This is a genomic window from Corynebacterium sp. AOP40-9SA-29, from assembly GCF_052377405.1.
Classification (GTDB): domain Bacteria; phylum Actinomycetota; class Actinomycetes; order Mycobacteriales; family Mycobacteriaceae; genus Corynebacterium.
In genome coordinates, this window is sequence record NZ_JBQSWR010000002.1 from 1 (window position 1) to 115,343 (window position 115,343).

At 66.1% G+C, this 115,343-nt stretch carries 95 protein-coding genes (1 of these 95 running past the window's edge); 64 read left to right on the top strand and 31 right to left on the bottom strand.

From position 1 onward, the window contains the following. Positions 1-301 precede the first annotated feature (301 nt). Together ACT3SZ_RS04570 and ACT3SZ_RS04575 are read left to right on the top strand one after the other, a co-directional pair. A complete protein-coding gene (locus ACT3SZ_RS04570) occupies positions 302-1,798 on the top strand; it encodes an anion permease (protein WP_444617062.1) in 1,497 nt (498 codons plus the stop codon). 6 nt (positions 1,799-1,804) lie between these two features. Next, positions 1,805-2,794: a LacI family DNA-binding transcriptional regulator gene (locus tag ACT3SZ_RS04575; RefSeq protein WP_444617063.1), complete on the top strand. Its 990-nt coding sequence runs from the start codon at positions 1,805-1,807 to the stop codon at positions 2,792-2,794. Positions 2,795-2,815: 21 nt separating this feature from the next. On the opposite strand, the gene ACT3SZ_RS04580 is transcribed toward ACT3SZ_RS04575, so the two are convergent. Next, positions 2,816-3,430 (bottom strand): DUF4352 domain-containing protein, encoded by a 615-nt coding sequence (locus ACT3SZ_RS04580; protein WP_444617064.1) that lies wholly within the window; start codon positions 3,428-3,430, stop codon positions 2,816-2,818. A 392-nt stretch (positions 3,431-3,822) separates the two neighbouring features. On the opposite strand from ACT3SZ_RS04580, the gene lepB reads away from it, so the two are divergent. The 7 genes from lepB (at position 3,823) to ACT3SZ_RS04615 (ending at position 10,256) form a co-directional block, all read left to right on the top strand. Continuing rightward, the gene (gene lepB / locus ACT3SZ_RS04585; protein ID WP_444617065.1) at positions 3,823-4,734 is read left to right on the top strand and encodes a signal peptidase I; all 912 of its coding nucleotides are present in this window, start codon (positions 3,823-3,825) and stop codon (positions 4,732-4,734) included. Between the two features lie 2 nt (positions 4,735-4,736). After that, positions 4,737-5,417, top strand: a complete 681-nt coding sequence (locus tag ACT3SZ_RS04590; RefSeq protein WP_444617066.1) for a ribonuclease HII — start codon at positions 4,737-4,739, stop codon at positions 5,415-5,417. Next, positions 5,414-5,719, top strand: coding sequence for a DUF2469 domain-containing protein (locus ACT3SZ_RS04595; RefSeq protein ID WP_038548047.1), 306 nt, complete (start codon positions 5,414-5,416; stop codon positions 5,717-5,719). The genes ACT3SZ_RS04590 and ACT3SZ_RS04595 overlap by 4 nt, the downstream gene beginning before the upstream one ends. A gap of 124 nt (positions 5,720-5,843) precedes the next feature. After that, positions 5,844-6,272, top strand: coding sequence for a YraN family protein (locus ACT3SZ_RS04600; RefSeq protein WP_444617067.1), 429 nt, complete (start codon positions 5,844-5,846; stop codon positions 6,270-6,272). Next, complete coding sequence (locus tag ACT3SZ_RS04605) at positions 6,269-7,930, top strand: YifB family Mg chelatase-like AAA ATPase (protein WP_444617068.1); 1,662 nt, start codon at positions 6,269-6,271, stop codon at positions 7,928-7,930. The genes ACT3SZ_RS04600 and ACT3SZ_RS04605 overlap by 4 nt, the downstream gene beginning before the upstream one ends. A 20-nt stretch (positions 7,931-7,950) precedes the next feature. Continuing rightward, positions 7,951-9,246 (top strand): DNA-processing protein DprA, encoded by a 1,296-nt coding sequence (gene dprA / locus ACT3SZ_RS04610; RefSeq protein WP_444617069.1) that lies wholly within the window; start codon positions 7,951-7,953, stop codon positions 9,244-9,246. An 11-nt stretch (positions 9,247-9,257) separates the two neighbouring features. Continuing rightward, positions 9,258-10,256, top strand: coding sequence for a tyrosine recombinase XerC (locus ACT3SZ_RS04615; RefSeq protein ID WP_444617071.1), 999 nt, complete (start codon positions 9,258-9,260; stop codon positions 10,254-10,256). Between the two features lie 24 nt (positions 10,257-10,280). On the opposite strand, the gene ACT3SZ_RS04620 is transcribed toward ACT3SZ_RS04615, so the two are convergent. Beyond that, positions 10,281-10,874: a M23 family metallopeptidase gene (locus ACT3SZ_RS04620; protein WP_444617072.1), complete on the bottom strand. Its 594-nt coding sequence runs from the start codon at positions 10,872-10,874 to the stop codon at positions 10,281-10,283. Positions 10,875-11,423: 549 nt separating this feature from the next. Here ACT3SZ_RS04620 and rpsB point away from each other — a divergent pair. From rpsB to ACT3SZ_RS04645, 5 genes are all read left to right on the top strand, one after another. Then, on the top strand, positions 11,424-12,284 hold the full coding sequence (gene rpsB, locus ACT3SZ_RS04625; protein ID WP_444617073.1) for a 30S ribosomal protein S2: 861 nt from the start codon (positions 11,424-11,426) through the stop codon (positions 12,282-12,284). Between the two features lie 69 nt (positions 12,285-12,353). Then, on the top strand, positions 12,354-13,172 hold the full coding sequence (gene tsf / locus ACT3SZ_RS04630) for a translation elongation factor Ts (protein ID WP_444617075.1): 819 nt from the start codon (positions 12,354-12,356) through the stop codon (positions 13,170-13,172). 311 nt (positions 13,173-13,483) lie between these two features. Then, the gene (pyrH, locus tag ACT3SZ_RS04635; protein WP_444617632.1) at positions 13,484-14,179 is read left to right on the top strand and encodes a UMP kinase; all 696 of its coding nucleotides are present in this window, start codon (positions 13,484-13,486) and stop codon (positions 14,177-14,179) included. A gap of 165 nt (positions 14,180-14,344) precedes the next feature. After that, positions 14,345-14,902 (top strand): ribosome recycling factor, encoded by a 558-nt coding sequence (gene frr, locus ACT3SZ_RS04640; RefSeq protein WP_444617077.1) that lies wholly within the window; start codon positions 14,345-14,347, stop codon positions 14,900-14,902. 35 nt (positions 14,903-14,937) lie between these two features. Then, a complete protein-coding gene (locus tag ACT3SZ_RS04645) occupies positions 14,938-15,849 on the top strand; it encodes a phosphatidate cytidylyltransferase (protein WP_444617078.1) in 912 nt (303 codons plus the stop codon). A gap of 29 nt (positions 15,850-15,878) precedes the next feature. On the opposite strand, the gene ACT3SZ_RS04650 is transcribed toward ACT3SZ_RS04645, so the two are convergent. Then, the gene (locus tag ACT3SZ_RS04650) at positions 15,879-16,343 is read right to left on the bottom strand and encodes a LapA family protein (protein ID WP_444617079.1); all 465 of its coding nucleotides are present in this window, start codon (positions 16,341-16,343) and stop codon (positions 15,879-15,881) included. Between the two features lie 68 nt (positions 16,344-16,411). Here ACT3SZ_RS04650 and rlmN point away from each other — a divergent pair, with 68 nt between their 5' ends. After that, the gene (gene rlmN / locus ACT3SZ_RS04655; protein WP_444617080.1) at positions 16,412-17,524 is read left to right on the top strand and encodes a 23S rRNA (adenine(2503)-C(2))-methyltransferase RlmN; all 1,113 of its coding nucleotides are present in this window, start codon (positions 16,412-16,414) and stop codon (positions 17,522-17,524) included. Positions 17,525-17,719: 195 nt separating this feature from the next. On the opposite strand, the gene ACT3SZ_RS04660 is transcribed toward rlmN, so the two are convergent. Then, entirely contained in the window at positions 17,720-18,220 is a 501-nt protein-coding gene (locus ACT3SZ_RS04660; RefSeq protein ID WP_444617081.1) for a DUF2631 domain-containing protein, read from the bottom strand. A gap of 220 nt (positions 18,221-18,440) precedes the next feature. Here ACT3SZ_RS04660 and dxr point away from each other — a divergent pair, with 220 nt between their 5' ends. From dxr to ACT3SZ_RS04680, 4 genes are all read left to right on the top strand, one after another. After that, a complete protein-coding gene (gene dxr / locus ACT3SZ_RS04665; protein ID WP_444617633.1) occupies positions 18,441-19,625 on the top strand; it encodes a 1-deoxy-D-xylulose-5-phosphate reductoisomerase in 1,185 nt (394 codons plus the stop codon). Next, on the top strand, positions 19,622-20,851 hold the full coding sequence (locus ACT3SZ_RS04670; protein WP_444617082.1) for a M50 family metallopeptidase: 1,230 nt from the start codon (positions 19,622-19,624) through the stop codon (positions 20,849-20,851). The genes dxr and ACT3SZ_RS04670 overlap by 4 nt, the downstream gene beginning before the upstream one ends. Before the next feature lie 68 nt (positions 20,852-20,919). After that, complete coding sequence (gene ispG / locus ACT3SZ_RS04675) at positions 20,920-22,092, top strand: flavodoxin-dependent (E)-4-hydroxy-3-methylbut-2-enyl-diphosphate synthase (RefSeq protein ID WP_444617083.1); 1,173 nt, start codon at positions 20,920-20,922, stop codon at positions 22,090-22,092. Positions 22,093-22,182: 90 nt separating this feature from the next. Next, on the top strand, positions 22,183-24,087 hold the full coding sequence (locus ACT3SZ_RS04680; protein WP_444617084.1) for a penicillin-binding transpeptidase domain-containing protein: 1,905 nt from the start codon (positions 22,183-22,185) through the stop codon (positions 24,085-24,087). A gap of 66 nt (positions 24,088-24,153) precedes the next feature. On the opposite strand, the gene ACT3SZ_RS04685 is transcribed toward ACT3SZ_RS04680, so the two are convergent. Then, a complete protein-coding gene (locus ACT3SZ_RS04685) occupies positions 24,154-24,978 on the bottom strand; it encodes a hypothetical protein (RefSeq protein WP_444617085.1) in 825 nt (274 codons plus the stop codon). Positions 24,979-25,230: 252 nt separating this feature from the next. Here ACT3SZ_RS04685 and map point away from each other — a divergent pair, with 252 nt between their 5' ends. The 4 genes from map (at position 25,231) to ACT3SZ_RS04705 (ending at position 29,446) form a co-directional block, all read left to right on the top strand. Then, positions 25,231-26,115: a type I methionyl aminopeptidase gene (gene map / locus ACT3SZ_RS04690; RefSeq protein ID WP_444617086.1), complete on the top strand. Its 885-nt coding sequence runs from the start codon at positions 25,231-25,233 to the stop codon at positions 26,113-26,115. A 78-nt stretch (positions 26,116-26,193) separates the two neighbouring features. Further along, positions 26,194-26,793 (top strand): carboxymuconolactone decarboxylase family protein, encoded by a 600-nt coding sequence (locus tag ACT3SZ_RS04695; protein WP_444617087.1) that lies wholly within the window; start codon positions 26,194-26,196, stop codon positions 26,791-26,793. 171 nt (positions 26,794-26,964) lie between these two features. Continuing rightward, the gene (locus ACT3SZ_RS04700) at positions 26,965-27,756 is read left to right on the top strand and encodes a hypothetical protein (RefSeq protein ID WP_444617089.1); all 792 of its coding nucleotides are present in this window, start codon (positions 26,965-26,967) and stop codon (positions 27,754-27,756) included. A gap of 1,408 nt (positions 27,757-29,164) precedes the next feature. Further along, a complete protein-coding gene (locus tag ACT3SZ_RS04705; RefSeq protein WP_444617091.1) occupies positions 29,165-29,446 on the top strand; it encodes a hypothetical protein in 282 nt (93 codons plus the stop codon). Between the two features lie 114 nt (positions 29,447-29,560). On the opposite strand, the gene ACT3SZ_RS04710 is transcribed toward ACT3SZ_RS04705, so the two are convergent. The 3 genes from ACT3SZ_RS04710 to ACT3SZ_RS04720 form a co-directional block, all read right to left on the bottom strand. Beyond that, entirely contained in the window at positions 29,561-30,592 is a 1,032-nt protein-coding gene (locus tag ACT3SZ_RS04710; RefSeq protein WP_444617093.1) for an ABC transporter substrate-binding protein, read from the bottom strand. Positions 30,593-30,827: 235 nt separating this feature from the next. Next, positions 30,828-32,351 (bottom strand): mannitol dehydrogenase family protein, encoded by a 1,524-nt coding sequence (locus ACT3SZ_RS04715; protein WP_444617094.1) that lies wholly within the window; start codon positions 32,349-32,351, stop codon positions 30,828-30,830. A gap of 37 nt (positions 32,352-32,388) precedes the next feature. After that, a complete protein-coding gene (locus tag ACT3SZ_RS04720) occupies positions 32,389-33,744 on the bottom strand; it encodes an MFS transporter (RefSeq protein WP_444617096.1) in 1,356 nt (451 codons plus the stop codon). Positions 33,745-33,901: 157 nt separating this feature from the next. On the opposite strand from ACT3SZ_RS04720, the gene ACT3SZ_RS04725 reads away from it, so the two are divergent. Beyond that, entirely contained in the window at positions 33,902-34,747 is an 846-nt protein-coding gene (locus tag ACT3SZ_RS04725) for a DeoR/GlpR family DNA-binding transcription regulator (RefSeq protein WP_444617097.1), read from the top strand. Position 34,748: 1 nt separating this feature from the next. Further along, a complete protein-coding gene (gene xylB / locus ACT3SZ_RS04730) occupies positions 34,749-36,170 on the top strand; it encodes a xylulokinase (RefSeq protein WP_444617098.1) in 1,422 nt (473 codons plus the stop codon). 321 nt (positions 36,171-36,491) lie between these two features. Here the strand turns inward: xylB and ACT3SZ_RS04735 are convergent, their stop codons facing one another. Beyond that, positions 36,492-37,508, bottom strand: coding sequence for an alpha/beta hydrolase family esterase (locus ACT3SZ_RS04735; protein WP_444617099.1), 1,017 nt, complete (start codon positions 37,506-37,508; stop codon positions 36,492-36,494). 252 nt (positions 37,509-37,760) lie between these two features. Between ACT3SZ_RS04735 and ACT3SZ_RS04740 the strand changes: the two genes are divergently transcribed. The 8 genes from ACT3SZ_RS04740 to ACT3SZ_RS04775 are packed head-to-tail and all read left to right on the top strand — an operon-like array spanning position 37,761 to position 45,641. Beyond that, entirely contained in the window at positions 37,761-39,119 is a 1,359-nt protein-coding gene (locus tag ACT3SZ_RS04740) for an aminotransferase class III-fold pyridoxal phosphate-dependent enzyme (protein ID WP_444617100.1), read from the top strand. Then, positions 39,116-39,970 carry an ABC transporter permease gene (locus tag ACT3SZ_RS04745; RefSeq protein WP_444617101.1) on the top strand — a complete coding sequence of 285 codons (855 nt, stop codon included), beginning with the start codon at positions 39,116-39,118 and terminating at the stop codon, positions 39,968-39,970. The genes ACT3SZ_RS04740 and ACT3SZ_RS04745 overlap by 4 nt, the downstream gene beginning before the upstream one ends. Position 39,971: 1 nt before the next feature. Then, on the top strand, positions 39,972-41,108 hold the full coding sequence (locus tag ACT3SZ_RS04750) for a taurine ABC transporter substrate-binding protein (RefSeq protein ID WP_444617102.1): 1,137 nt from the start codon (positions 39,972-39,974) through the stop codon (positions 41,106-41,108). Next, positions 41,098-41,946 carry an ABC transporter ATP-binding protein gene (locus ACT3SZ_RS04755; RefSeq protein ID WP_444617103.1) on the top strand — a complete coding sequence of 283 codons (849 nt, stop codon included), beginning with the start codon at positions 41,098-41,100 and terminating at the stop codon, positions 41,944-41,946. Before ACT3SZ_RS04750 ends, ACT3SZ_RS04755 begins: the two co-directional genes overlap by 11 nt. Positions 41,947-41,973: 27 nt before the next feature. Next, positions 41,974-42,759, top strand: a complete 786-nt coding sequence (locus ACT3SZ_RS04760; protein WP_444617105.1) for an SDR family NAD(P)-dependent oxidoreductase — start codon at positions 41,974-41,976, stop codon at positions 42,757-42,759. A 2-nt stretch (positions 42,760-42,761) separates the two neighbouring features. Beyond that, positions 42,762-43,496 (top strand): sulfite exporter TauE/SafE family protein, encoded by a 735-nt coding sequence (locus tag ACT3SZ_RS04765; RefSeq protein ID WP_444617106.1) that lies wholly within the window; start codon positions 42,762-42,764, stop codon positions 43,494-43,496. Between the two features lie 4 nt (positions 43,497-43,500). Beyond that, the gene (gene pdxR / locus ACT3SZ_RS04770; protein ID WP_444617108.1) at positions 43,501-44,949 is read left to right on the top strand and encodes a MocR-like pyridoxine biosynthesis transcription factor PdxR; all 1,449 of its coding nucleotides are present in this window, start codon (positions 43,501-43,503) and stop codon (positions 44,947-44,949) included. Next, positions 44,946-45,641 carry an aspartate/glutamate racemase family protein gene (locus ACT3SZ_RS04775; RefSeq protein ID WP_444617109.1) on the top strand — a complete coding sequence of 232 codons (696 nt, stop codon included), beginning with the start codon at positions 44,946-44,948 and terminating at the stop codon, positions 45,639-45,641. The genes pdxR and ACT3SZ_RS04775 overlap by 4 nt, the downstream gene beginning before the upstream one ends. Positions 45,642-46,285: 644 nt before the next feature. Here ACT3SZ_RS04775 and ACT3SZ_RS04780 read toward each other — a convergent pair. Beyond that, positions 46,286-47,227, bottom strand: a complete 942-nt coding sequence (locus ACT3SZ_RS04780; protein WP_444617110.1) for an ornithine cyclodeaminase family protein — start codon at positions 47,225-47,227, stop codon at positions 46,286-46,288. 9 nt (positions 47,228-47,236) lie between these two features. Beyond that, positions 47,237-48,196: a LysR family transcriptional regulator gene (locus ACT3SZ_RS04785; RefSeq protein WP_444617112.1), complete on the bottom strand. Its 960-nt coding sequence runs from the start codon at positions 48,194-48,196 to the stop codon at positions 47,237-47,239. Positions 48,197-48,354: 158 nt separating this feature from the next. On the opposite strand from ACT3SZ_RS04785, the gene ACT3SZ_RS04790 reads away from it, so the two are divergent. Genes ACT3SZ_RS04790 through ACT3SZ_RS04810 form a run of 5 tightly spaced genes read left to right on the top strand, consistent with a single transcriptional unit; the run spans position 48,355 to position 52,856 of the window. Beyond that, on the top strand, positions 48,355-49,722 hold the full coding sequence (locus ACT3SZ_RS04790) for a CitMHS family transporter (protein WP_444617113.1): 1,368 nt from the start codon (positions 48,355-48,357) through the stop codon (positions 49,720-49,722). A 26-nt stretch (positions 49,723-49,748) separates the two neighbouring features. Beyond that, positions 49,749-51,116, top strand: coding sequence for an acyclic terpene utilization AtuA family protein (locus ACT3SZ_RS04795; RefSeq protein ID WP_444617114.1), 1,368 nt, complete (start codon positions 49,749-49,751; stop codon positions 51,114-51,116). Beyond that, entirely contained in the window at positions 51,116-51,433 is a 318-nt protein-coding gene (locus tag ACT3SZ_RS04800) for an AtuA-related protein (protein WP_444617115.1), read from the top strand. Before ACT3SZ_RS04795 ends, ACT3SZ_RS04800 begins: the two co-directional genes overlap by 1 nt. Continuing rightward, on the top strand, positions 51,430-52,200 hold the full coding sequence (locus tag ACT3SZ_RS04805; RefSeq protein WP_444617116.1) for a CoA transferase subunit A: 771 nt from the start codon (positions 51,430-51,432) through the stop codon (positions 52,198-52,200). Before ACT3SZ_RS04800 ends, ACT3SZ_RS04805 begins: the two co-directional genes overlap by 4 nt. Further along, positions 52,197-52,856 carry a CoA transferase subunit B gene (locus ACT3SZ_RS04810; protein WP_444617117.1) on the top strand — a complete coding sequence of 220 codons (660 nt, stop codon included), beginning with the start codon at positions 52,197-52,199 and terminating at the stop codon, positions 52,854-52,856. The genes ACT3SZ_RS04805 and ACT3SZ_RS04810 overlap by 4 nt, the downstream gene beginning before the upstream one ends. A 93-nt stretch (positions 52,857-52,949) precedes the next feature. On the opposite strand, the gene ACT3SZ_RS04815 is transcribed toward ACT3SZ_RS04810, so the two are convergent. From ACT3SZ_RS04815 to ACT3SZ_RS04845, 7 genes are all read right to left on the bottom strand, one after another. Then, a complete protein-coding gene (locus ACT3SZ_RS04815) occupies positions 52,950-54,728 on the bottom strand; it encodes a hypothetical protein (RefSeq protein ID WP_444617119.1) in 1,779 nt (592 codons plus the stop codon). Positions 54,729-55,316: 588 nt separating this feature from the next. Further along, positions 55,317-56,411 carry a HigA family addiction module antitoxin gene (locus ACT3SZ_RS04820; protein WP_444617120.1) on the bottom strand — a complete coding sequence of 365 codons (1,095 nt, stop codon included), beginning with the start codon at positions 56,409-56,411 and terminating at the stop codon, positions 55,317-55,319. Between the two features lie 62 nt (positions 56,412-56,473). Continuing rightward, positions 56,474-56,806 carry a type II toxin-antitoxin system RelE/ParE family toxin gene (locus ACT3SZ_RS04825; RefSeq protein ID WP_444617121.1) on the bottom strand — a complete coding sequence of 111 codons (333 nt, stop codon included), beginning with the start codon at positions 56,804-56,806 and terminating at the stop codon, positions 56,474-56,476. Positions 56,807-56,929: 123 nt separating this feature from the next. Continuing rightward, complete coding sequence (locus ACT3SZ_RS04830) at positions 56,930-57,478, bottom strand: hypothetical protein (protein ID WP_444617123.1); 549 nt, start codon at positions 57,476-57,478, stop codon at positions 56,930-56,932. Continuing rightward, positions 57,465-57,854: a hypothetical protein gene (locus ACT3SZ_RS04835; RefSeq protein WP_444617124.1), complete on the bottom strand. Its 390-nt coding sequence runs from the start codon at positions 57,852-57,854 to the stop codon at positions 57,465-57,467. The genes ACT3SZ_RS04830 and ACT3SZ_RS04835 overlap by 14 nt, the downstream gene beginning before the upstream one ends. Positions 57,855-58,111: 257 nt before the next feature. Then, positions 58,112-58,507, bottom strand: coding sequence for an antitoxin HicB (locus tag ACT3SZ_RS04840; RefSeq protein ID WP_444617126.1), 396 nt, complete (start codon positions 58,505-58,507; stop codon positions 58,112-58,114). A 503-nt stretch (positions 58,508-59,010) separates the two neighbouring features. Beyond that, positions 59,011-64,005 (bottom strand): DEAD/DEAH box helicase, encoded by a 4,995-nt coding sequence (locus tag ACT3SZ_RS04845; protein ID WP_444617128.1) that lies wholly within the window; start codon positions 64,003-64,005, stop codon positions 59,011-59,013. A gap of 156 nt (positions 64,006-64,161) precedes the next feature. Between ACT3SZ_RS04845 and ACT3SZ_RS04850 the strand changes: the two genes are divergently transcribed. Next, complete coding sequence (locus ACT3SZ_RS04850; protein WP_444617130.1) at positions 64,162-67,281, top strand: exonuclease domain-containing protein; 3,120 nt, start codon at positions 64,162-64,164, stop codon at positions 67,279-67,281. Positions 67,282-67,300: 19 nt separating this feature from the next. On the opposite strand, the gene ACT3SZ_RS04855 is transcribed toward ACT3SZ_RS04850, so the two are convergent. From ACT3SZ_RS04855 to ACT3SZ_RS04875, 5 genes are all read right to left on the bottom strand, one after another. Further along, complete coding sequence (locus tag ACT3SZ_RS04855; RefSeq protein ID WP_444617132.1) at positions 67,301-67,684, bottom strand: transcriptional regulator; 384 nt, start codon at positions 67,682-67,684, stop codon at positions 67,301-67,303. 412 nt (positions 67,685-68,096) lie between these two features. Further along, positions 68,097-69,323 carry a Wadjet anti-phage system protein JetD domain-containing protein gene (locus ACT3SZ_RS04860; RefSeq protein ID WP_444617134.1) on the bottom strand — a complete coding sequence of 409 codons (1,227 nt, stop codon included), beginning with the start codon at positions 69,321-69,323 and terminating at the stop codon, positions 68,097-68,099. Continuing rightward, a complete protein-coding gene (locus ACT3SZ_RS04865) occupies positions 69,313-72,672 on the bottom strand; it encodes an ATP-binding protein (RefSeq protein WP_444617136.1) in 3,360 nt (1,119 codons plus the stop codon). The genes ACT3SZ_RS04860 and ACT3SZ_RS04865 overlap by 11 nt, the downstream gene beginning before the upstream one ends. Next, entirely contained in the window at positions 72,669-73,310 is a 642-nt protein-coding gene (locus ACT3SZ_RS04870; protein WP_444617137.1) for a DUF4194 domain-containing protein, read from the bottom strand. Before ACT3SZ_RS04870 ends, ACT3SZ_RS04865 begins: the two co-directional genes overlap by 4 nt. Further along, positions 73,307-74,854, bottom strand: a complete 1,548-nt coding sequence (locus ACT3SZ_RS04875; RefSeq protein WP_444617138.1) for a DUF3375 domain-containing protein — start codon at positions 74,852-74,854, stop codon at positions 73,307-73,309. Before ACT3SZ_RS04875 ends, ACT3SZ_RS04870 begins: the two co-directional genes overlap by 4 nt. A gap of 190 nt (positions 74,855-75,044) precedes the next feature. Between ACT3SZ_RS04875 and ACT3SZ_RS04880 the strand changes: the two genes are divergently transcribed. The 4 genes from ACT3SZ_RS04880 (at position 75,045) to ACT3SZ_RS04895 (ending at position 83,710) form a co-directional block, all read left to right on the top strand. Continuing rightward, complete coding sequence (locus ACT3SZ_RS04880) at positions 75,045-75,338, top strand: helix-turn-helix domain-containing protein (protein ID WP_444617139.1); 294 nt, start codon at positions 75,045-75,047, stop codon at positions 75,336-75,338. Next, positions 75,335-76,609 carry a type II toxin-antitoxin system HipA family toxin gene (locus ACT3SZ_RS04885; RefSeq protein WP_444617140.1) on the top strand — a complete coding sequence of 425 codons (1,275 nt, stop codon included), beginning with the start codon at positions 75,335-75,337 and terminating at the stop codon, positions 76,607-76,609. Before ACT3SZ_RS04880 ends, ACT3SZ_RS04885 begins: the two co-directional genes overlap by 4 nt. A 110-nt stretch (positions 76,610-76,719) precedes the next feature. Further along, positions 76,720-82,128: a DUF3320 domain-containing protein gene (locus tag ACT3SZ_RS04890; protein ID WP_444617142.1), complete on the top strand. Its 5,409-nt coding sequence runs from the start codon at positions 76,720-76,722 to the stop codon at positions 82,126-82,128. Positions 82,129-82,465: 337 nt separating this feature from the next. Next, on the top strand, positions 82,466-83,710 hold the full coding sequence (locus ACT3SZ_RS04895; RefSeq protein ID WP_444617143.1) for a hypothetical protein: 1,245 nt from the start codon (positions 82,466-82,468) through the stop codon (positions 83,708-83,710). A gap of 25 nt (positions 83,711-83,735) precedes the next feature. Here ACT3SZ_RS04895 and ACT3SZ_RS04900 read toward each other — a convergent pair whose 3' ends face one another. Further along, the gene (locus ACT3SZ_RS04900; protein WP_444617145.1) at positions 83,736-84,956 is read right to left on the bottom strand and encodes an XRE family transcriptional regulator; all 1,221 of its coding nucleotides are present in this window, start codon (positions 84,954-84,956) and stop codon (positions 83,736-83,738) included. A gap of 93 nt (positions 84,957-85,049) precedes the next feature. Here ACT3SZ_RS04900 and ACT3SZ_RS04905 point away from each other — a divergent pair, with 93 nt between their 5' ends. The 7 genes from ACT3SZ_RS04905 to ACT3SZ_RS04935 all read left to right on the top strand — a co-directional run bounded on the left by ACT3SZ_RS04905 (position 85,050) and on the right by ACT3SZ_RS04935 (position 91,496). Continuing rightward, positions 85,050-85,571, top strand: coding sequence for a putative molybdenum carrier protein (locus tag ACT3SZ_RS04905; protein ID WP_444617146.1), 522 nt, complete (start codon positions 85,050-85,052; stop codon positions 85,569-85,571). Positions 85,572-85,640: 69 nt separating this feature from the next. After that, positions 85,641-86,495: an NINE protein gene (locus ACT3SZ_RS04910; protein WP_444617147.1), complete on the top strand. Its 855-nt coding sequence runs from the start codon at positions 85,641-85,643 to the stop codon at positions 86,493-86,495. 14 nt (positions 86,496-86,509) lie between these two features. Continuing rightward, entirely contained in the window at positions 86,510-87,568 is a 1,059-nt protein-coding gene (locus ACT3SZ_RS04915; protein ID WP_444617149.1) for a substrate-binding domain-containing protein, read from the top strand. 121 nt (positions 87,569-87,689) lie between these two features. Further along, positions 87,690-89,042 carry a uracil-xanthine permease family protein gene (locus ACT3SZ_RS04920; RefSeq protein WP_444617151.1) on the top strand — a complete coding sequence of 451 codons (1,353 nt, stop codon included), beginning with the start codon at positions 87,690-87,692 and terminating at the stop codon, positions 89,040-89,042. Beyond that, entirely contained in the window at positions 89,039-90,436 is a 1,398-nt protein-coding gene (locus ACT3SZ_RS04925) for an amidohydrolase family protein (protein WP_444617152.1), read from the top strand. Before ACT3SZ_RS04920 ends, ACT3SZ_RS04925 begins: the two co-directional genes overlap by 4 nt. Next, the gene (locus tag ACT3SZ_RS04930) at positions 90,433-91,149 is read left to right on the top strand and encodes a TSUP family transporter (RefSeq protein WP_444617154.1); all 717 of its coding nucleotides are present in this window, start codon (positions 90,433-90,435) and stop codon (positions 91,147-91,149) included. Before ACT3SZ_RS04925 ends, ACT3SZ_RS04930 begins: the two co-directional genes overlap by 4 nt. 143 nt (positions 91,150-91,292) lie before the next feature. Beyond that, the gene (locus ACT3SZ_RS04935) at positions 91,293-91,496 is read left to right on the top strand and encodes a hypothetical protein (RefSeq protein WP_444617156.1); all 204 of its coding nucleotides are present in this window, start codon (positions 91,293-91,295) and stop codon (positions 91,494-91,496) included. Between the two features lie 86 nt (positions 91,497-91,582). Here ACT3SZ_RS04935 and ACT3SZ_RS04940 read toward each other — a convergent pair whose 3' ends face one another. The 3 genes from ACT3SZ_RS04940 to ACT3SZ_RS04950 form a co-directional block, all read right to left on the bottom strand. Next, a complete protein-coding gene (locus ACT3SZ_RS04940; protein WP_444617158.1) occupies positions 91,583-92,434 on the bottom strand; it encodes an SDR family oxidoreductase in 852 nt (283 codons plus the stop codon). 52 nt (positions 92,435-92,486) lie between these two features. After that, positions 92,487-93,923 (bottom strand): mycothione reductase, encoded by a 1,437-nt coding sequence (mtr, locus tag ACT3SZ_RS04945; protein ID WP_444617160.1) that lies wholly within the window; start codon positions 93,921-93,923, stop codon positions 92,487-92,489. Positions 93,924-94,069: 146 nt separating this feature from the next. After that, a complete protein-coding gene (locus ACT3SZ_RS04950; RefSeq protein WP_444617161.1) occupies positions 94,070-95,212 on the bottom strand; it encodes an alpha/beta hydrolase in 1,143 nt (380 codons plus the stop codon). 202 nt (positions 95,213-95,414) lie between these two features. On the opposite strand from ACT3SZ_RS04950, the gene mqo reads away from it, so the two are divergent. Then, complete coding sequence (gene mqo / locus ACT3SZ_RS04955; RefSeq protein ID WP_444617163.1) at positions 95,415-96,917, top strand: malate dehydrogenase (quinone); 1,503 nt, start codon at positions 95,415-95,417, stop codon at positions 96,915-96,917. A gap of 22 nt (positions 96,918-96,939) precedes the next feature. Next, a complete protein-coding gene (gene cobA, locus ACT3SZ_RS04960) occupies positions 96,940-97,974 on the top strand; it encodes a uroporphyrinogen-III C-methyltransferase (protein ID WP_444617165.1) in 1,035 nt (344 codons plus the stop codon). Between the two features lie 382 nt (positions 97,975-98,356). On the opposite strand, the gene yaaA is transcribed toward cobA, so the two are convergent. Continuing rightward, positions 98,357-99,136: a peroxide stress protein YaaA gene (yaaA, locus tag ACT3SZ_RS04965; protein WP_444617167.1), complete on the bottom strand. Its 780-nt coding sequence runs from the start codon at positions 99,134-99,136 to the stop codon at positions 98,357-98,359. A 51-nt stretch (positions 99,137-99,187) separates the two neighbouring features. Between yaaA and ACT3SZ_RS04970 the strand changes: the two genes are divergently transcribed. Beyond that, positions 99,188-100,942, top strand: coding sequence for a proline--tRNA ligase (locus ACT3SZ_RS04970; protein WP_444617169.1), 1,755 nt, complete (start codon positions 99,188-99,190; stop codon positions 100,940-100,942). A gap of 323 nt (positions 100,943-101,265) precedes the next feature. On the opposite strand, the gene ACT3SZ_RS04975 is transcribed toward ACT3SZ_RS04970, so the two are convergent. Next, positions 101,266-102,297 (bottom strand): hypothetical protein, encoded by a 1,032-nt coding sequence (locus ACT3SZ_RS04975; protein ID WP_444617171.1) that lies wholly within the window; start codon positions 102,295-102,297, stop codon positions 101,266-101,268. 3 nt (positions 102,298-102,300) lie between these two features. Here ACT3SZ_RS04975 and rimP point away from each other — a divergent pair, with 3 nt between their 5' ends. From rimP to ACT3SZ_RS05015, 8 genes are all read left to right on the top strand, one after another. Beyond that, entirely contained in the window at positions 102,301-102,870 is a 570-nt protein-coding gene (gene rimP, locus ACT3SZ_RS04980) for a ribosome maturation factor RimP (protein ID WP_444617172.1), read from the top strand. Then, positions 102,867-103,976 (top strand): transcription termination factor NusA, encoded by a 1,110-nt coding sequence (nusA, locus tag ACT3SZ_RS04985; RefSeq protein ID WP_444617174.1) that lies wholly within the window; start codon positions 102,867-102,869, stop codon positions 103,974-103,976. Before rimP ends, nusA begins: the two co-directional genes overlap by 4 nt. Before the next feature lie 132 nt (positions 103,977-104,108). Then, entirely contained in the window at positions 104,109-104,519 is a 411-nt protein-coding gene (locus tag ACT3SZ_RS04990; protein ID WP_444617175.1) for a YlxR family protein, read from the top strand. A gap of 125 nt (positions 104,520-104,644) precedes the next feature. Beyond that, positions 104,645-107,638, top strand: coding sequence for a translation initiation factor IF-2 (gene infB, locus ACT3SZ_RS04995; RefSeq protein WP_444617176.1), 2,994 nt, complete (start codon positions 104,645-104,647; stop codon positions 107,636-107,638). A 190-nt stretch (positions 107,639-107,828) separates the two neighbouring features. Next, positions 107,829-108,272: a 30S ribosome-binding factor RbfA gene (gene rbfA / locus ACT3SZ_RS05000; protein ID WP_444617177.1), complete on the top strand. Its 444-nt coding sequence runs from the start codon at positions 107,829-107,831 to the stop codon at positions 108,270-108,272. Next, positions 108,269-109,618, top strand: coding sequence for an MATE family efflux transporter (locus tag ACT3SZ_RS05005; RefSeq protein ID WP_444617178.1), 1,350 nt, complete (start codon positions 108,269-108,271; stop codon positions 109,616-109,618). The genes rbfA and ACT3SZ_RS05005 overlap by 4 nt, the downstream gene beginning before the upstream one ends. A 27-nt stretch (positions 109,619-109,645) precedes the next feature. Continuing rightward, positions 109,646-110,518 (top strand): metallophosphoesterase family protein, encoded by an 873-nt coding sequence (locus ACT3SZ_RS05010; protein ID WP_444617180.1) that lies wholly within the window; start codon positions 109,646-109,648, stop codon positions 110,516-110,518. Next, entirely contained in the window at positions 110,515-111,279 is a 765-nt protein-coding gene (locus ACT3SZ_RS05015; RefSeq protein WP_444617181.1) for a 4'-phosphopantetheinyl transferase family protein, read from the top strand. Before ACT3SZ_RS05010 ends, ACT3SZ_RS05015 begins: the two co-directional genes overlap by 4 nt. A 10-nt stretch (positions 111,280-111,289) precedes the next feature. On the opposite strand, the gene ACT3SZ_RS05020 is transcribed toward ACT3SZ_RS05015, so the two are convergent. Beyond that, on the bottom strand, positions 111,290-112,081 hold the full coding sequence (locus tag ACT3SZ_RS05020; protein WP_444617182.1) for an L-threonylcarbamoyladenylate synthase: 792 nt from the start codon (positions 112,079-112,081) through the stop codon (positions 111,290-111,292). A 145-nt stretch (positions 112,082-112,226) separates the two neighbouring features. Continuing rightward, positions 112,227-113,177: a tRNA pseudouridine(55) synthase TruB gene (truB, locus tag ACT3SZ_RS05025; RefSeq protein WP_444617183.1), complete on the bottom strand. Its 951-nt coding sequence runs from the start codon at positions 113,175-113,177 to the stop codon at positions 112,227-112,229. Positions 113,178-113,223: 46 nt separating this feature from the next. Here truB and ACT3SZ_RS05030 point away from each other — a divergent pair, with 46 nt between their 5' ends. The 3 genes from ACT3SZ_RS05030 to ACT3SZ_RS05040 all read left to right on the top strand — a co-directional run. Beyond that, positions 113,224-114,243, top strand: a complete 1,020-nt coding sequence (locus ACT3SZ_RS05030) for a bifunctional riboflavin kinase/FAD synthetase (protein WP_444617184.1) — start codon at positions 113,224-113,226, stop codon at positions 114,241-114,243. Positions 114,244-114,342: 99 nt separating this feature from the next. Next, the gene (gene rpsO, locus ACT3SZ_RS05035) at positions 114,343-114,612 is read left to right on the top strand and encodes a 30S ribosomal protein S15 (RefSeq protein ID WP_441578739.1); all 270 of its coding nucleotides are present in this window, start codon (positions 114,343-114,345) and stop codon (positions 114,610-114,612) included. Positions 114,613-114,863: 251 nt separating this feature from the next. Further along, positions 114,864-115,343, top strand: partial view of a hypothetical protein gene (locus ACT3SZ_RS05040; protein ID WP_444617185.1) — the 5' portion only. The gene runs 384 nt beyond the window's last position; only the first 480 of its 864 coding nucleotides appear in the window; the start codon lies at positions 114,864-114,866; its stop codon lies beyond the right edge, outside the window.

A 115,343-nucleotide genomic window follows, 5' to 3' on the forward strand; every position in this document is an offset into this window, starting at 1 on the left:
CCTCAATTGGCCGGGGAAATGGCAACCGCGGCGCGCGTCCGACATTCGGGGGTGCAGAACGGGAGGGCGCTAGGGGACCGATGGTCGTTTAAGGGGGAGGCAGCGGCCGAGTATAGGCACCCGACTGTGGTCCCCAGCACTCCGCCGAAGCCATCATCCGAAAATCACAGGCAATGGCCTTGCCTGTGCAAAGGGCGAGTGGATACGATTCCACTAACGCGTTGGAATCGAATCCACACACCGGTGGACAACGAGGACAGCGGGACCATCCGAAACGCATCGCACAAAGGATTTCTGCGACATGTCAACCACGACAGCAGCAGCAACACAGGAACACCCACGGGTCGACGCCCCGCCGGCGTCCCACTGGAAGTCGATCCTCATCGGCTTCGGGATCCCGATCCTGATCACGGCGATCTTCTGGTTCAGCCCCCACCCGGCTGATCTCACCGACGAGGCCTGGCGCATGTTCGGCCTCTTCGTCGCCACGATCGTCTGCATCATCATGGCGCCGATGCCGATGGGTGCCGTCACCCTCATCGGCATGGTCGCCGCCGTCCTGCTCGGCCTGGTGCCGCTGGCACCGAACAGCGACGACCCGTCCGCCCCCTTCGCCCTGGTCGGATTCAGCAACGCCACGATCTGGTTGATCGTCATGGCGTTCCTGCTGTCGCGCGGGTTCATCAAGACCGGGTTCGGACGTCGTATCGCCCTGTTCTTCGTCTCGAAGTTCGGCGGGCGCATGCTCGGTGTCGGCTACGGCCTCAGCCTCGCCGACCTGGTGATGTCCCCGGCCATCCCGTCTGCGACGGCCCGTGGCGGTGGAATCATGGCCCCGATCATGACCTCGGTGGCCAAGACCTACGACTCCGAGCCCGGCCCTACGGCCCGCCGTGCAGGTTCCTTCCTGTCCCTGGTCTCCTCGAACGCGAACTCGATCACCTGCGCCATGTTCCTCACGGCCATGGCCGGCAACCCGCTGATCGCCTCGCTTGCGGCACAGCAGGGCGTGGAGATCTCCTGGGCGACCTGGGCGCTCGGCGCGATTGTCCCGGGCATCACGGCCCTGATCGTGATCCCGCTGGTGATCTACGTGATCTACCCGCCGGAGCTGAAGAAGACCCCGAAGGTCAAGGAGATGGCGCGCAACGAGCTCGACGCGCTCGGCCCGATGTCCTACGGCGAGAAGGTGCTGGCCGGTACGTTCGTCGTCCTGCTGCTGCTGTGGACGGTCGGCGACCTGGTGCTCGGCATCTCCGCGACGACCACTGCCTTCCTCGGCGTGATCATCCTCATGATCTTCCAGGTGCTGACCTGGGAGGACATCATCCGCGAGAAGGCCGCGTGGGACACGATGACCTGGTTCGCCGTGCTCTACATGATGGCGACGACCCTGTCGGCCTACGGCTTCATCGACTGGATCTCCGACCTCATCGCCGGTTCCCTCGGTTCGATGGGCTGGCTGCCGGCCCTGGTCCTACTCATCGTCATCTACTTCTTCGCCCACTACTTCTTCGCCTCGGCGACGGCGCACATCTCCGCGATGTACATCGCCTTCCTGGGTGCGGCGCTGTCCCTCGGCGCCCCGCCGCTGCTGGCCGCGCTGATCCTGGGCTACTGCTCGAACTTGTTCCAGTCGCTGACGCACTACGCGGGCGGAGCGTCCCCGACGTTCTTCGGCACGAAGTACAACACGGTCGCCCAGTGGTGGCGTGTCGGCCTGATCGCGGGCGTGGTCTCCCTGGTCATCTGGATCGTGGTCGGTGGTGCCTGGATGAACCTCGTTGGGATTTGGTGATCTGTCATGACTTCGCAAACACAACGTCCGTCCCTGAAGGCCGTCGCCGAGCGCGCCGGCGTGGGTTATGGCACCGCTTCGCGCAGCCTGTCGGGTGAGGGCTCTGTCGCCCCGGAGACCCGCCAGCGTGTGCAGGACGCCGCCGAGGAGTTGGGCTACGTCCCCAATATGCTGGGACGCGCGTTGCGCCGCCAGCGCACCACCTTCGTCGGCCTCGTCCTGCCTGACCTGGGCAATGAGTACTACACCGAGGCGCTGGACACCATCCACGACGCCCTTGCGGACGCCGGTTACCAGATGATCACCGTCGCCGACGCCACCGCCGCCGGGCAGGACGCCCTGGTGACGTCCCTGGAGCAGCAGCAGGTCGCGGGCATTATTCAGGTTCCGGTCGTCGGTGCGTCCGCCACGACGGACCTGCCGCTGGTGCAGTTCAACCGCTCCGGGCTGGGCGAGGGGGTGCCGTGCGTGCTCTGTGACGACGAGGACGGCTTCCGGCGTCTCGCCGAGCTCGTCGTGGCCCGCGGCTACCGCGATATCGCCGTCCTGTTCGGCGATCCGGCGATGTCGACGACGCGGGCACGCGCCGCCGGCGTCCTGCAGGCGGTGGACGGCACGGACGCGCGCGTGCGCTACTTCTCCGGTGCCTACACCGCCGAGTCCGGACGCCTCATGATGCAGGATCTCCTCGACCGCGCGGACGGCAACCCGCCGCCGGACGCGATGATCGTGGCGTCCCCCCGCCTGATGGCGGGTGTCGCCCAGGTGCTCGGGGAGCGCGGGCTGAGCATCCCCGGCGATGTCGCCATCGCCGCCTTCGACGATCCGGAGTGGTACCGGCTGCTCGGCTCGGGGATCACCACCTTCGACGCGCCGCAGCGCGAGATGGGGCGCATCGCGGTGTCGATGCTGCTGAAGATGATTGAGTCGGGTGAGATGCCGGCTGAACCGGTGCAGGTGGTCACCGGCACGGTGATTGAGCGGGGTTCGCTGTAGTTCAGGGCCCCGGTATCTCGTTTAGAGGGTGGTGGTCCACTCCGCCTCGGCGGAGTTCATGAAGGACATGGCCTCCTCGAAGTTCAGTCGGTAGTCGCCGGGCTCGCCGGTCCCGTCGAAGCAGACGACGCCGGCGTAGCTGCCGCCGGGGCCGACCTCGACCGAGTCGTAGTCCGCCTCGGTGGAGAAGGTCTGGCTCTGGGTCACACCGTTGGGGTCGGTCAGCTTCCAGTCCATCGCCCCGTTCAGGCTCACCGAGTCATCGCCGGTGACCTGGAAGTTGACGTCGACGCACAGGTACTGGCTGCCCAGGGCGTCGGTGGTCGCGCGCAGGTTGCTGGCAGTGATGTCCGCCTTGTCGGTGCTGACGGTGTCGCCAACCTGGGCGGGGCCGGCGTCCCCGTTGTCGTCGGTGCCCTCGTCGTTACCCTCGGCGTCCTGGCTCGTGGACGAGTCGTTGGAGTCACTGGAGGCATCGTCGTCGCCTCCGCTGAATGCGGAGACCAGCACGATGACTACCACGATGATCACCAGGATGATGAACCACGCCCGCTTGTAGAAGGGCTTCTTCTCAGGGGTCGGCTGTTGGAGGGGCTGCTGTTGGGGGTGCTGGGCGTACTGGTTCTGGTCGGTCATAATGCTTGGTCCTCTCGAGAAGGTGACTCACCCGTGTGTGGGCGAGGTCGTCAATGCGCCGGTCTCGCGATCCGGCCGTCGGTCACGGTCGGGGATGACCCCGGTCCATTACTAAGAATATGTGATGCGATCACTTACCTTTGAATGGTGGGTGAATACAGTTAAAGATTGTTCCCCCAGGGCGGTAGTCCTCAGTATCTCGCGCGGGGGATGTGGCGGGGCTGACCTCGTCGCCGACGTTCGTGGGGCGATTCTCGGCGCGGTGTGGCTCCGCCGAACCCGATACGCCCGGGGGTAGTTGGGGAGGGGGAGGCGGTGCGTAGCGCTCGACCCGGAGGCTGGCCCGCTCGGTGGGGAGGGGTTGGGCACTGCAACTGGTAACGTCTGTTGCCGTGACTGATCCGAACACCCCCGACGACGCCGACGGACACGAGACCCCGGACGCCGCACGGCTCCCGGAGTCCGACGACACCTGGGGGAGCCGTCCGGAAGAACCGGACGCGCAGGACGCTTCGGACGCGCAGGACGAGGCGCGGGAGCGTCCTCTCACGGAGCGTGAGAAGGTCGCGGCGCGCCGCGAGGAGTCCGAGCGCAAGAAGAAGCGGACCTACCCGTGGTGGGTGGAGTTCCCGATCATCCTCGTCGTCGCCCTGGTGCTGCTGGCGCTGTTTAACTCCTTCGTGGGGCGCCCGTACCTGATCCCCTCGGAGTCGATGGAGCCCACCTTGCACGGGTGTGAGGACTGCGTGGGTGACCGGATCTTCGTCAACAAGCTGTCCTACAGTTTCGGCGGCGAGCCGACGCCGGGCGACGTGGTGGTGTTCAACGGGCCGGAGTCCTGGAACGATCAGTATGTCTCCCAGCGCTCCGACAACAGCGTCGTCGGCGGGGTGCAGACCGCACTGTCGTACATCGGCATCCTCGCTCCCGACGAGAACGCGCTGGTCAAGCGCGTGATCGCCACGGGTGGGCAGACGGTGCAGTGCCAGGCCGGCGACCCCGGCGTGATGGTCGATGGCAAGAAGGTCGACGACTCCTACACGCGCTCGCCGATGACCTACAAGGTCGACCCCATGACCGGGTCGGATGCCTGCCAGGGCTCCTACTTCGGCCCCGTGACCGTGCCCGAGGGCAACCTGTGGGTGATGGGCGACAACCGGACGAACTCCGGTGACTCCCGCTTCCACATTGGCGATGAACTCCAGGGCACCGTGCCGGTCGACAACGTGGTCGGCAAGGTCACCGCGAAGATCTGGCCGCTCGACCGCATCGGCGGCGTCGACTCGCCGGACATCCAGCAGTAACCATGTCCGCGGTACGAACCATGCCGGACGGCCGGACGTTGGAGTGGGCCGTCCACAAGGCCGGCCTGGGGCCGGTCGCCGGCGTCGACGAGGCAGGACGCGGCGCGTGCTGCGGGCCGGTCACCGTGGCTGCCTGCGTCCTGCCGCCGGGTCCCCTCCCGGAGCTGGAGGGCCTGACCGACTCCAAGAAACTGACGGCGAAGAAGCGCGACCACTACTTCGACATCGTGCGCGAGGTCGCCGAGGACTGGGCGGTGGTGCACGTCCCGGCGTCTTACGTGGACACCTGGGGCATCCAGCACGCGAACCTCGGCGGGATGCGTCGGGCGGTGGCGCGCCTGGAGGTGCGCCCCGGCTATATCCTCACCGATGCGATGAAGGTCAACGGCTTTCCCCGGCCGCACCTGCCGGTGGTCAAGGGGGATCTGATCGCCCGGTGTATCTCGGCGGCGAGTGTGCTGGCGAAGGTCTCGCGCGACCGGCTGATGGTCGAGATGGACGGTGAGTTCCCGGGCTACGGGCTGGCCGGCCACAAGGGTTATGGCACCGCGTCTCACATGGACTCGGTGAGTCTGCTCGGCGGGACCCCCGAGCACCGTTACACTTATTCGAATGTGGCCGCCGCACATCGGCGGTGGCAGGCAGGACCGCCGATCGACAAGGGAGATGACCAGCAACCGTGAGCGCCGAGGAGCTTGAGGACTACGAGGCCAACGTGGAGCTGTCCATGTACCGCGAGTACCGGGACGTGGTCAGTCAGTTCAGCTACGTGGTGGAGACCGAACGACGTTTCTACCTGGCCAACGCCGTGGAGTTGCTGCCGCGCAACGCCAACGGTGAGGTCTACTACGAGGTGAGGATGTCGGACGCCTGGGTGTGGGATATGTACCGTCCCGCCCGTTTTGTGCGCTACGTCCGGGTGATCACCTATAAGGACGTCAACATCGAGGAACTCGACAAGCCTGACCTGCGCATGCCTGACTAGTTCTGCTGGCCGCCTGTGGTGGGCAGGACGTGTCTTCCACAGGGGTCGGGTTGTCCACAGGTTCCTGCGCCGGGACGTCCTGCGGATCCGATGTGGTCCGTGGGGCCTGCCAGAGTGCTGGGGTATGTCGGATGAGACGAAAGCACAGAACCAGGGCAACAAGCGGGGTGGCCGGGCGGGGCGCAACCTGCGCGAAGTCGGCGCGGCGGGGGAGGACGTGGCCGTCGCTTACTTCTTGGAGCGCGGCTACCGGCTGCTCGGCCGTAACTTCTTCACCGCCCGTGGGGAGGTGGATATCGTCCTCGCCGGAGATGGCTTGGGCGACGGCTCGGGAGGTTCCTCGGAGGTTGTCTTCGTGGAGGTCAAGTGGCGTTTGGATGGACGCTACGGCACTGGTGCGGAGGCGGTGACCCCGGCCAAACTCACCGCGATGCGACATGCCGGGGCGGAGTGGCTGCGCCGGCACCCCGAACACCGTTCCCAGCACGTACGCTTCGACGTGCTGGACATCACCGCTGGCGAGATCACCCACTTCGAGGGTGTGGGATGGTGACCACCTTCAGTGACCGCTCGCCGGTGCGCGTGGGACAGGCGCAGGGGATTGCGTTGAGCGGTGTCACCGGCACCCCGGTGACCGTGGAGTGCGACATCAGCCGCGGACTGCCGGGGATGAGCATCGTGGGCTTGGGTGACACAGCGGTGGTCCAGGCCCGAGACCGGGTGCGCTCGGCGATGATCAACAGCGGCCTGGACTGGCCGAAGAGCCGGGTGGTGATGAGTCTGTCGCCAGCCTCGGTGCCCAAACGCGGGGCAGGTTTCGACTTGCCCATGGTGTTGGCGATCCTGGATGCCCAAGGCGCGGTTCCGCCGGATGAGCTGCGCTCCACAGTCGTGGTGGGTGAGCTGGGGTTGGACGGTTCGGTGCGTCCGGTGGACGGGGTGCTGCCGATGCTCATCGCCGCCGAGGAAGCTGGCTTTCGCCGTGCGGCGGTACCGGTCGGTAATGCCTCCGAGGGGGCGCGTGCCGCACAGGCTACGGGCATGGACGTCGTCGGTCTGGCTCATTTGGGCGAGCTGTTGCCCTGGATGCGGGGCGGGTATGCCCACGACCTGGAGTCCTGCCTACCGGAGCAGGCGTGCGGGCCTGCCGCCTCCGGCGCGGTGGAGGGAACGGTGCCGGGAGCGGAAGGAACTGATGGGGCTGATCTTGCCGATGTGTGCGGACAAGACGAGGCACGTCGGGGCCTGGAGATCGCCGCGGCCGGCGGCCACCACCTGTGGCTCTCCGGGCCTCCGGGGACAGGCAAGTCGATGTTGGCCGAGCGGCTCCCGGGCATCCTCCCGCCGCTGGCGCAGTCCGAACAGTTGGAGACCGCCGCGGTGCACTCGGTGGCCGGGGCCCGTCAGCGTCTGGAGCAGGTGTGGCTCGGGCAGCGTCCTTTCGTAGCCCCGCATCATTCAGTCACTCGTGCGGCGTTGGCCGGTGGTGGTGCAGGACGGATCCGACCTGGTGCGGTGAGCATCGCCCACAACGGGGTGCTGTTCATCGACGAGGCACCGGAGGTGTCGTCCGGCACGCTGGAGTTGCTGCGCACCCCGATGGAGACCGGGCACATCGACATTGTGCGTCACCACGGCACGGTGCGGTTTCCGTCGCGCTTCCAACTGGTGCTGGCGTCGAATCCGTGCCCGTGCGGCGCGGCCGAGCCGGTGGATTGCCGGTGCCGCGGCGGTGTGCGTGACCGCTACCTGCACCGACTGTCGGGCCCCTTGTTGGATCGGGTGGACTTGGCGGTGCGCACCCGCGCCGGGCAGGGCGAGTCGTTGATCAGCTCCGGTGCGGGCAGCGCGGATGTGTCGCCCCCGGAGTCCAGTGCGCAGGTGCGCGAACGGGTCACTGAGGCCCGTGAGCGTGCGGTGCACCGGTGGCGGACGTGGCGGTCTAATGCTGCGGCACCCGGCCCGGCCTTACGGCGGCATCACCCGGCGGACGATGCGGGCATGGTGATGCTGCAGGAGAAGCTGCGCTCCGGGGTGGTCTCCCAGCGCGGGGTGGACCGCACATTGCGGGTGGCCTGGACGATGACTGACCTGGCTGGAGGGCAACGGCCGGGGATGGGGGAGGTCCTGGATGCGCTCGAGCTGTTCACCGGCTGCGTGGACCTCGCCGGGGACGGTACTTCGGGTAGCCCGAAGTGGAATAAGGGATGAGCGGGATGAAGGGGACAGAGATGAGCGGATCAGGAAGCACGGAGAATACTGCCGAGGAGCTCGGCACCGCACGGATGAGGGCGTGGATGTACCTGCGGCGGGTGGTGGAGGCCTCCCAGATGGAGCTGCTGGAGCTGCTGTGGCCCGAGGGGGTCGACGACGGCGCGTCCGCCAGCGTCGACACAGCCGCACTGGCGGACGTGGAACGGGTGGCAGGCATGATCCGGCGGCGTGACCCGGCGCTACCGGAGGCGCTGCTGCAGAGCACCCGACGACGGGCGGATGTGGATGAAACGAGCGACCTTGCCTTCGCCCGCGAGCAGGGCTGGCGGCTGATCACCCCGGACTCACCGGAGTGGCCGGCGGAACGCTTCGCCAGCTCCTTCATGAGCATTGGCCCGGACACCGTTGTCGACGGGATTCGCGGGCAGGCGACCCAGCCTTTCGCCCTGTGGGCCACCGGTACCGGCCGGCTGGATGAGGCGGTGGAGCGCAGCGTGGCGATGGTGGGAACCCGGTCGTCGACGGCCTACGGCAACCGCACCACGCACACCATGGCCAGTGAACTGGCCAACGCCGGGTACACGATTGTTTCCGGCGGGGCCTTGGGCATCGACACCGCCGCGCACTCCGGGGCGCTCAGCGCGGCGGGGCGGACCGTGGTCGTCACCGCGACCGGCCCCGGCGAGGTGTACCCGCGCACCAACGAGGGGTTATTCCACGCCGCGACCCGGCGTGGCCTGATTCTGTCGGAGTACCCGCCGCACCAGCGAGCCGCCCGGCACCGCTTCCTCACCCGCAACCGGCTGGTCGCGGCACTGTCGCAGGGCACCGTCCTCTTGGCAGCAGGGTATCGCTCCGGGGCGGTGAATACGGCGAACTGGGCGGACAGCATGTACCGGCCGGTGATGGTGCTCCCGGGGCCGGTGGACTCCGCCGACTACATCGGTTGCCACAAGCGCATCCGTGATGGGGCAGGCATCCTGATCACCCGAGCGGAGGATGTCCGCGAGGTGGTGGAACCGGTCGGCAGCGTGGACACCGAGCTGCAGCTCGCCCTGGAGTTCGGGGCCAGTCCGGTCCAGCGGCTCAGCGCGGAGCAGTTGCGGGTCTACGATTCCTGCGGGGTTGAGGCAGATGGCCTCGGCGACACCGAGTACATCAGTGCCGAGACGTCGCTGCCGATGGCGGCGGTGGTGCGCACCATCACCGAGCTGGAGGGGATGAACCTCGTGGTGCGTTCGGGCAACCGTTGGATCAAGACAGTCGAAGAGAAGACGGTAGACGAGACTCGGCAGGGGAGCGCGCCGGGCTAGGATCGTGGACTATGAGCAGTGACGGTCACATCCACGGTATCGGCGGAACCCCGGGTCCCGTGGACGAGGCCGTGGAGGAGGCTATCGGGGGATACCTGGAGTACCTGGAACTGGTGAAGGGCAGATCGCCGAATACGGTGCGCGCCTACGGCCGGGACCTGCGCTCGGCCTGCGAGGGGTTGGAGCGGGTCGAGGAGTTCACACTGGAACGCGGTCGGGACGTCCTGGACTGGGCGTTGGAAGCCGGTGCCTCGCGGGCGACAGTGGCCCGGCTGGTCTCCGCCATGCGCGGCTTCGGCGGGTGGCTCAGCCACACCGGACGCCTGCCCGGCAACCCCGTCTCGGCGCTGCAAGCCCCGCCACCGCAACGCCACCTGCCGCGGGTGTTGTCCAACGACCAGGCCGGCACGCTTCTCGAACGGGCACAGCAACAGGCAGAGCAATCAATACAGGACGCCACACCGGACGCGTCCGACGCTCACTCCCACGCCCTGCGGGTGCGTGACTGGGCGATGCTTGAACTGCTCTACGCCAGTGGCATCCGCGTCGCCGAACTCTGCGGGGCAGACCTCGCTGACCTCGGCGACCGTGATCTGCGCGTCACCGGCAAGGGCTCGAAGACCCGGGTGGTGCCCTTCGGCACCGCCGCACGCACGGCGTTGGACGCCTGGCTGGAGGTGCGCGAGGACCTCGCCACCCGACGCGGGCCGAAGCGTCCGGCGACTTCGGCGCTGTTCCTCGGCAGTCGCGGTGGACGCATCGACCAGCGCCGCGTGCGCGAGGTCGTCCACGCCGCGGCCGAGGCCGCCGGCACTCCTGGGGTCACCCCGCACGGACTGCGCCACTCCAGCGCTACCGCCGTGCTCGAAGGCGGGGCAGACCTGCGAGTCGTCCAGGAGTTTCTGGGACACGCCTCAATGCAGACCACCCAGATCTACACCCACGTCGGTACCGAAAGGCTGCGCCAGGTGTATCGCCAGGCGCATCCCCGCTCCGGATACGACGACTGAGTCGACTGATTCGACTGGGCCAGTTCAGGACCACAACCGGACACGGACCACACCCAGCAGACTCATCGGGTCGATATAGCGCACCGCAGAACCGCCGTCCGGTGGTTCTACTCGCGCGCCCCAGGACAGTCCCTCCCCGCGCCGGGCGGTGGCGGGCAAGGTCGAGGCATCCGCCAACACGCCGATGTGCTGGCCGGCGTGCAGGGTGTCGCCGGTGGAGACCGCGGCGATCACCGGCTCATAGGTGGTGCGCAACCCATTGCCGTGCTCGACGGAGACCAGCGGGGTACCCGCCACGACACCGGCGAAATGCACGGTTCCGGCAGCACTCGCTGATACTGCGTCCCCCGGGGTCGCGGTCAGGTCCACGCCACGGTGGCCCGGCAGCCAGTTCTGCTCCGGAATGTCGGCACCCTGCAGGACCGCGCCCGGCACCGGGCGCCGATGCGTCCCGAAGCGGGCGCGGTTGCCCGCGCCCGCAGCGTCCTGCACTTCGTGCTGTTGCCAACTCTGCGCCTGCTCCTGTGCCTGCGCAGCGGCCACGCCAGTGGCCAGTACCGCGGCGATGAGCGTGCCTGCGATCGTCCTGTACGGCCCCCGCCGTGATGTCCCCGTCATGGGCCCTGATGTTATCGGTGGGAGAGATGTGAAAAACGCCGGTGAACCGGAAATGTGGACAACTCCCGTACCGCGGGTGACCGGCGGCGGAAGTGGTGCACAGGGGAGCGGGGTGGAGTTGTGGGAAGCTCAGGTTCAGGGTAGATTCATCTACTGCAGTATGCCCGCCAGTCTGGTGCGGCGCTCAGCCGGTGGTCTTCCGCCGGTTGCCGAAGGCGGTCCCCGCGACGGCCACAGTCACACGCGATCTGTGGTGGGAGCGGCGGGAGCGGTCCGATCAGCACCTGGTCGGGTGGGTGTGCTGACATCGCGTAGGTATCGCGTGATCCGAACATTGTGGCCCGTCCGCCAACGGTCCCCGCTGAGTCAAGCGGGGTTATCTGGGCGGGGACAACCCGGGGATGCCTGCCAGGACGACCGGTGAATCGACGGAGAAACCCCGTCGGCAAGTCGGCCGTACAAGAACCGTCAACCTGAACTTTTGAAAGCGAGGAAGGGGAGCGGCAGTCAGGGAAAGATTCCCTGACCAGCGAACTCCCCTGAAATATCATGGCTGTTGTCACCATGCGCGAACTGCTGGACGCCGGCGTCCACTTCGGTCACCAGACCCGTCGTTGGAACCCGAAGATGAGGCGTTTCATCTTCACCGACCGTAACGGCATCTACATCATCGACCTGCAGCAGACTCTGACCTTCATCGACGAGGCCTACGAGTTCGTCAAGGAGACCGTTGCCCACGGCGGCAACGTCCTCTACGTCGGCACCAAGAAGCAGGCCCAGGAGGCCATCGCTTCCGAGGCTGAGCGCGTCGGCATGCCCTACGTCAACCACCGTTGGCTCGGCGGCATGCTCACGAACTTCCAGACCGTCGCCAAGCGTCTGCACCGTCTCAAGGAGCTCCAGGCAATGGAGGCTGCTGAGGACGGCTACAAGGGCCGCACCAAGAAGGAGGTGCTGATGCTGACCCGCGAGCGGAACAAGCTCGAGCGCGTCCTGGGCGGCATCTCCGACATGTCCAAGATCCCCTCCGCACTGTGGATTGTGGACACCAACAAGGAGCACATCGCCGTCTCCGAGGCGAAGAAGCTCAACATCCCGGTCGTCGCCATCCTCGACACCAACTGTGACCCGGACGACGTCAACTTCCCGATCCCGGGTAACGACGACGCCATCCGCGCCACCACGGTGCTGACCTCCGTGATCTCCTCCGCCGTCGAGGCAGGACGCACGGCTCGCGCCGAGCGCCAGGCCGCCGCCGCCAAGGAGTCCGCAGGCGACGCCGAGAAGGCTCCCGCCGAGAAGGCTGAGAAGACCGAGAAGACCGAACAGTCCGAGGCTCCGGAGGCCGCTGAGGCTCCCGCGACCGCCGAGGCCGCAGCGGAGACCCCCGCAGCCGAGTCTGCAGAGTAGTTCTCACCGGAGAGTTTCTCTCTTCGTTTGTACTTTTCACTTCCACCATCTGAAGGAGGATCGCCTCACATGGCGAACTACACCGCTGCTGAAGTCAAGAAGCTCCGCGAGCTCACCGGCTCCGGCATGATGGCCTGCAAGAAGGCCCTCGAGGAGTCCGAAGGCAACTTCGACAAGGCAGTCGAGATCCTGCGCATCAAGGGCGCCAAGGACGTGGGCAAGCGCGCCGAGCGCACCGCGGCCGAGGGCCTGATCGCCGTTTCCGGCAACACCATGGTCGAGATCAACTCCGAGACCGACTTCGTCGCGAAGAACTCTGAGTTCATCGAGATCTCCAACCGCATCGCCGAGGCCGCTGCTGCAGCCAAGGCGAACAGCCCGGAGGCTCTGGCCGAGGTCGACGTCGACGGCAAGGCCGCCGACACCGTGATCAAGGAGCTCTCCGCCAAGATCGGCGAGAAGCTCGAGCTGCGTCGCGCCGTCACCATCGATGGTGACAAGGTCGCCGTCTACCTGCACCACCGTTCGTCCGACCTGCCCCCGGCAGTCGGCGTGCTCGTTGCCTACACCGGCGACGACGAGGGTGCGGCCAAGGCTGCTGCCATGCAGGTCGCCGCGCTGAAGGCTACCTACCTCTCCAGTGAGGATGTCCCGGAGGAGACCGTCGCCAAGGAGCGCGAGATCGCCGAGGCCACCGCACGCGAGGAAGGCAAGCCGGAGAAGGCACTGCCGAACATCATCGAAGGTCGCCTCAAGGGCTACTTCAAGGATGCTTGCCTGCTGGACCAGCCGTCCGTCACCGAGTCCAAGAAGACCGTCAAGCAGGTCATGGACGAGGCCGGCGTCACGCTGACCGGTTTCGTGCGCTTCGAGGTCGGCCAGGGCTAGTACCCCGGTCGCCCGCCTGCGCAGCGCACGCTGCCGCAGGAGTGCAGCACCATCTGAACCCGCCGTCCCCCCCCGGTTCCACCCGGAGGGATGGCGGGTTCAGTGCGTCTGGGTGCATCTCGGTACCTGTGGGTACCTCTCGGGACTTCTCGGCGCTGTCAGTGCTGTAGGGGACCGCCCGACACGCTAGGATGATCACTCGGACACACACGCACCAACACCCCCAAGGAGATCCCACGGTGGCCGAGAGCACTGCAAGCACAGCGAACCCCGCAAGCGACACGAACACCCCGTCCGGTTACAAGAGGGTCATGCTGAAGCTCGGCGGTGAGATGTTCGGCGGCGGCAAGGTCGGCATCGACCCCGACGTCGTGGAGAACGTGGCACGCCAGATCGCCGAGGTCGCCGCCACCGGCGCCGAGGTGGCCGTGGTCATCGGCGGCGGCAACTTCTTCCGCGGTGCCGAGCTGCAGCAGCGCGGCCTGGACCGCGCCCGCTCGGACTACATGGGCATGCTCGGCACCGTGATGAACTGCCTGGCGCTGCAGGACTTCCTGGAGCAGCAGGGCATCGACTCCCGCGTGCAGACCGCCATCAACATGGCACAGGTCTCCGAGCCCTACCTGCCGCTGCGTGCCGATCGGCACCTGGAGAAGGGCCGCGTCGTCATCTTCGGTGCGGGCATGGGCATGCCCTACTTCTCCACCGATACCACCGCCGCACAGCGCGCCCTGGAGATCGGCTGCGAGGTGCTGCTCATGGCCAAGGGCGTCGACGGCGTGTACAGCGACGACCCGCGCACCAACCCGGATGCGGAGCTCTTCCACGAGATCAGCCACCGCGAGGTCATCGAACGCGGCCTCAAGGTCGCCGACGCCACCGCCTTCAGCCTGTGCATGGACAACAAGATGCCGATGCTGGTCTTCAACCTCCTCACCGACGGCAACATCGCGCGCGCGGTGGCGGGGGAGCAGATCGGCACCCTGGTCGCCACCCCGGCGTCCTAATCCGTCACAACACGGCACAACCCGCTACATCCCGCCGCCGGCGCGAAGGCGCAGGACGCGCCCGTCGGTGAACTTTCGGGAAACTCCGTGCCGGTGACTGGTAGATTTGTCACTGGAATGGCAAGACCTGCCCGCAACTGATTTATCTGCGACAAGAGGACAGCAATGATTGACGACACCCTGCTCGAGTCCGAGGACTTCATGAGCCGTTCGGTGGAGCACGTCCGCGAGGACCTGATGACCATCCGTACCGGCCGCGCGAACCCCGCCATGTTCAATGGTGTATTCGGCGAGTACTACGGTGTTCGCACCCCGATTACCCAGATGGCCACCATCAGCGTGCCCGAACCGCGCATGCTGATCATCAAGCCGTACGAGCAGTCGGCGATGCAGGAGATCGAGAACGCGATCCGCAACTCGGATCTGGGGGTGAACCCCACCAACGATGGTCACGTCCTGCGTGTCACCATCCCGCAGCTGACCGAGGAGCGTCGTCAGCAGCTGGTGAAGGTCGCCAAGTCCAAGGGGGAGGACGCCAAGATCGCGATCCGCAACATCCGCCGCAAGGGTATGGATGCGCTGTCGAAGATCCAGAAGGACGGCGACGCCGGCGAGGACGAGGTCAAGGCTGCCGAGAAGGAGCTGGACAAGGTCACGCACCAGTACACGGGCCAGGTCGATGCGGTCGTTGAGTCCAAGGAGAAGGAGTTGATGGAGGTCTAGTGTCTGCTGGACATTCATCAGGGACAGACGATGCCGTGAACCCTGGGAACCCCGAGACCGCCGGTAAAGGTGCAGGGCGTGACGGCTACCGCCTGCCACAGCCCAAGAACTCCGCCGGACGCAACCTCCCGGTTGCGATCACCAGCGCGCTGCTCCTTGGGGTGCTGGTCGTCGCGGGGCTCGCCATCCCGTATGTGTGGTACCCGCTGGTCGCCGCGGCAATGGGCCTGGCGACCTATGAGGTTCACTCGCGCCTGAAGGAGAACGGCTACTCGCTGAACTTGCCGGTGCTGCTCATCGGCGGGCAGGCGATGATCTGGTTGTCGTGGCCCTACGGGACCACGGGGCTGGTCTCCGCGTTCTCGTTGACGGCCGTCGCGGCCGTGGTCGCCCGGTTGTTCCACAACGGTAGGACGTCGCCTCCGACGAACTGGTTGCGCGACATCGGTATCTCACTGTTCGTGCTCGTGTGGATTCCGATGTGCGGCGCCTTCGCCGGCATGCTTTCGCAACTGTCCTACCGGGACGTGCCGTGGTGGAGCCTGGTGCTCACCTTCATGCTGTGCGTCATCGCGTCGGACGTCGGAGGCTACGCCTCCGGGGTGTTCTTCGGCAGCCACCCCATGGTGCCGGCGATCAGCCCGAAGAAGTCCTGGGAGGGATTCGTCGGCTCGGTGGTCTTCGCCGCCGTCATCGGCATGCTCTCGGTGCTGTTCCTGCTCGACCTGCGGGAGCCCTTGCACTATGTGCTGGGCCTGTCGCTGGGTGCCGGACTGGCGCTGTGCGCCACCGTCGGCGACCTTGTCGAGTCGCAGTTCAAGCGCGACCTGAAGATCAAGGACATGTCGGCGATGATCCCCGGCCACGGCGGCATCATGGACCGGTTGGACGGCATGCTGCCCGCGGCGATGCTCACGTGGATCGTGATGACCGCCGTGGCCGGCTGACTTCGGTCAGCCGCCGCCGGGGGTCTGCGCTACTTGCGCTTCTTCTTGCCGTTGTCCGGGTGGTTGATCTGACGGCGCAGCTGCAGGATGCGCACCGCGCCCACACACGACATCACCAAAGCGCCGGCGATGGCGGCGATGAGCATGCCCACGCCGATGGGGAAGTTCCACTCCCAGACGAACATCTTCAGCTGGACGGAATCCTGATTCTGCAGGATGAAGACCAGCAGGAGGATCAATATCACTGCGCCGATGCTCAGGCCCACCCATGTGGACCCGGCGATCGAGCCAGCGACGGAGGGCTTCGCCGACGAGTCGGCGGCGTCCTCCTGAGGGGCGGGAGCGGGGGTTTCCGCCGTCTCCACCTCGGTGGATACGCCGGTAGCCGTATCTGCGGACGGGTCGGCGAAGTCGCCCGTATCGGACAGATCCGCGGTGTCGGTGGTCGGGACGTTCAGGTCGTCTGAGCGGTCATTCTCTGGTCTCTTAGCCATGCCGCCAAGTGTAGTGGTATTGCACGATGTGCCCCCACCTCCCACGACGTGCAATAATTGCCGACACCATGACTACACCGGTTCAACTGCAGTTCCGTGCCCCCACCAGGGGCATGCCACCCACCCACCTGGCCGACCTCACCGACGACGAGGTCAAGGCCGCGGTCACCGATGCCGGGCTTCCCGGCTTCCGTGCCAACCAGATCGCCAAGCAGTACTACGGACGTCTCGAGGGCGAGCCCTCCCAGATGACCGACCTGCCCGAAGGTCTGCGCACCACCGTGAAGGACGCCCTGTTCCCCACGTTGATGGAGTCGGTCCGCAACATCTCCTGTGACGAGGGCCAGACGCGCAAGACGCTCTGGAAGTTGCACGACGCGACCATGCTCGAGTCCGTCCTGATGCGCTACCCCGACCGCGCGACGCTGTGCATCTCCTCGCAGGCCGGTTGCGGCATGGCCTGCCCGTTCTGCGCCACGGGCCAGGGCGGGCTGGACCGCAACCTGTCGACCGCCGAGATCGTCGAGCAGGTCCGCGCCGCGGCGAAGTCCATGCGCGACGGTGAGGTCGAGGGCGGCGAGGGCCGTCTGTCCAACATCGTCTTCATGGGCATGGGCGAGCCGCTCGCCAACTACAAGCGCGTGGTCAAGGCGATCCGCCGGATCACCGCGCCGGCCCCGGAGGGCTTCGGCATCTCCGCGCGCAACGTGACGGTGTCGACCGTGGGCCTGGCCCCGGCGATCCGCAAGCTCGCCGACGAGGGCATGCACATGCGCCTTGCCGTGAGCCTGCACTGCCCGGACGACGAACTGCGCGACACCCTCGTGCCCGTCAACAACCGGTGGTCGGTGGACGAGGTCCTCGAGGCCGCGCGTTACTACGCCGACAAGTCCGGCCGTCGCGTGTCCATCGAGTACGCGCTGATCCGCGACATCAACGACCACCCGTGGCGTGCCGACCTGCTCGGCAAGAAGCTGCGCGGCGCCCTGGGTAACCAGGTGCACGTCAACCTGATCCCGCTGAACCCCACCCCGGGTTCGAAGTGGGACGCCTCGCCGAAGCCCGTGCAGGACGAGTTCGTCCGCCGGGTCGCGGCCCAGGGCGTGGCCTGCACGGTGCGCGACACCCGCGGCCAGGAGATCGCCGCGGCCTGCGGCCAGCTCGCCGCCGAGGAGCGCTAGACTCCTCCCGTTGCGCGCCTGCCCCAGGGCAGGCGTTTTCAACTATCGCACCCCATAAGGATCTGTCCTATACGCAAGGCCAGGTCAGATTTTCCGCAGCAACTTATGGGGTGCGATTGTTGGAAAGCGAACAAAGAAAAGCCCCCGCCCCGACCCAGGTGACTGGGAGGGGAGGGGGCTTTCGCCGTGCAAACCCTAGTGGTGCAGCGCGTGCTTCGGGGTCTCGACGTTCTCGACACCGTCGGAGCCAACGCCCGGCAGGTTCCAGGAACGCAGCTCGGCGGTGGTCATGTTGGCGTACGCACCGGTGAGGTTGCGCTGGTCGGCGGCCCAGTCGGGCTCCTGGTGGCCAGCAGGCTTGTTGTGCGAGGTCACCGTGGCGCGCGCGGGCTTCGGCTTCCAGTTCGGCGAGGAGTGGCGGGCGTAGAGCGTGGTGCCCACGATCAGCAGAACGCCGATGCAGACGAGCCAGATGTTCTCGACGTGGCCGGGGTGGTTACCGAACAGCATGCCGAACATCGACAGGCCACCGAGGTAGCCGACAACAATCGTCGTCTTCCGGGGGAACTGGTGCCAGCCCCAGGCTGCGGACGGCTCGTCCTCGGTGGAGACGCCGTTGTACACCGCCACCTTCGTGCCATGATTTCCGTGATCGGCCACGTCGATATCCTCCTGAACTAGGACGGCAGTGGTCACCTGCCGAATTATCGCCTCTATTCTTGCATACCCGCCGCCCGCGGTGAACTTCCGGCTCGCCGCGGGTTCCCCCGTTCGCGCCCCGGCGCCCGACGGCACTTCGCTGACATGCATCTCCGCGCCGGTTTCTGACTGGTGGCTGGGGGCAGCCTGGAGGTCTGCTGGGGGAGCGCGGGGAGGTGGTGTCCCGGCTACCGTGGCGCCGCAGCCCCGTGGAACAATGGGCCGGGTGAAGAGACGAGTAGTGGTGCTGGGCAGTACCGGTTCAATCGGTACGCAGGCCCTCGAAATCATCGCGGACAATCCGGAGCGTTTCGAGCTGGTGGGCATTTCCGCGCACGGCACGAAGCCTGAGCTGCTGCTTCAGCAGGTGCGCTCCTTCGGTCTGAGCGCTGGGCAGGTGGCCGTCGCCAGCGATCGCAGTGCCGACGAGATCGAGCGGGAGCTCGACGGCCACGTGGTTCGCGGGGCGGATTCGGCCCGTCAGCTCGTGGAGCGCACCACCGAGGACTTGGGCCTGGGCAGTGAGGACGTCGTCCTCAACGCCTTGGTCGGCTCCTTAGGACTGGACGCCACGTTGGCGACGTTGACTGGCGAGGCGCGCTTGGCGTTGGCGAACAAGGAGTCGCTCGTCGCCGGCGGCGGGCTGGTGCTGGAGGCCGCCTCCGAGGGCCAGTTGGTCCCGGTGGACTCAGAGCACTCGGCGATGGCGCAGTGCCTGTGGTCGGGACGTCACGAGGACGTCGCGGAGCTGGTGCTCACAGCGTCCGGCGGGCCGTTCCGCGGGTGGACGCGCGAGGCGCTGCAGGACGTCACGCCGCTGCAGGCGGCGAACCACCCCACGTGGTCGATGGGGCAGATGAATACGCTGAACTCCTCGTCGATGGTGAATAAGGGTCTGGAGCTCATCGAGGCGTCCTTACTCTTTGGTGTGCCGGCGGAGCAGATCGCGGTGACGGTGCACCCGCAGTCGATCGTGCATTCCATGGTCACTTTCCGCGACGGGGCGACGATCGCCCAGGCGTCCCCGCCGTCGATGAAGCTGCCGATCAGCCTGGCGCTGGGCTGGCCGGGACGCGTCCCCGGTGCCCAGGCGTCGTTGGAGTTCTCCACGGCGTCCACGTGGGACTTCGAGCCTTTGGACGATGAGGTGTTCCCCGCCGTCCGGCTCGCGCGCGAGGCCGTGACGGCCGGCGGGTGCATGCCCGCGGTCTACAACGCGGCGAACGAGGAAGCGGCGGTGGAGTTCCTCGCCGGCACCCTGGCGTTCCCGCGCATCGTCGACACCATCGCCGAGGTGATGGGGGACTGCGCGTCGCTGGTGCAGCGTCCGCGTGACATCGACGACGTCCTCGCCGCCGAGCGCGAGGCCCGTGCGCGGGCCCACGAGAGGATGGGCCGGTGAGTTTCGCTCTTGGTGTGATCCTCTTCGCCCTGGGGATCGGGGTGACGATCGCCCTGCACGAGGCCGGCCACATGGTCGCCGCCCGGGTGTGCGGCATGCGCGTGCGTCGCTACTTCATCGGCTTCGGGCCGACGGTGTGGTCGACCACGCGCGGCCACACGGAGTACGGCCTCAAGGCGGTCCCGCTGGGCGGCTTCTGCGACATCGCCGGCATGACCGTCAACGATCCGTGGACGGAGGAGGAAGAGCCGTACCTGATGATCAACAGGCCCGCGTGGAAGCGGGTCTTCGTGATGATGGCGGGCATTATCGTCAACATCATTCTCGGCACGCTGATCATCTTCAGCGTCGCCGTGAGCTTCGGGTTGCCGTCCACCCAGGCGCCGGCGCCGCGGGCCGTCGAGATGGTGTGCTCGCCGGAGACCGATGATGCCCAGGGAAGTGCGCAGGACGCCACCTGCTCCGGTGATGGCTCCGCCGCGGCCTCCGGCGTCGCCGTCGGCGACACCTTCGTGAGCGTCGACGGACAGGACGTCGAGAGCATCCCCGAGGTCATCGAGGGCGTCCAAGAGGTGGGACGCACCGCGGCGCAGGACGGCTCGGCCGTCGGCGACACCGTCACCGCGCCGGCGACGGTGCAGCGCGATGGGCAGGACGTAAATCTCGACCTGCAGGTGCTGCTCGTGGAGCGCGAGGGTCAGACCGTCGGCGCGATCGGCGTGCAGTTCGATCCCCGCGCCGAGATGGTGGACTACAACCCGGTCACCGCGGTCGGTGGTACCGCCGACTACACCTACTCCCTGGGCAAGGAGACCGTGAAGGCGCTGGTCGACCTGCCGCAGCGCTACTGGCCGGTCGTGCAGTCCATCTTCGGCGCCGAGCGTCAGATGGACAGCCCGGTCAGCGTGGTCGGCGCCTCGCACATCGGTGGCCAGATGGTGGAGCACAGCCAGTGGATGAACTTCCTGCTGTTGCTGGCGAACCTCAACTTCTTCCTCGCGGTGTTCAACCTCGTGCCCCTGCCGCCCCTGGACGGTGGCCACGCGATCATCGTCATCTATGAGAAGCTGCGTGACCGTTTGCGCCGGATGCGCGGCCTGGAGCCCGGCGGTCCGGTCGACTACGTCAAGGTGATGCCGGTGACCTACGTGGCCACGGCGATCCTGCTGGTGTTCGGTCTGACCGTGATCGTCGCCGACGTCGTTAACCCACTGCAACTGTTTTAGCCTGTCAGGGCACCCGGGCGTAGACTGAGCCCGTAGATCCACACGGAAAGTAAGGACTAGACAACACGATGACCGGAATTTCCCTCGGTTTGCCCGACGCTCCGCCGCCGGTGCTGGCTCCCCGTCGCAAGACCCGCCAGCTCATGGTCGGCAACGTCGGCGTCGGAAGTGACTACCCTGTCAGCGTCCAGTCGATGACGACGACGAAGACGCACGACGTCAACGCCACCCTCCAGCAGATCGCCCAGCTCACCGCCACCGGCTGTGACATGGTCCGGGTCGCGTGCCCGAAGACCATCGACGCCGAGGCGCTGCCGGCGATCGCGAAGAAGTCGCCGATCCCGGTGATCGCCGATATCCACTTCCAGCCCAAGTACATCTTCGCCGCCATCGACGCCGGCTGTGCCGCCGTCCGCGTGAACCCCGGCAACATCAAGGAGTTCGACGGACGCGTCAAGGAGGTCGCCAAGGCCGCCGGTGACGCGGGCATCCCGATCCGTATCGGCGTGAACGCCGGTTCGCTGGACAAGCGGATCATGGAGAAGTACGGCAAGGCCACCCCGGAGGCGCTCGTGGAGTCTGCTCTCTGGGAGGCCAGCCTGTTCGAGGACCACGGTTTCGGCGACCTGAAGATCTCGGTGAAGCACAATGACCCGGTGATCATGGTCGAGGCCTACCGTCAGCTCGCCGCGCAGAGCGACTACCCGCTGCACCTGGGTGTCACCGAGGCCGGCCCGGCGTTCCAGGGCACCATCAAGTCCGCGGTGGCCTTCGGCGCCCTGCTGGCAGAAGGCATTGGCGACACGATCCGTACCTCCCTGTCGGCGGACCCGGTGGAGGAGATCAAGGTCGGCGACCAGATCCTGCAGTCGCTGAACCTGCGCCCGCGCAAGCTGGAGATCGTGTCCTGCCCGTCCTGCGGGCGTGCGCAGGTGGACGTGTACAGCCTCGCCGAGCGGGTCACCGCCGGGCTGGACGGCATGGAGATCCCGCTGCGCGTTGCCGTGATGGGCTGCGTGGTCAACGGTCCGGGCGAGGCGCGTGACGCCGACCTGGGCGTGGCCTCCGGCAACGGCAAGGGCCAGATCTTCGTCAAGGGCGAGGTCATCCGCACCGTGCCGGAGGACGAGATCGTGGAGGTCCTCATCGAGGAGGCGATGAAGATCGCCGAGGAGATGGACCCCGAAGAGCTCGCCGCCGCTGGCGTCACCGGTTCCCCCCAGGTCAAGGTCACCACCTAGACCACAGGTATCTCACCGGCGCGGGGGCCAGGTGAAAAGGGTTCGTGTTTGTCCGGGGAAGCAGCGTACTGCGCTGCTAGCGTGACCAGCATGATCCAGATTCTGGGGGCGTCCGGCGCTCGGCCCCCGAAGCGCACCACCACCACACGCGCCGGTGTGTCTTCCGTGGCCGGCGTGCTGAGCCTGGTGCTCAGCGTCGTGCTGGTCACGGTCTCTGCCTGCACACCGCGTCCGGACGTCGCGGACGACGTGGTCGGCGATTTCCTGGACGCGGTCTCGTCACGCGACGTCGAAGCCGCAGCGCGGCTCACCGACAACGACGCCGTGGCGTCCGACGCTCTTGCGCAGTCCTGGGACTCCCTACAGGCCGATGGCCTGGACGTCGACGTGGAAAATGTGCGCACCGACGACAATGTTGCCACCGCGGACTACACCATGACCTGGGATCTGCCCGGCGAACGCGAGTTCAGTTACGACGCCACCCTCACCGCCACCCGCACCGGCGGGGAGTGGACGGTGCGGTGGCGTGCCTCGGTGCTGCACCCGGACCTTGGCGCCGACCAGCACCTGGAGCTGCGCCGGATGGACGCGCAGGTCGCCGATATCGTCGGCTCCGACGGCGCGGTGCTTGCCACCCCGGGCACCACCTGGCGGGTGCTGCTGGATCTTGACGAGGCACGCTCGGCGGGCGGGGTGCAGGGCGCGGTAGGACGCATCGGACGTGTGCTCGCCGCCGCGCACGCCGGCGAGGAGGCCATCCCGACGATTGATACGGCGGCCGTGTCGTCCGCCGCGGTCGACGCCTCGGGCTCCTATTCGGTGACGATGATTCCCGGCCAGTTCGGCGACCAGTTGCGCGAGGACCTGGAAGCGATCGACGGGGTCCGGCTCAATGAGGAACCGGCGATGGTGCGTCCTGACCCCGGGTTCGCCCCGGACATCATGTCCCGGGTGACCGACCTGGTGGGCCCCGAGCTTGAGGGCGAGGCCGGCTGGGAGGTCGTGGCGGTCAACCAGAACGCCTCGGTGGTGCGCACCTTGGAGCGCGCCGAACCCGCACCGGCGCCGGCGGTGCAGGTGAGTCTGTCACGCGCGGTGCAGGAAGCTGCGCAGCAGGCGGTGGACACCCGTCCGAACGACGAGGCGATGATGGTGGTGATGCGCCCGTCCACCGGTGAGGTGCTGGCGGTGGCGCAGACCGAGGAGGCGGACAAGCAGGGCGATGTGGCGCTGTCCGGCCAGTACCCGCCGGGCTCGACATTCAAGGTAATCACCGCTTCGGCCGGGGTGGAGAAGGAAGGGCTGAACGCCGACTCCACGGTGGCGTGCCCGTCCACGCAGGACATCGGCGGTCGTATCGTGACGAACTACAACTCGTTCTCGCTGGGCAACACCACGATGCGCAATGCCTTCGCCCAGTCCTGCAACACCACCTTCGCCCGGATGTCCACGGACCTGGAGCCGGGGGAGTTGAAGGAGGAGGCCGCGAAGTTCGGCCTGGGCCGTGACTACGACATCCCCGGGCTGACCACGATGACCGGTCAGGTGCCCGAGGGCGAGGTGATGCTGGACCGCACGGAGGCTGGCTATGGACAGGGCCTGGACCTGGCCAGCCCCTTCGGTATGGCCCTGGTGGCCGCGACCGCGGCGAACGGGCGTACCCCGGTACCGAACCTGGTGAACACTGACGGGGTGCACACCCTGGACACCGACGGCAATGATGCCGTCGAGGGCGAGCCGCTAGACCCCAATATGCTGTCCAATCTGCGCGACATGATGCGCGCGGTGGTCACCAGTGGTTCGGGTTCGGCAATCTCCGGTGCTGGTGAGGTGTACGGCAAGACCGGTGAGGCGGAGATCAACGAGGGCTCGCACGCCTGGTTCATGGGCTACCGCGGCGACCTCGCCTTCGCCACGATGATCGTGTTGGGCGGCGGCTCGGAGCACTCGGTTGCGGTGACCCAACAGTTCTTCGACAATCTGGACGGGGAGTAGCGGGAAGCCTCGTTGACCTGCAGGTCGCTCGCCGTCTTCGGCTCATATGCCTTTCGACGGCTGTCCTCACGCGGCGGGTTCGAACTCGCCGGGGCCGCTGTGCCGGTCAGGGGCGATGTCGTCGAGATCGTCGAACAGAGGGTTGCTGTCCGTTTCCCCCGAGGTACCGGTCGGGATAGTCTCTTCGCCATCCGTGGTGTCCTGCTCAAATGGTGTGTCGACGACGGTCTCCCGCTCTGAGGCGGGCGCGGGCGCATCTTGCTGCGCCCCCGCTGTGGGCGCCGGACCCGACATCTCGTCCGTCGACTCTTCCGCGTCCGGTAGGACGAAGGTGCGGTCCTGCAGCACCATGTGCTCGGCATCGTCGGGTATCACGAACGAACCGTACATACGCGACTTGCTGCCAGCGTCAACCGGATTGGACCAATTTTCGTGACCCTCGTCGGAGTTCCTGCAGTCGACGGACATACCGGTGGACTGCGTGAACCCATCAGCGTCGATGATTTGTGGGTCCTGCATCATTGACCAGTCGTCGCGGTCGTCCGAGGTGACGGCGAATTCGGCCCAGACTTGGAGGTACTGTTCTCCGTCATCGAGCTTGCCGAAGTCTTCCTCGCCCTCACCGCCATAGTCGTTGGTTCCGTAGCGGCACTGCTCGCCGACGGTGATTTCGGTGACGGTCACTTCGACCTGGCAGTCCATGTAGCCGGTGCAGTCATCGGTGATGGTATCGCCGATAACACCCGCGGCTTCGTCCTCGTCGACGGCTTGTGTGTCCGTGGTGTCGGAGGCGTCGGTGGTCGGTGCCTCATTGTCGCTGCTGCAGGCGACCAGGCCCAGGGAGAGTGCGGCAGCCGTGCCCAGGGCAAGGCTAGAGGATCGGATGTTCATGCTGTCTCTCTTCGGTAGGCGAATGGGATGTTGAGAGCGACGACAAGTCTGCGGCGGTAGAATTACCTGAGAATATACTTTGCCAGGCGTTAGATACGTCAGGGGTAAAACCGTTGGTTTTTGCCTGGTCGGTGGAATCGCTATGGGGGTGCGAGGAGAACCGACGGTGACCGCTTCTCTTCGAAGCGTGTAGGTGGTCAGGCAGCCCCGCGCGTCCCGCGTCGTCCGTGGCGGGGAGTAGGCTGGGGCGTCATGAGTAGAGCGCTTCTGACCCCCGGTAATCCCACCCCGATCCGGAAGGTCCCGGATTCCATTCAACGTCCGGAGTACGCGTGGCGGGATGAGGTGCAGGAGAACGTCGGTGAGCCCTGGGTGCAGACGCCCGAGGTCGTCGAGGCGATGCGCGAGTCCTCCAGGATCGCCGCAGGGGCCCTGGCTGCAGCCGGCGCTGCCGTTGCGCCGGGCGTGACTACCGACGAGATCGACCGGGTCGCCCACGAGTACATGTGCGACCACGGTGCTTACCCGTCCTGCCTGGGCTACCGTGGTTTCACCAAGGCCGCGTGCGTGAGCCTGAACGAGATCGTGTGCCACGGCATCCCGGACTCCACGGTGGTGCAGGACGGCGACATCGTGAACATCGATGTCACTGCCTACAAGAACGGTGTGCACGGCGATACGAACGCCACCTACCTGGCCGGCGAGGTCTCCGAGGAGCACCGTCTGCTGGTGGAACGCACTTACGCTGCGATGTGGCGTGGCATCAAGGCCGTGAAGCCGGGCCGGGAGGTCAACGTGATCGGTCGAGTTATCGAGGCTTACGCTAAGCGCTTCGGCTACTCGGTGGTCCGCGACTTCACTGGCCACGGCGTTGGCCCGACCTTCCACAACGGCCTCGTGGTGCTTCACCACGACGAGCCGGCGTACAACACCGTGCTGGAGCCGGGCATGACATTGACGATCGAACCGATGCTGAACCTGGGCGAGCTGCCCTACGACATCTGGGACGACGGCTGGACCGTCCAGAACAAGGACGGAAAGTGGTCGGCGCAGTTCGAGCACACGATGGTCGTCACCGAGACCGGTGTGGACGTGCTGACCCTGCGTGAGGACGAGAAGGACCAGACCGTCAAGTAGGTTCGGCTGGGTTCCCGGCTGGACCGATTTTCGCTTCATCGGCCACGTGGGGACCGTGACCGGGTAGCGTGTTGGGGTATGAACGTATCTGGTCTGGATTCGACGTCCGCACAGGGTTCAACAGGGAGTACATCCCGAATCACCCGTCCTGGGGAGAAGATCCCCGGGGTGAGGGAGGTCGGGGTGGTCAACCACCTCATCGCGCGGATCGGCGCGAAGGTGCAGGGGACGGAGACCATGGGGGTGTTCTCCACGATCGGGAGGGCGCGCCGGCTGTTCAAACCGTGGCTGGTGTATTCAGCGATGATGATGCCCTTCGGCTACTTGTCTCGTAAGGAGACCGAGCTGGTGATTCTGCGAGTGGCGCATCTGCAGGGGTCGGATTACGAGGCTGCGCACCACCGGAAGTTGGGGGCGTCGGTGGGACTGACCGAGGATCAGATCCTTGCTATGGAGGGGGAGTCGCACGGTCAGACGAGGCGCTGGGGCGTGATCCTGGACGCTGTGGATCAGATCGTGGAGCACGGTGAGGTGGACGAGGCGACGTGGTCGGCATTGGCAACGTACTTGTCCGACCGAGAGCTGGTGGCGTTGGTGATGCTGGTGACAAACTATGCGGGTCTGGCGACGGCGCTGTCCGTGCTGGGGACGCCGGTGGACCGAAATCGGACGGCCTGAGCGGCACTACAGGTGGATAGTTTTACCCCTAGACACGGTCGTGAATGTGGGTTACCCTGTGGTGGTCTGACCCGTCGGGGGTTCGGGTGGGGTCGTGGGGAACAGCGGCTGTCTGGATGCTGTCCCTTTGTGGGATGGCGATAACTAAGTCGAAGAGGCGGGGTGGGGCCTATGGTCCATCAGGAAATCGTGGGAGACGACGGCTCGCATCGGCTGCTGTGGTTGCCGTGTGTAGTGGTCGTCCTGGTGATGGTGATGTTGGTGACGGCGTGTTCGCCTGCGGACGGTGAAACTGGTGGCGGAGTGAAGGCTGCCGGTGCTGGGCAGGACGAGGGGCCGGCGGGGGACGAAGAGCTGTCGGGGGACGGGGTGATCGCAGTACCTGAGGTGACGGTCGACGGCCGGATGATTCAGCCGGCAGGACATACCGGACTCTGGTTCGAGACTGAGCCGACGGACCCGTTGGAAAAGTTGGTGTACGACTCCCAGCGTTTCGTGGGGCAGCCCGTGGTACTCGAACCGCTCGGAGAGAGGGCGGGGTTGCCTGAGTGGGAAGATCTGCCTGACCCTTGTCATCCTGAGGTGATCATGCGGATGGGGGAGCTGAAGCTTGTACCTCTCGAAGGCGGGGAAGCGGCGCAGGGCTTGGCCTATTGCGCTTTTTATGGAGAAATTGAAGACGAATATGGTGACATCGTAAGTTCGCTCTGGGGAACTTGGGATGAGAGGGAATCATTTGTCGGGGACTACTCTCTTCAGCGTGTCACGGATCTAGAGTACGAGTTTCTTGATAGGGGTGAACTCGCTGATAATATTGGTTGCATCTCGGTTTCTCCTGAGCCCGTTCGGGGTTTCTTTATATGGTCCGGGGCCGGCGAGTTGGGGGATTTGGACGGTTGCCTAGGGTCAAATAATATGTTGCAGGTCTATCTGAATGTAGTAGGAGGTTCGCTAGGTGTTTAAATATGAAGAGGGCCAGCTCCGGAATGTCGTCACTGAAGTGGTGAAGGCTGACCTGTACCTTCGGATGACATTTACAGATAAGTTTTATGTACCTGGGTATACGGGTTCGCCGTCGCTCAATGCGGTGGCGTCTCAGTACTCCTCATACCTTGGATCGCATCCGGGTTCATTGACGGTGGCAAGCAAGGCGGCAAAGTCAAATGTACGATGGTTGCATGACTCTCTCGATGAGTTGATTAAAGCTCTGGACAATCAGGAAAAGGTATCGGTAGACGCCTTCACGGGAATATTGGAGTACACGAGTGGATCGGCGGGTAAAATCCTGTTCTTGATGCGGAAGAGGGAAGAGATTCCAGTCCTTGACCTCGGCTATGTTTCACCGATCGCAGCGGTCGAGGCCGCAACGCCCCTCAAGGCCTTGACCCCAATGTTCGCTGGTGATGACAGTGGCATTACCATGGCAGCACACTCGTGGACCGCGGCAAGCAAGAGAATGCTCCAGGCTGCAGAATCTCTGCAGTCAGCGGCCGCCTTGATTGCGGGAAGTACAGAGGGCACTGCCTTTGACACGGTGGAGCGCGCCTTGACGACCGTTGCAGAACAATGCACCATCGTCTCCGTCAACTCCACTGCCATGGCGACATCCATGCTCCAACTCCCGCCGATCCGGGCGGCCGCGCACGCACAACTCATTGCGATGGAAGCAGAGATCGCCGCTGAAGCTGCCGCAGCCGGAGTGGCCACCGGTGGTGCCGGTGCAGCAGCCATCGCAGCAAAGTCCCAAGCACAGGTCGCCGCCTTCGTAGCCGGCTACCTCCAACCAGCTCTGGACACCGCCCGGCCACTCGTCAGCAACCTGTCCGTCCCCGTGACTAACCACACCGGCGGTGGAACCCTGACTTCTGCTGGGGCGGCGACCATGGCGGCAGAAGAAACTATCACCCATGTCGCCGGAGGACCGGCGACTCCAGCGGCAGCACAGGCCGCGGCTCAACCCAACGCCGTTGCACCGCAAGCCGGGCACGTTGGTGCAACACCAGCTGGCGTAAGCCAGGCAGCACCCGTCGGACAAGCGCCAATGAGGCCCACCGGAGGAACCTACGGGGCACCGGGTGGCACGCAAGCCGCCACCCCGGCATCACTGACTGCAGGGCAGGGGCAACCACTCGGGCAAGGAGTTGGACGAGGTACAGCGGCTGGCACTCCAGGTACAACAACACCGGGAACGACTACCGGCCTACGCGGAGGGACGGGAGGATCAGTCGCCCAGCCCTTGCTTCCGCGTGGAGTCAGCGCGACCACACCCCGTAGTCCCGGTGCCATGCCGGTCGCCGGCCCTGGTGGCCCATCCAGCCCAGGGGCTGGCGCGGCACACGGAGGTGCCGGCACAAGGGGAGGAGCCGGTGGAATGGGCGGGGCAGCTCCCGCGAACGGCAACAACGGCTCCGCCACACAACGCGGCGGCGCAGGCGGAATGGCGGGTGCAGGAGCGGCAGGAGCAGCAGGGCAGAAGGGTGCCGCCGGCCAGACGGGCAAGGGCAAGAACCCGAGTGCACTGTTCGGCAAGCCGGGGCAAGGATCTTCGCGTCATCGCCGAAAGAAGTCCGTTGGCAGCGCGCTGCTCGACAGCTACTTCCGCCGCGAATACCTCGGCGACAAGGAGACCACAGTGAAAAAGGTCATCCGGTAAGCGTCGGCAGATGTCGGTGAACGTCCACCGGCAAGCGAAGGGCCCAGGATCAACAACATGATCCTGGGCCCTCATTTGGTAGTGAAGGGCTAACCATTCACTACAGATGGTTCGCTATTCGGCGTCGACAGCGTCCTCGTCGGCGACGATCTCGAACTGATCCTTCAGCTGCTCGAGCAGCCAAGCGTTCGACAGCGAGGACGGGATGTTCAGGGCAGCCATGACCGCCTTGTTGTCCTCGACCACGGCGCCGGACTCAACCTGCGGCAGCTGGCTGTAGCCGGGGATCGCCCGGATCTGGTCCATGCCCTCGGTGGCGTAGATGCCCATGAAGTTCGCGGCGAGGTCAGAGACCCGCTCATAGGAGATCTGCGCACGACCGGCATCGATGCTCAGGGTGCCGTCGGTGAAGGACTTCGGCAGCGTCATGCCCAGGCGCTCGTAGAAGTTCACGGCGATGTTCTCCGGGTCGGCGATCACACCGAACTGACCACTACGGTCCTGCACCGTCAGCGCAGTCTTGCCCTCGAGGCCGGGGAACTCTTCACGGGCGGCGGCGAAAGCTTCCTCATCGGCGTCGATGACTTCCTGGGCCTCGTCTCCCAGGCCGTAGATCTCGCCCAGGGCCTGCAGCTGCGGCTCCCAGTTAGCGTCCTCGTCCATGCCGGGCAGCACGTCGGTGACCTTGGACAATTCGTCGTATTCTTCCTGCTTGATGCGGTAGGTGTCGCCAACAATCAGGTCAGGGTTCTTTGCGAGGATCTCTTCTCGGGGGAAGTCCTCGGACATCGGGATGCGCTCGACATCCTCCAGCTGCGGGTTCTTCCAGTCGGCATCGGCGTCGTCGCCACGCTCCACAATCACGTCCGGGGTGATGCCCAGGGCGAGCAGGTTGTCCACGGCAGTACCGATGGCGACAACAGTCTCCGGGTTGGTGCTGTAGGTCGCCTCACCGTACATGTTGTCGATGGTGACCTCGGACTCCTCGGCGCCACCTTCGGCGCTGTCGGAGGAGTTGGTGTCGTCCGAGCTGCTGTCCGAGTCATCGGTGGAGCAGCCGGCGAGCACGAGGCCGCCGGCGAGCACGGTGGCGGTCAGGGTCCGGCGGACGGTACGTCCGGTGGAACGGCGGGCGGTGTGCAGCATGAAGGGGAATCCTCTCCTGGCCCGGCGACGGGGTGGAAATGCCGTGGAGAGCAGTTCGCCGGGCGATTGTGTTAGTGAAACGTCTCTAACCGTAGGCTACGTTTAACTGTAGCGGGCCGTACCGAACCTACTACAGAGGAAACAACCGCCACAAGAGCCTGTGCGGGTATCCGCATACCCCCGCCCTACCCTCACTACACGTCACCCCCGTCCTAAGGACGGGGGTGGGAAGGGACTAGCGCTCGGCGAGCAGCATGTCCAGCGTCGACTCGGCGCCGACGGTGTGCAGCGACTCCAGCACCCGGGTGTACTCGGCGGTGAACTCGGGGGAGTCCACCAGGTCGCCGAAGACCTCCCGGTCACGCAGGAACGCCAGGGCGTCCTCCAGGTTGTGCGAGGCGGTCTCCTTGAGTCGGTCGGCCATCCGGTCGACGACGGTGATCGGCGCTCCGTCCTCGTCCACGGCCTCGGCGTAGCGCGCCCAGGACGCTACGATCGCCGCGGAGAGGCGGACGGGGCGTCCGGCGGCGAGGTTCTCGCGCACCACCGGCAGCAGCCACTTCGGGATGCGGTCGGAGCTCTCGGCGCACAGCCGGGCCACGGTGTCCTTGACGGCGGTATTGCCGAAGCGCTGGATCAGGGTGCGACGGTAGTCGTCCAGGTCCACGCCCGGCAGCGGACGCAGGGTGGGGGTCGCCTCGTCGGTCATGTAGGCCAGCAGGAAGTCGCCGAAGCGCGGGTCCGCCATCACGTCGTGGACCATGCGGTGTCCGGCGAGGTGGCCGAAGTAGCACAGGCCCTGGTGGGAGGCGTTGAGCAGGCGCAGCTTCATCAGCTCATAGGGGACCACGTCGTCGACGAGCTGGACCCCGGCGTCCTGGTAGGGGGGACGCCCCGCGGTGAACTTGTCCTCCAGCGCCCACTGGGTGAAGTCCTCGGCGACGACGGGCCAGGCGTCGGTGTAGCCGCGGTCGGCAACGTCCTCGCGGTCGGCGTCGGTGGTCTCCGGGGTGATGCGGTCGACCATGGAGTTGGGGAAGGCCACGGACTCGTCCATCCAGGCACCCAGCTCGGCGTCCACGCTGGTGGCGAAGGCGACGAAGGTGGCGTGGGCGACCTCGCCATTGCCCTGGATGTTGTCGCAGCTCATGATGGTGAACGGTGCGACGCCGGCGCGGCGGCGCTCGTCGAGTGCGGCGGTGACCAGGCCGAAGAAGCTCTTCAGCGAGGCGTGATCGCCGGAGCGCAGGGCCGCGCGGTCGGCGACGATGAGCGCGGCGTCCTCCACGAACTCCCCGGTGACGTGGTCGATGTTGTAGCCGCCCTCGGTGACGGTGAGGCTCACGATGCGGATCTGCGGGTCGGCGAGCATCGCCACGGCGGCCGCCGGGTCGTCGGGAGCGAAGACGTAGTCGATGATGCTGCCGATGACGCGGGCATCCTCCGAGCCGTCCGGCGCTTTGGTGGTCAGCGTGTAGAGGTGGTCCTGGCCGGCGAGTGCGTCGCGCATGCGTACGTCGGACGGCATCACGCCGAGTCCGACGATGCCCCAGTCCAGCGCCTCGCCCTGGTTCATCAGACGGTCGAGGTACATGGCCTGGTGGGCGCGGTGGAAACCGCCGACGCCGATGTGCACGATGCCCGGGGTGACCTGCGAGCGGTCGTAGGACGGCACGGCGGTGGGGTTGCCGGTGGGGTTGCCGCAGTGCGCGGTGATCTCCGGGACGTCGGGGAGGAGGGAGGTGCTGAGGGTGGGCATGACGGGGGTTCTCCTGGTTGTGGTTGGAGTAAAGGGGTCAGTTCTGGCGGGCTGCTTCTTCGGCAGCCTTTTCCGCGAGGGGTTCGGGGACGTTGTCGGGCACGCCGTCGAAGCCGGGCTGGTTGCCGCGCAGGGTCAGCGACAGGTAGGCGGCGAAGAGGTAGAGCCCGATCATGATCAGCGTCAGGCCGGTGGCGCCGACCAGCGGGAGGAACACCGCGACCAGCAGCGGGCCGACGGCCACGGCGGCGCCGACGCCGAGGTTGTAGGTCGACATCGCCGCACCCGGGTGCTCCGGGTCGATCGCCACGGCGATCGCCGAGAGCGGGACGTAGCCCGCCAGCGAGACGCCGAACAGGGCGCCGAAAGCCAGGGTCACGCCGTAGACCAGCGGGTCAGGCAGGCCGAGGGAGCGTCCGATCAGCGGGGTGAAGTACACCGCGGCCAGGGTGACGGCACAGGCGATCGCGCCGGCCCAGAACATGGTGGTGGCCCAGCCGAAGCGGTCGCCGATGCGTCCGTAGAGCGGGTTGAACGGGAGGTTGACCGCGTAGATCACCGTGGTGAGGATGAGGAACCAGCCGAGTTTCCAGCCGAGTTCATCGGTGAAGTAGGCGGGGAAGTACACGGCCATGGCGTAGGTCGGCACCGAGTTGATCGTGCGGATGTAGGTCACCCGGCGGGCACGCTTGTCGCGGGCCAGCAGCTTGAAGCCGCGCGAGAGGGTGGCGCTGACCTCCTCGGGGTTGTCGACCAGGGGCTTGCGTCCGACCTGCTCGCGCACGCCGAACAGGGCGATGCACGCGCCCACGATGACCAGGGAGAGCGACAGCCAGAGCGTCTGGTAGAAGTCCAGGTCCAGCAGGGACAGGGAGACGGTCGCGGTCAGCGCGCCGAGAGTGGGCAGGCCGGCGGAGAAACTCACGTAGAACCAGCCCACGCCGGTAGCCCGGTCCTCGGCGGGGGCCACCGCGGTGATCCACACCAGGAACCCGTAGGCGAACAGTGGATAGCCGAAGCCTCTGAGTCCGTAGGTGATGAAGATCAGCCACGGGTTGGAGGTCGGCAGGGCCAGGCACAGGAACACCAGTTCCAGGGTGACCCAGACGCTCACGCCCAGGATCATCACCCGGCGCGGGCCCCACAGGTCAGACAGTGCGGCGGCGAAGAAGGCGGCGATGGCCACGGAGATGCCGTAGACGGTGACCAGGGTGCCCACCCGTGAGGTGGAGAACCCGTGGTCGTCGCGCAGGAAGGGTTCGAGGATGTTGGTCTCGACGCCATCGCCGATCATGAAGATGGTGAGGCCCACGAAGCCCCAGATCAGTGCCCGGGGGATGCCGAGGCGTTCGAGTAGCCGGGGTGCGTCCGGCTGGGTGATGCTGGAAGTCATCTGTGCTCCTGAAGCGTCAGGCGGGAGGGATGTGGGTCACACTTGGTGGCCCGATGCGATCAACCTACCGCCATAATGTTAGAAAGTCACCACTTACAACACAAAAATGTTGAAAACGGGGGTTACTTCACATCGCCCCCGTGCTAATGTTGCGCCCATGCCCGCAACGTCACAGCCCTCATCTGCGACGGGAGCCGATAAGCGCCCCGACAAACGCCGCGAGAACATCGTGGCCTACGTCACCCGCCACGGCACCGCCCGCGTCGAGGATCTCGCCAGCCACTTCGAGGTCTCACCGATGACCGTGCACCGCGACCTCGACCACCTCGCCGCCGAGAACCTGCTGGAACGGGTCCGCGGCGGTGCCCGCTCGGTCAGCCCCTCGATGAGCGAACTGGGGGTGGGTCAGCGCCGCCAACTGCACCGCGATGTCAAGAGCGGGCTGTGCGCCCTGGCCGCCGAATTTGTCGAGGACGGAGCGGTGGTCGCCGTCGACGACTCCACCACCCTGGAGTCCCTGGTCACCCTGTTACCGCAGCGCAGTCCCTCGGCGCTGATCACCCACTCGCTGGCGGCGATGAGCCTGCACCGGCAGCGCACCGGGGCGGGCAATATCCGCCTGATCGGCTGCGGTGGCCAGTACATCCCGGAGACCGACTCTTTCCTGGGGGCGGTCACGTCCGAGCAACTACGGCGACTGTCGGCGGACGTCGTCTTCGTCTCGACCACCGCGGTGCGTCCTGCCGCCGGAGGTGGGCCGGCGATCTTCCACCCGGACACCGAGGCCGCCGAGACCAAACGGGCCCTGCTCGACACCGCCCCGGTGAAGGTGCTGGTCGTGGACTCCACGAAGTTCGGTGCCCCCGGGGTATTCAAGATCGCCGACGTTGCGGAGTTCACCCACGTCGTCGTGGACAATGAGATCAGCGACGCCGACCGCGCCCTGCTGGAGAACACGGGAGCGACCCTCCACGTGCTCGGAGAGATCGAAGGAGACAACTGATATGGCACTCGTGTTGGGAATCGACAGTTCCACCCAGTCCTGCAAGGCCCTGCTGGTGGACGCGGCGACCGGGGAGGTCGTCGACGAGGGACGCGCCACGCACCCGGACGGTACCGAGGTCGACCCGCGGGCCTGGGTGGACGCCATGGAGCAGGCGACCGCCGGGTTGCTGGACCGCGCCGACGCGGTGTCCATCGCCGGCCAGCAGCACGGCATGGTCGCTCTCGACACCGACGGGGAGGTCGTGCGCGATGCCCTGCTGTGGAACGACACCCGCTCGGCACGCGCCGCCGAGGAACTCATCGACGAACTCGGCGGGCCGGCGGCCTGCGTGGACCTGACCGGCAGCCGCTACGTCGCCTCGATCACCGCCTCGAAGCTGCGCTGGATGCGCGACCATGAGCCGGAGAACGCCGCGCGCACCGCCAGCGTGCTGCTCCCGCACGACTACCTCACCTGGCACCTTTCCGGACGCGGCGAGAAGGTCACCGACCACGGCGAGGCGTCCGGCACCGGCTACTACAGCACCCGGCAGCGCCGCTGGCTTCCCGAGCTCGCCGAGCGCGCCCTGGGCCACGAGGTTGAACTGCCGCGTCTGGCCGGGCCGAATGAGCAGGTCGGAGTGGTAGCCGCATCGGTGAACGCCGCTGCGGCAGCTCGTGGCACCGTCATCGGTCCCGGCACCGGCGACAACCAGGGCGCGGCCCTGGGCCTGGCGCTGCAGCCCGGCGACGTGAGCGTGTCCATCGGCACCTCCGGGGTGGCCTCCGCCGTGGTCCCCGACAGCGTGCACGACTCCGCGGGCATGGTCACCGGCTTCGCCGATGCGTCAGGACGCTACCTCCCGCTGGTCTGCACGCTCAACGCCGCGCGCGTGCTCGACATGGGACGCCGCCTGCTCGGCGTGGACTGGGAGGAGTTCGAGAACCTGGCCCTGGCGTCCGACCCCGGCGCCGGCGGCCTGGTGCTGCAGCCCTACCTCGACGGCGAGCGCACCCCCAACCGCCCCAACGCCACCGGCATCCTGCAGGGCATCACCACCGCCACCACCCGCGAGGACTTCGCCCGCGCCACCGTGGAGGGACTGCTGTGCTCCATGAAGGACGCCGTGGAGGCGCTTGTGGGAGCCACCGGTGTGGAGGCCACCCGCGTGCTGCTTATCGGCGGCGGCGCTCGCTCGGCCGCGGTGCGCGCAGTCGCCCCGTCCATCTTCGGGGTGGACGTGCTGGTCCCGGACCCCGCCGAGTACGTGGCCCTGGGTGCCGCTCGCCAGGCCGCGTGGGCCCTGTCCGGTGCCGAGAACCCGCCGGAGTGGACGGTAGCGGGCACTTCGCCGGCCTCCGCCGCCTTCAACGGACGCACCGTGCGCTCCTACGCGCACCTTCGCACCGCCACGAAGGACTGGAACTGGGGGTTGGACTAGGGGTTGGACTAGGGGTTGGGGGTTGATTGGGGTGCGGTTCGGCGTGGTGGAGTCCTCCGCCGCCACCTTTCCCAGCACCCTGTAGCCCGATCACCCTTCCAGGTAGCGATTCGGGCTTTTTGCCTACCTGGGAGGGTGCTTATTTCGATGGGTGGGTCTGGGGTGTGGGTGGTCGAGACTCTCCGCCGCTACCTCTTCCAGCTCCATGCAGCCCGATCACCCTTCCAGGTAGCGACTCGGGTCTTTTGCCTACCTGGGAGGGTGACAATTTCGACGGGCGGGGTTTCGGATGGGGCGTGAGGCGCGGTCGGGGAGCGACTGCTAGGAGGAAGCTGCCTTGAAGAAGTCCCAGATCGCGCCGGGCCCGTCGTAGCGGGCTCCACCGGAGTTGCCCCAGCTGCCGGTGGCGGTGGGGAAGGAGTGCCCGCTGTGGTCCACGGCGATCAGTCGCACCGGACTGTCGTCGCTGGTGTCATCCATGCCGGATTCCGCCGTGTCGCCCCAGGTGGTGACCTCGGCATCGCCGTCGCGCACCGGGGTCGGTGAGTCGGTGTTCTCAATGCCATTGCGCTGGGCGAACCATTCGGCACTGTCGTCGGCGGAGCGGACGTACCCGCGGCTTATGGCGTTGGCACCGGATCCGAGTACCACCTCGCCACCGTCGAAGGGGTTGATCGGGTCCTCCCGCCCCTGGAGAAACAGCATCGGCACCGGCATCCCCTCATCGGCGCAGGTGAAGTTGTCGTCTGCGGGTACGTTGCCGTTCACCGAGGCCACGGCGGTAACCAAGTCGGGAGACTCGTAGGCGAGACGCTGGGCCATGTGCGCGCCGCTGGAGTACCCGATGGCGTACACGGGGGCAGAGACTTCAGAGCCATCAGAGCTGCCGGAATCCCCGTGGATCGTCTCGACTACGTGGCGCATCAGCCCCACATCGTCGAGATCCTGCTGTTTGGCGGGCCATTCGCCGGCCGCGCGGCACTCGTTCCAGTTGTTGGCATACCCGTCGACGTAGGCCACGATGAATCCGTCGCGTTCGGCGAGGCGCTCCAGGTCCTGCCCGATTCCCGAGCGGATGCCCTCACCGGTATCGCCGGTGCCGTGGAGAACCAGCACCACCGGCAACTGAGTCTCATCGGACTCGCCCGACCCGCCTGACTCCGGCGTGTAGACGCTCCAGGTGCGTTCAACTCCGTCGAGTGTGGCGGCGTGGGTGCTGTGGCTGCCGTCGGACGCGGCCTCATGTGTCCCGCAGGACGTGAGAAGCAGGGCGCAGGTGCCGAGAAGCGCGCCGACACCGGTGCCCATGGCGAGGCGTCTCTTTCGTCGGCAGGTCATGGGCCCCAGTATGCCGAGCTGTGTGGGGATGAGTCGCCGCATAGTTCAGAAATGCACCCGGCCATCCACCCCGCCGTCTGCTTTCTTGACCGCACCGCACGTAACCCGCCGGAACCATGATTTCACCGAGGTTTCAGCTGGCCTGCTCCCACTGACCGGCCCGTGGATATTCAGGTCCAGGCCTGGACGCAGCAGGCTGGGGTCATCCCTAGAGGAGACCACCAAGTGCCCACGATGAAAGGTCCAAGGACCATGCCACAACCGCAGTCACCACACGGATCCGAGATCTACGCCCGGGAACTCGACCACGTTTTCCACTCGTGGTCGGCACAGGACTCTCTTGATCCTCTGGTCGTCACGGACGCCGAGGGACCGTTCCTCGTCGACGCCGACGGCACCCGCTACATCGACTTCTCCTCGCAGTTGGTTTATACGAACCTGGGTCACCGTCATCCGGCGATCGTGCAGGCGATCAAGGACCAGGCGGACGCTCTGTGCACCGTGGCACCAGCCCACGCGAACGAGCAGCGTGCCCGTGCCGCGGAGAAGATCCTCGGTCACCTGCCCGACACCCTGTCGAAGGTATTTTTCACCAACGGTGGTGCCGACGCTGTCGAGCACGCCCTGCGGATGGCGAAGTTGCACACTGGGCGTCCCCGGGTTCTGTCGGCGATGCGCAGCTACCACGGCGGCACCCAGGCGACGCTGACGGTGTCCGGCGACGCGCGCCGCTGGCCCATCGAGGACGGACGCACCGGCGTGGTCCATTTCTTCGGGCCGTTCCTGCACCACAGCGTGTTCCGTGCTCGCGACGAGGCCGAGGAGTGCGAGCGTGCCCTGGAACATCTGGAGGACGTGGTCCGCTTCGAGGGCCCGGAGACCTTCGCCGCGTTGATCATCGAGTCGGTGCCGGGCACGGCGGGAATCATGCCTCCGCCGCCCGGCTACCTGGCCGGTGCCCGCGAGATCTGCGACCGTCACGGCATCCTGTTGATCTGTGACGAAGTCATGGCGGGGTTCGGACGCACCGGCGCGTGGTTCGCCTTCGACCACTACGGTGTGGCCCCGGACCTGGTGACCTTCGCCAAGGGCGTGAACTCCGGGTATGTGCCGCTCGGCGGGGTGGCGATGACCCAAGCGGTGGCGGACACCTTCGCCACCCGTCCGTACCCGGGAGGGCTGACGTACTCGGGTCACCCGCTGGCCACCGCGGCGGCCGTCGCGGCCATCACCGCGATGGAGGACGAGGGCACCGTCGACAACGCTGCACGCCTCGGACGAGACATCATCGGCCCGGCCTTGAAGGCGATGCAGCAGCGTCACCCGGTGGTCGCCGACGTTCGCGGGCTCGGTTGCTTCTGGGCGGTCGAGTTCACCGGGGGAGCGGAAGGCACCGACGGTGCCGACGGTGCCGCCGTCGTCCAGAAGACGGTCGCCGCGAGCTGCCGCGCGCAGGGGCTGATAGTTTTCGTCGCCGGCAGCGACCGGATTCACGTCGTGCCGCCGTTGAACATCCCCGATGACGTCCTGCAGGACGGACTGGACGTGCTCGACAGCGTCCTTGCCGGAGTACAAGCCGCAGTGGGTAGCGCAGAGTCGGTGAGCGCATGACCGGGCAGACGGGCACCACCGCACCGCTACGCAGGTTCCGTCGTTTCACCCCAGGACGCCGTGCGGTCAACAACACCGTGGTCTTCGTGGCACTGATCGCCTTCTGGTGGCTCATTACCGCTACTGGACTGGTCAAGCCATTGTTCCTACCGTCACCGGGGTCGGTGGTCGGGGCATTCTGGGACGCCAACACCTGCCAGGCGATCACCGACGATGGGGCGGTGGAAGTCTGCGGCGAGGACAACTACTTCCTGTGGCAGCACCTGCTCGCCAGCCTGCAGCGCATCGCCGTGGGCGTGGGGGTAGGAATCCTGGTCGGCACGGGTCTGGGTTTCCTGATGGGGACGGTGCGGTGGATCTTCGACCTTGCCGAGCCCTACCTCAACTTCCTGCGCTCCCTCCCGCCGCTGGGCTACATGGGGCTGCTGATCGTCTGGTTCGGCATCGGTGATGTATCGAAGGTGTGGCTGCTGTTCCTCGCCGCCTTCCCGCCGATAGCGATGTCCACCATCGCCGGTGTGCGTGGGGTGCAACAGGACCGGATCCTGGCTGCTCGTTCCCTCGGAGCTGACCGCGGTCAGGTGCTTCGGCAGGTCATCCTGCCGTCCTCCCTGCCGCACATCCTGTCCGGGGTGCGGGTGGCGACCGGTTTCGCCTGGACCACGGTGGTCGCCGCGGAGCTGAACAACGGAATCCCCGGCATCGGCGGGTTGGCCTATCTGTCGGGAACCCGGCTGGACACCTCACTGACTATCGCCTGCATCATCGTCATCGGGCTGGCGGCGGTCCTGCTGGACCTGGGCATCAAGAAGATCACCACGGTGCTCGTGCCGTGGGAAGGGAAGGCCTGACATGAATGCCACGAAGAATATCCCCAGCACCCGGCGCACCCGGCGCACAGCCGCGGCACTGGTGGGCCTGGCCACGGTGATGGCGACCAGCGCCTGCGTGGGTCCTCCGGCGAGCAACTGGGCCACGCAGAACAACATCGACTGCCCGGTGGAGCCGGATGAATCGGTGACCACCAGTGCTGTCCTCGGCTACCAGATGATCCCCAATGGCGACGCGATCGTGCAGAACCAGCGCCTGCTGGAAACCTGCATGCCCAACGCCGACATCGAGTGGACCCGGTTCGACTCAGCCGGGGACATCCTGCAGGCCTATGGCGCCGGGTCGATCGACTACGGGCTTCTCGGATCGGCCGGTCTGGCGCGCGCGGTGAGCGCACCGCTGAACCTGGACCTGGTGACCCCGTGGGTCTTCGACGAGATCGGTGAGGCGGAGTCACTGGTGGTCAAGGACCCTGAGATCGAGTCCATCCGGGACTTGCGCGGAAAGTCCATCGCCGTGACCTACAGTTCCACCTCGCACTACAGTCTGCTCGGAGCGCTCGACCAGGCAGGCATGACCGCCGGCCGTGACGTGACGCTGATCAATCTGGCTCCCGACCGGATGCTGGCCGGCTGGCAGTCGGACGAACTGGACGCCGCTTTCGTCTGGGACCCAACGCTGTCCGCACTGACCGAGAGCGGTCACGTGATCACCTCGGCCAAGGAGTCCGCCGACGGCGGGGCACCGACGTACGACATGGCCACCTTCACCCGCGGCTTCGTCGACGACAACCCGGAGTTCATGGCGATGTGGGCCACGGTGCAGGACGAGGCCACCCGCCAGATCGCCGAGGACACCGACCGCGCCGCCGGCTCGATCGCCGTGGTCCTGGGCCTGGAGGCCGAGACCGTGCAACGTCAGTTGCAGGGCTACCGCTACCCGCGGGCTGAGGAGCAGGCCAGTGCCGAGATGCTCGGCGATAGCGACGGCCAGGGCGACCTCGGCGGCCTGCTCTACGACACTGCCGCCTTCCTTAAGGACAACCGCGAGATCGACGCGGTGGGCGACCCGTCCACCTATGCAGCCACCCTGCACCCGGACGCCGCGATCGCGGCGGCGGAAACCACCGATGACAGCGAGGCCGACGATGACCAGTAGCCACAGCACAGGCACAAACGGGGCCACGAAGATCCCCCGGGTCGTGCTCGACCAGGTTTCCCAGACCTACACCACCGACGCCGGCGACCACGTGCTGGCCTTGACCGAGACCAGCACCACGGTGGAGCCTGGCGAGTTCGTCTGCATCGTCGGACCGTCCGGCTGCGGCAAGTCCACTTTGCTGAAGATGATCGCCGGCTTCCTGGAACCCACCACCGGCCAGGTCCTCCTGGATGACACCGAGGTCACCGACCCCGGCCCGGACCGAGGGGTTGTGTTCCAGCACGCCAACTTGTACCCGTGGATGACGGTGCGAGAGAACGTCGAACTCGCCGGCCGGTTCCAGAACGAGCCGAAGGCCCAGCGACGCGCGACCGCCGAGCACTTCCTGGAGATGGTCAACCTCACGGAGTTTGCCGACCAGCGTCCCTATGAACTCTCCGGCGGCATGCAGCAACGTGCCCAGATCGCCCGGGTGCTCGCCGGTTCACCGGAGATCCTGCTGATGGACGAGCCCTTCGGCGCATTGGACGCACTGACCCGCGAGACGATGCAGGAGGAGTTGCTGCGCATCTGGCGGCGCGACCGCCGGACGGTCTTCTTCATCACCCACTCCGTCGACGAGGCAGTGCTGCTCGGCACCCGTGTGTGGGTGATGAGTGCCCGGCCCGGCCGGATCCTGGAGAACCTTTCGGTGCAGATCGGCGACCCGGCGGACCCGACCCTGGACCTGGGGGAGCTGCGTGGCAACCCCCGGTTCCACGAACTGCGTGAGTACATCGCCGACGCCATCTATGCCGCGCAGGGTGCCACCACCTCCCATGCGTCCACCGACTGACCCTGACAACCTTTGAGGAGTACACCCATGACTACTGGGGAATTAACGAACACCACTGTGCCGGTCGCTGTGATCACCGGCGCGTCCTCCGGGATTGGGGCGGCTACCGCCCGGGCCCTGGCCGCCGCGGGTTACCACGTGGTGCTCGGTGCACGACGTGCCGAGCGTCTCGCCGGGGTCGCCGAGGAGTGCGGCGGCACCGCCGTGCCGCTCGACGTCACCGACCAGGCGTCTGTCGACGCCTTTTGTGAGGCGGTGACCACCGGGTTCGGACGCTGCGATCTGCTGATTAATAACGCCGGCGGGGCCGTGGGCACCGAGTCGGTGGCGCAGGCCGACGTGGACGACTGGCAATGGATGTTCGATACCAATGTGCTCGGCACGGTGCGCCTGACCAAGGCCCTGCTGCCGCTGCTGGTGTCCTCTGGCGACGGGCAGGTGATCACCATCGGGTCCATCGCCGCCCGCGAATCCTACCGCGGCGGGGCAGGATACAACGCTGCCAAGCATGCCGTGGCTGCCCTGACTCGTGTCCTGCGTTTGGAACTACTCGGTGAGCCGGTGCGGGTATGCGAGATCGACCCAGGTATGGCGAACACGGAGTTCTCCACCGTCCGCTTCCGCGGGGATACCTCCCGGGCGCAGGACGTCTACGCCGGCATGGAGCCGCTGACCGCCGAGGACGTTGCCGACGCCATCGCCTGGGTCGCCACGCGTCCGGCGCGGGTGAACATCGACCAGATGCTGATCATGCCGCGCGACCAGGCGGCCGCCCAACAGATCCACCGACGAGTGGCGGCGCAGGAGAGCTGAGCGTGACGACCGTGGTGTGCACGCTGCTCCTGCTGGGTGTGGGAGTACTTGCCGCGGTCGTCCAGGCGGTCACCGGGTCCGGATTCGGCCTCGTCGCCGCACCCCTGGTGGTGCTTGTCGCCCCGAACCTGCTGCCTGGCCCGCTGCTGGCCGTCACCACCGTGCTCATGGCGGTCTCGGTAGCTACCTCGGGGCGGGCGAATTCGCGTGCGGATGCCCGCCTGCTCCTTCCCGCCGGGGTGGGCATCGTGGCTGGCGCGCTTGTCACCGCGCCTTTTCTCCCCTGGGTCGCTGACCATCAGAAGGCGCTGAACGTGGTCGTGGCCCTGGCGGTGATCGTGGCCCTGCTGCCCGCACTGTGCGGGAAAGTGATCACGACCAGCCCCGTCCGCATGGGGGTGGGTGGTCTCTTTGCCGGCACGATGACCGTGACGGTCGCCCTGCCCGGCCCGCCCTTGCTGTTGGTCTACCAGGCTCCGGACGCCCGGCGATATCGCGCGGGCCTGGCCGTGTCATTCCTGGTCGCCTCGGTGTGCGGGCTGGCGGTGCTCGCCCCGACCACCGGCCTGGCCCCGGATGGCTGGGACGGCACGGGGACGTTCGTCGCGGGCATCGTCGTCGGGTCCGTGCTCGGCACGGTGCTCGCCCGGCGCGCACCACTGGCCCTGGTGACAACACTGGGACGGGCGGTGGCCTTTGGCGCGGCCTGCCTGCTGCTTGTCGCGGGGCTATGCTGATCCGGTGGTTCACGATTTCACCGACGACTGGGCGGCCTTGGCCGATGTCACCCCGCTGCACGCGAGGGTGAGTGCCTTCCTGCGCCTGGGCCTGCACCGCGGCGACTACCCGGACAACCGCGCCCTGCCGTCCTCCCGCCAGCTCGCCGAGCAACTCGGGGTCTCACGCACCACGGTGCAGACCGCCCTGCAGCAGTTGGTGGACTATCAGCAGATCACCGCGAAGCCGCGTAGTGGCATGTACCCGGCGGGCTCCCCGGCGGAGGCGGAGACCGCCGCCGCGGCGTCCTGCGTGGACTGGGATGAAATGTTCTACCGCGACGCCCCGCCGGTGCCGCAGATCGTGGAGCCCGATCACCGGCGCTACCCGTTTCCCTTCCTCAGCGGCCAGGTGGAGGAGAACACTTTTCCCACCCGCTCCTGGCTCAAGGCGGTCAATGTGGCGATGTCGGGACGCAACCTGCGCGTGGCACTCGGCGACCCCCGCGACGGCGACGATCCGCTGCTCGTCAAGGCCCTGATCGAGGAGGTGCTCGCCCCGCGCGGGGTGCACGCTAGTCCGGACGAGGTCATGATCACCGCCGGCACTCAGCAAGGACTGTCGCTGCTGCGCTCGGCACTGCTCGGCCCCGGCGTGCGCGTGGCCGTCGAGAACCCCGGCTACGTCGATGCCCACCAGGTCTTCGCCACGAGCGGGGCGCGCATGCAGTACATGCGCGTGGACCGGGAGGGCGCCGTACCGCAGGACGCCGCGGGTGCGCACCTGATTTACCTCACACCCAGCAGTCACCATCCGACGTCCGTGGCGCTGAGCCCGGAGCGTCGCCGTCGTTTCCTGGCGCTCGCCGAGTCATCCGACGCAGTGATCGTCGAGGACGACTACGACGCCGAGATTCGTCTGCAGGGCTCGCCCCTGGCACCGATGAAATCCATCGACCGTAGCGGGCGGGTCGTGTACCTGGGGACGTTCTCGAAGTATCTCGCGCCGGGACTGCGCATGGGTTACGTGGTCGCCGCCCCGGAGCTGATCTCGGCGTTGCGACGCTTCCGACATTTCACCACCAAGACTCCCTCGCCGATGCTGCAGCGCAGCCTGGCGTTGTTCGTACGCTCCGGCGACTACGCCCGCCAGCTGCGCAGCTACCGGCTGCGGGTGCGCTCGAAGTACGAGCAATTCCGCGAGGCGGTGGACACCTACCTACCGGATATGGCCGGTCAACTCGTGGTGCCGCAGATGAACCTCTGGATGCATGATCCGGACGGCGGGGACACGGCCCCGTGGGCCACGCGTGCCCGCGGCAGGGGAGTGCTGGTCAGTCCCGGCGAGCTGTACTACGCGCCGGGCAGGACGGTGCGTCACGACGAGATGCGCGTGGGCCTGGCCTCGATCCCGGAGGTGCGCATCGCCACGGGTGTGCGCGAGTTAGCTGCGGCGCGGGAGGAGGCCTCGTGACCTCGCACATCTTGCTGGTCAACCCGAATACCAACCGGGCCACCACGGCAATGATGGCGCGGCGGCTGCGCGCCGCCCTCGGGGAGGACGCTGCGCGCGCTCAATCCTCCGGCTGCGTGGTTACCGCCGTGACCGCTGCGCGCGGCCCGGCGATGATCACCACGCCGGATGCGCTGCAGGACGCCGCGGGGCATGTGGTGGATGCTGTGCGTGCCGCACTGCAGGACGGCCCGCAGGACGGCACGGCATTCGACGCGGTGCTCGTCGGTGCCTTCGGCGATCCGGGTGTGCGGGAGCTGCACTCCCTGCCGATGTTGGACGGAGTGCTGGTCACCGGCATCGGCGAGGCGGCCCTCCTCGCTGCCACGGCATCCGGCGGACGCTTCGCCATCGCGACGACGACCGGGGCGCTGGCGGACTCATTGGCTGATCTGGTGGCACGGGTAGGGGTAACGGATTCCTATACGGGCCTGGAGCTCACGCAGACCGACCCACTGGTGCTGGCTGGCTCGCCGGACGCCAGCCGCTTCGAGCTGGCTGCGGCGGTGGAGCGCGCGGTGTCCAAGGGGGCCGAGCGTGTGGTGATCGGCGGCGGTCCGCTCAGTGACGCTGCCGCGGAGCTGGAGGCATCCTACCCAGGGGTGATCGTGGAACCGGTCGTCGCTGCGGCGCGGTTGATTCAGGGGAAGTGATCCCTGGGCTAACCGACACAATGTATGTCCGAAATCAGCGCTCCATAGGAGGTCAAGGCAGGGAAATGGGGCCCGATTAGCTCTCTAGATGCCATTGCTCCGACCTACCGGCCCTCAGGAGGCTGCATCCGCTGACGCCGAGTAGTTCAGGGTAGCCCGAGGTAGCTCGTCCCCGCCGCCGGCGCAATCTCTGCATTCCGGTCCGATCCATGCCAGCGATCGGGCCGAAATGCAGAGATTGCGCCGGGCAGTAGAGCCGCTAGAGCCACCACCTCCCAGGACTAGACCCCTCGAAGGGACCTGCCAACGCAAAAACCCACGCCGTGGCGTGGGCTTCTCGAGTTGGTGCCCGAGGCATTGTCTCAGCCCTGGCTTCCAAGGAGAAGTTTACGGAGAGGGGAACGGGGGATCAAGGGTGACCTCGTGCAACACTTCGAGACGGTGCTCTTGAGCAGTCAATACGTGGTCGCGAGGTCTGGCAACGTGCGACTGGTCGAAGGTCGGATGCGGAGTTCGAGGCACGTTCCCAGAAGGAGAAGGGGGCCGCCCGGTGGCGGTGTTCGGCCTGGCCACGGTGCTGTTCGGCAGCTTCGAAGTGTGAGCGAGAGTCTCCGGTTGATTCAGGGGGCGTGATCCCTGCCGCGTCAGTTCCCCTCGGCGCGGTAGGCGACCTCGGTGACGGCGAGATCCTGCCAGCCCATGCCCACGGTCTTGAGGAACACCGGGCCTGGAGCGTCCACGGGTCCGTCATTGACCAGCTCGCTGAGCGTGTGCAGGTCATCGGTGCCGAGGGTGCCGTTGTCGACGGCGATGCGGACGTCACCGGCTTCGCGCATCGCGGTGTCCACGTCCTCGACGTACACCGTGGCCCGTGACAGTAGGACGTCGTCAGTTTCCCGGGCGTCCGGCTCGTGGGATCCCATCGCGACCACCAGGGCATCATCGCGCACGAGGGAACCGTCGAAGAGCGGCTCACGAGCGCTGGTGCAGCACAGCACCAGGTCAGCGCTCGGGATGTGCTCGGCGGGGTCGGTGCCGGCGACGGCGCTGAAACCGTCCTGCGTGAGTCGGGTGACCAGGTCGTCGACCTTCTCCTGGCGACGGCCCAGGACGGTAACGGAGTTGATCGGACGTACCGCCGCGGTGGCGTGGACGTGGTTGAAGGCCTGCGGGCCCGTGCCGAAGAGGATGACATCCAACCCATCACAGGCATGTCCGCGCTGAGGGGCAAGGTGGCGCACGCCCACCGCGGAGAGCGCCGGGGTGCGGATCTCGGTCAGCGAGCTGCCTTCCAGCACTGCGGTCGGCTCCAGGGTGTTGGCGTCGAACAGCAGGTAGAGGCCCTGAATCTTCGGTAGACCGGCCGCGGGGTTGGCTGGCGCAACGCTGGCGACTTTCATCCCGGCGGCGGTCGGAGTTTCCGCAGGCATCAGCAAGAAGCTGCCCTGGTCGAGCGGGACGCTATTGCGCGCGGGCGACTTCGAAGGATCCAGGCCGTCGCGCAGGGCCTGCTCGATGGCGTCGACGGCGGCGAGCATGGGGACGCGCTGACGGACCTCGTCGGCGGTGATGAACGGAAGCGGCATGCCGCCCAGTCAACCACCCAACCCCGTCCACGTGGTGAACTCGGGCAGCGTCATGTCGGCGGACGTGGAGGCACCCACCAACGTGAGGAATTCTCGCGCCGCCGGGGAGAGCGTGCGGGTGGTGTCCTGCAGTACGCCGATTGTCCTGGTGACCGGCTCGCCGCGGAAGGGGCGCAGGACCACGCCGGCGACGCGGGTCATGGGGATCACGAAGCCGGGGACGGCGGAGATGCCGAGGTTCGCCGCGCACAGGCCCGTCACCGCCGAGATCGTCCCGGCGGTCACGGTTTGGGACGGGCGGATGCCCCGGGCGGCGAGTTCGCGGTCGGTGATGCGTCGCACGGAACTGGCCTCGGTGAAGGACACGAAGGAGTCACCGGCGAGATCGTCCCAGTCGATGGCGTCCTGGTCGGCCAGGCGGTGGGCCGCCGGCAGGATGCAGGCGAAGTGTTCCTTGGCGATGGGGGAGAAGCGGAAGTGGTCGGGGAGGCTGTCGAGCAGCTCGGGATCCTCGGCGGTGATGGCCAGATCCACCGAGCCATAGCGGCATTGCTCGATGATGTTGGCGGCCATGAGGTCCTGCAGGCTGACGCCCACGTTGGGGAAGGTGCGTCGGAAACGGTCGATGAACGGCGGTAATAGGGTGGCCGCGAGCGACGGCAGCGTGGCCAGGCGCAGTTCCCCGCTGGGCCCGCGCAGGTAGCTGGCGAGGTTGTTGATCTCCCGGTCGTAGGTCTCCAGGATCATCCGGGCGGCGCGCAGGAACTCGGCACCGGCGTCGGTGAGGGCGAAACTGCGGGTGGTGCGGTCGAATAGTCGGGCTCCGGTGGCCTTCTCGACCTGGGAGACCGTGCGGCTCAACGACGACTGCGACTGGCCGAGGCGCTCGGCGGCGAGAGTGAATCCGCCCTGGTCAGCCACGCAGACGGTGGCGCGCATCTGCTCGACGGTGATGTCAGTTATCCGCATACCGCAAGAATCTATGCGAGATTATTGTTTGACGCAACTAAATGCGGCGGCTCATAATCAGTTCATCCACGCGACCCAGGTCACAGTTCTACTTCGCAGAACGAACCAGAACTTCCCGACCAAGGGCCGCACCTCATCCGCCGACAAAGGAGAGCCTCGTGCTTGCTCTGTACGGATTCCTCACCGTGGGGATCTTCCTGGCACTCACCCTGTTCACCCGCACCTCCGTGCTGGTGGGCCTGGTCCTCGTGCCGATCGTCTTCGCCGTGCTCGCCGGCCACGGCGGTGACCTGGGCGACTTCATCGGCGCGGGTCTGCTGCAGGTCGCGCCCATCGCGGTGATGATGACCTTCGCCATCCTCTTCTTCTCCGTGATGATGGAGGCGGGCCTGTTCGACCCGTTGATCCGCCGGATGGTCGCCTGGGCCAAGGGCGACCCGGTGAAGATCGCCATCGGCACCGCACTGGTCACCATGTGCGTGCACTTGGACGGCGACGGTGCCGCGACGTTCCTGATCACCCTGTCGGCCTTCCTGCCGATCTACCGCCGGATCGGCATGCGCCCGCTCGCCCTCACCGCGATCGTTGCCCTCGGCGCGGGCCTGATGAATATGCTGCCCTGGGGCGGGCCGACCATCCGTGCGATGGCCGCCCTGGACATGGACGCCTCCGAAGTCTTCACCCCGATGATCATCCCCATGATCGCCGGTGGCGTGTGGGTACTCGTGGCGACCTACATCATCGGACGCATGGAGCGGAAGCGCATCGGCACCATCCGGTTGGGCGCTGAAAACACCGCGCAGGACGTCCCGCAGGACGCCGACAGCGACGCGCAGGACGCAACGGCCGCCGCAGCGTCCGACGCGGTCGACGACGCCGACCACGCCCGCCGCGATGCGGACGTCCCGCGGTGGCGCATGGCCGTGAACCTGGTGCTCACCCTCGCCCTCGTGGCGGTGCTGTTCACCCACGCGGTGCCGATGGAGGTGTGCTTCATCGTGGCGTTCACCCTCGCTGCCTGCGTGAACATCCCGAAGTGGAAGGACCAGCAGAAGCTCTTCCGCGATCACGGTGCCAACGTGGTGCTGGTGACCTCGATGGTCTTCGCCGCGGGCGTGTTCACGGGCATTCTCGGCAACTCCGGCATGATCGAGAATATGGCGCAGAGCCTCGCCGACGTGATCCCCCAGAGCTTCGGCAGTGTGCTGCCCGTGCTCGTCTCGATCGTCTCGATGCCGCTGAGCCTGGTGTTCACCCCGGACGCCTTCTACTTCGGCGTGCTGCCGGTGTTCGCGCACACCGCCGAGGTCATGGGCACCGACCCAGCGACGATCGCCCGCGGCGCGATCGCCGGGCAGATGACCACCGGCTTCCCGCTGAGCCCGCTGACCGCGTCCACGTTCATCCTCATCGGCATGGCGAAGGTGGAGCTGGGCAAGCACCAGCGGTTCACCTTCCTGTGGGCGTGGGGAACCACCATCGTGATCACTGTGACCGCGGTCCTCACTGGCGCGCTGACGTTCTAGTACTAACTTTCTAGGAGACTATTTCGATGAGAACCATCAGAATCGGGTCCGGCGCAGGGTTTGCCGGCGACCGCCTCGACCCGGCCGTGAAGCTCGCCAAGGACGCCGAGCTCGACTACCTCGTGTTCGAGTGTCTCGGGGAGCGCACCGTCGCCGCCGGGCAGCTGCGTCGGCTCTCCGACCCGGATGCCGGCTACGACCCGCTGCTGGAAACCCGGATGCGGGCCGTCCTGCCGCACACCGTCGCTCACGGCACCACCGTGGTGACGAACTCCGGCGCGGCGAACCCGGAGGCCGCCGCGCGGCTGATCGCCAAGGTCGCTGCCGAGGTCGTCCCGGAACGCGCCGTGACGGTGGCTTACCTCACCGGCGACAGCGTCCTGCAGCAGGTGCGGTCGGTGGACCCGCAGGTGTGGGAGACCGGCGAGGCGCTTTCGGCAGAATCGGCGGAACTGGTCTCCGCGCACGCCTACCTGGGTGTGGAGCAGGTCCTGCCCGCCTTCGACACGGGGGCGGATGTGGTGATCACCGGGCGTCTGGCTGACCCGTCGTTGTTCCTGGCGCCGATGGTGCACGAGTTCGGGTGGGACCTGGACGACTGGGCGCGCCTGGGTGCCGGCACCTTCGTGGGCCACCTGCTGGAGTGCGCCGGGCAGGTCACCGGCGGCTACTTCGCCGACCCGGTGACCAAGCCGGTGCCCGGCATGGCGGACCTCGGATTCCCCTTCGCCGACGTCGCCGAGGATGCCACCGCGGTCCTCGGCAAACTGGCCGACACCGGCGGCATGCTCACCCGGCAGACGGTGCGCGAGCAGATGCTCTACGAGGTCGCCGACCCGAGCGCCTACCTCACCCCGGATGTGACCGCCGACTTCTCCGGCGTGAGCATCGAGGAGATCGGGCAGGACGCCGTGCGTGTCAGCGGCGCGACGGGGCGTCCTCGGACCGGGACGCTGAAGGTCACCCTCGGCTTCCGCGGCGGATGGTTGGGCGAGGGCCAGATCAGCTACGCCGGGCCTCGCGCCCGCGAGCGTGCGGACCTGGCGTGGGACATCGTGCGACAGCGTCTGCACACCGTGCACGGCATCCACCCTGAGCAGGTCAACGTGGAGTTCATCGGTACCGGCGCGGCGTTCCGGAACATGACCCCCGCTGCTTCCGAACCCCCGGAGGTGCGGGTGCGCGTGGCCGCGCGGGTGGACACCAGGGAGCAGGCACACGCCATCGGCTGGGAGGTTGAGGCCCTGTACTGCGCCGGACCTGCCGCCGGCGGGGGAGCGCGCAAGGGCCTCAGCGAGGTCCTGGCGATCCGATCGACCCTGCTGCCGCGCGAACACATCACCGCAGAAGTCAGCACAGTAAGTACCGAGCACACAGCGGAAGGAACCCTCTGATGACCGTCCTCGACACCTACGCCGACGCCCGCACGGGCGACAAGGGCGACACCCTCATCGTCGCCGTCCTGCCGCGCAGTAGCGCCGACCATGCGTTCCTGCGCGACCGGCTCACCGCATCCGCGGTGGCGGAGCACTTCCGGTGTAAAACGGAGGATGTCACCGTCCGGGACGTCGCTGCCGTGGAGTCTTTCGTCTGTGAACTGCGCGGCGTGCTCGGCGGCGGGGTCACCGGCTCGCCGGTCCTCGACGGCCACGGCAAGACACTGAGCTACCACATGCTTACCCTCCCGATCGGAGAAGTGGAGACCCGATGAATCACACATCAACCGGCCCGACCTCGAAGGTCGTCGCCACTGCGCAGGACGCGGTGCGCGACGTGAGCGACGGCGCGCGCCTGGCCGTCGGCGGCTTCGGCCTCAACGGCATTCCCGACACCCTGATCTCCGCCCTCGTGGCGACCGGGGTGGGGGAGTTGGAGATCTACTCGAACAACTGCGGCGTCGACGACTGGGGCCTGGGGCTGCTGCTGAACAACCGGCAGGTGCGCCGCGTCGTGGCGTCCTACGTGGGGGAGAACAAGGAGTTCGCCCGCCAGTACCTCGCCGGGGAGCTGGAGGTCGAACTCACCCCGCAGGGCACGCTTGCGGAGAAGCTGCGCGCCGCCGGTGTGGGCGTGCCGGCGTTTTACACGCCGGCGGGCGTGGGCACGCCCATCGCCGACGGCGGTCTGCCGTGGAAATACCGGGAGGACGGCTCGGTCGCCGTGGCGTCCCCGCCGAAGGAGGTCCGCGAGTTCGGTGAGCGTCGCTTCGTGTTGGAGGAGGCGCTTCCCGCGGACGTCGCCCTGGTGCACGCGGAGGTGGGGGACACGGAGGGCAACCTGGTGTTCGCCAAGTCGGCGATGAACTTCAACCCGTTGTGCGCGATGGCCGCGAAGGTGACGATTGCCCAGGTAGAGCATCTGGTGGAGCCCGGCGAGATCGACCCGGCGCAGGTGCACCTGCCGGGCATCTTCGTGCAGCGCGTGGTGGAGACCGGGGAGCAGGAGAAGCGGATCGAGAAGAGGACGGTGTCGGCATGAGTTGGACCAAGGAGCAGATGGCGGCGCGTGCCGCCCAGGAGCTGGAGAACGGTCAGTACGTGAACCTGGGCATCGGCATGCCCACGCTGATCCCGAACCATCTGCCGGAGGGGGTGCACGTGGTGCTGCACAGCGAGAACGGCATCCTGGGCACCGGGCCGTACCCCACGGAGGATCAGCTGGACGCCGACCTGATCAACGCAGGCAAGGAGACGGTGACGGTGAACCCGGGCGCGGCGTTCTTCGACTCCTCGTTGTCCTTCGGCATGATCCGTGGCGGGCACGTGGACGTGGCCGTGCTCGGCGGGATGGAGGTCTCGCGCCACGGTGACCTGGCGAACTGGATGGTGCCGGGCAAGATGGTCAAGGGCATGGGCGGGGCGATGGACCTGGTGCACGGTGCGCGCAAGGTGATCGTGCTGATGAACCATGTGGCGAAGGACGGTTCGCCGAAGATCCTGTCGGAGTGCACGCTGCCGCTGACCGGGCAGGGCGTGGTGGACCGCATCATCACGGACCTGGCAGTGATTGACGTTGTGCGCGATGGTGACGGTGCTGGGGCTGGGTTCGGTGGACGCCTGGTGCTGCGCGAGACCGCGCCCGGAGTCACCGCGGAGGATGTTGCGGCAGCGACTGGGGTGGAACTGGAGACATAGGCTGACTGACCCCTCGGTTCCTGTTCCGAAAACCTAATCCTGTGAATTATGGGATCTTATGAGGGGAATCTTCAACTCAGCTACATGCAACGATTAATTTCTCTTCTTTCCGAATTTTGCACCTCCAAGGGAATTCAACCTCATCTCGACGTTGTTGAGGCCGATGACCGCGGTCGTGAGGGCGGAAGGCGATACTAATTCGTCTACCTGTTGGTCACGAATTCGGATTGCCTCGCCCCTCTCAGTAATGCCCACCTGAGTGTTGCGTAGGCGGTACGCGTGCATGACCTTCGAAACGAGTTCATCCTCGTACACTAGGTGGAGGAGGTCGACGATCTCGGACTGTATGGCACGAGGGAACTTGCTGTTCCAATAGCGAATCTCCTCCTGGAAAACAGGGAAGGATTTATTGAAATGAATGGTCCCGTGGGACCCATTTCGGACATCTTTTGAATCGAAACGGGCGGCATAGATTTTTTCGCTGTCGGCGGAAAAATCGTCGTCCCAGGTGACTTCCGGAATGCCATTGTTACTCCTGTGGTGCCTTCCCAACTCGCCGCCAGCACTGTCTGACGAAAGCTTCACCGCGGGGCCGGAAGAAGGGCTCCCGTTCATGCGAGCTCCGTTGGTGGACTGTGCAGACCGGGTGGGGTTCGGGTTGTTATTGCGACCTGAAGTGGTGGCAGGATTTCCGCGATGCCGACCATTCGGTGACTGGGTAAGGGAGGAGCTACGCCACCGGCTGCCGAACTGGCTTTCCAGACGCTCCATCCGCTTGCGTCGACTTTCAGTATCGCCAGACGCCTCAGTCTGCTGGCTTGCGATCTTTGCCTTTTCTATGGGTTCTGGGGTGTTGTCCACGAAGTAGTCCCACCATTCCGCCCATGGAAGGGAGCCGCCGTCATTGGAAATCAACATTCCGCGGGAGGCCTGGGGCGTGACCCCCCAGGCGGACGCATCCTCGGTCATGTGGGGAGGATCGATGACGATCCAGACCCGGTCCTTAATCTCGTCAGGAATGCCGAATTGGCGGAAATCGTGCGCGGCATGCTTGACGTCGTAAGCCTCGTCATCGTATTTCACCACAATGGAGGGATTGACAAGATTATAGGAACTCACTCCCTTCCGCATGTCGGACTCCGGGGTCAGGTACCACTGGATCGTAGTGTCACGCGGAGCCCGGAGGGTACCGGACTGCATGGACTTATCTTCGCCTCCGTTGATACGGGAGCGGATACCCCGCACTCGACGGGAGTGGATGGAACGACGGTCTTCGGTGCCATTGGCCTTGGTGTGGACGATGTAGCGGTCCTTGCTGTCCCGCCTTCCAGTATCCGTCGCGTCCTTCTTTGCTTCAGCGGTGGATACCGTCAAGTCAACATCTCCAGGAATGTCGAGGAACCGGCTATTGAGGTAACGCACGATACCCCGCCGATCGTTCTGGCATTCGTCCCTGAGGTAGTCGCCATCCATTGTCTCAGGGTGATCCTCACTACCAAGGAAGAGAAAGACCGTGCCATGCCCTGATTGCGCGATCTGCTCAGTCTTCAACTGCGCGGCATCGATGTCGATACCGGGTATCACTATGTTCGGTCGGACGCAATCCCCAAGGCTATCCTGAAATTCTCCATTTTCGTCGTAACAGTCGAAGTCCTTCAGCTCCCAGTATACGTTTTCTCCTTCCTCGCGGCGATGGATCCAAATCATCCATCCCTCAGGATCCTCCGCGGTCCAGGAGGCGACGATTATACCGTAAGGGTTCCACTCGTAGCAGGATGCTTTGAAGCCCTGACCGTAGTTTTGCCCGATGCCGATTTCTCGACCGCCGCCGCCAAACGAGGAGAGAAAACTTGGAAGCTCGTCTTCTCCCATTCCACATCCGTTGTCGGCGATATAGCGGCGCAGGAGGCCGTGCTTTTCGAAGCCTTGGGGCTCGATTCCGAAATTGATCCAAGTCGCACCTGCCTGGATAGAGTTTACGGCGCCCTCGCGGGCCCACTGGAACTTTCCGCCGGCGTGGTAGGCCTCTGTGATGAGGTGGTGGACGTCGGATTCGTTAACCCCTACGCGTTTGCTGATAATATTCTCCTATCGATGTCGTGGGTTTAGTTCTGCGCTCACCTGTGTGGTATGCGTGGCGTACCCGAACTCAAAATAGGTAAACCAGAATGCCATGAAATCACCCGCCAGGGTGAGCTCATCACTATGGGTACCGTTCAGAGTTGGGGCTTTTTACCGGCAAGCCTACGGGATACCATTCTATTTTGGAGTGGAACCAGACTACGCACAGGCGTCGGGTTACGGAAAGGTGTATATGTGCCGTTGAAGAGACTCCTCGTGATACGGAGTGCGTAGGTGACAGTGGGGCGTTGCAGTGTGTCACAAAATATAGAGGCCTTGGCCGACGCAAGATGAGAGTTGCGAAGCCAACGTCACCAGCCAAACCAGTTGCTCTGCCGGTTACGTCCATTGCGCCAAGTATTCGGTCGCGTTCGGCGGGGTCCTCGACAGCGTGCTGGTCCACGGCAGGATCCCTTCGTTCTGCAACCTCCCGATCAGGACGATGGGGGCGACGTTCAGGGCCTGGGCGTGTTCGTCGATCCATCGACGATTGATACGACCGGTACGCTCCGGCGTGCCGGAGGGGAGAATGAGGTCCGCCGCCAGCGAATCGGCTGCTCTCTCGGTGGTCGACGGAGAAGTCTGCGGATCGTCACTTCCCAGCTGCTCGATCAGGGCTTGGTCAGGTCCTCCTACATGCTCAAGGAGGAGGTGGGCGACTTCGTGCATCAGCGTGAAGAAGACCTTGTCGAGACGCTTTCCGCGTCCAGAGAGCCCGATGACCGGCGTTCCCTCGTCGATGAAGGCGCATCCGTCCAGTTTGCTGTGGGGGAACGACTCCACGTAGACGAGCCGGACCCCGACTTCGGCGAACTCCCGTTGGAAGTCCGCCAGCGCACCGAGTTCACGCAATCGGTGGGTCAGAGATTCGGCCAGCCTTCCGAGTGCAGCACGGTCGTAGGTTGCAGCTTCGATGTCTCGAGCCCTTATTCGGACGCACGCAGCCCAGGATCGTTGCCTGGTGCTGACATTCTCATCCTCGTTGCTCCGGCGCGCAGCGAACTGGATGTCTGCGTCGCCGTCGAGTGCGCTGGATCCGAGAAGAGCTCGGATGTCCTGTTCCTGCTCCTCAGGGCTTCCGTCCCTCACATACCCTCGGTTGACGAGGAGTCTGATTGGGGCGATGGTGCGTAGGCGGGCACGGCGTTCGACGTCGCTCAAGCTCGCCGCCATCTCAGGGTCTTCGTTTTGCTCGTGGAGGAGGTAGACATTCTGGAGGTTGAGCCAGAGCTCGGGGCTCGTACCGAGGGCGGTGGCGATCTGTGCGGCTGTGGCCCGCGTGATCTCCTTCTTCCCATTGACGATATCGGAGACGAGCTGAGTCGGCCGGTCGATGATGTCGGCGAAATCCGCGTAGCTCCAGCCAAGGGTCTCAAGTTCGTCGGCGAGGTACTCGCCGGCGGGGAAGACTTCGGCGAGGTGGGTGTCAGTCATGATGTTCACCAGCTCTGAGTGGTTTTTCGGGGTACTTGATTGCTGTGGTGGGTGGAGTGCGGCTACTTGTAGTGGTCCGACAGTTCAAGGAAGATGACCGTTCTGCCATCAGGGTCGGTTCTGAAGCGAAGGATGAGTCTGTACTGGCTGTTCAGCCGAATCGATGAGGTTCCTTTGCGATCACCCGAGAGCTTTTCGAAGTGCAGGGCTCGGTAATTGTAGAGGTCGCGGTCATCTGTGGCCTGGGCGAGGAAGTAGATTCTCTTGCGGTATGCCTTGAGTAGTTCCGGTCCCCACTTCGTGGGGCGGAATTCTCGCTCGGTGGTTGCCCGTCCTACATGCTCGCCATCACCTTTACGGTGATTGACCGTATGTGACTTGCCCAGGGCCGTCAAGGTCCAGCAGAGACGGCCAGAGAAGCTGAATTGAGCGAAGTCAGGACGGTCCCGTCGTCCTCACGACGCAGACTGTGGTTTCCGTCTTGGACGGAGACCGGCGGCGGGTGGGGCATGTGGGAGTCAGCGGCGCTTGGCTGGATCCCATTGCTTTGGCAGGTCGGACCGTAACGCCCCATAAAACTTGCTGGCAGTGGAGATAACCCGAGTGACGTGGACACCGGCGGGGATCTTAGTACGACCGGAGATGTAGGGGGTCAGCTCAGCCGGGTGAGCATCGTCATCGGTGAGAACTTGGTGGAGGATCCAGGTGACGGCGGCGGTCTCGAATGCGTGGGCCTCCGGGGAGAAGTTCTGTCGAGAGCTCGGGTGCGAGGGGGTGGTACCCCGGTGGCCGAGGACGAACCCTGCGCTGCTGCGTACTACAGCGTCGAAAATCTCCTCTGCCGTGCGATGGCGTTCCTGGAGGAGGGCAAGGATGTCCTGCTCCTCTTTGCTCCATCGTTCGAGGGTAGATTCCTCGATGCTCGGGAGTCTCGGCGCGCATTGTGACCTCACGTGCCTGGCGATGGCCTCGGCGCAGTGGTACCGGTTCGCCGGGTGCTCGGTGACGATGAGATGGTGCTCTTCCGGAGCCTCGAACGTCGGTTTGGGGCGGTCAGTCCCGGTCATGGGCATTGTGTGGCGAATATCCCAGACGAAGGACACCGGTCCCAGCGCCTTCTGGGATAGGGACCGGGGTAGTTCCCGGGGCAGGTCGTCTGTTCCGCATCCACCACGTGCCCAGGTCGGAGAGGAAAGTGGCGTGCGGATCAGTCATCAGCGCGATGGCCGCATTGAATGGGGCGATCCGGGGGAGCATGCCGAGCTTGCCGAGGAAGGTCATCGCTAATGTGTGCTGCTTGGCGAGGCTGACCTCGTAGTACATGGCGTGCAAGGATGCGGCAATGTAGTCAGGATCTTCATCGGCGGCCTCGGGATCCGTGGACAGTGGTGCGGTCGGTGGTTCGCCAGCGGCAGAATCGAAATGGTCGGGGGAGTTGAACATGAGGGTCTCCGTAGGGTGCGGGTGCAGGTATCGGAGAAGCTATCAGCAGGGCAGGACACAATCGTGGGGTGTTCGATTGGGATGTTCGAGCGCTTCGTTCTGTGGCCGAATCACCACAAGCGGTACTGACGACCGGTGCCGTCCCGGACGGATGGGTCGCTGCAGGCCTAAGGCAGAGTTATGTGAGTTGGCGGCGGTGTGACCCCCATCGCTGGTGGCGGGGTGCTACCTGGTGGGAAAGCTCAACCAGGGCGGGGTCAATGGGCGGACGACCGAGGAGACAGCAGCTGGGAGACCCGCCCCCGGCCGCCTCCGAGGAGGGCCGCAGAGTCGCTGATACTGTAACCCTCTTCTCGGAGCCGTCGGGCCACATTGCGGGTCTGGGCCGCCGCCTGCTCCTGAGCGGTCGCGGCCTCAGCGTTGGCCTTCCTGCTTTCGCGGATGTGTCCGGTAAGAGCGCCGATATCGGGGATAACCTCGATCTGCATTGCGGAGTGGTTGGTATCCGGATCGACGGTGTCCAGGTAGTCGCAGACCTGGCCGACAGCGTCGGTCAGGTGCCGGACGGAGGTCGCGTTGTCGTCATCGATGATGAGGTCCCAGCCGTCCGACCATTTCCGGGCGTGAACGGTGAGGGGGTTGGCGAGCTCCATGATGGCTATCCTTTCGTGACCTTGTCGATGGCCTTCAACCTGCATAATTCATGGGGTAGCGATGAACCCCGTTCAGCAGGCCCCTCGTCCCGGACAGGCAGTTGATCCAACTGTAAGCATGCCCGGCCCCCGGCCTCTACGTGCAGGCCTGGGAACTGGGGCCCACGGGGGTTCCATCAAGCGGGGACAAGGACGACGATCGTGACAAAGACGCGGCGACGGCGGCTCGCTACACCGGGATTCTCAACCCTCCATATCCGCGGCACTGGCGAGGATCCGGTAGTACTGAACCCGGAAGGTCTCAGGTGCCCACAGCACTTGCTGTGGGCATTCCTTGACCTCCGAAAGGATCACTAGGGCCATCATCCGCCAGACTTGCCCCGACCCCATGATTCGATGAACCGCTAGACAGGCCGCTGCAGGTTCGTCGCATCACCGCTACCAAATGCCTCCTCCCAACATCTGGCACCGGGGTGCCGACGTCAGAGTCTATCCGGACGGGGTCATGCGGAGGTTTCGTCATCGCCGATGGACATACGGGCGAGGATCTTCTGTGTCTTCACAGCGACGGTGGTGACGCGGCCGATGAGATCGACGACGTAGCGGGGGTTGTCCAGCTCGTCGCACCAGTCGTTGGGGTCGTTGGTGATGCCTGAGGCCTTGTCCGTCTTCACCTGCCAGCGGTCGATGACCCAGCCGAGTGCGGAGCGTGAACCGAGCAGGTACTCCTCAACCTCTTCCGGGATGCCGGTGATGGTGACCTTCGGGTTGTAGACGATGGTGGTGTAGTCGGTGACACGCTTAGTCGTCTTCCACTTCATCTTCGTCACCCGCCAGGTCTCCCGGTCGTCAGGGTCGGCGGTCTTCTTCACCTCCACGTCCAGGGGGTAGGGCTCGACGGTCTCGAAATTGATGTGGAGGTCCATGAGCTGACGGCCCGCCTCGGTGACCGCATCGAAGCGGGCGCGGTCTGTCGGGGTCTCGATGTGGGGGAGCATCTTCTTCAGGTCCGCGGCGTAGGTCTTCCGGTAAGCGGGGTCGTGGAGCTGGCCGTAGACGAAGTGGAAGATGTCGTCCTTGGTGATGTCTGTGTCGAGGGCCTGCCGGTAGATGTCGAGGATCTCGTCGGTGATGTTGTCGACGCGACGGTAGCCGTCGGCATCTATGTCGTTGCCGGAGGACATTGCGCTGAAGTCGAGAGTGCCTTCCTCGGGCTCCGTCTTCTCGTAGCTCCAGCGGGGGAAGAACTGTCCGGAACTCCCGGCACCCGTCACGTTGAGATTTGGGAGAGAGGTCGTCGATAGGGCACTGAAAGGTACATCCGACCCCGAACCAACTACATAGATGCCTATGTTGCTATGGCGATGTGTAGGGAAAATTGAAGGGAGCTGGTAGACACGTTCATTGAGTTGTCGATTGAAGTATGTGTGCTGATTCTGGAATGGCCGGTAAATTCCAATTCTGTGGCTGTCTTTATCGTCGTTTACTTCCTGATTTCTGGCGAGGATCTGCTTGATTCCCGCGTTCCAGTTCATATTCCCGAATTTTGTAAACTCTAGGGCATCCTTTAGAAATCTTGTGACATCCGCTTCTTTTGGTTTCTGTATATCGTGGTCTGATGTCCATTTTGTGAACGATGATCGCGCGCGCCGATATTGATCAATCATCGAAGCAACCTGCACCTCGAGTTTTCCTCTGGAGAATGAGTAGCACCAGCCATCTCGAGCGGTATTTAGTCCCTGAGAGTAATTCTTGAAGAAGGTGGGAACGTGAGTTTTTCCTTTCTTATTTCCGAGGGTTGGCCAAGTGGAGAACTCATCAGTCCGTTGATTTACCCAGTCGCCTTGAGAGTTTGGTGTGAGGTGAGTCCAGTCGATGTTCTCGAGCGTTGCCTGGGATACCCGAGATAGTTTTGCTTCCTTGGGTATATAGTCCCCAATATCCTTGTAGAAAACCTCGCAGCTGCCAGTGTGGGTGGGGTCCTTAACCCCGATCCAGATCGCGATGGTGTTTCTTGACCCTGAGCCGAAGACTTTGCCGCCTTCCTTGCGGGACTGTTCACCGGCAGTGCGTTGGTTACCTCGCAGGTTGTAGACGTAGATTCGCGAGTAGTCCTCCGTCAGGGACAGCCGGATGCCGTCGGCGGTGTTGCCGTAGATCCAACCGCCGTTTGAGACGAAAGCGACGATGCCCTGATCTCCGATGTGATCCGTCGCCCAACGGAAAGCGCGGAGGTATGAATCGTATAGATTGTTTTTATTCGTTGTGGTTGATCTCTTTGCGTATGTCTCTGCTATTCGTCCGTCAAGAGTTGGGTATTTCAGGTTTTCGTTCAGATCGTTTGCGGAACTTTGGCGTGCTGAGTACGGCGGATTGCCGACAATCACGTTGATTGGTGCGGCGAGCTGCGCCTCGATTCGTTTATTGTTGGTGGGGAAGATTTTCAGGTCTAGTTCGTCACCTGTCTCCGAGATTTGGAACGTGTCCGCCATGACGATGCCGGGGAACGGTTTGTACTCCTGCTCAGCGGCGTCCTGGCCGGGAGCGCGGGTCAAGGCATGGTACGTGGACTCGATGTTGACAGCGGCAATGTAGTAGGCGAGCAGCATGAGCTCATTGGCATGCAGCTCGGAGGCGTACTTGCGCGCCAGGTCGTCCTTGCTGATCAACCCTGACTCGAGCAGTCGGACGATGAAGGTACCGGTACCGGTGAACCCGTCGAGTATATGAACGCCCTCGTCCGTCAACCCCTTGCCGAAAGCATTGCGGGAGGCGGTGTCCGTCGCACGGAGGATGAAGTCCACGATTTCCACCGGAGTGTAGACGATACCCAAAGCATCCGACTGGGCTTTGAAGGCGATACGAAAGAACTTTTCGTACAGCTCCGCGATCACCTGCTGCTTGCCCTCGGCACTCTGCACCTCCGAGGCACGGATACGGACGGAGGCGTAGAACTTCTCCAGCCCGGCGGTCTCAGATTCGAGCCCGTAGTCATTGAGGGCGTCCACCATCGTCTGCATGACCTTGGACACCGGATTGTGCTCGGCGAAACTCTGCCCCTCGAACAGCGCATCGAAGACCGGTTTGGTGATGAGGTGCTGGGCGAGCATCGACACAGCCGCAGCGATGTCGACCGAGTCGTTGAGATTGTCCTTCAACCCCTGGACAAAGTCGTCGAACTGGCGGCGCATTACAGAGCGACTGCCTGTGTCCTCGTAGACGGCCGTGATCCGTGTGACAAGGCGGTCAACGATGTCGGCGACATCCGCTGCCCAGTCCTCCCAGTACGTCCGAGTACCGACCTTGTCCACGATGCGGGTGTAGATCGCCTGCGTCCACTCAGACAGGGCGAACAGGGCCATCTGGTTCGCGGTACCGGCGTCCTCGCCCTTGGCGTCATTCTTGGAGGAGTCCGCCTCCGTGCTGTCGTCGTCGCCGGCAGCGGGACCGACATGCCCACCGAGCAGGCGGTCAGACTTCTCGCCGTTTTTCTGCGGGGTCTTCGCGTTCAGCGCGATGGAGTTCACCATTGCGTTGAAGCGCTCATCATGGGCACGCAGAGCATTGAGGACCTGCCACACCGTCTTGAACCGGCGGTTGTTGCTCAAGGCAGTAGAGGGGGAGACTCCGGCGGGAACGGCGACCGGCAGGATGATGTAGCCGTACTCCTTTCCCTCCGACTTACGCATCACCCGACCGACGGACTGCACAACGTCCACCACGGAATTGCGTGGGTGGAGGAAAAGGACCGAATCCAGGGCTGGAACATCCACGCCCTCCGACAAGCACCGGGCATTGGTGAGGATGCGACATTCGTCATCAGCCACCGGAGCCTTCAGCCAGGTCAGTTCTTCATTGCGCTGCAGGGCGTTGAAGGTACCGTCGACATGGTGCACCTCGCAGTGCAGGCTCCGGTTCGTCTCGTCGATCCGGTGACCCTCAACCTGTTGGTCATCAAGGATCTCCTGGTACGAATCCACTACCTGTGGGAACATCTCCGCGACTTGCTTGGATGCCTTGATGTCCTTGGCGAAGGCTACCGCTCGGCGCATCGGGATCTCACCGGGGGAGAAGGTCGAACCGTCCGGCGCAGTGCCGGCGCGCTTCGCCAGACCGTTCCAGCAGCCCACGATCTTCGAGGCATCGTCGAGGGATAGCTCACCATCAGTCGCCATCGACCCCTGCAGCTTGCCGGCCATCACAGACTCATCGACCGTGAGCACCAGCACCTTGTAGTCGGAGAGCAGACCGCGGTCCACTGCCTCGCCGAACGACAGCCGGTGGAACTCCGGGCCGAAGGTGGAGGCATCATCCATCGAGACGATCTCTGCGGAATGCTCCTCCGCTTTCGCCCTCGTGGTGTCGTCGAACAGTCGGGGTGTCGCCGTCATGTACAGACGCTTCGACGACCGGATGAAGTCAGGGTCGTGGACTTTGACGAAGTTCGAGGCATCCTCGCCGTCGAGAGTGACACCGGTCGTGCGGTGAGCTTCATCGCAGATGATGGCGTCGAAGTCGTCCGCGCCGTGCTGCTGCGCCTCGTGGATCGTCGGGAGGGACTGGTAGGTGGTGAACACCACCGTCAGCCCTGCGGCCCGGCGCCGGTGTCCGCCGAGCTTCTCCGCCAGCTTCTTGCCGTCGGTGGTGACCGGGATGACGACGTCTTCGGCAGCCATGTCTTCCGTGGCCTTGGAGACCTTGTTGTCAGAGCAGACCGCGAAACTGCGCATCTCCAACCCCGACTGTGCATTCCACTCACGCAAGGTCTGGGACAACAGGGAGATGGATGGGACCGCGAACAGGATCCGCGCCTTCCCGTTGAGATCCTGTGCCAGGCGTTCGGCGATCTTCAACGAGGTGAAGGTCTTGCCCGTGCCGCAAGCCATGATGAGCTTGCCGCGGTCCGTGGTGGTGCCGTCTCCCTCAGCCCAGCCTTGGAACACAGCGTCGATGGCCTCGCTTTGGTGCGGGCGAAGTTCATGCGGAGACTGCGGAGACAGATCGACCTGCAGGATATTGTGCGGCCACGCGATGTCCCAGCTGACCGGGGAATCCTCCAGGTCCTTCATGCTGATCCGGGTCACCGGGATCTGCTGACCCTCCAGCGCGGCTTCAGCGTTCTTTCCCCACTTGTCCGTGGTGGAGATGATCACCCGTCGAGTGAAGGGGGCCTTGCCGGACTCGGTGAAAAAAGAGTCGATGTCTGACTTCGCCAGGTAGTGCTCGGGGTCGTAAAACTTGCACTGCACCGCGGCAAACTCATCGGGCGTGCCGTAGTCGGGACCGGTTTCCGTGACATGGGCGACAAGGTCAATGCCGTTGTCTCCATGGTTATGCCGTCCTGGCCAGTCCGGCCAACGCCACACCTGGTCGTACTCCTCATGAAGCGTGGGGTCGAGCTCGAACCAGCGCACCATGAGCTGTTCGAACTGAGTGCCCTGTTCCGAGGTGGAACGGGAGTCACGGAAAGCATTGATCACGTCGTGCACGGAGCCCATGGCGGGAATTCTACTCATGTCGTTTTCAGCGACTATGGAGGAGTCCGCCCTGCCCGTGAGGGTTCGCAACTCCGATGGTCCACCGACCTTCAGTGCAGGTGCCGTGGACCGAGACCGCTCGTTCGTGTCCGGGGTGCAGGATATACTTTCCCCTTGATGACTTCACAGACTCAGCTCAGCCCCTTCGCCGTGGTCGATGTCGAGACCACCGGTTTCAGCAACCGTGATCGCGTTCTTGAGGTTGCGGTGGTCCACGCGGACGCGGACGGTACCGTCACTGGCCGTTGGTCCACGCTGATCAACCCCCAACGCGACATCCCGAACACCAGGATCCACGGCATTTCCGGCGCCGACCTCATCGGTGCCCCGAGCTTCGCCGACATCGCCGGCGATCTCGCCGAACAGCTGAGCGGGCGCATCTTCGTCGCGCACAACGCACCCTTCGACACCCGGCTGCTCGGCGCGGAGTTCGCCCGTCTCGGCATCACCGCTGTGCCGTTCGCCGAGGCGTATCTATGCACCCAGAAGCTCACCGGTGCGGTGCTGCCGGCCTCCGGTCGTAGCCTGTCCACCGCGTTGGCCGCAGCAGGCATCAGCAACGCCCACGCCCACGCCGCTCTCGGGGATGCCGAAGCCACCGCCGAGCTGCTCCAGCACTACCTGGGGACCCACCGCAGCACCGTGGAGCGCTTCCTCGGTGGCGTTCGGACCGTGGAGTTGCCCGTCGCCGAACTCAGCAGCGGTGCCGTAGTCGCGCTGTGCCCACGCACCGGCGCAGCGTCCGGCGTGCAAGACGGGGTGTGGCTGAACCAGCTTTCCTCCGGCATTCCGCTGGCCGGCGACGCGAACGTAGACGAGTACCTCGACCTGCTGTCCACGGCGATGCTCGACCGGGTGCTGTCCGCCCACGAGGTCCAGCAACTCACCGACTGTGCTGCAGACCTGGGGATCAGCCGCGAGATTGCGGTGGACCTGCACACTGGGTTCATCCGCCAGCTCGCTGTGCTCGCCTGGGCCGACGGCACCGTCACCGAGGAGGAACGCGACGATCTGCTGGCCGCGGCACGCGCACTCGGAGTCTCGGAGGAAGAGGTTTCCCGGTTCCTGGAATCGCCGGACGCCGCAGGCACGGTGGATGCAGTGGACGCGGGTAGAGGAGCGCAGGCCCGTCTGGGACTGCGCCTGGCGCCTGGCGACCGAGTGACCTTCACCGGTGCCACCGAGATTCCCCGCGAGGTGTGGGAAGCGCGCGCCACCGAGGCCGGCCTGGACGTGGGAGGGGTGAAGAAGGCCTCGGCGCTGGTCGTCGCCGCCGACCCGGACTCCTTCAGCCGCAAGGCAGCCAAAGCGCGTGACCTCGGCATACCGGTGGTCTCCGAGTCCGGGTTCGCCCGCCTGCTCGGGGAACTGGAGAACTCCGGCAGCGGGGAGATCAATCCGCGCACCGTGCTGGAGGCCTCGCACCATGAGCACCACGAAGACGATGAACCGGATGCTCCAGAGACCTTCGACGATGATGACGCAGAGGTGGGGCTGTCCGGGCAGTTCTACGACGAGGACGACCAGGCCTTCAGTGAGATCCTGGGGGAGGCGGTCGACGTCGCCACCGGACTGCTGAGCTACCTCGCCCGCACCCACGGCAGCCTGCGCGCCGCGGTGGAGCATGCCGGCATCTCCGCGGTCGACGGTGAACTGCCGTCCTACGTCGAGGACCTCCTGGCACGCGCCGGCGACGAAGACGGCGCGTTGAACATCGCAACGACGATGCGCAGAGGCACCGTCCAGGACGTCCTCGCACGTGCCTGGGGTGCGTGCGACGAGCGCGAACAATTGATCCTGCGCAACCGCTTCGTGGCGCTGGACGGCGCGACCCTCGACGAACTGGGTGCTGAGATTGGGGTGACACGCGAACGCGTCCGGCAGCTCGAGAAGAAGCTCATGACCCGCCTGCGGCCCATGGTCACCAGTGGTCCGGTCGCGGATCTTCTCGCCGGCATCCGTGTCCACGCGCACCCGGTGAATACCCTCGAGGCAGTCACCGACATCTTCCCCGAACTCGCCGTGACCCAACGAGGCTGGGAGGCACCGCTATGGCAGATCCTCGATGCCTTCGACGACGACTTCAGAGTCGACGACGGGTGGGTGTGTTTCCCGGACCTTCCGACTGCCGCCCAACGCACCGGCAACTTGGTGACCCCGATGGCGAACGAGGAAGGCGTGGCCCGGGTGGCGGACATCCTGGAGCGCTCCAGCCTGGACGACGAGAAGGTGCTGCGGGAATGGCTGCGCACTTGCGGCTTCCATATCGCGGGGGAGCACGTCTTCACCCGTGCTGGCTCGATCCCGGCGAGGGCCGCGGCCGTGCTGTCCGTGGTGGGCGAACCGATGGCTGCCATGGAGATCTACTCCGCGGCCAACGAGACCAAGTCCGAGCGATCCTTCCGCAATCGACTCGGTGCCAGCGACGCCATCTCACGGGTGAGCATCGACCGATGGGCGCTCACGAGGTGGGGACTGGAGGAGTACACCGGCATCGCCGACCTCATCGGGCGGCGACTGGACGCCGCTGAGTCGATGGAATCCCCGGAGTCTCCGGAGTCCCCGGAAGCCAGCGTTCCCATCGACGATCTTCTGGAGGAGCTGCCCCGCAAGTTCGGGGTGTCCGCCCAGTCGGTGCGCACCTACGCCTCCACAGGCGAGTTCGAATTGTCTGACGGCATCGTCCGTCGCCGTACCGAGCCGATGGTCAACACCGCGGAGCCGGAGGACTCCAATGGTCTATATGTTCGCGCAGGCCGCTGGTGCTTCCTCGTTACCGTGAGCAACGATCACCTGCGAGGGGTGGGTATCAACATCCCGAACGGAATGACTTCTGGTCTTGGTCTGACCTGGAACGAACCGCGAGAGTTTCCCAGTGATCGCGGTAGGCACCGGGTGTTGTGGGGAAATACCGGTACAAGTTACGTCAGCTCCGTTCGGGAGATCCTGGAGGAGCAGAACCGAAGTGCGGGGGATCGAGTATGGATCGATCTGCACGACGGCGAGTACTTTTCTGTCGCGCCAGCCCTACCCGCCACGCTTGGGATCGGTGCGGGCATGGCCTGGCTCGCCCAGCACGTTGGCGCCGAGGCATCCACCGATGAGGCAGAGAACACCTCCGCAGTCGCCGTGGCACTGGGGTTGAAGGCAAATGCGCCCCGGCGCAAGATCCTCGCCCGGTTCCGTCATCGCTCCGACCATGAGGCGGTGGAGCTGCTAGAGCGACTGTGGATGTAGCGGCGGGACAATGCCCGGGCTATACCGTGGAAGCCAGTTGCTGGGCGCGTTGATGGCTGACGCCGAGGATTGTGCCGATGTCCCGGTACGACAGGCCCTCGCGTTTGAGCGACTTCGCGCCGCTTCGCATGGCCTCAGTTGCCCTGCATTGTGCGTTTTCAGCTTTGACGCGCAGTTCCCGAACTTCGTCGGCGACGTGTCTCAGATCCCCGGTCGGGGCAACGGAGATCTCCGTATCGAAAGGATCAACGCCAAGTTCGGGGAAGAGGTCCAGCGCGTCGCGGACCATGTCGGGAACTTGGTCTAGCCTGCGGGTCTGGGTGAAAAGTCCGTCGACCTCGGGGACCGAGATCGCCCACCAACCCTGCGAGCGGGTGGCGTAGGCAGTGAAGTGAGTGGTCATTGGCCCATTCCTAACTGGTGGCGAATGCCCCGGGCGCCGAGCTCGTTGATCTCGGCGTGCCGGTGCCGTGCCATCAGGATAGTCCATATAGATTGACCGCTCTAGGCAAGTCGTATAGACAACACTTGAAACGTCGAAGGCCGGTTCGCTGACTCCGACCGGCCCGAAGCAGCTCGTCCCCACCACCGGCGCAATCTCTGCATTTCGGCCCGATCACTGCCAGCGATCGGGCCGAAATGCAGAGATTGCGCCGGGCAGCAGAGGCGCTAGGGCTACCAGAGGTGCCAGGGGCCGGGACACGTCCCGCAGTAGACACACTTTTTGTCGTTTGCCTCTCAAGCACCCGCCCTGGCTAGCGCATACATGAAAGCCGACCGCCCCCTCCAGTAGGAACTGGAACGGACGGTCGAACTCACTCGTAAAACCCCGCCGTCGTCAGCGCCTCCACCGCCTCAGAGAGCAGGATGCGCTCCTGCTCGATGCGCAAGGAGTCCAGGGTGGCCAGCAGGTCACGGGCGGATTCCTCGGCCGCGGTCAACGCTTCCAGGTTCTTGCGGTCCGGGTGGGTGTCAGCGGTACCCAGGTGCTGCCAGCGCCGCACTGCCTCTGTGTCCATCAGTACCGAGCGCACCTGCGGTAGGTGGGAGCGCACCGCCGACAGGATTGCGAAACCATCGGCATCCAGGTCACCCCAGTACCAGACGGGCAGGTCCGCCAGCCACGGCAACTGCGCCGCCTGCCTCGCGGCGTACCCCGCACCCCAGACCAGCACCCGCCCGGGCTGAACCGGCAGGGCAAGGAAGGTCTCCAGGTTCTCCACCATCAGCACACCCGACACCTGATCCGCAGCACGCACCGTCTCGCCACCGAACAGCGCGGCCGCCCCGTCCCACGTCAGCGTCACGTCCGGCGCACCCGCCACCCCAGCCAGCCCGAGCACCCCACCCGGCGCCCGGAACCGCACCTGCATGGGGCGTCCCACCAGACCCAGGTCCTGCAGCGAAGACACGGACGCACCCGTCGGGTCCCCACGATGCGCCGCGACGAGCCGGCACACCAGTGCCCGGTGGCTCTCCAACCACTTGCCGTGCACCCCCTCCACCGGCAGCGCCCTCGCGCTCAAGCCGGACCCCGGATTCGCCAGCAACCAGTCCACCACCCGGCGCACCCGAGCCAGGTCCGCCTCGTCCAGCTCACTCCAACGCGTGAGCACCGCCGCAGCCCCACGGCGCACATCCTCCTCGGGATTCTCGCCAACCAACAGGGTGAAGCTCCGGCACAGCCCACGCCAGCGGGCGCGCTGACCGGACAGGGCCACCAGGGCGTCCACCCCGGTGACCTGTAGGCGCTCCGGGACGTCCTGACGTCCCAGGCCCGCGGCATTCCACGCACGCCGGCCCCACACCACGGTTGCCTCCGGATGCGCCTTCTCCCACTGCTGCCAGGAGCGCACCCACGCCATCGCCGCCGCCTCATCGGCAGCCACGGCCGCGCCCGCCGGCGGGTGCAGCGGGAGGTCCACACCGTCCTGCGCGTCCTGCCCCTCCGCCGCCACCAGCCACACTTTCCACCGGCGCTGCACGGTGGCGCGCAGCGACGCCACGGCGTCCTGCGGCGATAGCGGTGCTTTAGCCCTCATCAGTCCCCATCTCCACCGGTGCCACGCTCGTCGCCGCGCGCACGCGCCCGGCGGCGTCCGCCCGCTCGGTGTAGCCCACGACGACCACGCCGCCGACGTAGCCGGACAACGTCTGGATCAACTTCAACGGGGTGGCCAGCACCATGTGGAAGCCGAAACTGGTGAAGACGTCCATCGCCGTGCGCGTGAACTCCGGGTCCGCCCGGTCGAAGGCCTCGTCCAGGATCACCGTGGCGAACCGGGGGAACTCCTCGTCCACGTCGGCCAGCTGGAAGCGCAACGCCGCGGCCAGGCAGAAGAAGACCAGTTTCTGCGCCTGCCCGCCGGACAGAGACGCCGAATCCACATAAGCATTCACCGTCGCCCCCTCGGCATCGGTCTCCACGCCGATGAAACGCACGTGCCGCCTGGTGTCCAGCACCGTGGAGCGCCACCGCCTGTCCGCGGTCTCCTGCGAACCCAACCGGTCCAGCAGCACCGACATGCGCCGATAGCGCTCCTCGGCCTCCTCCGGGGAATCCGCCGAACCCAGACGATTCTCCACGGCGGCCTGCAGGTCACGCTGGAAGTCGGTCACCTCGCCACCACGATTGTCGCGCACGTCGATGCGCAGCCACCGTCCCGCGGCGAACGGGGAGCGCGCCAGCGACTCATTCACCGCCCCGATACGCTGCGTGATCTCCTCGCGCGCCCGACGCAGCGAGCGCGAAAGCTGCGACAGATTCGTCACCGACGTCCCGTTCATCAGCGCCAAAAACCGGTCGGTGAACTCCGCCAGCCGGTCGCTGCGCAACGCCGACAACCTCGCCACCGCCTCCCCGGCGAACGACGGATCACTGCCCAGATCCGAGCGCTCCTCCGGCCAACGCTCCAAATATGTCGACAGCACTGCCTGAATCCGACGGTTCGCCAGGTTCGTCTCCTCGCGCGCAGTGGTGTCGTCGCGGTGCAGCGCATCGCTGATCTGCTGGGTCAGCGACATCACCGTCTCCACCGTCACCCGCCGGGTCCGCCGGGCGTACTCGGCGTCCACCGCGGCCAGGATCTCCGCATCGAACCCGTCTTCGCCGTCCTCCCCGCTTTTCGCGTAGGACGCTTCGAGCCGGGCGAGTTCCCCGGCGGCCAGCGTCCGCCGGTCATCCAACACGCCGACGCGCTGGTCGGCGCTGCTGCGCGCCTGCTGCGCCGCGCCGTGGCGGCTCGCAGCGTCCTGCCGTGCGGCGGTGAGCGCGGTGCGCTCAGGGGAGTCCGACCACGCCGTCACAGCGTCCTGCGCGGTACTCACCAACTCCGCGGCCCGAGAGGTGTCGACCGCATGCCAACTGGTGGACCGCACCTGATGGGCGGCGGTGCGGGAGTCCTCCAGGACGCGCAGCGCGGCTTCACCATCGCGGCGTTCGCGCTCGGCGGCGTCGACCTGAGCCGAGAGGTGCGTCCTGCGGGTGGCCAGGAGTTCCTGTTTGTCGTGGTTGGTGGAGCCCAGGCTCCAGCGCGAGCGGTCGTCGAGGCGGTGGCGGTCGTCCTTCTCGAAGAGCACCGAACCGTCCCGGTCCGCCCGCCCGTGTACCAGGCCACTGCGGGTCACCCCACGCTGATCGCCCAACTCGGCGAACCCGACGGGGGAGTCCACGCAGCGGTACTCGTGACGGCCACGCAACTGGCCGAGCACCCAGTTGCGGAACGGCGAGTCCACCACCGACAACTTCAGACTCAAAGCATCCGGATGCCCGGCGCGCTGCGGCACACCCACCTGCTGCGGTACCGAGCGATACACCAGACGCACCCCGGTGTGGTGGGCGTGCACCCACGCCGACACCTCGTCCACCCTCTCCTGCGGCACCAGCAGCGTGGTGGCGAAGCCGCCGAGCAGACGCTGGGCCACCGGCTCCCAGTCCTTGTGCTCATCGCGCACGTCGATCAGCTCGCCGGCGAAGGGCAGTTCACGGGTACGCAGGCCCAATGCCGCACAGAGGTCCTCGCGCACCCGGATGTGGCGGTGGGCGATATTCGAGGTGCTCTTCGCCAGCGAGGCCAGTTCCTCGCGCACCGCATTCAGGTCGGACGCCACCTGGGACGCGCGGGTCACCGCCTCATTGCGCCTGGTCTCGGCGCGCTCGCGCTCGGCGTCATAGGACTCCAGTACCTCCAGAGCCTGACCGGTGAGCACGGTGAAGGACTCCGCGTCCGACGGTGCCTCACCACCGAGGGCGCGCACCGCGGTGGCCAGGGAGTTCGCGCGATCCTGCACGGTGGCCAGACTCTGGCGTGCCGCGTCCAGTTCCAGCTCCAGCACCCGCAATTGTCCTCCGCCGGCACCCTGCAGGGCGGCGTCCGCCGAACGTAGGTCCGTCTCCGCGCGCGACTCGTCCTCCTGTGCCCGCGATAGGACGTCTCGGGCGGACGCCAGTTCGGCGTCCAGCTCGCGGACCCGATCGACCAGGGACTCCTGGTTCAACCGGTCACGCACCAGCGGCAAGGCCTCCAGCATCGCCTGCGCCCGGGCGGCCTGCGTCTGCGCGGCATCCCGGCGCTCGACGAGGCTGGGGAGCGAGTCGAGCACCGCGATGCGCGCCTTGACGTCCTGCACCCGCTCATAAGCCGTGCGCAACTCCGTGAACTGGGCGACCGCATCATCGGCCAGGGCGAAAGTATCCGGCTCGGTGAGCATGTACTCGCGGAACAGCAGGTCCAGGTTGTCCAACTGCTTCGCCGACTGCGTCCGGTGCAGCAACAGCAACGCCTCCGGGGAGGTGATGCCCAGGCGCGGGCGGAAACGGTCGGCGAATACCCGGTGGGTCTCGGTGAACCGCGCTGGTGACGGCCACGTGGACTTCACCTGTCGGATGTTGATGCCCGTCGACATCAACGGGTGCAGCACCTCCGGATCCAGGTCCACATCCTGCAAATGCATGCCGTAGAGCCGACGCACCGACGCCCGCGAGGTGTCCCCGGCCTTGAGGTAGTAGAACGCGGTGAGCGTGATCGTCTCCTCGGCGCTCTCGTAAGTCAGCGCCACCGCCGACCACGTCGCCCCGGGACGCAGGAAGGTGGAGGTAATCCCACCGGACTCCGGGTCCTCACCGCGGCGCCACGCGCCCCGGATATAGGACACCAGGGAGCGCCCCGCACCGGCGCCGGAGCGTCCTGCCTGTCCTGCGGCATTGAAGTTCAGGCGTTCCGGGGGTACGAGCACTGCCGATACCGCGTCGATGATCGTGGACTTGCCCGAGCCGGACGCGCCGGTGACCAGGAACCCCTGACGCGGCACGTCGATGTCGAGGTAGCCATCCACCGTGCCCCAGTTGACCAACTGCACACGGGAGAGACGGAACTGCTCCGGGTGGATCATGACTGCTCGTCTCCTGTGGTTGTGTCGGCGCTGTCGGTGCTCGTGAAGCGGCGGTACTCCGCGGTGATCGCCTGCACCGTGTCCGGGTCCAGGATGTGCTTCAGGGCGGGTGAGACCTCGTAGCGCCCCGGGGTCTCCGTGGCGCTGATGAGGTTGAACTTGCCCAGACGCGTCATAGAGGCGGAGAAGCGTTTCCGGAATGCCGCCTCGTCGGTGTCCGTCACCCCGCGGTACACCAGGATCTCGGCGAAGAGCTCCTCGGCATCCACGATCAGCCGCTCGCCGAGCAACGCATGGGCCACCTGGGAGCGCAGGTGCAATAGCACCAGGGTGTCGATGTGCGTCAAGGGTTCGGTTCGCAGCACCTGCGGGATCTCTAGGGTGGTCTCCTCACCGCCAGGTTGCACCATGCGGGTGAAGGCGATGCCGGCGTTCTCGTCAAGCACCAGGTCCAGGAAGACGTCTGACAACCGGGATCGCAACGCCGTCTCGTCAGACAGTATCGCCGCCCAGATCGCCGGATGCTTCGCCGAGGTGATCAACGGCCCCTTGAGCAGCTGCACCAACGCGCGCCGGGAGGTCACCGACAAGGTGCCGGTGTCGCGGGGCCACAGGGCGTCCGGGTTCTCGTCGGTCATGCTTGCTCCTTGGGTGTTTCAGGTGTTTCGGGTGTTTCAGGTGTGAAGATCCAGCGGGGGATCGTGGCACTGCGGGGGACGTCGGTTCCGTCTGCCTGTTCTGTCGTCTCTGTCCAGGTGACCTGCTCGCTCTGGTCCGTCGGCGAACCGTGCCGGATCGCCAGGTGCAGCAGCCCCACCACCGACGCCAACCCCTGACTCGCCGGACGGTGCCGCAGCACCGTCGCGATGGAGACGGCGCTGGCAGCGTCCTGCGCGTTTGTCTGGGCTGCAAGCGCGAGCGCCGCGCGCACATTGGCCTCCAGCTCCTCGAGGTCGATCTCGCTGGTACGCACCGCAGCCAAGAGCTCGGCGGTGTCCATCTGTGCCTCCGCCACCACCGACGGCGCGCTCTCCACCCGCTCGGCACCCGGGTTGCGCAAGGACAGGGCGCTGACCGAGGACACCGACATGCCGATACGCACCAGGGGAGTCTCCATGCGCCGGTAGGCACGCACGTCCTCGCCGCCGCCGCTCACCGCGTCCGACGCCGCCGTCCGCGCCTCGCGCAGCAACTCCACCATCCGCCGGTCCTCGGCGAACTCCTCCGAGGTCACGTAATTGCGCAATGAGCGGGCCAACCCCGTCATCACCTGGTTCACCTCCGCGCCGGAATCCTCCATCGACCGGAATAACCCGCGCAAGCGCACCCGAGTGTCCTGCGGCAACTGCGCCCCCTGCGGACGCGACAGCACCTCGCCGATCCACCGGTCGATCCACGCCGCACGCTCCTGGTCCAGAAGCACCTGGTAGAAACCGTTGAAACTGCGCCCCGCATCGGATTCGCCGATGAGGTCCACACCGTCGAAAATCTCGTCCAGCACGTCCCCACGCGAGCCCTCCGGATCCAGCAATTGACGACGCAACGACCGGTTCAAGTCCTCCAGGTCACGCGATACACGCGCGAAGTCCGAGGGGATCGCCGACGCCTGGTCCAGGATGTCCGACACCCGCTCGGCGACCGCCGCCGCACCCAGGACCTCGTAGTCCCCGTGCTCCACCTTCTCGATCCGCTGGTCCAGCTCATCACGCTGCGCCTGCAAGGACGACAACCGTGTGGCGATATCCGGGTCAATGTCACGGGCCAGACCCCGCAAGGACTCCGTCAGAGACTCCACCCGCGTGGCCGTCACCGCAGAGCGCGGCTGCTCCCACCGCGTGGTCGCGTCCAACGCCGCCAAGGTCTCCTCCGACGGCTCCAACGTCTCACCCGTGGCACTCGTGCCCGGACGCCGGATCAACCACCCCGCCTTCACCCAGTCCGCACAGTACTGCTGCGCGGAACGGGGAAGAGAGAACCTGTCCGGGTAGCGCGAAGACAACGTGCGCAGATCCACCGCGAGTAACTCGTACAACTCCGAGGCCGGACGCTGACGGGTGCCCTGCGGGAAGTACTCCGTGACCATCGCCAACACCACCGGGGCCAGGGGACTGCGCAACAATGCGACCGCCGGCGACGCCTCCTGCAGGCGGGACACCGACAGGGCCCGGGCTTCGATGCTCATGGGGCACATTGTCTCACGGGGAGCGGGGTGGGTGTGGGGGAGTCGCGCCGGGTGTGGGGGTTGGGTGGGGCTTCGGGGAGGGAAGGTCTGCATCCGGTGGTCCTGTCGCCGTACGACGACACCAGTAAAAGTCGCTGATTGGCGACAACTCATTGTGTCGCCGTTCGACGACATATGCTATTGTCGCTGCATGACGACAGTCAACGTCCATCGCCCCGATGACCTCGGCCCTGAGCTCCGGGAAGTCCGCCTGGAAAAAAAGATCACCCAGTCCACTCTCGCCGAGAAGGCGAGTGTGGGACGGCAGTGGTTGAACGCTTTCGAGCTGGGGGACAAGTGGACAGCCCCCTTGGACATGGTCTACCGGGTGCTCAGTGCACTCGAGGTGACCGTTGTTATGGACCCCGAACCGCGGGCGGCACCCCGCTCAGGCCATGACTTCATCGACATCAACCTCATCGTCGACGGGCCGGCGAAACCATGAACAGTGCATCCTCGGACGACACATTGATCGTGGTTACCAACGGACAGGTCATTGGCGACATACAACGGACCGGTTCGAAGAAGATGAGATTGCGGTATACCTCGGAAGGGGATCCGTCGTTCACTCCGTTGTCGGTGACCATGCCAGGCCCGCGCGGGCGCTACAGAGAAGCTCTGCTGGGGCCGTGGCTCGATGGTCTGCTGCCAGACCGTCCGGAGGCCCTGCGCCAGTGGCGTAGGCGGTTCGGGATGGAGGGCGACACCAGCACGTTTGGCCTCTTGCGCCACGTTGGTGAGGATGTCGCCGGCGCCGCGCAGTTCATCCGTCCGAAACGGCTGGACGAGGTGCTCGCCCGCACCGGGGAGCTGGAGTCCTTGGACGAAGCAGGAATCGCGGACATGGCAAGGCGAGCGATGGCAGACCTGCCGGTCACAGCGGAGCTCGGTCCCGACGGGAAGTTTTCTCTCGCCGGAGCTCAAGCGAAGATCGCACTCCACCGGGACCATGGTCGATGGTCCAATCCCCATGGGGCGACACCGTCCACGCACATCCTAAAACCTGCGATACCCGGCATGCAGGACCAGGACCTTGTCGAGGCAGTAACCCTGGGGACGGCACAGCGGCTCGGCCTGCGGACCGCGGCGGCCGAGGTTTCCGAGTTCGACGGGCTGCGTTGCCTTGTTGTTGAACGCTACGACCGATTCCGGAATGAGGACGGAAACTGGAGCCGTGTGCACCAGGAGGACATGTGCCAAGCCACCGGAACGCCACCGTTCCGCAAGTACGAGTCCCAGCTCGGACCAGGGGCTCGGCAGGTGGCAGACCTGATCTCATCGGTCAGTAACGATCCTCAGGTCGACAATCGTCGTTTTGCTCAGGCACTCATCTTCAATTGGCTCGTCTGCGGCACGGACGCACATGCCCGCAACTACTCGATCATCCTGCGAGAGGGGAGCGTCCGGCTCGCCCCGCTGTACGACATCAACTCCCACCTTGCCTATATGCCGGGCTCGTCCAGTGACCTCTCCATGAGCGTGGACGGGATTTTTCGCGCCTCCCTGGTCAGTAGAGGGAGATGGATTGCGGAGGCTGCGCGGCTGCATGTTCCCGCGGGGTGGATGGCGGACGAGATCGACCGCCAGTCGGACGTGGTCGTGGAGAGTATGCGCGCGGCTGCCGAGGTACCGAACATTGCGCAGTATGCGAGTCCGGTCATCGCGGGCATGATCGAAGCAACCGAAGGCTGGGTGACGAGGCTGGCTGGAGGCTAAAATCAAGGTTCTTACAGGGGGCAGTCAAGACCTTGATAATAATGAATTCGTTCCGATCTGGAACAATACCGATGACAGCATCATTGGATAGAGAACCGACGGGATGAAACATGACGGTGGGACAGAGGGACGAGGTCAGTGCGGCGCTGAGCACCTGGCGTGACGGCCTGGTGGGGCTGACAAAAGGAAGCCCCATGATGCAGTTCAAGGCTCCGAAGTCATCTTCCCTGAGAATCGACGCGGGTGGCCCAGGAGGCTCGGACGAACTGCTCGCACGGATGCGTTCGGGAAAGTCCTTCCAAGTTGAGGGAGCGGGAGATGTTGATGAACCTCGGGTGACCGAGGGCGACTCAATTCGTGCTGTCGGCACCGAGACCCAAGTCGGGGCAACCTTGCGCAATCTCATGCGCAAGGCGAACGACGAATACCTCAATCGTGGTGTTGACGTGGTGTACATGGCCTTCGGCGCCCTGGTGTGGGAGGACGTTGATGGCACCGAACTCACCTCACCATTGCTTTTCGTCCCGGTAAAGCTGACGTCTGCTGGAGCGAGGAAGACTCCGAAACTCGCAGTTGGGGAAGGGGACACGGTCCTGAATCCCGCCCTCGTTCTGCAACTGAGTCGACTCGGTGTCCAGATCCGTGGAAACGGCTCGGAGTTGGAGGAGATCGAGGACCCGTCCGTCAGCGAGGTCCTTTCCCAGGTGCGGAACGCACTTGGCGGGAGTGGGGTCATCGAGACTTGGAGGGTCGACGACATCGTCCACCTGGGAGTCTTCACTTTCGAAAAGGAGGCGATGTACAAGGATCTGCTTGAGCACGAAGAGGAAAACCTCGAGCACCCAATTGTCCGTGCTCTCGGGACCTCTGACCCCCTGAAACAGACACGGGACTTCGCTTTCGACGCCATCGACCCCGCAGACATCGATGAACAGGCAAGTCCAGAGGACGTGCCCCTGCTCTTGGATGCGGACTCATCACAACGCGCGGCTATTGCGGCCGCAGTCGCCGGAAAATCCTTCGTCATGGACGGTCCTCCGGGAACCGGAAAATCCCAGACGATCACCAATATGATCGGCACGCTGCTGCATGCCGGCCAGACAGTCCTCTTCGTCTCCGAGAAGATCGCGGCCCTCGACGTGGTCAAAAACCGCCTAAGCGATGCGGGGCTGGGTTCCTATGTCCTAGAGCTGCATTCCCACAAGACCAAGCGCAAGGACGTCGCTACAGAGCTGCTGTCGGCACTGGACAAAGTCGCCCGTCCGCCGGAGCCGATTTCCCAGGCCACACGTCAACGGGCCCTCGAGCATCGCGTGGGGCTTAACGACTACGCACGCGCCATGAATGAAAAGCGTGCGCCGCTCAACATGTCACTGCATGAGGTCGTCGGCCGGCACGCTCAGCTCAATGGAGACGAGGGGGTACCTGCCCCGGCGGGTTCTCTGAAGGGGCTGAAGGAGAAAGATCTAGACGATGCGCAGCAGGCCCTGTCACAGGTGGTGGCTGCGTGGCGACCCGCACTGCAGGGAACGTCCTACATCTGGCGGGACGTGATTGAAAACAAGTCGATGAAATCCGAACTCGTTCGGGCAAAGGAAGCCATAACCCAGCTTCGTCAGGCGCTTGGAGTCCATGGCGATCTTGCCAGGGCATTCTCCTTGACCAAACCCAGCGACACCCCGGTTCTGCTCTCTTACCTCCGACACATTCAAAAACCGCACTCTGCGGAGATCCCTGACTCGTGGATCACCCAGGAAAGCCTGGTCGGGCTCCAAGAAGCGCGCGATCAGCTCGGACGGGAGATTGCCGCCGTCAGCCACGCAGTGGGCGAACTCGAGGAACTCAGTGGAGTAGGCAGGTCGGCCTTCCCCGCATCCGGCTCGTTCCCAGATGGACCGCCCCCCATCAACGTTCGGCCACGTCCGATCGCCTTCGAGACCCGTACCTGCTCGGACCTGCGGAACTTGGCTAAGAAGTTCGAAGAACAGTCCTCGTCGCTCGTGGAGAATGCGCAGGTGATCCAGGAGATCTCCAGCAAGCTCGATGGTCCGACGGCGGAGAACTTCGACCAGGTGGAGTCCTTCATCAGGCTGATCCACCTGGCAGATGAGGAGCGACGGCCGCTGCGTCAATGGCTGTCCTCGCCGAACCTTCGGATCGTGAGGGAACACGTCACCGCGGTGAAATCCGCTGTGGGTGCACTCGTCCACGCAGAGACGTCCGCGGCCCCGATTTACACCGCGGAAGCCCTGGCAGAGCCGCTGGAGGAACTGAATGACCGGTTCACCAACCTACACCGTGGCCTGCGGAAACTCTCCGGACAGTACCGGGCAGACAAGAGGACCCTGGCAAGGGTCATGGTGGACGCTGCCCAAGTCAAGGATGGTATTGCTTCCTTGGACAAGGCGGTGACATGGAGCAGCGCCCATGGGGCTTACCTTGAGGCCACCGAACGCTCGACGGAGATACTCGGCGAGTACTGGCAAGGCAGGGATACCGACTTCGCAGCGATCGATGCCGCTCTGCGGGTCGCAGACGAAGCAATCCTGCTTAGCGACGGCATCGTGTCTACGAAAATGGCCAACTATCTGACATCACCTGCCAAAGACTCCACCTTCCGTGGCCTCGCAGATTCCGCTGCCGGTGAAATCAGGTCATGGAAGGAAGCCACATTTGCCGATACCAGCGGCGACATCCCTTCAGAATTGGTGCTCGGTAAAGTCATCGAGGCAGCCTCCTGGCTGGATGCCCACGTCCGGCCTTTTGGAGATGCCGCAGAACGGGTTGAATCAGTAACCAGCGTGACGTCCACTGATCTTAGCGTTCAAGATGTCGAGGTCGTTGTCACTGCGCTGGAACTTGTCGAGATGGCGGAAGCTGTACTCGAGACATCGAACGCTGGATATCGAGAGGTCATCGGAGAATTTGCGAACGGATTATCCACGGATCTGAAAGAACTAGACCACAATATCGATTGGGTCGTCAGGCTGCGGAGAATAAACGGTGGGGCACTGAGTGAAGCCCAGAACTCGGCTTTGCGTGGCGCCATAGAAGAAACCGCGGTCCATACGCTCTACGACCGTTGGACCACTGACTTGGACAGGGTGCTTCGTGCTTTCAGCCAAGAACGACGCGTCGAACTCGCCGAGGAGCTCGACGATTTTGACGTAGCACCGGACTACCTCGCCGCACTCCAGGAAGATAACTCAGGACAGAGGGAGTGGTTCTCCTATTCACGTGCGCGTACGAATCTCGGATTCCTCGGTCTCAAGGATGCCATCGATTTCTGCATCGATCGAAAGCTCGACGCTGGTGTGGTCAGCGACACGGTGATGCGGTCCCTTCTCAGGGGATGGGTCGACGAGGTGTTGGACACGGACGGACGACTACGGCCGCTCGGCTCCGCCGACCACGACAATCAAGTGATTGAGTTCCAAGGGGTGGATCGCCGGCTATCAGAGGCTGCTGTCTCCGATATCATCACCGCAGCCAACGCGCGCCGTCCGGTGAACACTGAAATCGGTGAGCCCGGAATAATCCGGCGCGAAGGTGGGAAGCAACGCCGGCACATGTCAGTGCAGGACCTCCTGGCCAAGACAAGGACGGTGACTCCTTCCATCAAGCCAATCTTTATGATGTCGCCGATGGCGGTCTCCCAGTATCTCCCACATGACTTGCATTTCGATGTCGTGATCTTCGACGAGGCGTCGCAGGTTACTCCAGCAGATGCAATCAACAGCGTCTACCGGGGGAATTCGCTGATTCTCGCTGGCGACGACAAGCAGCTGCCTCCGATGTCCTTCTTCGCGCGCAATGTCGATAGTGACGAAGAAGATCCTGACACCGACGTCTCCGACTTCCCCTCGATACTCGAGTTGGCTAAGTCGGCTGGTGCTTTCAAAAATCTTGGCCTGAAGTGGCACTACCGTTCGCGGCATGAGGACCTCATTGCTTTCTCCAACTACAAGTTCTACGAAGGGAGCCTTGTCACATTCCCGTCTTCGCAGACCGATGGGGAGGACGTTGGAGTCGAGTTCATTCACGCTGGTGGAACCTATCGTCGAGGTGCTGGACGGGACAACCGTATCGAGGCGGAGAAGGTCGCCGAGCGCGTCTTCCACCATTACTCGACCAGGCCGGAGTCTACGTTGGGAGTGGTGACCTTCTCCGCACCGCAGGCGGAGGCCGTGCGCTTGGCGATCGAGGAGAAGCGTCGGGACCGCCCTGACCTTGACTCTTACTTCGATACGAATGACCGACTGGGCGGCTTCTTCATCCGCCCGCTGGAGCAGGTCCAGGGAGATGAGCGCGATGTGATCATCTTCTCGGTCGGGTATGGACCGGACGAGGCGGGAAAGATTTCGGCGAACTTCGGTGCCCTCAATAAGGAGAAGGGCTGGCGCAGGCTCAACGTCGGAATTACGAGAGCGAAGAGCAGGATCGAAGTCATTGCGTCGATGCGTGCCGAGGAAATTCCTCCCTCGAAGAACGAAAACGTCGAGTACTTCCGGGCCTACCTTGACTACGCGGTGAAGGGGCCCCAGACCCTGGCGGTACCATACTCGTCCACCGGCCTGGAACCGGATTCGGTGTTTGAAGAATCTGTGATTGAAGCGATCCAGCGGTGGGGCTACATAGTAGAACCCCAGGTCGGAGCAGCTGGATACCGGATCGATATCGGTGTGAGGCATCCCAAGCACGAGGGGATGTTCGTGCTCGGCGTTGAGTGCGATGGATACCAGTATCACTCCGCGCCCGCGGCTCGAGACCGAGACCGGCTCCGAGAGAATGTACTGGTTAACCTCGGGTGGAGCCTCCATCGAATCTGGGGGACCGCCTGGTACCGCGACCAGAAAGCCGAAGAGGCCCGGCTCAGGAAGGCCATCGAGCACGCGGTGGCACAAGGAACGGAGACCATCGAGCGCGCGCGACCGGAGATCACATTCCCGACCGTCGAGCTGCAGGCTGCCCCAGTGTCCATGGAGAGGGATTGGACCACGGACTACAAGATGGCGGAGTCCCATGGTTTTCCGGTTTGGGTAGGCCCCGGCGATGAAGGTAGCCACATTCAGATGGTTGACTCTATTGAAGCGCTGGTCCGGGAAGAGGGACCGATTCACATCGAGGTCGTTTACGAACGCCTGCGCGACTGGTGGTCGATCGGACGAATCGGCGCGAAAATAAAGGCCAACATCGAGCGGGCAATCCGCATCGCAGAGGTTTCCCTGGACGGTGGCTTCTTGGTCAACGGTGACCCTGTGAGCTTCGCCCGGATGCCGGCCGACGGTGTCCAACGTAAGGCTGAGCACATCCATCTCGACGAGGTTGCAGTGGCAGTGGCAGGGACGATCGGTGATGCAGGAGCTGCGAGCCGAGATGAGGTTGTCCAGAATGTGGCACGAACCTTCGGCTGGAGCCGCACTGGCGGCATCGTTAGCCGGTCGATCGGTGATGCGATCATTGAACTTGTTCGAACCGGAGCGCTGATCGAGAAGGAGTCGATGCTGTCTCGGGCCTGATCGCCCCACGACGCGGAGGCGCTCCGTCATAGGCGGGCAGGGCGGGCAGATGACACTCCCGATTGGCCTGTTGGCGATCGAGAACATCCCGCGGGAACCGCTGAACGTCGCGGGTCAGATATGGTATTTTGACGGCAAAGACAATGGGCGAGGGTGTCGACTGCGATGCGGGACCGTCAATAGTATCTTATAGAAGAAAGTCTGAGGTGTGTCAATGAAGCGCAGGAATATGACGGTGCGAAAAGACTTTGTGCCCGCCGATTCCATCAGGATCGCGAATTCGAAGCTTGACCTATACCTACAGCTCCCGCCCGGAGAGTCGGATAGGTCAACTACCATGACGACATCACGCTTGAAAGAAGTTCTGTCATACATGGTCATCGACGAGGGGGGCGATGATATTGCGGAAACGCGTGATGACATCATTTCCGGCATCGCTGATCGCTCCGGAGTCTCGCCGTCCATAATTCAGCAAGAACTGAGCGCTGATGGAAAGTTTGGCCTGGATACGCTGAACGAAATTCTTGCGTCGATTCACGATGCTGAACTGCTCAAAAGCCGATCTTCATACACAGACCTGGGTCGTCTCCGCCAGGATACGTCCTTCCGTGACGCAAAAAACAAAACAGAAGCGGTCCGGCGAATGTCGCTGATATCCGGAGGTCCCGACTGGGGCCTTGGTCCTGGTTCCAAGGAACGAAAGCAGAGTCTGCGCGACCTTTCAGACAGCTTGTCCCTGGACGTTGATTACAAGCTATCGAAGCCGAAGTATGCCGAGGCGATGGCGCAGCAACTGGGTGTGCCCTGGGACCGGAACTGCTGGAGCACGGGAAGTTCGATCACGCTGGAGGGATTGAATCGTCTCCTCTTCGCTCAGGCCTACGCCATCTCGAGCAAAACGATTTTCAGCGATGGTACCCCGCTTGGCGAAGCCAACCAGATTGCCCGCCTTCTGGAAGCAGATATCAAGGATCCGTGGCTGGGTCAGGAATGTATCGCGAAGATGAAGCGTGAAGGCTCCACCAAATGGGCTCAGTCCGAATGGCAGGGCTTCTATTTTGAGCACATTTCTGTGCCAGCTGCGATTGAGGTGGGCCTGAGTGAAGGTCCCATGAAGATCGGTAATACGGAGTTCGACCTTGGCGCGTCGAATATCTGGGATCTGAAGACCCATTCAGTCGGTACCTCATCTGACAAGTGGGTCATCTTGAATGATCTGTATTCCATCGACGTCTGCGTGGAGACGTTCGGCGGTGTCGGATTCATTGTTCTCGAAGGCGAACCCGTCTTCGACACTGATGGATCGTTCAAGGACTGGCATAATGAACTCAAGGCGTCGACGGGAAAGAATATTAGAAAGTCGAAGAACTCGAGCAACAGTCGTCGTCGCAAGAAGGAATTCGTCCCGAAGGATCTGAAATTCGTCTGGATCGAGAGCGATGAACATCTCGCGGCGATGCGAGGAAATGGATCGCTCAAGGAGTGGAAGCAGCCTCGACAAGCCAATAGTGCGGTCCGTGCGCCCAAATATCGGCTGAACACGGACCTGCTGGAAGCATCCGGCGCTCTTCTCGACGTGTGACGGCACCGGAGGAATCGTTAGTCGACTACCCCGCACCACCGGGGAGCACCGTCATCGAGGGGCGGTGCGCACGGGAGGGGAGAGTGGCGGTGGGATGGCCGGCTGCCTCGTCGACGGAGGGGAGGGGACGAACCTCGGTATTGAAGGTCAGCGCGTGGACGTCCTCGACAGGCAGACTCAGGTCCGCGGCTATCGTCGCGGCCGAGGTTCGTTTCTCACCGGCCGAGGGGCTGAAGACGTGGGTGAACACCCGTGAGCGCTCATGGTGGGCCATGCCGCCGGGCTCCGCGTTGCGGAAGCCGCGGCGCGCGAGCGCGGAGCAGAGGCGCTGGTAGCCAGCATCGTCGATGCGTCCCGCGCGAAGAAGCGACCGGGCCGTGGCCATGGCGGACACGGCGAAACGCCGACGGAAGCCCAGGACCTGGTCCACGGACGGATTGTGGGGGAGGTTCGCCCGGGTCGCGGTGGACGGCATGAGGAACTCTGCGGCGAAGCGGTCGGCTTCCTGTTCCTGGCTGGCGCCCGCCGCGCAAGGCGTACCGATCCCGGCGGACGCGGCGTCGTGCAGCAACAGGTGGCCGAGTTCGTGGGCGACGTCGAATCGGGAGCGTTCAGGGGTCTTGCGACGGGCGATGAAGATGTAGGGGGTGGTGTCGCACCATCCAGAGAAGGCTTCGACCGACTCTGCGAGGGGCGGCAGGCCGTATACCCGGATGCCGCGCGACTCGCACATCTGTACGAGGTTGGGCAGCGGGCTGGTGCCCAGGCCCCACATGTACCGCAGGCTGCGCGCGGCGAGTTCCGGGTTATCGGGCGGCAGTGCGTCGGCACCGGGGGCCTCCGAGGAGTCCCAGGACGGTCGGGTGAACCGGGCGTCGATCCACTGGTCGACCAGGACGCCGAACGTGCCGGCGGCGATCGCGGCGTGCCGGTGTGCGGCGCTGGCACGACGTCCGGCGCGGAAGTTGACGCCCTCGGCGGCCAGTGGGGGCAGGGGACCGCCGGTGAAGAAGGACGCGCTGAAACCCAGCGCTTCGGTCAGCGCCGGGGCAGCGGTCGCGGGCGCACCTTCGGAGGCGTACCTGGTCCACGTCCTGGCGGTGATCCCACTACGACGTGCGGCCTCGGCCTTGCTCAGGCCGCGACGGGCCCGGGCGGCCTCGATCCGGTCGCCGCTCAGCGCACGGATCGAGGACGCGTGGGCAAGCGGGTCAGTCGATGGTGACGAGGACGGTGAAGAGGACATCGTTTTTGCCTCCGATGTCGTGGGCCGGCCGAGTTGCCGGCGTCTGGGGTGTGGCGACGAAGGTGGACTGGTTCCACGCTACAGTCGCGGGACGTGACACCACATCATCATGCAGGCCCCCACGAGTTCGTCTCCGTCATCCGTTCCGGCGGACAGTCCGGGGTCGACAGGGGAGCGCTCGACGCGGCGAGGGCCGCCGGGGTCGCGATCACCGGCTGGTGTCCGGCCGGCGGTTGGGCGGAGGACCGTCCCAGCGCCCCAGGCCTGCTGGTCGACTACCCGGAACTGTCGGAAACCCCGTCGGCGGATCCCGCCCAGCGCACGGAATGGAACGTCCGTGACAGCGACGCGACGCTGATCCTCACCGGCACCGGTGCGTCCTCCCCGGGGACCGAACTCACCGAGCGGCTCGCCGCCGGCTACGACCGGCCCTGTCTGGTGGTCGGCGCAGGGGGAGCGCAGGACGCAGTCACCTGGCTGCGCGGGTTGCGGGCGGCCGCGGGGAGGGCCCTGGAGATCAACGTCGCCGGGCCGCGGGAGAGCGAGTGGGCGGGAGCTTATGCGGCGTCGTCCGGGCTGCTTCACGAGATTATTAATGCCGGTCAACCGCGGTGAGGGAACACAAGGTATGCTTCCCACAGTCTTCAAACCGTTATGTCGTCAACACTTATGATGGAGAGCACCGTGACCGACTCCTCCAAGCCCTCGGACAGCCCCTTCCCGGACTCGTCCGACAACTCTGACGCGCCGCAGGTGCCTGAGACCCCTGAGGCACCTGACGCCCCCGAGACCCCGGCGGGCACCGAGGCGCCCAAGGGCCGTTGGTCCGGAATGGACACCGCGGAGGCACCCGCCGACCAGCAGACCCAGGCCTACGGACACGGGTACGGCCAGAGCTATAGCCAGAGCTACAGCCAGGGTTACAACCAGGAGCAGCCGATGCCGGGCTACCCGGGTTACTCGGAGAGCGCCGGCAGTGCGGACGGCGCTAGCGCCACGCAGGGCCTCCCGCCGTACCCCGGCGGTTCCTCCCAGGCTGGCGCGAACGCTGCCGGTGCGTCCTACCCGGGCGCCTACCCCGGCGCCCAGCAGGGCGGCTACCAGGGCACTTACCAGGGCGGATACTCGGCAGGCTACCCGGGGCCGCAGGGCTACGGTGCGCCGCCGCTGTCGCGCAAGTCGAAGGTTGCCGCGGCGCTGTTCGCGTTCTTCCTCGGCGGCTTCGGTGCCCACAACTTCTACATCGGCAACAAGGGCCGGGCGATCGCGCAGCTGATCATCATGGTCGTCTCGTGGGTGCTCATGATCGGTGCGTACACCTTGGTCTTTGTCGGTCTCGAGGCCGAGGCCTACACCTCCATGGCCGGCACGGTGTACTACGAATCGAACGACGCCATGGTCGGCTCCGGTGCTGTGCTGTTGCTGCTGGCGGCGGTCATGATGCTCGCGCTGTGTATCTGGGCCTTGGTCGAGTTCGTCCTGATCCTTGTCGGTAGCGGCCGCTACGGCCGCGACGCCGAGGGCTACCCGTTGTCTTAACTACACTGTCCGGGGTGAAGACTCCCGCCACGATCGCCGACGTTGCCGCCGAGGCCCAGGTGTCCCGCGCCACGGTGTCGTTGGTGCTCAACGATCGCCCCGGCCCGAGTGATGCCACCCGGCAGCGGGTGCGCGATGCCGCCGACCGCCTCGGTTACCGTCCCGATGTGCGGGCACGGCGGCTGCGCGGGGCACCGTCGAAGTGCGTCGCACTGATCACCACGGTGCCCACTGCGGTCGCTGGTGAGGACTCGGGTTTCAGCTTCCAACTGGCCCTGGCTTTGCCGTTGTCGCGACTGCTCATGGCGCGTGGATACTCGATGCTGCTGCTCCCGCCGCTCGGCGGGGATGCCGACGACGATGAGGCGGTGCTCGACAGCATCGATGTCGATGCCGCGGTGATCATCGAACCGCGGGAGGACGAGCCGCTGTGCGCGTCCTTGCGCGCCCGTGGCGTGCGTACCGTCAGCGTGGGGGACGTGCCGGGGCTCGCCGTGGATGCGGTGGTTGACCGCGGTCATTCCGGCGCGGACGTCGCGCTCGCGCACCTCGTGGAACGCGGCGCGCACCAGGTGGGCGTCCTGCTGTCGCAGGAGCGCAACTCGGTGTCGTGCACGGTCGCGGACTACCTGCAGTCGGCGGACGCTGGATCTGTGCCGGTCACGGTGGGGTACGCCCCGGCGGCAGGGGGACAGCAGGCCGGACGCCTCGCGGCCCGGCGCATGCTGCAGGACGCTCCGGACGTGGACGCGGTGTACGCGCCGACGGACGTCCTGGCCTTGGGCGTCCTGCAGGCGGCGGGGGAGCTGGGGCGCACCGTGCCGGGCGACCTGATGGTCGTCACGAACTTTGATGGGCCGCGGGCGCGCGAGGCCGATCCGCCCGTGACCTGCCTGGATCTGGACATGGCCGCCTTGGCTCAGGCCTGCGTGGATCTGCTGGTCGAGCATGCGGCGCGCAGTTCGCACGGGGACGTGCCGGATGCGCTGCGGCGCACGGTTGCCGCACCCGGGCTGGTGGCCCGGGCGTCCACACATCGCGAAGCGGGGGCAGAAGCTGGCGAAAAAGGTTAAGCCTCTGTAAAACCCTGCGAGAGGGTCTGGCATCATGTCCCGGGTTGGCATTAAATCGATTTAAGCCACTGTCGTCACCCGCATGGCCGTGCCACGTCCCCACGGTCGCGAGAGGATCACCATGACCGCACCCGCCCAGCACACCCACCCCGTCGACACCATGCCACCCTGGCCGAAGGCCCTCGTCCTGGCGCTGCAGCACGTGGTGGTGATGATCTCCGGGCCCATTGCCTCGGTCTTCCTCATCAGCGCCGCACTGCAACTGGACGCCAGTGCCACCCGCAACGTTCTGTGCGTCACGCTGATCGCCTGCGGCGTCGGTGCCGTCCTGCAGTCCATCGGAACACTTGGCCGGTTGCGCTTCGGCGCGAAACTGCCCTTCGTCATGCTGCCCGGCGGTGCCGCGGTGGCCATCTTCATCCAGATCGCCACCGAGCATTCCGCCCCCGTGGCCAGCGGCGCCGTCCTGGTGTCCGCCGCGGTGTGCCTGGTGCTGTCCCCGGTCGCCGGGGTGATCGTGAAGGTCGTTCCCCCGGTGGTGCTCGCCGTGATGATCACCGTGATCGGGGTCAACGTGGTCCGGATCTCCGGCGGACTGATCTCCAGCGAGGACGAGGCACCCCTGTGGGCCCTCGGACTAGCCGCAGCGACCGTGGCCGTGATCATCGTGCTGCAGGTCGTGCTGCCGAAGGCCTTGCGCCCGGTCGCGATCCTGCTCGGCATGGTCATCGGCAGCGTGCTCGCCGCGGTGACCGGCCACTTCGAACTCACCGCGCCGACCGACGCCCTGCGCCACCCGGTCTGGATGCCCTTCGGCGGTATCGAGTTCAACCTGGTCGCCGCGGTCCCGCTGCTGGTGTTCAGCATCGGCTCCATGGCCGAGGCCACCGGCCAGACGATGCTCAACGCCGATATCGTGGGCAAGAAGATCGACCGCTCGCGCACCATCGCCGGCACCGTGCGTGGCGACGCCCTGACCTCCCTCTTCGCCGCCCCCTTCGGCGGCCAGACGATGCTCACCAGTGGAGAGAACATCGGCATCGTGCGCGCCACCGGTGTCACCAGCCGGTACGTGACTGCTCTGGCCGGCGTGCTGCTGGTACTGATCGCCGTGCTCGGCCCGGTCGCCGACGTGATCCAGTCGATCCCGGAACCGGTCATCGGCGGCACCGCCGTCTACGCCTTCACCATGATCATCGTCTCCGGGCTGCGCATGTTCCGCACGATCGACATGAACGACGACCGCAACTTCCTCGTCGCCACCGCCGGATTCGCCGCCGGCCTGCTGCCGATCCTCACCCCTGGCCTCTACGCCGGGCTGCCGGCCGACCTGCGCCTGCTGCTCGGCAATGGGGTCACGATGTCCGCCCTCGTCGGCATGCTCGTCGCCGGACTCCTGCTGCTCAGGCGCCGAACCGACGAACCCGCACCGTCCGACCGCTCCACCCCGACCCCCGAGGAGGCCCTCCCATGACCGCACTGAACAACCTCCCGGACGCCTACGTCCTCACCGCCGAGCACACCTACGTTACTGGGCAGGACGCTGGGCAGGACGCTGCGCCGGACGCTGCGCAGGACGCTGCGACGATGGCGTCCGACCAGGCCGTCGTCGTGCAGGACGGCGCCTTCGCCTGGGTTGGCGAGCGCGCCGCGCTGCCGGAGACCTACGGTCACCTGCCGGTGGTCGATCTGCCGGGCCACGCCGTGGTGCCGGGCATGGTCGACTGCCACCAGCACCTCGCGCAGACGCTGGGCCGTCCTTACGCTTTTGGTGAACCCTCCGAGATCTTCAAGCGCGTCTGGGTGCCCTTGGAAGGCGCGCTTACCGAAGACGAACTCGCCGTGAGCGCACGCCTGGGCGTGGTTGACGCCCTGCTCGGCGGCTTCACCACCGTCGCCGATGCCGGTGCGCGCGCACCGCATGACCTGGGCATCATCGCCGATGAAGCCCGCCAGGCTGGCGTCCGGCTCGTGCTCGGAGGAATCTGCCACGACCGCGGCCCCGGGGCAGGAAGTTCGCAGGACGCGGTGCGCGCCGCCGAGGCGCACCTGGCCCGCTTCGACGACGCGCAGGTGCGCGGCTCCGTCGCCGTGGCCACCCCGGAAATGGCCGAACCGGAGACGCTCACGCGCCTGGCGCGCCTGTGCGAAGAGGCCGGCGCGGTGCTGCAGACCCACGTCAATGAGCACCTCGCCGGGGTGGAACGCTCCCTGCTGGCCACCGGCAAGCGTCCTCTCGGCGTCCTGCACGAGGCCGGTGCCGTGGGTCCTTGGCTGCTCGCGGCGCACGCCACGCTGCTCACCCCGCAGGAAAAGATCCTGCTCGCCGACTCCGGGGCCGCATGGTCCTACAACCCCGTGGCCAGCGCGTGGAAGGGCAACGTCATCGCCGACGCCTTGAGTTTGCTCGCCCTCGGCACCCGCACCGGACTCGGCACCGACGGCACCCGCGCCGACGCCTTCCGCCTGATGGACGCCGCGGAGACCGCACAACGCTTCGCCTCCGCCATCGAGGTCGGCGACCCCGTCGCCGGGGGAGGAGACGCCTGGATGCGCGCCGCCACCTCCGGTGGTGCCGACGCCGTCGGCCTCGGAGAGGTCACCGGTGCGATCACCGCAGGACGCCGGGCTGACTTCCTCGTTCTCGACCTCGCCACCCCCGACTTCATCGCCCCGGTGGACCTGGTGTGGGAACTGGTACGCCTCGGCAACCGCGACCAGATCCGCGCCGTGGTGACCGACGGAACTCCCCGGGTTGTTGATGGCGAACCGCTGTTCCTTGGCGGTGGTGACGGCGGCGGCCTCAGGGGCCTTCTGGAGGACGCCGCACAGGCGTCCCGCTCGGCCTGCCGGCGGGCCGGCCTGTGAGTGTAGTGGCCCTGGTGGTGCTGTCGCTCACCGTCTTCGTCGCCGCAACAGTGCAGGGTGTCAGCGGCATTGGTTTTGCCCTGATCGTGGCTCCGGTCGCAGGTCTGCTGGCCCCGGAACTGCTGCCGACGACGCTGCTGGTGCTCATGCTGCCGCTCAACGCTTTCGTCGCCGCCCGTGAATGGCGCAGCATCGACCTGCGGGGCCTCGGCTGGATCAGTGCCTCGCGCATCGTGTTCACCGCCGTGGGACTGCTGTTGGTTGCTGCCCTGTCGACCACTGGGCTGACCCTGCTGGTCGCAGGTGTCACGATCGGTGCGGCCCTGGTCAGTCTGTTCGCTCCGCCGTTCAACCCGTCGCGGTGGGCGTTCCTTGCCGCTGGGGCGGTGACCGGGATCAGCGAGACGGCCACCGGTGTGGGCGGCCCCCCGATGGGTCTGGTGTATCAACATGCGCGACCTGCGGTGATTCGCTCCACGGTGGCGAGCTGTTTCCTCATCGGCGAGGTGGTCTCCTTGGCGGGGCTGGTACTCAGCGGATCGACGTCGGCGAGCTGGCTCGGCGACTCTGCAGCCCTGCTGCCCGCGGTCGTGCTGGGTACGCTCTGCAGCACCGTGGTGGTGCGACGATTCCCGCGCCTGGAACTGCGGATGCCGGTGATCGTGTTCTCGATCGTCTCCGGTGTGGTGTTGCTGGTGCAGGCCCTGTTCTGACCTGTGCTCAGGCACACCCGATTTCCGTTTCGGGGGTACTATTTCCCCCATTTATGTCACGGTACGGTAACGATCGGCTACCATCTACAAGCAGAGACACCGTAAACGGTATTTACTACACACCTCACGAAAGGTAGATTCACATGGATCTCAGCATTGTCAGCTCCCTCGGCGACGGCATCTCCACCCTCCTGCACGGCCTCTGGCAGGGCGTCAAGCAGGTCATCGACTCCGTCGGCGGGTCCGCCGCGGGCATCGAGGGCACCATCGGCAGCGGCGAGCACAACCAGGACATCTCCGGCTCCATCGCCGATGTCATCGGCAGCGCCGGCGGCTCCTCGAACTAGGTTCGCGCCGCCACCGCAGCGAGCAACCCCGCAGGATGGTCACGCCACCCTGTGGGGTTGCTTGCTGTCTAGGGGAGAGGTGGCCCCTACTGCCCCTTCGCTGCCCAGCGGAAACCCCGGTTCAGCAGCCTCATGACCGCCCGGTATGCCCACGGCATATTGACCTGCGCCCACCGGCCCACCCGGATGTCGGCGCTGGTGTAGACCATGTATCGGCCCTTTCGCGTGCCATCCACGATTCTGTCCGCGGCCTCGGCGGGGCTGGCGGCATGCCCCTGGAAGAGCTTCGTCACCTTCGCCACCCGCTTGGCGGACTTGTCCACCCCGTCGATGTCGATGGTGCGCACCAGCGGGGTATCCACCGCACCCGGCACGGCGACGTGCACGCTCACCCCGTGCGGTGCCAGGTCGAAGCGCAGCACCTCGCACATGCCCAACACCCCGCCCTTGGATGCGGCGTAGGCGGCATGCCACGGCAAGCCGATGAAGCCGGCCGCCGAGGACACGCAGCACAGCCGGCGTGGACGCGCATGGCGTCCGGTACCGATCTTCCCCGCCTCGGCCATCGCCGGGGCCAGCGCCTCGACCACGTGCACCGTACCCATCAGGTTCACGTCGATGACCTTGACCCACTTGTCGTGCGGCAGCGTGCGCGGATCGCCCCAGATCGCGATGCCGGCGACGTGGAACACCTCGTCCGGTGCGCCGAACTCCCCGGTGACCCGCGACGCCCACGCGCGCACCTCATCGATATCGGTGAGGTCGAGCACCTGGTCGTCCAGTAGGGCACCGGGGCGGATGCCGGTGACATCGCGCGCCGTGGCGTCCAAACCCTCCTCATCCCGGTCGACCAGCGCCACCTCGTGGCCCTCGCGCGCCAGGCGCAACGCGACCTCACGTCCTATCCCGGACGCTGCTCCGGTCACCACGCATCGCATCGTCGGGCCTCCTGAGAAGTAGGGGGTTTCGGCTACAAACCTACTGTCGAACCTACCGCAGCTCCAGGCCCAGCACCGCGTTCTCCACCAGCTCGCTGAGCGAGGGGTGCGGCCAGTACTGCTTCGTGGCGAAGTCCTGCAGGTCCAGGTCGAACTCGATGGCGGTGACCAGCAACTGGATCAACGTGGCGGCCTGCGGGCCCATGATGTGGGCGCCGAGCAGGCGGTGCGAGTCGGCGTCGGCGATGAGCTTGCAGAAGCCGGTGGTGTCCTCCATCGCCCAGCCGTAGGCCACGTCGGAGTACTCCTGCACCTTCACCGTGACGGTGCGGCCGTTGTCGGACGCCCAGGCGCGCGCCTCGTCCTCGCTCATGCCCACGTACCCGATCTGCGGGTGGGAGAAGATGCCGCCGGGCACGTTGTCGTGCTTGAACTTCTCGAGCTCAGCCGGCTCTGCAGCGACGTTGTGGAATACCGCGCGGGCCTCCTGGTTCGCCACGTGCTTGAGCTGCAGTTCATTGGCGGCGTCGCCGAGCGCCCACACCCCGGCGGCGGATGTGCGGCCGTAATCGTCGACGAGGATGCGTCCGTCCTCGGCCAAGTCCACGCCGCCGGCCGACGCATTGAGCAGGTCACCATTGGGCACACGGCCCTGGGCGAGGAGCAACTCGTCGGCGGCGATCTCGCGTCCGTCGTCCAGCGTGAGCGTGACCAGACCGCCATCGGCGCGCGCATCGGTGACGGTGCGTCCCAGCACGTTCGTCCACTGCGAGCCGGACGCCTCGGTGAAACGCGAGGACACCGTCTCGTCGAAGCGGCGCAGTAGGCGCTCAGAGCGGTTGATGACCGTCACGTCCACCCCCAGCGCGGAGAAGACGTGGGCGAACTCCACGGCGATGATGCCGCCGCCGAGGATGACCATCGTGCGCGGCAGGTTCTCCATGCGCATCACGTCGATGTTCGTGCGATAAGGCACGCCGGACGCCTCGATCACCGGCGGCACCCACGTGCGCGTGCCGGTTGCGAGGATCACCTGGTCACCGGTGATCGTCCGGGCGTCCTGCCCCTCGCCGATGCGCAGGGTGCGCTCGCCGGTGAAGGACGCAATGTCGCTGAACAGGGTGATGTTCGGCGTCTCCTCGCCGCGTCGGTACTGCTCGCCGCCGCGGGAGATCGGGTCGATTCTCTTGCCGAAGACGCGCTCCTTCAGCGCCTCCCAGTCGACCCGCCAGCCGGCGACGGGCATCGGCGCGGCCGCGGCACCGCCGATGGGGTAGAGGTTGTAGCGTCCGGCGTCCGACAGTTCGCGGGCGACGTCGGCGGCGTAGACGTACATCTTCGTCGGGATGCAGCCGACGTTGATGCAGGTCCCGCCGAAGATGCCCTTCTCCACGATGGCGATCCGGCGGTCGTTGAGTTCCTCGGGGATGGAGTTGCCCGAGCCGGTGCCCACGATGATCAGGTCGAAGTGTTCTGGAGTCTCAGTCATTCCCCCGATGGTACGCAGCGGCGCGTGCCGGCTCCCGGGGACGCCTGCTTGTCGCCTGCTTGTCGCGCGGATGCAGCGCGATCACCCTTCCAGGTAGCCGATCGGCCCAAAACCCTTCCTGGAGGGGCGACTATTTCACCAGCTAGTTACTCCGCGGTGCCGGGGAGCCAGGCGTCGACGGCGGCGAAGGCCTCGGCGCGCACCGCGGGGGAGGACAAGAAGATGTCGTGCATCGCTCCTGGCACCACGCGCACCTCACAGGACGGATCGACCAGCGGGGCAGCGGCCACCATCTGCGACGGACGCAGCACCGTGTCCGTCACATACGAGCTCGGCTCCGGCACCTTCGCACCCGAGTCGCCGGCGCCATCCGACGTATCCGCCACCATGCGCCCTTCCCCGTGCTCGTCGGAGCACAACAGCAGGGTGGGCACTCCGGTGGAGAACCCGCCGGTGTGCAGTTTGTTGATCTCCTTGCTCACCCCGACCAGCCAGCTGACTTGCTTGGGACGCGGCGAGGTCGGCTTCAACTCCAGGTCGTAATCCCACTCGCCGTTGCGCGAGACGTGCAGGCTGTAGCCGTAGCTGGGGTTGATGCCACCGGGCACGTGCCATTTCGGCCAGATGCCGGCGACCAGTGGGAAGAGCCGTCGGATGATGAAGTTCGTCGCGGCGTCGAACTGCAGGTCCAGCCACGGGCTGTTCAGGACGACGGCGTCCACGCTGTCGTGCAGGACGCCGCGGGCCTCGTCGCCGAGACGGGCGGCGGCGTGCAGCCGGGCGACGAACATCGTGAGGTCCAACCCGCCGGTGGAGTGGCCCACCAGGGTGGTGCTGCCGTGGCCGGCGCTGAGCAGTGAGAGCGCCACGGCGAGGTCCTCGTCGTACAGGGACTGCGAGCTCACGTGGTGCCAGGTCTGGCCTTCGCGGTGGGAGCGTCCGCACTTGCGCAGGTCGATGCCGTAGACGGCGTAGCCGAGTCCGTGGAAGTGTTCGGCGACGTGGGTCTGGAAGAAGAAGTCGGTCATGCCGTGCACGAACAGCACCGCCGGACGCTCCCCCCATTCCGGTGTGTCCTGCGGGCGGTAGCGGACGAGGGTGGCGCAGACGGTGCCTGGTTCACCCCCACGTCCGGTGGAGGTCTCCTCGTCGGGGTCGATCCCGAAATCTACGGTGTGACAGGTGTACCCGACACCCAGGAGATCGGGGTCGAAGTCCAGCTCATGGACGCTTTGTCCGAGGGGATGGGAGAGGACGCTGGCGAGGTTCTGGTGGCTGAGGGCGTTCACGGAAGGCAAGTCTAGTGCCCGGTGGGTGCGGCCCGTCGTGGTGTGCGGGGGCAGGGCCGGTCACGGCGCCGGCGGTGGGGGCGGGTTGTACCGGCGCGCGACTCGGGACGTATCATCACACCATTGTGGACGCCGCGTGTGATTTATGGGACTGCCCCGAAGGCGGTCCGGACGGTCACCGGGTTGCGGCGAACAAGCAGCGATGAAAAGGATTGAGCTTAACGTGTCACCTTCCCAGAATGATCACGTCGACGTCGCCCTCATCGGCGCCGGTGTCATCTCCACCACCCTGTCCGTGATGCTGCGTCAGCTCCAGCCCGACTGGAGCCAGCTGATTATCGAGCGCATGGACGTCCCCGGGGCCGAGTCTTCCTCGCCGTGGAACAACGCCGGCACCGGCCACTCGGCCCTGTGCGAGCTCAACTACACGCCCGAGGTCAACGGCAAGATCGACATCTCCAAGGCCGTGGGCATCAACGAGAAGTTCCAGGCCTCCCGCCAGTTCTGGTCCTACCTCGTGGAGAACGGCACCCTGGGCGAGCCCAGCGAGTGGATCAACCAGACCCCGCACACCTCCTTCGGCCATGGCGCGGCACAGGTGGACTACATCAAGGCCCGCTACGAGGCCCTGAAGGACCACACGCTGTTCCCGAACATGCACTACACCGACTCGGAAGAGGTCTTCTCCGAGAAGCTTCCGCTGATGGCCGACGGCCGTGACTTCCACGAGCCGGTCGCGATCTCCTGGACGGATGCCGGCACGGACATCAACTACGGTGCCCTGACCCGCCAGTACCTCGACGCCGTCACGGCCGAGGGCGTGGAGGTGCGCTACGGCAACGAGGTCACCAACATCACCCGCGAGGGTTCCGGCTGGAAGATCGCCGTGAAGAACCTGCACAACGGCGACAAGTCCACCGTGCACGCGAACTTCGTGTTCGTCGGCGCCGGCGGAATGGCCCTGCCGCTGCTGCAGAAGGCCGGCATCCCGGAGATCCGCGGCTACGCCGGTTTCCCGATCTCCGGCGAGTGGCTGCGCTGCACCAACGAGGAGCTCATCGAGCAGCACTCGGCGAAGGTCTACGGCAAGGCTGCCAAGGGTGCTCCGCCGATGTCGGTGCCGCACCTGGACACCCGCATCATCGACGGCAAGAAGGGCCTGCTGTTCGGCCCGTACGCCGGCTGGACGCCGAAGTTCCTGAAGAACGGTTCGCTGCTGGACCTGTTCAAGTCCCTGCGCCCGGGCAACATCCCGTCCTACCTGGGTGTCGCAGCCCAGGAGATGGGGCTCACGAAGTACCTCGTCGAGGAGCTGCTCAAGGACCAGGCTGCTCGCGTGGAGTCGCTGCGCGAGTACATGCCCAACGTTGACGGCAAGGACTGGGAGCTGGTCACCGCCGGTCAGCGCGTCCAGGTCATCAAGCCGATCGGTGCGCCGAAGTTCGGTTCCCTGGAGTTCGGCACCGCGCTGATCAACTCCGGTGACGGTTCGATCGCCGGCCTGATGGGTGCCTCCCCGGGCGCCTCCATCGCCCCCTCAGCGATGATCGAGGTGCTGGAGCGCTGCTTCGGCAACCGCATGGCCGACTGGGCCCCGAAGCTCAAGGAGATGATCCCCTCCTACGGCGGACGCATCTCCAAGGACACCGCGCTGTTCAACGAGCAGTGGGAGCGCAGCCAGAAGACCCTGAAGCTCGCCGACTAGCAGGGGACTAGACTGCACGACCATGAGTCTTGTGTTGACCGGTGTGCCGGTGCTCGTGGTGGACGGCCCGGACGCGGCCGTCACCGCCGAGCTGCTTCGTGACCAGGGGGCCGTCCCGACGGTAGGACGTGCTGGGGACGCTCGGGCGGACGTGCCGGGGGACGCCGGGAGCGCGCATTTCGCGCTGGTGCGCGTACCCGCGGCCACCGCGCAGGACGCAGCGTCCGACGCCGTCGCCTGGGCCGCCGCACACGGCGTCCCGGTGGACGACCGCCGGGCGGGGGAGACCACCGGTGCGAGTGCCGGCGCTGAAGGCACCGTCACACTCGTCGGCGGTGGCCCGGGGGACGCCGACCTGGTCACCGTCGCCGGTGTGCGCGCGGTGCAGGAGGCCGATGTCATCCTGGCCGACCACCTCGGCGCGGTGACGCTGGCCGAGGAGGCCGCCGAGCGGGGTGCGGAGGTCATCGATGTGGCCAAGATCCCGTACTCCCGCCAGGTCTCTCAGGACCGCATCAACGAGCTCATGGTCGAGCGCGCATTGGCCGGTCATCGGGTGGTACGGCTCAAGGGCGGGGACCCCTATATCTTCGGGCGTGGCCACGAGGAGGTGCAGGCCTGCGTGGACGCCGGAGTGCCCGTGCGGGTGATCCCCGGCGTGACCTCGGTGACCTCCGCGCCGGCGGCGGCCGGACTCTCCCTGACCCACCGCGGCCTGAACCACGACGTCACGGTCGTGTCCGGCCATGTGCCGCCGGGGCACCCGAAGTCGCTGGTGAACTGGCCGGCGGTCGCGGGGCTGACCGGCACGCTGGTGCTGATCATGGCCGTGCGCAACGCCGGGGCGATCGCTTCCGAACTAGTGGCCCGCGGACGCGACGCGTCAACGCCGGCGGTCGTGGTGGAGAATGCTTCGACCCCGCAGCAGCGCGTCACCACCGCGACTCTGGACACCCTGGGCTCGACCATCGAGGAACAGGGACTCGGCTCACCGGCGATCATCGTCATCGGCGAGGCCGCGGCCCGGCGCATCGACGAAGCGGCGCAGTTCCGCTGATCCGCTTTACGGTCCCGCTGCCGGAGAGGCGCCGACCCGCCGCACGGAAGTGTTACCACATTTCGACGGCGGGATTTTCTGTGACCTGGGGTTTTGTGCTCGGAGGTGCTGGAAAAGTGGTAACACTTCTTGCGACGCTGGCAGCGCTTTGAGAATTTGAGAATTTGAGGATTTGCGCCGGATTGAGAATTTGAGAATTTCGTCCCCGGCCGCTCCCAGCCGCTGACCCGCCGCACAGAAGTGTTACCACTTTTCGGCGGCGGGATTTTCTGTGACCTGGGGTTTTGCGCTCGGAGGTGCTGGAAAAGTGGTAACACTTTTTGCGGCCTCAGGCATCTCCGGCCGACACCAGCCGACAACAGCCATCACCGGCCGCGGCCGCTCAGACCACCAGCGTCAGCGAGTCCGCCGGGGCCTTCCCCGCGCTGTTGGCCTCGTTGACCTCGACGGTCAGCCCGGCGTTGCGGGCGATCTCGGCGACTCCCTCCACATCGCCCGGGGTGGTCAGATCCACGTCCGCCGACGCCAGCTCGCGGGCCAGCAGGCCCTTGTAGTGTTTGTTGAAGTGGCTGACGACCTTGCGCGAGCCGTCCTCCCGCACGGATTCCACCCGCACCGTCACCGCACCGGGTAGGCGTCCGAGCTGGCGGTAGCCCCCGGAGCGCAGGTCAACCACCGTGCCGGGCACCTGCCGCAGCGCCTCGGTCACCGCCGAACCCCAGCGTGCCTTCATCGTGGGAGGGGTGGCCGAAGCGTCCTGCTCGTCGCGGGTCGGCAACTTCGTGCCGGACGAGAGCCGGTAGTGCGGCACCGGGTCGTCGGCGGAGAGCACACCGAAGAGCGCCGAACCCACCCCCAGGCGGGCCCTGGCGGGCACCGAAAGGGTGGCCACGTCGAGGGCGTCGTAGAGCACCCCGGTGTAGCGTCGGATCGCAGGGACGGTGGGGGCGGACAGCAGGCGGGTGTTGGCCTCCGCCTCGCCGCGCAGGGTCTCGGAGATGCCGAGAACGCCCAGCGCAGCGTCCGGTTCCAGGGCGGAGAGGTCGGCGATATTGCGGCGCCGAATCTCGTTCAGTGAGGGAAATGAGAGGGTGTCGAGATCCAGGGCCGGACCGTCGCCGCCGGAGGCCTTGGTTTCGGACGGGGGGAGCAGGATAAACATGCGGTACACCCTAGCGATACACACATACTGCTTTGAACTAGAGTACCGGTCATGATCACCCGGATGTCGTCCCTTTTCCTGCGCACCCTGCGCGACGACCCTGCGGACGCAGAGGTCCCCAGCCACAAACTTCTGGTGCGTGCCGGGTATATTCGCCGGGCGGCTCCTGGCGTGTATTCGTGGCTGCCGCTGGGCCTTCGGGTGCTGCGCAACGTGGAGAAGGTCGTCCGCGAGGAGATGGCCGCCATCGGTGCCCAGGAGATCAGTCTGCCGGCATTGCTGCCGCGCGAGGCTTATGAGGCATCGGGACGTTGGGAGGAGTTCGGCAACTCGCTGTTCCGCCTCAAGGACCGCAAGGGGCAGGACTACCTGCTGGGGCCCACCCACGAGGAGCTGTTCACCTCGTTGGTGAAGGGGGAGTACAACTCCTACAAGGACTTCCCGGTCACCCTGTACCAGATCCAGAACAAGTACCGCGACGAGGAGCGTCCGCGTGCCGGCATCCTGCGCGGCCGTGAGTTCATCATGAAGGACTCCTACTCCTTCACCATGGATGACGAGGGCCTCGAGGCGGCCTACCAGGCGCACCGTCGCGCCTACCAGGCGGTCTTCGACCGGCTGGGCGTGGAGTACGCGATCTGCGCGGCCACGTCCGGCGCGATGGGTGGCTCGGCCTCCGAGGAGTTCCTGGCGATCTCCCCGAATGGTGAGGACACCTTCGTGCGCGCCACCGGCGGCGACTACGCCGCCAACGTCGAGGCCGTCGTGACCCCGCACCCGCAGGAGCGCGAGGTGGACGGTCTGCCCGAGGCCACCGTGTACGAGACGCCGGACGCCCCGACGATGGATTCGCTCGTGCAGTGGGCGCGTACCGAGGGCATCACGGTCGACGGCCGGGAGGTGCAGCTCACCGATACGCTCAAGTGCCTGCTGGTCAAGGTCACCGAGCCCGGCGGCGAGCCGGAGCTCACCGGTGTGCTGCTGCCCGGTGACCGCGAGGCCGACATGAAGCGTCTGGAAGCCTCACTCGAGCCGGCGACGGTGGAACTCGCCGACGACAAGGACTTTGCCGCCAACCCCTTCCTGGCCAAGGGCTACGTTGGCCCGCGCGGCCTGGCGGACAACGACGTGCGCGTGCTCGCCGACCCGCGCATCGTGACCGGCACCTCGTGGATCACCGGGGCGGACAAGGCGAACCACCATGTGGTCAACATGGTCGCCGGACGCGACTTCACCCCGGACGGCTACGTCGAGGCCGCCAATGTGCGCGAGGGCGACGAGGCACCGGAGGGCATGGGCACGCTCACCCTGGAACGCGGCATCGAGATCGGCCACATCTTCCAGCTGGGCCGCAAGTACACCGAGGCCTTTGACGTGCAGATCCTGGACGTCAACGGCAAGCGTTCGGTGCCCACGATGGGCTCCTACGGCCTGGGTGTCTCCCGGCTGATCGCCGTACTCGCCGAGCAGATGCACGACGACAAGGGTCTGCGCTGGCCCAGCGAGGTCGCCCCCTATGACGTGCACGTGGTCATTGCTAACAAGGACGCCGCCGCCGGCGAGGCCGCCGAGAACCTGACCGCCAAGCTGGCCGAGGCCGGCCTGGAGGTACTGTTCGACGACCGCCCGAAGGTCAGCCCCGGCGTGAAGTTCAAGGACGCCGAGCTGCTGGGCGTGCCGCTGGTGTTCGTGGTCGGCCGTGGTTTCGCCGAGGGCACCGTGGAGCTGCGCAACCGTCTCACCGGCGACGTGGACAACATCGCCTACACCACCGCGGTGGACCTCTTCCTGGAGCGCCGCGGCTAGACGCCCTTGCCCGTCCGGTCGCCCATGCTCACCTTGAGCCCTTAGGTCGCTCGCGGGACTCCTGGGCGACCTGTACGCTCAAGGTGCACACAGCACGCTACGAGTCGCGAGGAGGTGAGAGTCTCGGACAGGAATAAGCCACACGTTTCCCGCCTCGCGGGGAGCCGGAAGATGGCCCCGGAGCAGCTTGAGGAGCACCTGAAGCTACGCACCAGGGCACGACGGATCCCCGACAAGAAGAAACAGCATGACAAAAGGGCCTGCCGGAACACCCGGCGGGCCCTTCCCGCGTCTGTGACTACTTGCCTGCCTATCCGGGCTGCCTACTCGCCGCGCACGCTGACGTCCAGCGGGTCCTCGCCGAGTGCGTCCTCCAGAGCGGCCTCCGAGCGTGCGGACATCGCGCACAAGGTGGCGACCAAGGCGCGGTCGGAGTCGGCGACCTCATCCACGGCATCGCGCAGGGCCACGGTAACGGCGTGGACGGCGTCGAGCAGGGTGGCAGCGGCCGAGGAGGAGTCCGTGGGCTGGGTGAAGTCCTCCGGAGTGCTGTAGCCGACCTCGGCGGCGAGCCCGGAGGCATCGGTGAGTTCGTCGCGCACGGTGCGCATCCGGCTGGCCACGGTGGTGACCGTGGAGTTGTTGGTTCCGGCGACCGGCAGCACCACGCCGGAAAGGTATACGGCCTGGTTGACCAGTTCGGTGGCCGGGGCCAGCGCCTGCGCGGTCTGTTCGGAGACCTCACCGGAGCCGCCGAAGCCGAGGTCGAGGAGTTCCTGGTCGATGGCGCTGCCGCCGGCGGTGGAGTCGTCGAGGGTGGCTAGTGCGGCGAAGAGCCCGGTGAGTAGGACGGCCCGGCCGCGTTCGGCGTCGTCGTCGGGGGCGGTGTCGCTGTCGGCGTCCTCCCGCTCGATGAGCGCCAGCATCGCCTCGCGGATCGCATTAACGTCCGCCGCGTCCGCAACGTCCGCCGCATCTTCCGATTCTGCTGCTTCGGTGGTTCCCCCGGTCGGCTCGCACCCTTCGGGCGCGACCCCGTCGCGGTCGGTGCCGCACAGCCGGACGATTTCCTCGTTGAGGGCGTCGACCTGTTCGGTGAAGATCGCCGTCCCACCCGCGGCGTCGGTGCCCTCCAGCGCGCCCAACTGGGCGACGAGTGACTCCAGGCCCTGGTCTGGGCGGGGCGGTTCGCTGGAGCAGGCGGTCAGCGCGCCACCGGTGGCCCCGATGGCCAATGTCGCGGCGACGGCGACGATCGGCCTGCCGAGGCGCCTGCGGAAAGGGGCGGGGGACGGGGTGGGATCGCTGGCGTGCACGGTCCCATAGTGCCATCCCGCACCGGTGATAGTCTTCACGGCATGGCTTTCCCTTCTGAACAGGACCTCGCCGAGGTCATCTCCCCATTGGCCGCGCAGCTCGGCCTCGACCTCGAATCGATCACCGTGACCAGGGCGGGGGCGAAGTCGGCGGTGCGTGTCGCCGTCGATGCCGACGACCGTCCGGATCTCGACCAGCTCGAGGAGCTCAGCCGGGAGGTGTCGGCGGAGTTCGACGCGCGTGAGACGTCCGGCGCGCTGCGCTTCGGTCCCGGGTACACCTTCGAGGTGACCACCCCGGGGCTGGACACGCCGCTGACGCAGCTGCGGCACTTCCGTCGCAATGTCGGACGCCTGGTGTCGGTGGGTGGCGAGGCCGCGCGCGTCGCCGCGGTGGAGCAGGACGCAGAGGGCGCAGAAGTCACCGTGTGGCTGGTCCTCGACGGCGAGGGCAAGAAGGCCGCCCCCCGCGTCGAGCCCCGCGGATTGGCTTCGGTGGCCGGTGCTTTGGTAGAAGTGGAGTTTTCCGAGCCCCCGGCGGAACAACGTGAGCTGGTGGGCCTTGATCCCGAGAAGTACCGTGCGCTGCACGCGCAGAAGGACGACAAGTGAAAATTGATCTGAGTGCCCTGACCGCCCTGGAGAACATTGAGCACGTGCGCCGCAGCGCGTTGCTGGGGGCGATCTCCGCGGCCCTGCTGGACTCCTACCGGGAGCTGACCAAGGTGGATGGGCCGGCCCGTGTCGAGATCGACCGGACCGACGGTACCGTCACGGTGCTGCGTGTGGAGCGTGACGAGGACGGCAATGTCACCGGGCAGTTCGACGACACCCCGGAGGACTTCGGCCGGGCGGCCGCCAAGGCCGTGCGCGATGCGATCCGCGGGCAGATCAATATCGCCCGGGCGGACTCCACCTACACCCGCTACGCCGACCTGGAGGGCACCGTGGTCTCCGGCGTCGTCAATCGTGACGCCCGGGCCAATGACCGCGGCATCACCGTGGTCCACCTGGGTACCGAGGCCGATGGGCAGGACGGGCTGATCCTGGCCGCCGAGCACATGCCCGGCGAGAAGCTGGAGCACGGCGACCGGGTGAAGTGCTTCGTCACCGGGGTGAACAAGGGGCAGCGCGGGGTGCAGATCCTGCTGTCGCGTACGCACCCGGAGCTGGTGCGTGGCCTGTTCGCCCTCGAGGTCCCGGAGGTCGCCGACGGGTCGGTGGACATCACCGCGATTGCCCGTGAGGCCGGTCACCGCTCGAAGATCGCCGTGACCTCCACAGTCAACGGGCTCAACGCCAAGGGTGCCTGCATCGGCCCGCGAGGCCAGCGCGTCACCGCGATCATGGAGGCGCTCTCCGGGGAGAAGATCGACATCGTCGACCACTCCGACAAGCCGGACGTGTACGTGGGTAACGCCCTGGCACCGTCGAAGGTGGTGCGTGTGGACGTCACCGACCACGACATGCAGATCGCCCGCGCGATCGTGCCGGACCACCAGCTGTCGCTGGCGATCGGCAAGGAGGGCCAGAACGCCCGCCTGGCTGCCCGTCTGACCGGCTGGAAGATCGACATCCGTCCCGAATCCGACCCCGATGGCGGCGAGGAGGGCGACCGTGGCGTGCGGCAGGACAGTGCAGACCGTGCAGACAGTGCAGATCGTGACGCAGATGAGCAGAGCGGGAACCAGTCCGGCGACCCGGTCGCGCAGGTCTGACAGGCCTGTAATTCAGCGTCCGCACAGGTGGGGGAGGTGCGGAACACCCCGCCGTCGTGGCGGTTGGCCCCGCGGGGCTATCGCACGTTAGACTGTGTATCGGTCTGACGTCGAGGAGAATGGAGGTTGCACGTGTCTGATCGTGTCACCACCGCCTCGACGGATGCCGGTCCCCAGCGGACCTGCATCGCCACCCGTGCCGTTCGTCCCGCTTCTGCGCTTCTGCGCTGCGTCGCGGTGAAGGACGTTGCGGGTGGGGGAGAGGTCACGACTCGTGTCGTGCCCGATCCCGGACGGCGCCTGCCGGGCCGTGGTGCGTGGATCACCGCGGACGTGAAGGCGTACGAGACCGCCGTACAGCGCCGGGCTTTTGTCCGGGCGCTGAAAGTGTCCGCCGACGCGGATACGTCCCCTGTACTGGAGTTCCTGAACACCCACCCTCGTGGTGGGCGTGGGAACGTGCCGGGGTCGTCGACGAGTCGGCAGTCACCGCATCTGACCACCAGCCCGGTGGCCGAGAAGGAAAAGGAAACCGATTACTGATGAGCGCACGATGAAGCAGCATCAGCGATGAGTGTCCAATTGACCTGGAGTCGTACGTAGTCGGCCTCGTGGAATGAAGATCCACGGGCCACCGGCCTGCGACTCCGACATAACGAAGGAGAGCAGTGCCCGGAAAGCTACGTGTCCATGAGCTGGCTAAGCAGCTCGGAACGACAAGCAAGGAACTTCTCGCCACGCTCAAGGAGCAGGGTGAGTTCGTGAAGTCGGCGTCCTCGACGGTGGAACCGCCGGTCGTCAAGAAGATGAAGAACCACTACGGGGCAGGTACCGAGTCCAAGAAGGACGGTGCCTCCCTGCCCGACCTGAGCGGTCAGCCGACCGCCCAGGCAACTACCCAGGCCACCGGCGACGCCGCAGCTGCTAAGCCGGGCCCCAAGCCCGGTGCCGCTAAGCCCGGCCCCGCCACCTCGGCCAAGCCCGGCGCAGCCAAGCCCGGCGCAAAGCCTGGCGCTAAGCCGGCTGCGAAGCCCACCCCTGCCCAGGCACGTCCGGCCACCCCGGCCGACGACGCTCCTGCACAGGACACCTCTGCGGCAACCCCCGCAGCCAAGCCGGCTGCAACGCCGGCCGACGCCAAGCCTGCCGCTAAGGCGGACGCGAAGCCCGCCGACGCGAAGCCGCAGGCGGATCGTCCGAAGCCGGGTGCGGCCAAGCCCGCACCCAAGCCCGCTGCGAAGCCGGCGGACACCGCCGCGCAGGACGCATCGGCCTCCAAGCCGGGACCGCGTCCGGGCACGAAGCCGGGCCCGAAGCCGGGCGGCGCTCGTCCGGGCACCAAGCCCGGCCCGAAGCCCGGTGGCCGCGCTCCGCGCGTGGCCAACAACCCCTTCTCCTCCGGCACGGAGCGTCCTGCCCCGCGTCCGCAGGCAGGTCAGGGCGGTCAGGGCGGTCAGGGCTCCAAGTCCGACATGCCGCGTCCCGGCGGTTCCGCCGGTCGACCGGCACCGCGTCCGGGCGGCAGCGGTGCAGCGAAGCCGGGTGGGCGTCGTCCCAGCCCCGCGTCGATGCCCAGCCACCCGAGCCCCGGACAGATGCCGGCGAAGGCCAGCACCGGTGGCGGCGGCGGTCGTGGCCGTGGTGGCCAGGGCGGCACCGGAACCGGTGGACCCGGTGGTCCCCGTGGTGCACGCGGCGGTCGTCGTGGCGGTACCGCAGGTGCCTTCGGTCGTCCCGGTGGCGCACCGCGTCGTGGACGTAAGTCGAAGCGGCAGAAGCGTAACGAGTACGAGGCAATGCAGGCTCCGAGCGTGGTCGGTGGCGTCAAGCTGCCGAACGGCAAGGGTGCCAAGATTCGCCTGCGCCGTGGCGCCTCGCTGTCTGACTTCGCTGAGAAGATCAACGCCGATCCGGCCGCACTGGTCCAGGCGATGTTCAACCTCGGCGAGATGGTCACCGCGACCGCCTCTGTCCCGGACGACACGCTGAAGCTGCTCGGCGACGAGATGGCGTACTCCGTGGAGGTTGTCTCCCCGGAGGACGAGGACCGCGAGCTGCTGAAGTCCTTCGACCTGCAGTTCGGTGAGGATGCCGGCGGTCGTGAAGACCTCCAGCACCGTCCCCCGGTGGTCACCGTCATGGGTCACGTCGACCACGGTAAGACCCGCCTGCTCGACACGGTCCGTAAGACCAACGTCGGTGGCGGCGAGGCCGGCGGCATCACCCAGCACATCGGTGCCTACCAGGTGCCGGTCGAGGTCAACGGTGACGAGCGTCTGCTCACGCTGCTGGATACCCCCGGTCACGAGGCGTTCACCGCCATGCGTGCCCGTGGTGCCAAGGCGACGGATATCGCGATCCTCGTGGTCGCCGCGGACGACGGCGTGATGCCGCAGACGGTCGAGGCGATCAACCACGCCAAGGCCGCCGACGTCCCGGTCGTGGTCGCGGTGAACAAGATCGACAAGGAGGGCGCGTCCCCGGAGAAGATCCGTGGCCAGCTCACCGAGTACGGTCTGGTCCCCGAGGAGTACGGCGGCGACACCATGTTCGTCGACATCTCGGCCAAGCAGGGCACGAACATCGAGGATCTCCTCGAGGCCGTCGTCCTGACCGCCGATGCGTCGCTCGAGCTCGTCGCCAACCCGGACATGCCCGCCCAGGGTGTCGCCATCGAGGCGCACCTGGACCGCGGTCGTGGCCCGGTCGCCAACGTCATCATCCAGCGCGGTACGCTGCGCGTCGGTGACTCCATCGTCGTGGGCGACGCGCACGGTCGTGTGCGCCGCATGGTCGACGAGCACGGCGACGACGTCAAGGCCGCAGGCCCGTCGATGCCGGTGCAGGTCCTGGGCCTCACCAGCGTCTCCGGTGCCGGCGATAACCTGCTCGCCGTGGACGACGACCGTACCGCTCGTCAGATCGCTGACCAGCGCAACGCCCGTCGCCGCAACGCGATGCAGGCCCGGTCCCGCAAGCGGATCAGCCTGGAGGACCTGGACAAGGTGCTCAAGGAGACCAGCCAGCTCAACCTCATCCTCAAGGGCGACAACGCCGGTACGGTCGAGGCGCTGGAGGACTCCCTGCTGCAGATCGAGGTCGACGACGAGGTCAGCCTGAACATCATCGACCGCGGTGTGGGTGCTGTCACCCAGACCAACGTCGACCTGGCTGCCGCCTCGGACGCGATCATCATCGGCTTCAACGTCCGTGCGGAGGGCAAGGCCACCGAGGTCGCCAACTCCGAGGGCGTGGAGATCCGGTACTACTCGGTCATCTACGACGCCATCGACGAGGTGGAGCAGGCTCTCAAGGGCATGCTCAAGCCGGTCTACGAGGAGCGCGAGGTCGGTACCGCCGAGATTCGCCAGCTGTTCAAGGCTTCCGCTGTCGGCCTCATCGCCGGTTCGATGGTTCAGACGGGCAAGATGCGCCGCAACGCGCAGATCCGCCTGATCCGCGACAACAACGTGGTGACCGAGAAGGCGACGATCGAGTCGCTGCGCCGCGAGAAGGACGACGTCACCGAGGTCAGCCACGGTTACGAGTGCGGTATGGTCCTGTCCTACCCGGACATCCAGATCGGCGACACGATCCAGGCCTACGAGCTGGTCGAGGTCCCGCGCGAGGATGTCAAGAAGGACAAGAAGGACAGCAAGTAGAGCTAGCCGCCGCCTTCGGGCCTGCCGGGAGCCCTGATCCCCGGCGCACCACCGGCCCCGTCCCGTCGAGGTGACTCACACAGAGTCCCCCGCGGGGCGGGGTCGAGTCGTGTCTGCTGCGCCACCGACTAGAATCAACCCGTACGAAGTCCACCGGACCCACAGCGTCCAGGAAGAAGGGGAGCCACACATGGCTGACCACGCCCGCGCCGCCCGTATGGCGAAGCGCATCATGACCATCGTCGCCTCGGCGATCGAGCGCGACGTGAAGGACCCGCGGCTGGAGTTCGTCACCGTGACGGACTGCCGGGTCACCGGCGACCTGCACGACGCCACCGTGTTCTACACCGTGCGCGGACGCACCGTCGAGGAGGAGCCGGACACCGCCGCGGCTGCCGAGGCGCTGCACCGTGCCCGCGGCCAGCTGCGCAAGATCGTCGGCGACCAGCTGTCGGTGCGCTTCACCCCCACGCTGCGCTTCGAGCTCGACACCGTGCCGGAGGCCTCGGCGCACCTGGAGGAGCTGCTCGCCAAGGCGCGCGACATCGATTCGCGCGTGCGTGCGCAGGCCGAGGGCGCGGCCCCGGCCGGCGAGGCGGACCCCTACAAGTCGGCCGACGAGCCGGAGGAGTGAGCACCACCCCACCCGGCTCGTCCCATGACGTGAGGGCGGACACCCGGACCATCCTCGGTCTGGCGTGGCCCGCCCTCGCGGTGTTGGCGGCCACCCCGCTGTACCTGTTGTGGGACACCGCCGTCGTCGGACGCCTCGGCGCGTCCGAACTCGCCGCCCTGGCGGCGGGCGCGACGGTGCTCGCGCAGGTCACCGTCCAGCTGACGTTCCTGTCCTATGGGACGACGGCGCGCGCGGCACGCCGGCACGGCGCCGGGGATACTCCCGGTGCCGTGTCTGAGGGCATCCAGGCGTCCTGGGTGGCGGTGGCCGTCGGCGCGGTGCTGGCGGTGCTGGTGGCGGTGTTTGCCACCCCGGTGACCGCGGCGTTGACCGGAGGTGGGGAGGGCTCTCCCGTGGCCGCAGAGGCCGCGCGCTGGCTGCGCGTGACCTCGCTGTCGGTGATCCCGGCGCTGCTGACCATGGCCGGCAACGGCTGGTTGCGCGGGGTGGCAAATACTCGCGCCCCGCTGTACTTCACCCTGGCCGGGGTGCTGCCGATGGTCGTCACGGTGCCGTGGGCGGTTGACCGTTTCGGTCTGGTCGGCTCGGCGTACGCCAATGTGCTCGGTGAGGTGATCACGGCGTCCTGCTTCGTGGTCTGTCTGGTGCGTACCTGGCGGCGCGAGGGCGACGGGCGATCGGTGACCCCGAGCTGGACGGTGATCCGTCCGCAGCTGTCGATGGGTCGCGACCTGATCCTGCGCTCGATGAGTTTCCAGGTGGCGTTCCTGTCCGCCGCGGCGGTGGCCGGACGGATGGGGGAGTCGTCGCTGGCGGCCCACCAGGTGATGCTGCAGCTGTGGAACTTCCTGACCCTGGTGCTGGACTCCGTGGCGGTGGCCGCGCAGGCCCTCGTCGGCGCCGCATTGGGCTCGGCTTCGGTGCGCACCGCCTGGCGGGTGGGCAACCAGGTGCTGCGGTTCTCCGTGGGCGCCGGGGTGGTGCTCGCCGGGTTGCTGGCGGCCGGGGCGCACGTTGTCCCGCGGCTGTTCACCACGGATGACACGGTGCTGTCCACGATGTGGGGGCCGTGGTGGATCCTGGTGGCGATGGTCGCTCTTGGCGGGGTGGTCTTCGCCATCGACGGTGTGCTGTTGGGGGCCGGCGACGTAGCGTTCCTACGGACCGCGTCGATAGTTTCGGTACTGGTGGGTTTCCTGCCCGGTGTGTGGTTGTCTTTCGCCTTCGACCTCGGGCTGACCGGTGTGTGGTGCGGGCTGCTGGCCTTCATCGTGATCCGGTTGGCTGCGGTGGTGTGGCGCTACCGCAGCGGGCGGTGGACCCGGGCACCGGGAGTGACGTAAGAGACTGAAGTGACTAGAGTGGTCAGGGTGATTGACGTGGAGGACGAGACCGACGGTAACCCCGGCGAGCACACGCGCACGCTCTGGGCCGTCTCGGACCTGCACGTGGCCGCCCGCGGCAACCGTGAACTGGTCGACGAGACCGTCCGTCCCCGCCATCCCGGCGACTGGCTGATCGTCGCCGGCGATGTCGCCGAACGCACCTCCACCATCCTGGATGTGCTGCGCGAACTCTCCGAACGCTTCGCCCAGGTCATCTGGGTGCCCGGCAACCACGAACTGTTCTCCCGCGCCGCCGATGAGGTGCACGCCGAGGAGAAGTACGAGGAGCTCGTGAGGGGCTGCCAGGCGATGGGCGTGCTCACCCCGGAGGACCCGTATCCGCGCTTCGCCGGGCGCACGGTGGTGCCCATGTTCACCCTCTACGATCACTCCTGGCGTGACCCGCTGGTCAGCGTGGAGTCCGCGTTGTCGGCCGCCGAGGGCAACGGGGTGGTGTTCACCGACCAGGTCGCCATCGCACCCTATGTGGACGTTCCGCTCTGGTGCCAGCGCCGGCTGGGTTACACTGTGCGGCGACTGTCGAAGGTCTCGGGGCCGACGGTGCTGGTCAACCACTGGCCGCTGGTGCGTGAGGTGACCTCGCGTCTGCGGCTGCCGGAGGTGGCGTTGTGGTCGGGAAGTCGGCACACGCAGGACTGGCCGGTACGTTTCGGCGCCGAGACCGTTATCTACGGGCACCTGCACATCCCGGTCGTGACCGAGGTGGACGGTGTCCGCCATGTCGAGGTGTCGCTGGGCTACCCCCGGGAGCGCGAGCGAACCCTCGAACCGCGCCGCGAACGGGACCTCTGGCCGTACCCGGTGCTGACCGACAACACCGGAGAGGAAGCGGGATGATCATCGCAGCCCCCTACGTCGCCGTGGGCCTCGGCGACTCCGACCGCGCACCGGTGGTGCCCCGGGACATCGTCCCGCCGGACGCCGGCCTGGTGGAGTACCACCCCGGCGACCTCATCGACCTGGCCCACTACGAGGAACTGGACGACGACGAGCGCCGCATCGTCGGCGCGGCGGTGGACTCTCGCAGGTCCGAGTTCGGTGACGGTCGCTGGTGCGCCCACCGCGCACTGCGCGGACTCGGCGTGGACGGCCCGATCCTGCGCGGCGACAAGGGGATGCCGCTGTTCCCGGACGAGGTCACCGGAACGATCTCGCACACCCGCGGACTGCGCGTGGCACTCGTGGCGCGCACTGACCGGTGGCGCAGCCTCGGGCTGGACGTCGAGGTCGCCCAACGTCTGCCGGACGGCGTCCTGTCCGCGGTGAGTTCCGCGCGCGAACGTCGCTCACTGCAGCGTGCCGCCCAGCGCGCCCCGGGACGCTCATTGGGTACGGTGCTGTTCAGCGCCAAGGAGGCGGTGTACAAGGCCTGGTTCCCCGTGGTGGGGCGCTTCCTGGACTTCGATGAGGTCGAGCTGCAGCTCGACGTAGCGGATGCCCCCGCCGCTACCGCCGCCTCGTCCGCCGCCTCGTCCCCTGAGGTCGGCGGCCGCTGGCACGCCCGGGTGCTCTCGCAGCCCACCCCGCTGCCCACCCTGAGCGGTCACTGGGTGATCCGCGACGGCTACGTGGTCACCGTCTGCGCGATCCCCAACTGACCGGTACCGATCAGTAGTAGCCGCCCTGGCGGAAGTCCCAGGAGTTGAACTGGTCGGCGAGGATCAGCACGATCTCGTCGTTGTAGATGCCCTTGCGGATCAGGGTGGGGCAGGGGGTGATGCCGCGCTCACCGTTCTGCTCGGGGACCAGGGTGCCGTCGTCGTCGACCATGGAGACCATCACGCCCTGCTCGTAGCGGGTGTCGATGCTCTTGTCCGGCTGGATCGAGGCCACGTAGTCGTTGCCCTCGATGATCAGGTCGGCCTCGCCGGCGATCTCGTCGCCGATGCCCTCGATCAGGCCACGGTTGCCCTGGCCGGACGGGTTAGCGGAGGAGGCGAAGACCAGGCGGCGGTCCTTCTCCCACAGCTCACGGGCGATGTTCTCGCCGGGGGTGCCGAACTTCAGGACGAAGCAGCTGGTGTTGCGGGTATCCGAGGCCAGCTCGCCGGCGCCCTCGGGCATGTACTTGTCCTGCGCACCGTCCTTCCACGGCAGGATGCAGCCCATGAGGATGTCGCGCTCGGCGCAGGTCCGGTAGAAGTTCTCGATCTCCGGGGTCAGCTGGGCGAGCTCCTTGAGCTGCTCCAGCGAACCGCACAGCACCACGCCGGGCTTGTTGCGCTTACGGTGCTTGACAGCGAACTTGCGCTCCAGGCCTTCGCGATCGCTGGTGGCAATGATGTAGCCGACCTTGGTCGGGGTGACCACGATGTGGCCCGGCGTGCGGAGCAGGTCGACGGCTTCCTGCTGCAGTCCGCCGTTCCACTGGATCTGGCGGGAGTTCTCGTTCTCTGCCATGGCTTCCTCTCTGACGTCCAACTGTTTGGCTGTATCTTCACCGCACCCCCGCCCGTCTCACTGGTCGGGAGAGTCAGTCTCACACTCTGGCATTGTAGAGTACCGGCGTGAGACGCGCTGAATCGGGGGCCGAAAGGTATCCCGCTCAGTCCATGCCCGCCGGACGCGCCACGAACACGCTGGCCGCGCGCCGTCCCTTCTCCTCCAACAACGCGATTGCCCGGCCGTCCGGCGTGACCGCGGCGTAGACACCCTTGGTGCCCTCTGGCTCCAGCCACTTGCCCAGCGACAACGCCACGCCCTCCTCGGCGCTGACCTCGCGCACGGGGAAGCAGGTCGACATCGCCGCGTCGAGCCCCAGGGAGAGCTCGGGGGCGGCGTCGGTGGTGTCGCGCACCTGCAGCAGGGCGTCCAACGTCCGGGCGTCCTGAATATCGAACGGTCCCACGCTGGTGCGGCGCAGCGCACTGAGGTGCCCGCCCACACCCAGCGCCTCGCCCACGTCGCGGGCGATGGAGCGGATGTACGTGCCTGAGGAGCAGTGCACGGAGATGTCCACCTCGCAAGCGCCGTCGGGTGCGCCGAGGCGCACATCGGTGACGTCGAGGGAGTGCACGGTGACCGGACGCTCCGGCAGCACCACGTCCACGCCCTCGCGCACCAGCTCGTGGGCGCGACGCCCGTTGACCTTGATCGAACTGACACTGCTGGGGCGCTGCATGATCTCACCGGACTGCGCGGCGAAGGCCTCGCGCACACGCTGCTCGGTCAGCGACGCCAGGGCGTCCGGCGCGGCGGTGGTCAGCACGTCACCCTCCACGTCGTCGGTGACCGTCGAGGCGCCGAGGCGCACCGTGGCCTCGTAACGCTTGTCGTGGGTGACCACGTGGGCGAGGAACTTCGTACCGCGCTCCACCCCGATGACCAGCACACCGGTGGCCATCGGGTCCAGTGTCCCGGAGTGGCCCACCCGCCGGGTGCCGAATACACGGCGACAGCGGGCGACCACGTCATGGCTGGTCATTCCGGCGGGTTTGTCCACGACGACGAGGCCGGAGCGGGCGATGAGCCCCACGGCCGATTCACTTCCAGGCATGGAGCACAGTCTATGCGGTGGGCCACGATGTCGTAGTGTTGTGCCCGTGGATATCTGGAATGGACTGGACGAGGTTCCCTCGGACCTCCAGGGAAGCGTCGTGACGATCGGTGTCTTCGACGGGGTGCACCGCGGGCACCAGAAACTCATCGGCACCGCCGTGGACAAGGCTCGCGAGCTCGACGTCCCCGCGCTGATGATGACCTTCGACCCGCACCCCACGGTGATCTTCCTGCCGAAGAACGTGCCGCCGCTGCTGGCCACCGTGGAACAGCGCGCCGTCAGTGCGGCGCGCTACGGCATCGACGGCATGGTCGTGGTCGCCTTCGACGACGAGATCATCTCCTGGAGCCCCGAGGAGTACTTCCGCAATGTCATCGTGGACCGCTTCAAGGCGCGCGCCGTGGTGGTGGGGGAGAACTTCACCTTCGGCAGCCAGGCCTCCGGCACCGCCGAGACGATGAAGGAGCTCGGGGAACGCTACGGCGTGGAAGTCGTCGTGCACGGGCTGCTGCGCGACGGTGACGAGGACGGTGACGAGGACGGGGGAGCGGACGGGCACACCGTGTGCTCGTCCTGGATCCGCGAACGCCTCTCCGTCGGCGACGTCGCCTCCGCCGCCGGCGCGATCGGCCGCAACTTCACCGTGCGCGGGGTGGTCACCCGCGGCGCAGGACGCGGCGGTGCCGCGTTGGGGTTCCCGACCGCCAACCTCTACTTCCCGGACAGCCAGGCGTTGCCGTCCGACGGCGTCTACGCCGGCGACCTGCGCATCCTGCCGACGCAGAAGGACCCCGCCGGCGCGCTCGTCGGCGATATGCCCGTCGACGTGCATTTGCCCGCGGCGATTTCCGTGGGCACCAACCCCACCTTCGGCGACGAGACCCGCAGCGTGGAGGCCTTCGTCCTGGACCGGGACGCCGACCTGTACGGACGCAAGGTCACCGTGAGCTTCATCGAGCACATCCGTGGCCAGGAGACCTACGACGGGCTGGACGAACTGGTCACCGCCATCGGCAACGACGTCGCCGCCACCCGACGATTGGTCCCGACCGAGCGCGGATGATAGTGTCGGTCGGTCTGTGACTGTGGTTCGCGGTAGTCACAACGGCGTGTCGAACGTCTACTTTTTGCGCGGACTGAAACAACAATCAGGAGAATCACCATGGCTCTGACCAAGGACCAGAAGGCTGACACCCTCAAGGAGTTCGGTCTCCACGAGACCGACACCGGCTCCCCCGAGGCACAGGTCGCACTGATGACCGTGCGTATCCGTCAGCTCACTGAGCACCTCAAGTTCCACAAGCACGACCACCACTCCCGCCGCGGCCTGCTGCTGCTGGTCGGTCGTCGCAAGCGTCTGCTGAAGTACCTGCAGGAGAACAACGTCGAGCGTTACCGTTCCCTGATCGAGCGCCTGGGCCTGCGTCGCTAGTCGACCTCTCCCAGTGACCCCGCGGATTCTTTCCGCGGGGTTTTTCGCGTGCGGGGGGCTGCTCGGGTCGGTGGGGACGGGACGACCGGCGCAATCTCTGCATTTTGGGCCATTCGCTGCCACGATCGGCGTAGGTTTGCAGACTTTCCGCCGGTCCGGCTCCGGAGGCAGGGGAGTGCCGTAGTGTTCGAGTGCAGAACGACACGGTACCGGGGAGGGTCACCATGGGCGGGACGGGGAAAAATCATGCGGTGTGGAGCACTGCGCAACTATCGGCGCGGGGAGTCACGCGCCACGGCATCGCGACGAAGGTGGCGAACGGGGAGCTGCGCCGACTCGTCCGCGGCTACTACGTGGCCGGCGACGTCTCTGAGATGCAGATGCTGCAGGCCCTGGCCGCCGGGAACGACGGCCTGGTGTTCCGCGGGACCACGGCGGGCGTGATCTACGGGGCGTGCGAGAAGATGACCTGGCCGGCACAGGGCTACCTTCCGCGCGGCGGGTCCCGCAGCGGCGGAGCGATGCTGGATGTCCGGATGCGCGCGCGTCCCCGGACGCGGCGCGTCGAGGGGCTCGACGTGATCACGCCGGTGCAGACCGCGGTCGAACTGGTGGGGGACGTCCCGGCGCAGCGTCTCGGGGAGATGCTGGCGCGGGCGTACCCGGGTGCGAAAGGAAACGACGTCCTGGCGTCCGACATGGCGGCGCTGCCGGGCAGCCGGCGGGCCGTG

What these genes read in the sequence shown, in the direction of transcription:
- ACT3SZ_RS04855 (WP_444617132.1), bottom strand. Translation starts at nt 67,684, where the DNA reads ATGACCACTCACTTCACTGCCTACGCCACCCGCTCGCAGGGTTGGTGG.
- ACT3SZ_RS04725 (WP_444617097.1), top strand. Translation starts at nt 33,902, where the DNA reads ATGCCCGCAACGTCACAGCCCTCATCTGCGACGGGAGCCGATAAGCGC.
- pyrH (WP_444617632.1), top strand. Translation starts at nt 13,484, where the DNA reads ATGCTGAAGCTCGGCGGTGAGATGTTCGGCGGCGGCAAGGTCGGCATC.
- dprA (WP_444617069.1), top strand. Translation starts at nt 7,951, where the DNA reads ATGAGCGGATCAGGAAGCACGGAGAATACTGCCGAGGAGCTCGGCACC.
- ACT3SZ_RS04615 (WP_444617071.1), top strand. Translation starts at nt 9,258, where the DNA reads ATGAGCAGTGACGGTCACATCCACGGTATCGGCGGAACCCCGGGTCCC.
- ACT3SZ_RS04970 (WP_444617169.1), top strand. Translation starts at nt 99,188, where the DNA reads ATGATCACCCGGATGTCGTCCCTTTTCCTGCGCACCCTGCGCGACGAC.
- ACT3SZ_RS04875 (WP_444617138.1), bottom strand. Translation starts at nt 74,854, where the DNA reads ATGAGCATCGAAGCCCGGGCCCTGTCGGTGTCCCGCCTGCAGGAGGCG.
- rpsO (WP_441578739.1), top strand. Translation starts at nt 114,343, where the DNA reads ATGGCTCTGACCAAGGACCAGAAGGCTGACACCCTCAAGGAGTTCGGT.
- rimP (WP_444617172.1), top strand. Translation starts at nt 102,301, where the DNA reads ATGGCTTTCCCTTCTGAACAGGACCTCGCCGAGGTCATCTCCCCATTG.
- ACT3SZ_RS04840 (WP_444617126.1), bottom strand. Translation starts at nt 58,507, where the DNA reads ATGGAGCTCGCCAACCCCCTCACCGTTCACGCCCGGAAATGGTCGGAC.
- ACT3SZ_RS04785 (WP_444617112.1), bottom strand. Translation starts at nt 48,196, where the DNA reads ATGCGGATAACTGACATCACCGTCGAGCAGATGCGCGCCACCGTCTGC.
- ACT3SZ_RS04705 (WP_444617091.1), top strand. Translation starts at nt 29,165, where the DNA reads ATGGGCGGGGCAGCTCCCGCGAACGGCAACAACGGCTCCGCCACACAA.
- truB (WP_444617183.1), bottom strand. Translation starts at nt 113,177, where the DNA reads ATGCCTGGAAGTGAATCGGCCGTGGGGCTCATCGCCCGCTCCGGCCTC.
- xylB (WP_444617098.1), top strand. Translation starts at nt 34,749, where the DNA reads ATGGCACTCGTGTTGGGAATCGACAGTTCCACCCAGTCCTGCAAGGCC.
- map (WP_444617086.1), top strand. Translation starts at nt 25,231, where the DNA reads ATGAGTAGAGCGCTTCTGACCCCCGGTAATCCCACCCCGATCCGGAAG.
- frr (WP_444617077.1), top strand. Translation starts at nt 14,345, where the DNA reads ATGATTGACGACACCCTGCTCGAGTCCGAGGACTTCATGAGCCGTTCG.
- dxr (WP_444617633.1), top strand. Translation starts at nt 18,441, where the DNA reads ATGGGCCGGGTGAAGAGACGAGTAGTGGTGCTGGGCAGTACCGGTTCA.
- ACT3SZ_RS04795 (WP_444617114.1), top strand. Translation starts at nt 49,749, where the DNA reads ATGAGAACCATCAGAATCGGGTCCGGCGCAGGGTTTGCCGGCGACCGC.
- ACT3SZ_RS04845 (WP_444617128.1), bottom strand. Translation starts at nt 64,005, where the DNA reads ATGGGCTCCGTGCACGACGTGATCAATGCTTTCCGTGACTCCCGTTCC.
- ACT3SZ_RS04805 (WP_444617116.1), top strand. Translation starts at nt 51,430, where the DNA reads ATGAATCACACATCAACCGGCCCGACCTCGAAGGTCGTCGCCACTGCG.
- ACT3SZ_RS04620 (WP_444617072.1), bottom strand. Translation starts at nt 10,874, where the DNA reads ATGACGGGGACATCACGGCGGGGGCCGTACAGGACGATCGCAGGCACG.
- mtr (WP_444617160.1), bottom strand. Translation starts at nt 93,923, where the DNA reads ATGACTGAGACTCCAGAACACTTCGACCTGATCATCGTGGGCACCGGC.
- ACT3SZ_RS04880 (WP_444617139.1), top strand. Translation starts at nt 75,045, where the DNA reads ATGACGACAGTCAACGTCCATCGCCCCGATGACCTCGGCCCTGAGCTC.
- ACT3SZ_RS04830 (WP_444617123.1), bottom strand. Translation starts at nt 57,478, where the DNA reads ATGACCGGGACTGACCGCCCCAAACCGACGTTCGAGGCTCCGGAAGAG.
- ACT3SZ_RS04920 (WP_444617151.1), top strand. Translation starts at nt 87,690, where the DNA reads ATGACCGCACCCGCCCAGCACACCCACCCCGTCGACACCATGCCACCC.
- ACT3SZ_RS04580 (WP_444617064.1), bottom strand. Translation starts at nt 3,430, where the DNA reads ATGACCGACCAGAACCAGTACGCCCAGCACCCCCAACAGCAGCCCCTC.
- ACT3SZ_RS04865 (WP_444617136.1), bottom strand. Translation starts at nt 72,672, where the DNA reads ATGATCCACCCGGAGCAGTTCCGTCTCTCCCGTGTGCAGTTGGTCAAC.
- ACT3SZ_RS04940 (WP_444617158.1), bottom strand. Translation starts at nt 92,434, where the DNA reads ATGCGATGCGTGGTGACCGGAGCAGCGTCCGGGATAGGACGTGAGGTC.
- ACT3SZ_RS04600 (WP_444617067.1), top strand. Translation starts at nt 5,844, where the DNA reads ATGTCGGATGAGACGAAAGCACAGAACCAGGGCAACAAGCGGGGTGGC.
- mqo (WP_444617163.1), top strand. Translation starts at nt 95,415, where the DNA reads ATGAAAAGGATTGAGCTTAACGTGTCACCTTCCCAGAATGATCACGTC.
- ACT3SZ_RS04780 (WP_444617110.1), bottom strand. Translation starts at nt 47,227, where the DNA reads ATGCCGCTTCCGTTCATCACCGCCGACGAGGTCCGTCAGCGCGTCCCC.
- ACT3SZ_RS04570 (WP_444617062.1), top strand. Translation starts at nt 302, where the DNA reads ATGTCAACCACGACAGCAGCAGCAACACAGGAACACCCACGGGTCGAC.
- ACT3SZ_RS04760 (WP_444617105.1), top strand. Translation starts at nt 41,974, where the DNA reads ATGACTACTGGGGAATTAACGAACACCACTGTGCCGGTCGCTGTGATC.
- ACT3SZ_RS04695 (WP_444617087.1), top strand. Translation starts at nt 26,194, where the DNA reads ATGAACGTATCTGGTCTGGATTCGACGTCCGCACAGGGTTCAACAGGG.
- ACT3SZ_RS04935 (WP_444617156.1), top strand. Translation starts at nt 91,293, where the DNA reads ATGGATCTCAGCATTGTCAGCTCCCTCGGCGACGGCATCTCCACCCTC.
- ACT3SZ_RS04890 (WP_444617142.1), top strand. Translation starts at nt 76,720, where the DNA reads ATGACGGTGGGACAGAGGGACGAGGTCAGTGCGGCGCTGAGCACCTGG.
- tsf (WP_444617075.1), top strand. Translation starts at nt 12,354, where the DNA reads ATGGCGAACTACACCGCTGCTGAAGTCAAGAAGCTCCGCGAGCTCACC.
- ACT3SZ_RS04820 (WP_444617120.1), bottom strand. Translation starts at nt 56,411, where the DNA reads ATGACTGACACCCACCTCGCCGAAGTCTTCCCCGCCGGCGAGTACCTC.
- ACT3SZ_RS04735 (WP_444617099.1), bottom strand. Translation starts at nt 37,508, where the DNA reads ATGACCTGCCGACGAAAGAGACGCCTCGCCATGGGCACCGGTGTCGGC.
- ACT3SZ_RS04750 (WP_444617102.1), top strand. Translation starts at nt 39,972, where the DNA reads ATGAATGCCACGAAGAATATCCCCAGCACCCGGCGCACCCGGCGCACA.
- ACT3SZ_RS04700 (WP_444617089.1), top strand. Translation starts at nt 26,965, where the DNA reads ATGGTCCATCAGGAAATCGTGGGAGACGACGGCTCGCATCGGCTGCTG.
- ACT3SZ_RS04745 (WP_444617101.1), top strand. Translation starts at nt 39,116, where the DNA reads ATGACCGGGCAGACGGGCACCACCGCACCGCTACGCAGGTTCCGTCGT.
- ACT3SZ_RS04575 (WP_444617063.1), top strand. Translation starts at nt 1,805, where the DNA reads ATGACTTCGCAAACACAACGTCCGTCCCTGAAGGCCGTCGCCGAGCGC.
- ACT3SZ_RS04710 (WP_444617093.1), bottom strand. Translation starts at nt 30,592, where the DNA reads ATGCTGCACACCGCCCGCCGTTCCACCGGACGTACCGTCCGCCGGACC.
- ACT3SZ_RS04590 (WP_444617066.1), top strand. Translation starts at nt 4,737, where the DNA reads ATGTCCGCGGTACGAACCATGCCGGACGGCCGGACGTTGGAGTGGGCC.
- ACT3SZ_RS04850 (WP_444617130.1), top strand. Translation starts at nt 64,162, where the DNA reads ATGACTTCACAGACTCAGCTCAGCCCCTTCGCCGTGGTCGATGTCGAG.
- ispG (WP_444617083.1), top strand. Translation starts at nt 20,920, where the DNA reads ATGACCGGAATTTCCCTCGGTTTGCCCGACGCTCCGCCGCCGGTGCTG.
- rbfA (WP_444617177.1), top strand. Translation starts at nt 107,829, where the DNA reads ATGGCTGACCACGCCCGCGCCGCCCGTATGGCGAAGCGCATCATGACC.
- ACT3SZ_RS04755 (WP_444617103.1), top strand. Translation starts at nt 41,098, where the DNA reads ATGACCAGTAGCCACAGCACAGGCACAAACGGGGCCACGAAGATCCCC.
- rlmN (WP_444617080.1), top strand. Translation starts at nt 16,412, where the DNA reads ATGACTACACCGGTTCAACTGCAGTTCCGTGCCCCCACCAGGGGCATG.
- ACT3SZ_RS04870 (WP_444617137.1), bottom strand. Translation starts at nt 73,310, where the DNA reads ATGACCGACGAGAACCCGGACGCCCTGTGGCCCCGCGACACCGGCACC.
- ACT3SZ_RS04815 (WP_444617119.1), bottom strand. Translation starts at nt 54,728, where the DNA reads ATGGGAGAAGACGAGCTTCCAAGTTTTCTCTCCTCGTTTGGCGGCGGC.
- ACT3SZ_RS04895 (WP_444617143.1), top strand. Translation starts at nt 82,466, where the DNA reads ATGACGACATCACGCTTGAAAGAAGTTCTGTCATACATGGTCATCGAC.
- ACT3SZ_RS05020 (WP_444617182.1), bottom strand. Translation starts at nt 112,081, where the DNA reads ATGGCAGAGAACGAGAACTCCCGCCAGATCCAGTGGAACGGCGGACTG.
- yaaA (WP_444617167.1), bottom strand. Translation starts at nt 99,136, where the DNA reads ATGTTTATCCTGCTCCCCCCGTCCGAAACCAAGGCCTCCGGCGGCGAC.
- ACT3SZ_RS04885 (WP_444617140.1), top strand. Translation starts at nt 75,335, where the DNA reads ATGAACAGTGCATCCTCGGACGACACATTGATCGTGGTTACCAACGGA.
- ACT3SZ_RS04800 (WP_444617115.1), top strand. Translation starts at nt 51,116, where the DNA reads ATGACCGTCCTCGACACCTACGCCGACGCCCGCACGGGCGACAAGGGC.
- ACT3SZ_RS04715 (WP_444617094.1), bottom strand. Translation starts at nt 32,351, where the DNA reads ATGCCCACCCTCAGCACCTCCCTCCTCCCCGACGTCCCGGAGATCACC.
- cobA (WP_444617165.1), top strand. Translation starts at nt 96,940, where the DNA reads ATGAGTCTTGTGTTGACCGGTGTGCCGGTGCTCGTGGTGGACGGCCCG.
- rpsB (WP_444617073.1), top strand. Translation starts at nt 11,424, where the DNA reads ATGGCTGTTGTCACCATGCGCGAACTGCTGGACGCCGGCGTCCACTTC.
- ACT3SZ_RS04835 (WP_444617124.1), bottom strand. Translation starts at nt 57,854, where the DNA reads ATGTTCAACTCCCCCGACCATTTCGATTCTGCCGCTGGCGAACCACCG.
- ACT3SZ_RS04900 (WP_444617145.1), bottom strand. Translation starts at nt 84,956, where the DNA reads ATGTCCTCTTCACCGTCCTCGTCACCATCGACTGACCCGCTTGCCCAC.
- ACT3SZ_RS04685 (WP_444617085.1), bottom strand. Translation starts at nt 24,978, where the DNA reads ATGAACATCCGATCCTCTAGCCTTGCCCTGGGCACGGCTGCCGCACTC.
- ACT3SZ_RS04740 (WP_444617100.1), top strand. Translation starts at nt 37,761, where the DNA reads ATGCCACAACCGCAGTCACCACACGGATCCGAGATCTACGCCCGGGAA.
- ACT3SZ_RS04860 (WP_444617134.1), bottom strand. Translation starts at nt 69,323, where the DNA reads ATGAGGGCTAAAGCACCGCTATCGCCGCAGGACGCCGTGGCGTCGCTG.
- ACT3SZ_RS04810 (WP_444617117.1), top strand. Translation starts at nt 52,197, where the DNA reads ATGAGTTGGACCAAGGAGCAGATGGCGGCGCGTGCCGCCCAGGAGCTG.
- ACT3SZ_RS04925 (WP_444617152.1), top strand. Translation starts at nt 89,039, where the DNA reads ATGACCGCACTGAACAACCTCCCGGACGCCTACGTCCTCACCGCCGAG.
- ACT3SZ_RS04720 (WP_444617096.1), bottom strand. Translation starts at nt 33,744, where the DNA reads ATGACTTCCAGCATCACCCAGCCGGACGCACCCCGGCTACTCGAACGC.
- ACT3SZ_RS04680 (WP_444617084.1), top strand. Translation starts at nt 22,183, where the DNA reads ATGATCCAGATTCTGGGGGCGTCCGGCGCTCGGCCCCCGAAGCGCACC.
- ACT3SZ_RS05015 (WP_444617181.1), top strand. Translation starts at nt 110,515, where the DNA reads ATGATCATCGCAGCCCCCTACGTCGCCGTGGGCCTCGGCGACTCCGAC.
- ACT3SZ_RS04650 (WP_444617079.1), bottom strand. Translation starts at nt 16,343, where the DNA reads ATGGCTAAGAGACCAGAGAATGACCGCTCAGACGACCTGAACGTCCCG.